The organism is Stenotrophomonas sp. GSD10, assembly GCF_056172695.1.
The window spans coordinates 1,714,333-1,829,675 of record NZ_JAOCMC010000002.1; the positions used below are offsets into that span (position 1 = coordinate 1,714,333).

A 115,343-nucleotide genomic window follows, 5' to 3' on the forward strand; every position below is an offset into this window, starting at 1 on the left:
CGTAGGGATCGTTGCCGGTGACCACCTGGTTGTCCTTGTCCATGTAGGCACAGGCCTGGTCGGCGGCGGCCGAGACTTCCGCGTCGGACAGGGTCAGCGCCTTGCCGGCCTTCAGGCCGGTGCTGGTCAGGCCCTTCAGGTCGATGGCCGAGGCATTGGCGGCCAGCAGGCAGGCGGCCAGGCACAGGGTGGAACGCATGATCGTCATTGAATTGGTGCTCCTTGGGTTGGGAATGACCGCGTGGCCCCTGTTCCCGCGGCGGTCGGGAAGTCTACCGGCATCGTGCCGGCCCGTGTCCAGCGGTCGGCCCGGCCGCGCCGGCGTGCCTCGCCGGGGCAGGGCGGCTGCGGTATCATTGGCAGTCATCTTTTGATTGCATAACCGCCGACATGATCGAATTGAATCCTGTCCGCCAGCGCATCACCGATCTGACCGATCGCGTGCTGTCGCTCCGGGGGTATCTTTGACTACGACGCCAAGAAAGAGCGTCTTGAAGAAGTAACGCGGGAGCTGGAAAGCCCCGACGTCTGGAACAACGCCGAGTACGCGCAGAATCTGGGGCGCGAGCGCTCGAGCCTGGAGAAGACCGTGGGCGGCATCGCCTCGGTGCTCGACGGCCTGACCGATGCGACCGAACTGCTGGAGCTGGCCGAGTCCGAGCAGGACGAAGAGACCGCGCTGGCGGTGGTCGCCGACCTGGACAAGCACCAGGCGCACGTGGAGAAGCTGGAGTTCCAGCGCATGTTCTCCGGCGAGATGGACAATGCGGCGGCCTTCGTCGACATCCAGGCCGGTGCCGGTGGCACCGAAGCCCAGGACTGGGCCGAAATCCTGCTGCGCATGTACCTGCGCTGGTGCGAATCGCGCGGTTGGAAGACCGAGCTGATGGAAGTGTCCGGTGGCGATGTCGCCGGCATCAAGTCGGCCACCCTGCGCGTGGAAGGCGACTACGCCTATGGCTGGCTGAAGACCGAGACCGGCGTGCACCGCCTGGTGCGCAAGTCGCCGTTCGACTCGGACAACCGCCGCCACACCAGCTTCACCTCGGTGTTCGTGTCGCCGGAAATCGATGACAACATCGATATCACCATCAACCCGGCCGACCTGCGCACCGACGTGTACCGTTCCTCCGGTGCCGGTGGCCAGCACGTGAACAAGACCGAGTCGGCGGTGCGTATCACCCACATCCCGACCAACATCGTTGTGGCCTGCCAGACCGGCCGCAGCCAGCACCAGAACCGCGACAACGCGATGAAGATGCTGGCCGCCAAGCTGTACGAGCTGGAGATCCAGAAGCGCAACGCCGAAAAGGATGCGGTGGAAGCCACCAAGTCCGACATCGGCTGGGGCAGCCAGATCCGCAACTACGTGCTCGACCAGAGCCGGATCAAGGACCTGCGCACCGGCATCGAACGTTCGGACACGCAGAAGGTGCTCGACGGTGACCTGGACGAGTTCGTCGAGGCCAGCCTGAAGGCGGGCCTGGCCGTGGGCTCCAAGCGCCTCGATGCCTGACCGGCGCGCCTGCGCGGATATCATCACCCTCGTGCGCAACGCCGAGGGTGGCTGATCCGGCTTTCTGTAGAGCCAAGCCATGCTTGGCTGCCTTTTGCGGGTAGCAGATCCGTCGAGCGTGGCTCGACGCTACAACACGTGCGGCGGTAGCGATGATGCGCAGCGAAGGTGAACGCAAGGAACTGGGCGGCTTCCTCAAGGCCTGCCGCGCCCGTGTCGACCCCGCCACGCTCGGCCTTCCAGCTGGGCGCCGGCGTACCCCGGGGCTGAAGCGCGAGGAAGTCGCGCTGGCCATCGGCGTCAGCGTCAGCTGGTACACCTGGATCGAGCAGGGCCGTGAAGTACGCGCCTCGCCGGAAGTGCTCGAGCGCCTGGCCAAGGTGCTGCGGCTGAGCGATGACGAGCGCGCCTACGCCTTTGCGCTGTCCGGTTACGGCGTGCCGCTGGAGTCGCCGGACGAGAGCGTGACCGACGGCCTGCGCCAGCTGGTGGAAGCGATGCAGCCGATCCCGGCCTACGTGCGCAACACCCGTTTTGACATCCTGGCCTGGAACCCGGCCATCGCCGAGTTGTTCGTGGACTACAGCCAGCTGGCGCCGCACGAGCGCAACACGCTGCGGCTGATGTTCCTGTACCCGCCATACCGCACCCTGATCCTCAACTGGGAAGAAATGACCCGCGGGCTGCTGGCCGGTTTCCGTGCAGCGATGGCGCAGGCGCCGGACAAGGCGCCGTTCCTGGCGCTGGCCGAGGATATTGCCGCGCACAGCGAGGAATTCCGCCAGTGGTGGCCGGAGCACGACGTGCGTCGCTTCGACGAAGGAGCGAAGAAGCTGAACCATCCCACGCGCGGGGTGCTGGATCTGCAATACGTGGCGCTGGTGCCGGAGAGCCGGCACGACCTGTCACTGGTGACCTACCTGCCGCGTAGGTAGGTTGGTCGGCAGGGCTTGCAGCCCTGCACCTGCTCAATGCAACGGCAACGGCCAAAGCCAGAGCGGGATTCCGTGGGTTGGCGGGGCGGTGTCGGAGTGCGGGGACGCCGCAAGTACGTCCGTGTAGGCTTGGCAGCCGCATCCATGCGGCTGACACCCCGCACTCCGACACCGCCCCACCCTCGACAGGTTCACGTGGCTGTAGGTAGGTGTCGACCTTGGTCGACACATCTGTCAGATATCGAAATTCATCTGAAGTTGGATCCATTCCAACAGATCGCGGAAATCTGTCGAAGGCGGGGTGGGTCCGGTTGCGGGAGTGTCCGCGGCATGGATGCCGCGGCCAAGCCCCCAAGGACGGGTTTACGGCGTCTCCCGCAACCGGACCCACCCCGCCATCCCACGGATAGCCCGCTGTTGCTGTTGCTTCGGCTGTTGCCGTTGCCTCTGCGGGTGCAGGGCGCAGCCCTGCCAAGAGCCCCCATTCAGGCAGGTAAGTGCAGGTCACAGGATAAGCAGACGCCTTGTTGCCTTCATCAAACGGGTCCACATTCCTGTGCAGGAGACGGGCCACCGCCCGTTGTCGAGACACCAGGAGACCAGCATGTCCGCTGCCCCCAGCACCGCCATTTCCCGCGATCCGGCCACCGGCCAGCAGATCGCCAGCCATCCCTTCGCCTCCGACGCCGAACTGGAAGCATTGCTCGATCGCGGCCAGGCCGGGTTCGCCGCCTGGAGCGGCCAGAGCCTTGAGCAGCGGGCGGGCGTGCTGCGCGCGATGGCGGCCGTGCTGCGTCGTGACCGCGAGAAACTGGCCGCGCTGGCCACCGCCGAAATGGGCAAGGTCCAGGCCGAAGCGCTGGCCGAGATCGAGAAGTGCGCCGTGCTGTGCGACTGGTACGCCGACCACGGCGCGCCATTCCTGCGCGACGAGCCGACCCAGGTGCCTGACGACAAGGCCTACGTGTCCTACCTGCCGCTGGGCGTGGTGCTGGGCATCATGCCGTGGAATTTCCCGTACTGGCAGGTGATGCGCGCGGCGGTGCCGATCCTGATGGGCGGCAACGGCTTCCTGCTCAAGCCGGCCGAGAACATCGTCGGCACCGCGCAGCTGCTCGATGCCGCCTGGCGTGATGCCGGGCTGCCGGAGGGCACCTTCATCGCCGCCAACATCAGCCGCGAGGGCACCAGCCGCGCGATCGCCGATGACCGCATCGCGGCGGTGACCCTGACCGGCAGCGTGGCCGCAGGCCGCAGCATCGCCGCCCAGGCCGGGCAGGCGCTGAAGAAGGTGGTGCTGGAGCTGGGCGGCTCGGATCCGTTCATCGTGCTGGCCGATGCCGACCTGGATGCTGCGGTCGACGCGGCCGTGGCTTCGCGCTTCCAGAACACCGGGCAGGTCTGCATCGCCGGCAAGCGCATCATCGTCGAAGACGCGGTCTACGACCGTTTCGTGGCGCAGTTCTGCCAGAAGGTGCAGGCACTGACCATCGGCGACGGCCGCGATCCGGGTAACCGCATTGGCCCGATGGCACGCCAGGACCTGCTCGAACAGCTCGATGCGCAGGTGCGCGCGTCGGTGGACGCCGGTGCGCAGCTGCTGGTCGGCGGTCATCAGCTGGACCGGCCGGGTGCGTTCTATGCGCCCACCGTGCTGGCGGGGGTGGAGCCGGGCATGCAGGCCTTCGACACCGAAACCTTCGGTCCGGTAGCCTCGATCAGCCGCGCCCGCGACGCCGACCACGCGGTGGAACTGGCCAACCAGAGCGAGTTTGGCCTCAGTGGCAACCTGTGGAGTGGCGACCGCGCCCGCGCGATGCAGCTGGCGCGCCGGCTGCAGACCGGCGGCGTGTTCGTCAACGGCTTCTCGGCCTCCGACCCGCGTGTGCCGATCGGCGGGGTGAAGAAGAGCGGTTTCGGTCGCGAACTCTCGCACTTCGGCATCCGCGAATTCGTCAACGCGCAGACGGTGTGGTTCGACAAGCGTTGACGCGCGCCTTCCATCCTTCCTGCAACGATCCACCATCAGTCCAGCGAAAAGGACGACATTCCCATGTCCAAGGGTTCAGACCTGCTCGTCGCCGCACTTGAGAACGAAGGCGTCGAGCGTATTTTCGGCATCCCCGGCGAGGAGAACCTCGACGTGGTCGAGTCCCTGCGCCATTCCAGCATCGAGCTGGTGATCACCCGCCACGAGCAGGCGGCGGTGTTCATGGCCGCCACCTACGGCCGGCTGACCGGCAAGCCCGGCGTATGCCTGGCCACGCTCGGTCCGGGCGCGCTCAACTTCACCACCGGCGCGGCCTATGCGCTGCTCGGTGCGTGGCCGGTGATCATGATCACCGGGCAGAAAGGCATCGTCGCCAGCAAGCAGGCGCGCTTCCAGATCGTGGACATCGTCAGCACGATGAAGCCGCTGACCAAGCAGGCACGCCAGATCGTCTCGGCGCGCACCATCCCGACCATCGTGCGCGAGGCCTTCCGCGTCGCCCAGGAAGAGCGCCCCGGCCCGGTGCTGCTGGAGCTGCCCGAAGACATCGCCGCCGATGAGGTGGAGGGTGTGGCACTGATTCCGCCGCATGCGGTGGATCGGCCGATTGCCAGCCCGGAGGCGCTGGATCGCGCGGCGCAGATCATCCGCACTGCCAAGCGGCCGCTGCTGATGATCGCCTCGGCCGCCTCACGGCCGCAGTCCAGCGAGGCGCTGTCGGCGTTCGTATTGCGCGCCGGCATTCCGTTCTTCACCACGCAGATGGGCAAGGGCGCGGTGGCCGGCGGCTCGGGGCTGTACATGGGCACCGCCGCGCTGACCGAGCGCGACTACGTGCACATGGCCATCGATCAGGCCGACGTGATCGTGACCATCGGCCACGAGGTCACCGAGAAGCCGCCATTCGTGATGCGCCCGGGTGGGCCGACCGTGATCCACATCGGCTACTCACAGGCGGCGGTGGAGCAGGTGTACTTCCCGCAGGTGGAGGTGATCGGCGATATCGGCCGTTCGCTGACCCAGCTGGCCGATCGCATTGAAGGCGCGGTGCCGAACGCCGATGCGCTGCTGCCGCTGCGCGCGACGATCCTGGAGCATCTGGCCGACCGTGCCGAGGAGGCCGGTTTCACCCCGCAGCGGCTGGTGCACGACGTGCGCCAGGTGATGCCGCCGGACGGCATCGTGGCGCTGGACAACGGCATGTACAAGATCTGGTTTGCGCGCAACTATCGCACCCAGGTGGCCAACACGCTGCTGCTGGACAACGCGCTGGCGACCATGGGCGCGGGCCTGCCGTCGGCGATCATGGCCTCGATCCTGTACCCGCAGCGGCGGGTGCTGGCGGTGTGCGGCGACGGCGGGTTCATGATGAACAGCCAGGAGCTGGAGACCGCGCGCCGGCTCGGCCTGAACCTGGTGGTGCTGATCCTCAACGATGGTGCCTACGGGATGATCCGCTGGAAGCAGGCGGTGGATGGCTTCACCGACTACGGCATGACCTTCAGCAACCCGGATTTCGTCAAGTACGCTGAAGCCTATGGCTGCAAGGGGCATGAGGTGACTGCCATCGAGCAGTTCATCCCGACCCTGGAGGCGGCGTTCAACGAGGGTGGGGTGCACCTGGTGTCGGTGCCGATCGACTATTCGGAAAACCAGCGGGTGCTGGTGGACGAACTGCGGCAGGCGTTCCCGGGGAACGGCTGACGGTCGCCGGCGCGCCATCGGGCGGGGCGCGCCCGCGATCTGGCCCCCGCGATCTGGTAGGTGTCGACCTTGGTCGACACACGGAACGCCAACCAAGGTTGGCGGCTACCCGGCGGTGGGGCCGGCCCGGGGCCGGGGCAGGGTGGTTTTGGTATGCTGGGCAACCGGCTGTGCCGGGCGCAGCATCCCCCTCACTACACGATTCCCGCAGATCCATGAGCGAAGCTACCGATACCCCCCGTCGACGAAAACAAGTTGATCGCCGAGCGCCGTGAGAAACTCAAAGCGCTGCGTGGGCAGGGCATCGCGTACCCGAACGACTTCCGTCGCGAGGACTTCGCCGGCCGCCTGCAGGAAGAATTCGCCGATGCCGAGCAGTGGACCGCCGAGGCCCTGGAAGGCAACGGCCGGCAGGTGAAGATGGCGGGCCGCCTGATGGCCAAGCGCATCATGGGCAAGGCCAGCTTCGCGCAGATCCAGGACGAGTCCGGCCGCATCCAGCTGTTCCTGCAGGGCGCCGCGCTGGGCGATGCCTACACCGCCTTCAAGGGCTGGGACGTGGGCGACATCATCGCCGTCGAAGGTGGCCTGACCCGCACCAAGACCGGCGAGCTGTCGGTGAAGGCCGAGTCGATCCGCCTGCTGACCAAGTCGCTGCGTCCGCTGCCGGACAAGTGGCACGGCCTGGCCGACGTCGAGCAGCGTTACCGCCAGCGTTACGTCGATCTGATCGTGACCCCGGAATCGCGCGCGGTCTTCATCAAGCGCTCCAAGATCATCCGCGCCATGCGCGCGTGGCTGGACAACCGCGACTTCCTGGAAGTCGAAACGCCGATGATGCATTACATCCCCGGCGGCGCGGCGGCCAAGCCGTTCACCACCCACCACAACGCGCTGGACCTGGACCTGTACCTGCGCGTGGCGCCGGAGCTGTACCTCAAGCGCCTGACCGTGGGTGGCCTGGAGCGGGTGTACGAGATCAACCGCAACTTCCGCAACGAAGGTGTCAGCACCCGCCACAACCCGGAATTCACCATGATGGAGCTGTACGAGGCCTATGCCACGTACAACGAGATCATGGACCTGACCGAGGGCGTGATCCGCGATGTGGCGCAGACCGTCAACGGTGGCACCGAAGTGGAATGGGACGGTGCGAAGATCGACCTGGGCCCGGCGTTCCGCCGCTGGCGCATGGACGAGGCGGTGCGCCACCACAATCCGGAAATCTCCGCCGCCGACTGCACCGACCGCGAGGCGCTGCTGCGCCATTGCGAGCGCTTGAAGATCCGCGTCAAGCCGTCCTACGGCTGGGGCAAGCTGCTGCTGGAGATCTTCGAAGCCACCGTCGAGCACACCCTGATCCAGCCGACCTTCATCACCGACCACCCGGTGGAGGTCTCGCCGCTGGCCCGCGCCAACGACAATGACCCGGGCTATACCGACCGCTTCGAGCTGTTCGTCAACGGCAAGGAGCTGGCCAACGGCTTCTCCGAGCTGAACGACCCGGAAGACCAGGCCCAGCGTTTCCAGGCCCAGGTGGCCGCGAAGGAAGGCGGTGACGACGAGGCGATGCACTACGATGCCGACTACATCCGTGCGCTGGAGTACGGCATGGCCCCGACCGGCGGCCTGGGCATCGGCGTGGACCGCCTGGTGATGCTGCTGACCGGCAGCAGTTCGATCCGCGACGTACTGCTGTTCCCGTACATGCGTCCGGAGCAGTAAGACGTCTTTCTGACGCCCGTTTGTGCGCGCCGTCGCGAAATGAGACGGCGCGATTGACGCCTATCGCACTAGGCGTATCGTTATTGCACTACCTTGACGTCCCGTATGGCTTGATCGGCGTCGGGGAGGGCACGGTGCGGAGAGCCCGCTTCACGCCGTGATGACGATCATGAACCGGGACGCATGACACGGGAGTCAGGCCGATGCAGGGTGCGAGCGTTCGCAGCGGCAGAATATCCTCGCCTGCTGATGATCCAGCATGGTCGAAAAACCAGGCAGAATATGCGTTGAACATCGTCATTGTTGACGACCAGACGTCCGCCAGGACGATGCTGCGCCATGTCATCGAAGACATCGCGCCCGAACTGAGCGTGTACGACTTCGGCGATCCGCTGACTGCATTGGCCTGGTGCGAAGCGCACCCGGTCGATCTGCTGCTGCTCGACTACCGCATGCCGGAGATGGACGGGCTGGAGTTCGCCCGCCGCTTCCGGCGTCTGCCCAAGCATCGCGACATTCCGGTGATCCTGATTACCGTGGTGGGCGACGAGCCGATCCGGCAGGCGGCGCTGGAAGCGGGTGTCATCGATTTCCTGGTCAAGCCGATCCGTCCGCGCGAACTGCGCGCGCGCTGCTACAACCTGCTGCAGCTGCGCCAGCAGACCGAGAACGTGAAGCAGCGCGCCTTGTCGCTGGAACAGCGGTTGCTGGCCAGCATGCACGAGGTCGAGGAGCGCGAGCGCGAGACCCTCTCGCGGCTGGCGCGGGCGATCGAGTTCCGTGATGCCGGCACCAGTGCCTACCTGGAGCGCATGGCGCGCGTGGCCGGCCTGATCGCCGATCAGCTGGGCCTTCCCGAAGACGACGTGCGCCTGATCGAGATGGCGGCACCGCTGCATGACATGGGCAAGATCGCCATTCCCGACGCGGTGCTGCTCAAGCAGGGCAAGCTCAACGACGAAGAACTGGCAATCATGCGCCGGCACCCGCGAATCGGCCACGAGCTGCTCAGCGGCAGCCAGAACCGCTTCATCCAAGTCGGCGCCTTGATCGCGCTGCGCCACCATGAACGCTACGACGGCAGCGGCTATCCCGATGGCCTGGTGGGCGATGCCATTCCGCTGGAGGCGCGCATCGTCGCCGTGGCCGATGTGTTTGACGCACTGATATCGCCACGCCCGTACAAGGAGGCGTGGACGATGGAAGCCACGCTGGCCTATCTGTATGCACAGCGCGGGCGCCTGTTCGACCCACGCTGCGTGGACGCACTGCTGCGCGGCCGCGAACAGCTCGAGCACATCTGCGCCGAGCACTCGATGGCATCGGCGCGGCCGGGGCTGGGCGCGTGAAACGCGCGTGGTCGCGGCTGCGACTGCGCCTGTCCCAGCGGCAGGACAGCGAGCATGGGCAACAGATCGTCCGCATCGTCCTGATCAGCCTGATCCTGGCCTACGTGCTGCTGCCGGCGCCGCGCCACGACCTGCCACACGCGCAGTACGTGGGCGTGCTGGCCATCGTGCTGACCGGCCTGAGCCTGTCGTTGCTGCTGTTTGGCTGGCTGCTGTGGCGCCCCGGCCGTTCCGACCCGCGCCGCGTGCTGGGCATGCTGGCCGACTACGGCCTGATCGCCGCCGGCATGGTGCAGATGGGCGAGCCGCTGGCCTGGGTCTACATCGTGGTGATGTGGGTGACCGTCGGCAACGGCATGCGCTTTGGCAACCACTACCTCTACGTGGCGGTGGCCATGGCGATGGTCAGCTTCGGTTCCACCGTGCTGCTCACGCCTTACTGGGAGCGCAATTTCCGCCTGGCCATCGGCCTCTGGCTGGGGCTTGCGGCGGTGCCGTTGTATTTTTCGACCCTGCTGCGGCAGTTGACCGAGGCGATGGCCGAAGCGCGCCGGGCCAGCGAGGCCAAGAGCCGCTTCCTGGCCAACATGAGCCATGAATTCCGTACGCCGCTCAATGGCCTCAACGGCATGACCGAAGTGCTGGCCACCACGCGGCTGGATGACGAGCAGCGCGAATGCCTGAACACCATCCAGGCGTCGTCGCGCAGCCTGCTGGCCCTGGTCGAGGAGGTGCTGGACATCTCGGCGATCGAGGCTGGAAAGCTGCGGGTGGTGGCCGAGGATTTCGCGCTGACCGACGTCATCCAGGCTATCGGCCTGATCCTGCTGCCACAGGCCAAGGCCAAGCGCCTGGACTACCGGGTGAAGGTGGCCGACGGCGTCCCTCCGCGGCTGCGCGGCGATGTCGGGCACCTGCGCCAGATCCTGCTGAACCTGGCCGGCAATGCGGTCAAGTTCACCGATCACGGCCGCGTCGAGATCCGGGTGGGCGTGGTCCACGCCGACACCAGCGGCGCGGTGCGGCTGCGTTTTGACATCCTCGATACCGGTATCGGCGTGCCGCCTGCGATGCGGCCGCGGCTGTTCGATGCGTTCGAGCAGGCCGATGTGAGCATGGCGCGCCGCCATGAAGGGACCGGCCTGGGCACGACCATCGCCAAGGGCCTGGTTGAAGCGATGGAGGGTGACATCGGCTATCTGGACAACCCGCCGCGCGGCAGCCACTTCTGGGTTGAACTGCCGTTCGCGCCGCCGCAGCCGATGGTGCCGGGTGCGGTACCGACGCTGGCCGGCGGCGATGACACCGGCCAGAGTGGCAATGTGATCGCCTTTGCCGATCCGTTCCTGCGCCATCGCGCGCGGGTGCGCAGCATGCAGATCCTGGTGGCCGACGACCACGAGGCCAACCGCATGGTGCTGCAGCGGCTGCTGCAGAAAGCTGGCCACCGCGTGCTGTGCGTGGATGGCGGTGAAGCGGTGCTCGACGCGCTGGCTGACAGCGAGTTCGATGCGGTGATCGTGGACCTGCACATGCCGGGCATGAGCGGGCTGGACATGCTCAAGGAGCTGCGGGTGATGCAGGCCGGCGGCGGTCCGCGCACGCCGGTGCTGGTGCTCAGCGCCGATGTCACACCCGAGGCGATCCAGCGCTGCACCCAGGCCGGCGCGCACGCATTCCTGGCCAAGCCGGTGGTGGCCGTGCGCCTGCTCGACACCCTGGCCGAGATCGCCAGCAATGCGCAGTTGAAGACCATGGCCGCGCCCGTAGTGCGCTCATCAACCGCGTTGCCGGAGGGGTGCTCGACAGCAGCGTGCTCGATGAGTTGGCCTCACTGGGCATGGGCGAGGGATTCGAGCGCGAGTTCATCCGCCAATGCCTGGAAGATGCGGCCACCTGCATGGGCAAGGCCGAGCAGTCCGGTGAGGGTGCGCAGTGGGAGGTCTTCCGCGAACAGGCCCACGCGATCAAGGGCGTGGCCAGCAACCTGGGCCTGATGCGCGCGGCCAACCGGGCCGGTGAACTGATGCGCATGGCCGATTGGCAGTTGAAGGCCGAATGGCGCACGCGCCTGTCGATCCTGCAGGAAGCGATCAAGGAAGGCCGCCGCGCGCTGGATGCGCGGGCCGAACGCCGGCTGCGCAGTGCTGCCGATGACGGTGAGGCGCGGTGAACGTTGGCTATTGCCGACGCTGCATATCCCCGCCAGCGCAATGATAAGGATATGCCAATCTACGCGATCGCTGGCTGTCGCAAAGAGGTTGCGTGCAGCTTTTTGTTTCTGGATGGTGAATGCATGGATACGCCAAGATTTCTTTACAAGTACATGCCTTTGAGGGAAGAGTTCTTCAGTAATACGATGATTCGTGCCACGCCTGCGCGCGGTCTCAATGATCCTTTTGAGATGCAGTTCAATAGGGTGCAGGTGCGGGATGCGGTCCAGGCGCTTGCCAAATACTTCAATGCTGGCGGCAATTCCTGCGGCGAGATCGACGACGAGTATGTTCGGGGTCAGATGGAGGTGCTCGAGGATGAGTTCGATAATCTAGGGGTTATCTCCTTTACCGAGGATTTCGACAATCCCTTGATGTGGGCACACTACGCGGATGAGCACCGGGGGATGGTTGTTGAGTTCGATATGAGCAAGCCGCTCTTTGCTGGATCATGTGTTCAGGGTGAAGCTGGAGCGCGCATGAGTCGGTTTGGAGATCGATTTCCCTCCAGTGCTTTCGAGTTTCCAGAGAAGGTGAGATACAGGAGGGAGATGCCGGCATTTGACAGGTCTGAATACGCCGCTCCCGATTCTTCCAATGAGTTTCATTGGAGGAAGTTCAGTCGGGCGATACTCTTCACGAAAGCAATTGACTGGATGTACGAGAAGGAGTGGCGCTCGGTTGTCGAGCTCTGTGAAGCCGATTCCATTGCGTCCGATGATTGCAGTCATATCCGCGGTGTATGCGATGGGCTCGATGATGTCGAGCTCACCGAGCCGGCCGTCGGGCGCATCAATGTCTGCTTTCCGATTGGATTTGAGATGCAGGACGATGTCGGTGACTTCGGTGTCAGGAAGGAAGTTCATCACCTTTCCGCGAATTCCGATGGTCCGGTGATCCACTTGTTCAGGGTGGATCCGGCGGCCATAAGCGCGATCTATTTTGGTCGACGCGCGGATGAGCGGGAATGCCTGAAGGTACTGAAGGGGAATCGTCACCTCGATCATGTGGAGCGGATATTCAAGATGCGCGTCAGCAACAGTGAATATCGGTTGACGCCCGAGCCCCATTCGAAGTTTTGGAGATGACGACCCTGCCGCGGCGAGCCGGAGTAGCAGCTTCTATCGGTTCAACCGCGCACCGCGACGAGGTGTTGTGCTGATTGGTCATTAAAAAAGCCCGGTGGCCAACCGGGCTTGAACCCTTCTGGGGAGGGCGAATCAGGCCGCGTCGAGGCTGGCGCGACGGGTCTGGGCCTTGATCAGGCGATCCATGGTGCGCAGCGAACGGTCGCCAAGGACCAGGGCGGAGTCGACCCAGACCTTGGTGATTTCCAGCAGTTCGTCGTAGCTGACCGGCTGGGCGATGGCGCGCGCGGCGTTCATGGCCAGGTACGACTGCGGGATGCGCTGCTGCTGGCGGATCAGATCTTCCACCGCCGCACGTCCTTCTCCCTTCTTCACCAGGACGTCCACCACGCCCATCGCGTACATCTCCTCGGCGCTGTAGACGCGTCCGTCCAGGATGATCTTCTCGGCCAGGTGCGGGGAGACCCGGCGGCACAGGAAGGAATAGGCGCCCATGCCCGGGAACAGCCCGAACAGCACCTCCGGCAGGCCCAGGCCGCTGCCCTCTTCGGCAACGATGGTGTGGCAGGCCAGGGCCATTTCCAGCCCGCCGCCCAGTGCGTCGCCCTGAATCAGGGCGATCGAGCGGATGTCGCCGCCGAAGCCGGTGTGCAGGTGGTGTACGCCCTCCACGCAGCGCTGGGCATAGCTGAGCAGAAGATCGCGGTTGCCTTCACGGATCAGGCGGGTGAACAGGTCCAGGTCACCGCCCAGGTTGTAGGCGGCGGCGTCGGAGGCCAGCACGAAGTGGCGCAGCTTGCCGCTGTTGCGTTCGGCCGGGCCACGGGTGATGGCGGCCATGTAGCTCCACATTTCATCCAGCATGTCCTTGCGGCAGCAGGGGCGGATGCCGGTGGCCGCGTCGGCGTGCATGAACAGCCAGTGGGCCGCGCCATCGGCGCTGTCTTCGGTACGGATGGTGGCAAAGGGGGAGCCGCTGGTGGGCAGCTTTTCGATGGTGCTCATGGAAGATTCCTCGGCATGCGGCCCGCAGAATGAGGTGGGTGGCCGGCGGGCCGAACGGTCCACACACGCGGCGATGCTACACCGCCCCCGGGGCGGCGCATGCGAAAGGGCCCGGGACGTTTCCGCCCCGGGCCCATGCTCATCCAGACAGCCGCAAACCCTTACTGGGCAGGCGTATCGCGCAGTTCGCGGCGAAGGATCTTGCCGACATTGGTCTTCGGCAGCTCCTTTCGGAATTCAACGATTTTGGGGTGCTTGTAGCCGGTCAGGTTGGCCCGGGCGTGTTCCTTGACCATTTCGGCGGTCAGGTTGGGGTCCTTCTTCACGATGACCACCTTGACCACTTCACCGGACTTCTCATCCGGCACGCCCACGGCCGCCACTTCCAGCACGCCCGGCATCATCGCGATGACGTCTTCGACTTCGTTCGGGTACACGTTGAAGCCGGACACCAGGATCATGTCCTTCTTGCGGTCGACGATGTAGCAGAAGCCGTGCTCGTCCATCTTTGCCATGTCGCCGGTGTGCAGCCAGCCGTCGGCGTCGATGGCCTTTGCGGTCTCGTCCGGCCGCTGCCAGTAGCCCTTCATGACCTGCGGGCCCTTGATGCACAGCTCGCCCACCTCACCCAACGGCAGGATGGCGCTGTTGTCGTCCTTGATGCAGGCATCGGTGGACGGAATCGGCAGGCCGATCGAGCCGTTGTACTCGGTCAGGGTGAGCGGGTTGATGCAGGCGGCCGGCGAGGTTTCGGTCAGGCCGTAGGCCTCGACCAGGGTCACGCCGGTCACCTTCTTCCAGCGCTCGGCCACGGCGCGCTGTACGGCCATGCCGCCGCCCAGGGTGACCTTCAGCGAGGAGAAGTCGACCGTATCGAAGCCGGGGGTATTGAGCAGGCCGTTGAACAGCGTGTTGACGCCGGTGATGGCCGTGAAGCGTACCGACTTGAGCTCCTTGACGAAGCCCTTCATGTCGCGTGGGTTGGTGATCAGGTGGTTGCAGCCACCAAACTTCATGAAGACCAGGCCGTTGGCCGTCAGCGCGAAGATGTGGTACAGCGGCAGGGCGGTGATGATCCACTCCTTGCCCATCTCGATGCCCGATGCACTGATCCAGGCCGAGGCCTGCTGCATGTTGGCGATCAGGTTGCGGTTGGTCAGCATCGCGCCCTTGGCCACGCCGGTGGTGCCACCGGTGTACTGCAGGAAGGCGATGTCGTCATGGTCGATCTCGACCTTGGGCAGGCTGTGGCGGCTGCCCAGCTTGAGCGCCTGCTTGAAGCGCACCGCACCCTTGAGATGGTAGTTGGGGACCATCTTCTTGACGTACTTCAGCACGAAGTTGACGATCACGCCCTTGCCGCCGAGCAGGTCACCCAGGCCGGTGGTGACCACGTGCTTGACCGGCGTATCGGCGATGACCTGCTCGACGGTGTCGCCGAAGTTGTCCACTACCACCAGGGCGGCCACGCCGGCATCGACCAGCTGATGCTTGAGCTCGCGCGCGGTGTACAGCGGGTTGACGTTGACCACGGTCAGGCCGGCGCGCAGCACGCCGAAGGTGGCGATGGGGTACTGCAGGCAGTTGGGCATCATCAGGGCGACGCGGTCGCCCTTCTTGAGCTTGAGCTCACCCAGCAGGTAGGCGGCGAACTGCTCGACCAGCGCGTCGGTCTCGCCGTAGGTCAGCACCTTGCCGAAGCTGGAGTAGGCGGGGCGGTCGCGGAACTTGGCCACGGAAGCGTCGAAGACCGAAGCGACCGAATGGAATTCGTTGACGTCGATTTCGGCGGGAACGCCTTTCGGATAGCTCTGCAGCCAGGGACGATCCAGACTCATATTCCCCTCCAGGAATCGTGATGTATTAGGTTGCGGCCCTGAGCGTAGCGACAATGGCCGTTCATTGCAGCATACCCCGCCGTAGGGAAAACGCGAAGAGGGGGCGCGGAGGCGGCAACGGTAGGTGCCGACCTTGGTCGGCACGGGATTGCGAGGGGGCGTCCTGGATCGGTGCCCACCAAGGTGGGCACCTGCCGGTTTGCGGCTCAGCCCTTGTTGCGCACCGGTGCACCGTTGGCCTTGTAGTACGGCGCGGTGCTGCGGGCCAGCGGGGTGCGGCCGCGGATCACGTCAGCCAGCTTCTCGGCCATCATGATGGTCGGCGCGTTGAGGTTGCCGGTCACCACCTGCGGCATGATCGACGCATCGACGATGCGCAGGCCTTCCAGGCCATGCACGCGGCCCTGGCCATCGACCACCGCCATCGGGTCATCGGCATGGCCCATCTTGTTCGAGCACGACGGGTGGTAGGCGGTCTCGGCGTGCTCGCGCACGAACGCATCGATCTGCGCGTCGGTCTGCAGTGCGCTGCCCGGGGAAATCTCACGGCCGCTGTACGGTGCCAGCGCGGGCTGCGCGAAGATTTCGCGGGTGATGCGGATCGCCGCACGGAACTCGCGCCAGTCCTGGTCGTGCGACATGTAGTTGAACAGGATGCTGGGGTGTTCGCGCGGGTCCTTCGAGCGCACGTGGATGCGGCCACGGCTGGGCGATCGCATCGAACCGACGTGCATCTGGAAGCTGTGCGCCTTGATCGGGTTGGAGCCGTTGTAATTGATCGCCACCGGCAGGAAGTGGTACTGCAGGTTCGGCCAGTCGAACTCGGCGTCGCTGCGGATGAAGCCGCCGGCCTCGAACTGGTTGCTGGCGCCGATGCCGGTGCCCAGGAACAGCCACTCGGCACCAATTGCGGGCTGGTTGTACAGCTTCAGCGCCGGCGCCAGCGACACCGGCTTCTTGCACTCGTACTGCAGGTACATCTCAAGGTGGTCCTGCAGGTTGGCGCCGACGCCGGGCAGGTGGTGCACCAGGTCGATGTCCAGGCTGCGCAGCAGGTCGGCCGGGCCGACGCCGGAGCGCTGCAGGATCTGCGGCGAGGCGATGGCGCCGCCGCACAGCAGCACTTCGCGGCGGGCGGTGGCGCGCTGCGGCTGGTCGTTGTGCAGCCACTGCACGCCCACCGCGCGCTTGCCCGAGAACAGGATGCGGTCGGTCAGCGCGTGGGTGACGATGGTCAGGTTCGGGCGCGGCTTGGCCAGGTCCAGGTAGCCACGGGCGGTGCTGGAGCGACGGCCCTGCGGGGTGACCGTGCGGTCCATCGGGCCGAAGCCTTCCTGCTGGTAACCGTTGAGGTCGTCGGTGCGCGGGTAGCCGGCCTGCACGCCTGCCTCGACCATCGCCGCGAACAGCTCGTTGTTGCCGGCCTTCGGCGTGGTCACGCGCAGCGGGCCATCACCACCGTGGTAGTCGTTGGGGCCGATGTCGCGGGTTTCGGCCTTGCGGAAGTACGGCAGGCAGTCCAGGTAGGTCCAGTCTTCCAGGCCCGGCATGCTGGCCCAGTTGTCGTAGTCCATCGCGTTGCCGCGGATGTAGCACATGCCGTTGATCAGCGACGAGCCGCCCAGGCCCTTGCCGCGGCCGCAGTCCATGCGGCGGTTGTTCATGAAGGGCTCGGGATCGGTCTTGTACGCCCAGTTGTAGCGCTTGCCCTGCAGCGGGAAGGCCAGCGCGGCCGGCATCTGGGTACGGAAGTCGAGCCGGTAGTCCGGGCCACCGGCTTCCAGCAGCAGCACGCTGACATCGGCATCTTCGGTGAGGCGGGTGGCCAGCACGTTGCCGGCCGAACCGGCGCCGATGATGATGTAGTCGTACTCGTTATGGGTGCTCATGGGTGTCTCCTGCAGGCCGGGGCGCGCTGCATGCAGGCGTCCCGGCGGAATGTCGGATCGGCACGATGGCCGCACGATGGGGCGCGCGCAGGGCGCGCCGGTCAGAACACGCTGGCGTAGTCGCCCAGCTCGACCTGCACCGACTTGATGCGGGTGTAGTGGCCGAGGGTCGAGATGCCGTTCTCGCGGCCGACGCCGGATTCCTTGTAGCCACCGACCGGCATTTCAGCCGGCGATTCGCCCCAGGTGTTGATCCAGCAGATGCCGGCTTCCAGGCGGTGGATGATGCGGTGGGCGCGGCTGACGTCCTTGCTGACCACGCCGGCGGCGAGGCCGAAGGTGGTGTCGTTGGCACGACGCACCACTTCGTCTTCGTCGTCGTAGGCGAGGATGCTCATCACCGGCCCGAAGATCTCTTCGCGGACAATCGTCATGTCATCGCGGCAGTCGGAGAACACGGTCGGCAGCACGTAGGCGCCATTGGCCAGTGCGCCCTCGGTGGCACGGCCGCCGCCGGTCAGCAGGCGGGCGCCTTCGGCCTTGCCGCTCTCGATGTAGCGCAGCACGTTTTCCATGTGCGGGAAGCTGGTCAGCGGGCCGAAGTTGGTCTCGGCGGCCATGGGGTCACCGATGCGGATGCGCTTGACGCGCTCGACCACGGCGGCCTCGAAGGCGGCCAGCATGCTGCGCGGCACGAACACGCGGGTGCCGTTGGTGCAGACCTGGCCGGAGCTGAAGAAGTTGGCCATCACCGCGATGTCGGCGGCGCGGTCCAGATCGGCGTCATCGCAGATCACCAGCGGCGACTTGCCGCCCAGCTCCATGGTCACTTCCTTCAGCGACGAGGACGCGGCGCTGGCCATCACCTTCTTGCCGGTGGCGACGCCGCCGGTGAAGGAGATCTTCTCGATCACCGGGTGCTCGGTCAGCCACTGGCCGATCTCGCGGCCCGGGCCCTGCACCACGTTGAACACGCCGGCCGGCACGCCGGCTTCGGTGTAGATCTCGGCCAGCTTGATCGCGGTCAGCGGGGTCACTTCGGACGGCTTGAACACCATCGCATTGCCGGCGGCCAGGGCCGGGGCCGACTTCCACATGGCGATCTGGATCGGGTAGTTCCAGGCGCCGATGCCGGCGACCACGCCCAGCGGCTCGCGGCGGGTGTAGAAGAAGCTCGACTCGCGCAGCGGCAGCTGGATGCCTTCGATGGCGGTGGCCAGGCCGGCGTAGTACTCGACCACATCGGCACCGGTGACGATGTCCACGGTGGTGGTCTCGGCCAGCGCCTTGCCGGTGTCCAGGGTTTCCAGGTGGGCCAGCTCGTCGTTGCGTTCACGCAGGATCTCGACGGCGCGGCGCAGGATGCGCGAACGCTCCATCGCGGTCATCGCGGCCCACACCTTCTGGCCTTCGGCCGCGCTCTGCACGGCGCGCTCGACGTCGGCCTGGCTGGCGACCTGGACCTCGGCGATCACTTCACCGGTGGCCGGGTTGACGGTCTTGAAGGCCTTGCCGCTGGTGGCGTCGACGCGCTGGCCGTGGATGTAGAGCTGTTGGACGGGCAGGGTGGTCATGGGGCGTACTCCTTGGAAGGGGCGGGTGCTGAAGCGCTTATAGCGCGCCAGCCTGCAACTGGAAGTCGATATAGCCGTATGCGATGCGCCGGGACTTCTCGGCGTTGAACTGGCCGCCGACCAGGCTGCCGCGCAGCCACAGGCCGTCGATCATCGCGGCCAGGCCGCGGGCGGCCAGGCGGGCCTGCGGGTGGGGCAGCAGGCGGTTGAACTGGTGGCACAGGTTGGAGAACAGGCGCTGGTCGTTGGCGCGCTGCAGCCGGGCCAGTTCCGGCTGGTGCATGCTGGCGGCCCAGAAGGTCAGCCAGACGCGCATCGCGGTGCCGTTGATCTGGCTGTCGTCGAAATTTCCATCGACGATCGCGCGCAGCTGCTCGCGCGGATCGTCGCCAACCTCGGCGCGGTAGCGGGCGACGGCGTCCTTCAGTTCACGCAGGATCTGCCGCATTGCAGCATTGAGCAGGCCGTCCTTGTCGCCGAAGTAGTGGGCGACGATGCCGCTGGACAGCCCTGCCTTCTTCGCGATGGTGGCGACGGTCGCATCGGCCATGCCGATCTCGTCGATGGTCTGGAAAGTGGCCCGGATCAGCTGCTCGCGCCGTACCGGTTCCACGCCTTTCTTCGGCATTGTCTCTCCACGGATTGCGACCCGAAGGATCGGGCTGCCGGCCATTATGCTTTTTATTGATTGAACGTTCAATCAATAAACCCTAGGATGCGCTCGCGCCCCACGCCATGGGCCCGGTTTACCGGTCCGGCCCCGCCCATGTGCTCCCTCGGACTTGATGAGACGACCCCATGTCTTCCCTGGCTCATCCCAAGCGTTCGCCCCTGCGCTTGAACCGTTTTGTCTTCTTCAGCTCCTCGGTGTCGATCGGCATCCTCGGGCTGCTCACCGTTCTCTATCCCGAAGGCAGCGAGCACTGGCTGCAATGGGCGCAGGCCGAGGTCTCGGCCGCGTTCGGCTGGTGGTACATGCTGCTGATCGTGCTGTGCCTGGGCTTCGTGCTGTGGCTGGCGTTCTCGCCGTATGGCCGCATCCGCCTGGGCCACAACGAGGAGTCACCCGCGTTCGGCTACGTGGCCTGGGTGTCGATGCTGTTCTCGGCCGGCATCGGCATCGCGCTGCTGTACTACGGCGCCTACGAGCCGCTGGATCACTTCCTGCATCCGCCCGGGCAGCCTGGCGGTACCGTGGCCGCCGGTCGCGAGGCGATGGTGCTGACCTTCCTGCACTGGGGCCTGCACGGCTGGGCGCTGTACGCGCTGGTCGGCGTGGCGCTGGGCTACTTCGCCTACCGCCGCGACCTGCCGCTGGCGCTGCGCTCGGCGCTGTACCCGATCTTCGGCGAGCGCATCCATGGCCGCATCGGTGACATGGTCGATGGCTTTGGCATCCTGGCCACGCTGATCTCGATGGTGACCAACCTCGGCATCGGCGCGCTGGTGGTGCAGTCCGGCCTGGTCTACCTGTTCCACATTCCGGATACGCCGCAGGTGCTGGTGGCGATCGTGCTGGTGATGATGGTGGTGGCCACCATCGGTGTGGTCGCCGGCGTGGAGAAGGGCATTGCCTGGCTGTCCAATCTCAACGTGCGCCTGCTGTGCGGCCTGCTGCTGTTCGTGCTGGTCACCGGCCCGACTCTGCACCTGTTCGACGGCCTGATCCAGAACACCGGCGATTACCTTGGCGCGTTCGTGCGCAAGAGCTTCGACATGTACCTCAACGATCCGAAGGGTCGTGAGTGGATGGGCTCGTGGACGCTGTTCTACTGGGCGTGGTGGATCGCCTGGGCGCCGTTCGTCGGCCTTTTCGTGGCGCGCATCTCGCGTGGCCGCACCATCCGCGAAGTGATCATGGGCGTGCTGCTGATCCCGCTCGGCTTCACCCTGGCGTGGCTGTCGATCTTCGGCAATACCGCCATCGACCTGGTGCTCAACCACGGCCAGGCGATCCTCGGTGAGGTGGCGCAGAACGATGCGGCGATGACGCTGTTCAAGCTGCTGGAGTACCTGCCTGCCGCGCCGTACGTGGCCGGTGCCGCGGTGGTGATCGGTTTCGTGCTGTTCCTGACCCCGGTCGATTCGGGCACGCTGATGATCGCCAACCTGTGCACCCGCCGTGTCGATGACGGCGTGGAGGACGGCCACGACGCGCCGATCTGGCTGCGCGTGTTCTGGGCGGTGGGCATCACTGTGGCCAGTGTCGGCCTGCTGCTGGCCGGCAACTTCAGTGCGATGCAGACGGCGGTGGTGCTGTGCGGCCTGCCGTTCTCGTTCATTCTGGCGTTCTACATGTGGGGCCTGCTGAAGGCGCTGCGCACCGACCCGGACGCACCGCGGCGCTGAGGGACGGTGCGGGTGGGCATCGGCGCGTGCCGATGCCTGCCACATTTCATTGCATTCCTAGATACGTCGGATGCCGTCGTGATCGACCATGGGGTCTCTTCAAGCAGGAGATCCCGATGAAACGACTTCTCTGTGGCCTGTTGCTGTCTGCTGCGGTTCCGCTGCGTGCCGAGCCGATGCCGCCGCCGATGCAGCAGCTCGATTTTCCGGTACTGGCGGTGGGTGACATCGGCCAGTTCCGCGTACAGGTGCCGGCCTATGCGGGCGGGCAGGGGCGGGTGTCGTACGCCGCGCACGCGCTGATGCCGGGCAGTGCCGACGATCGCGGCTACCGCTTCATTGCCGTGGCCTGCGGCGATGGTGGATTTACCCCGGTGGTGCACTACGAAGACCGTGGCGTTGTCTGCTCGCGCATCGGCCAGACACCGCATCCGGCGTTCGAGATGGTGGTGACGGTGCTCAACACCGGCGCTGCCGACGGCGAGACGGTGATGCCGGAGGGCCTGCGTGGCCTGGTGTATGACGTCGGGCCGAGCGCGGCGCCGTGGCGGATCTACGGCGTCGGGCCGTAGGGCAGTGCATCTGTAGAGCCGAGCCGATGCTCGGCTGCGGTTGGCGGCAATGCAGCCGAGCATGGCTCGGCTCTACAGGTGGAGCGTTACTTGCTGGCCAGCTGGCGCAGCACGTACTGCAGCAGGCCACCGTGGCGGAAGTACTCGACTTCCTTCGGGGTCAGCAGCATCACCGAGACCTCGAAGGTCTTCTTCGTGCCATCGGCCTTGGTCGCGGTGACCGTGGCGCGCTTGCTGGCACCGTCCTGCAGGCCGGTGATGTCGATCACCTCCGAGCCGTCCAGGCCCAGCGACTGCGCGTTCTCGCCGTTGCGGAACTGCAGCGGCAGCACGCCCATGCCGACCAGGTTGGAGCGGTGGATGCGCTCGAAGCTTTCGGCGATGACCGCCTTCACCCCCAGCAGCAGGGTGCCCTTGGCTGCCCAGTCACGCGACGAGCCGGTGCCGTATTCCTTGCCGGCCAGCACCACCAGCGGCACCTTGTCGGCCTTGTACTTCATGGCCGCATCGTAGATCGCCAGCTTTTCCGGCTGGCCGCCAGCGGCCGGGTAGTACAGGGTGTTGCCCCTTCCTCGCCACCGAACATCAGGTTCTTGATGCGGATGTTGGCGAAGGTGCCGCGGACCATCACGTCATCGTTGCCGCGGCGGCTGCCGTAGCTGTTGAAGTCGGCCGGTTGCACGCCGCGTTCCTGCAGGAAGCGGCCTGCCGGCGAGTCCTTCTTGATGTTGCCGGCCGGGGAGATGTGGTCGGTGGTGATCGAGTCGCCGAACAGGCCCATCACGCGTGCACCATGCACGTCGTCGATGCTGCCGGTCTGCATGGTCATGCCATCGAAGTACGGCGGGTTCTTGATGTAGGTGGAGGCGTCGCTCCACGCGTACAGGTTGCCGTCGGGCGAGGCGATGGTGTTCCAGCGGGTATCACCCTTGAACACGTCGGCGTAGTTCTGCTTGAACATCTCCGGCCCGATGGTGGCGGCGATGACATCGCCGATTTCCTTGTTGCTCGGCCAGATGTCGCGCAGGAACACCGGCTGGCCATCGCTGCCGGTGCCCAGCGGCTGGGTGGTCAGGTCGATGTCGGTGGTGCCGGCGATGGCGTAGGCGACGACCAACGGCGGGCTGGCCAGGTAGTTCATCTTCACTTCGGGGTGCACGCGGCCCTCGAAGTTGCGGTTGCCCGACAGCACCGAGGTGACCACCAGATCGCCGGCGGCGATACCGGCGCTGACTTCGGTCGGCAGCGGGCCGGAGTTGCCGATGCAGGTGGTGCAGCCATAGCCGACCACATAGAAACCGATCTTCTCCAGTTCCTTCAGTACACCGGCCTTTTCCAGATAATCGGTAACCACGCGCGAGCCTGGGCCGAGCGAGGTCTTCACCCACGGCTGGCGATTCAGGCCCTTGGCGGCCGCGTTGCGGGCCAGCAGGCCGGCGCCGATCATCACCGCCGGGTTGGAGGTGTTGGTGCAGGAGGTGATGGCGGCGATCACCACTGCGCCGTCCTTCAGCCGCACCTTGCGGTTCTCGATCTCGATGTCGGCAAAGCCCTTGGCCAGCTGCTCGTTGCCGACCGCGGCGCCGCCGCCTTCATTGACGAACGAGGACACATCCTCGCTGCGCTTGTCACGGTTGGCGGTCATGCCGACCAGCGCTTCGCGGTAGTTCTTCTGCACGTCTTCCAGCAGCACGCGGTCCTGCGGGCGCTTGGGGCCGGCCAGCGACGGCTTCACCGTACCCATGTCCAGTTCCAGCGTGGTGCTGTACTGGGCGTGCGGGCTGCCCGGCTCGTGCCACAGGCCCTGCGCCTTGGCGTAGGCCTCGACCAGGTTGATCTGCTCTTCGCTGCGGCCGGACAGGCGCAGGTAGTTCAGCGATTCGGCATCGATCGGGAAGATGCCACAGGTGGCGCCGTATTCCGGGGCCATGTTGCCGATGGTGGCGCGGTCGGCCAGCGGCAGGTGCTGCAGGCCGTCACCGTAGAACTCGACGAACTTGCCGACCACGCCGAGCTTGCGCAGCATCTGGGTGACGGTCAGCACCAGGTCGGTGGCGGTAGCGCCTTCGGGCAGCTTGCCGGTCAGCTTGAAGCCGACCACCTGCGGGATCAGCATCGACGACGGCTGGCCGAGCATGGCCGCCTCCGCTTCGATGCCGCCCACGCCCCAGCCGAGCACGCCGATGCCGTTGATCATGGTGGTGTGGCTGTCGGTGCCAAACACGGTATCGGGGTAGGCCACCGCCTTGCCGTCCTTGTCTGCGGTCATCACCACGCGGGCCAGGTTTTCCAGGTTCACCTGGTGGACGATGCCGGTGTTGGGCGGCACCACCTTGAAGTTGTCGAAGGCCTTCTGGCCCCAGCGCAGGAAGCCGTAGCGTTCCTGGTTGCGCTGGAATTCGATCTTGCCGTTGAGGTCCAGCGCGTCCGGCTTGCCGAACACGTCGACCTGCACCGAGTGGTCGATGACCAGCTCGGAGGGAATCTGCGGGTTGATCTGCTCGGGCGAGCCGCCGAGCTTGACCACCGCATCGCGCATCGCGGCCAGGTCGACCACGCAGGGCACGCCGGTGAAGTCCTGCAGGACCACGCGCGCCGGCATGAAGGCGATTTCGGTGTCCGGTTCGGCGGACGGGTTCCAGCGGGCCACGGCTTCGATGTGGTCCGGGCCGACGGTGGCGCCGCCGTCCTCATGCCGGAGCAGGTTCTCCAGCAGGATCTTCATCGAGTAGGGCAGGTGGGAGATATCGAAGCGCTGGCCCAGCGTGGGCAGGCTGAAATAGTCGTAGGTCTTGCCGCCGACGTTCAGCTGGCTGCGGGTGGAGAACGAATCGCTCATGCGGGGTAACTCCTTCTTGCGGTTGGCTTGCAGTGGCCCGCCGTGGCGGGCCTGCTTGCGTGTGACGGTGGCGTTGCGGCCGCCGGATCCCCGCCAGTATGGCCGAGCAGGGAGGGGCGGAACGCCCTTGGCGCAGGACGCAAGGTTACATGGCTGTATGTAGTGCGGATGTCACGGTTTGCCGCGCCACTGGCTCATCAGCATCTGCAGGAAACGTTCGGCAGTGGGCGAGAGCAGGGCGCCGCGACGACGCACGATGCCGATGGTGCGCGACACCACCGGGTTGCCGATCGGGCGGGTCACCAGGATCGGGTGGTCCCCATCGGGTGTGGCCATTTTCGGCAGCACCGATACACCGATGCCGGCTTCGACCATGCCCAGCGACGTGGACAGGTGGGTCACCTCGTAGTGCCAGCTCAGTTTCAGGTTCTCGCGTGCCAGCGCGCCGTCGAGCAGGGTGCGGTTGCCGCTGGTGCGATGCACCGTGATCAGCTGGTGCTGGGCCAGATCGGCCCATTCGACCTTGCGCTTGCGGGCCAGTGGATGGTCGCGGCGGCAGGCAAGCACGAACGGGTCTTCGGCCAGCACGTCGAAATCAAGGTTGGGATCGTTGGCGCCCATGAAGTTGATGCCGAATTCCACTTCGCCGCGTTCCACCGCCTGCAGTCCTTCGGTGGCCGGGATATCCAGGATGCGGAAGCGCACGTTCGGATGCGCCTCGTGGAAGCGTGCCATCACGCTGGGAAGGAAGTAGAACGCCGCCGTCGGCAGGCAGGCGATGGTCACCGTTGCGCCGCGGGTGTCTTCGCGCCCGCGCAGTGAGAACAGCGAGCCGTCGAATTCTTCCAGCATGCGCCGTACCAGCGGCAGCAGGTTCTCGCCGACAGCGGTCGTGCTGACGCTGCGCGTGGTGCGTTCAAGCAGGGGCGAACCGACCGCCTGCTCCAGCTTCTGGATTCGGCGGCTGAGCGCCGGCTGTGAAACGTGCAGGCTTTCCGCAGCGCGATGGAAGCTGCGCGTCTCTGCAACGAGGAGGAAAGCGCGCAGGTCGAGGATTTCGCAATTGATGCTCATTCGGTATCAATCATCCAAAAATCAGCAATTCACAGATCAATTGGGGTCATGCCAGTATCGAATCACAGAGGGGGCATTCATCCCCTATACGCATCAATCTAGCACACGTATGTCCAACGATCTGCTCAGCATTCCCTGCGTACTCATGCGCGGTGGCACCTCCAAAGGCCCCTTCTTCCTGGCATCCGACCTGCCGGCAGACACCGCCCGGCGCGACCGCCTGCTGCTGGAAGTGATGGGCTCGGGCCACCCGCTGCAGATCGACGGTATTGGCGGCGGCAACGCCCTGACCAGCAAGGTGGCGATCATCAACCGCTCCAGTCGCGACGATGCCGACGTGGACTACCTGTTCGCCCAGGTGCGGGTGGAGCAGCAGGTGGTGGACACCTCGCCCAACTGCGGCAACATGCTGGCCGCAGTCGGCCCGTATGCCATCGAACGCGGCCTGGTACAGGCGCAGGATCCGCAGACGCGGGTGCGCATCTTCAACGTCAACACCGGCAAGCTGATCGTGGCAACGGTGGAGACCCCCGGCGGCGAAGTGGTCTACCGCGGTGATACGCGGATCGCCGGTGCGCCGGGTTCGGCCTCGCCGGTGCGGCTGTCCTTCCTGGACGCCGCCGGTGCCCGCACCGGCAAGCTGCTGCCCAGTGGCCATGCGCAGGAAACCATCCATGGCGTGGCGGTCAGCCTGGTGGACTGCGCGATGCCGATGATGATGGTGCGCGCGGCCGATATGGGTGTCCACGGCGACGCCTCGCCGGCGGAACTGAATGCGGATCACGCGCTGCTGGCGCGGCTGGAAGCGATGCGCATCGAGGCTGGTACGCGCATGGGCATCGCCGATGCGGGCAGCAAGGTGATTCCCAAGCCGGTACTACTTTCCGCACCGCAGCAGGGCGGCGACCTGCAGGTCCGCTACTTCATGCCCCACCAATGCCACACCGCACTTGCCATCACCGGCGCGGTCGGTCTGGCCACCGCCGCAGTCACGCCCGGCACCCTGGCCAACACTTTCGTCGGATGCCTGCCGATGCCGGGCAGCATTACCCTCGAACATCCGAGCGGCCTGCTGGAAGTGGGCCTGAGCCGCAGCTCGGACGACGCGCCGGTCGTTGCCAGCGTGGTCCGCACCGCGCGCCGCCTGTTCGAAGGGCGCGTGTTCGCGACTTCGCCCGCCGCTGCCGAAACCCATTCCACCGAAGCCCGCCAATGGACCTCAGCGGCATGACCTGAAACCGGTCGGGGCCGCGCAGATGCGCGTGGCCAGGCCACTACAACGCAGATGCTTCACTCCTGGGAGGGATGATGTACAAGCAGTTCTTCATGGCCGCGCTTTGCGCGGCGAGCCTGGCCGTGTCCGGTTGCGGCAAACACGATGCCAGCGGAGCCTCGGCGCCCGGCGGCGACAATGCGCCGGTGCGGATCAGCGTGGGTTCCTACAACCTCAACAACCTGCCGTTCTTCATCGCCGACGCGAAGGGCTATTTCAAGGATGCCGGGCTGGAGGTGAAGACCGAGAACTTCGCCCAGGGCGGCTCCAAGGTCCTGCAGGCGCTGGTGGCCAATTCCACCGATGTGGCAGTGGGCTTCTATGACCACACTATCCAGATGCAGGCCAAGCACAAGGACGTGGTCGGTTTCGTGCTGCTGTCACGCAACTCGGGCCTGGTGATGGCCGGTCGCGAGGATGCCAGCTTCGATCCGGCGCGCCCGCAGACCATCAAGGGCCAGAAGATCGGCATTACCGCCCCGGGTTCGTCATCCGACTTCTTCGTGCGCCACTTCCTGGCCCAGCACGACATCCCTGTGGACAGCATCTCGCTGATCGGCGTGGGTTCCGGCGCGGCGGCGGTGGCCGCGCTTGAACAGGGCAAGATCGACCTGCTGGTCAACTACGATCCGGCCGCGACGCTGATCACCGATCGCAAGGTCGGCAGGATCATCATCGACGCGCGCAGCGACGAAGGCGCACGCCAGGTCTACGGCGGTCTCTACCCCACCTCGGTGATGTACGCCAACCGCAGCTTCCTCGAACAGCGTCCGCAGGCGGCCGAGAAGATTGCCCGCGCCGAACAGCGGGCGCTGAAGTTCATCGCCGAAAACAGCGCCGAGGACATCGTTGCCGCGCTGCCGGACAGCTACGTCTCCGGCGACCGCGCCACCTATGCCCGTGCCGTGGAGAACGCCCGCGCGATCTTCACCACCGACGGCCACTTCACCCCGGCTGATCTGGAAACGCCGCTGAAGGTGCTTCGCGAGTTCAACAAGGATGTCGCCAACGCCGACATCGATCTGTCCAGGACCTACACCAATGCCTTCGTCGAGCGTGCCCACGCTGCGGCGCCGGCTGCCCAACGTTAAGCGGAGGTAACCCCATGGCCCTCAATGCCACCGTGCGCCAGCTCAACGGCGCGCCGCAGCTGGAGCCTGCACAGACCATGGTCGCCATCAACAAGGTGACCATGTCCTTCGGCGAGTTCACCGCCGTGCGCGATGTCGACATCCAGGTGGGCGACGGCGAGTTCCTCGCCATCGTCGGCCCCACCGGCTGCGGCAAGAGCACCATCCTCAATTCCGTGGCAGGGCTGCTCAAGCCCTCGTCCGGTGACGTGGCCATCGACGGCCGCACGGTCAACGGCGTGCAGGAGTCAGTCGGCTACCTGTTCCAGCAGGATGCGCTGCTGCCGTGGAAGACCGCCTACCAGAACGTCGAGCTGGGCCTGCGTTTCCGTGGCGTGCCCGAGGCCGAGCGCAAGGCCAAGGCCAACGCGTGGCTGGCCAAGGTCGGCCTTGCCGGCTTCGAGCACCGCTACCCGCACCAGCTGTCCGGTGGCCAGCGCAAGCGCGTACAGATGGCGCAGGCGCTGATCGTCGAGCCGAAGGTGATCCTGATGGACGAGCCGTTCTCGGCGCTGGACATCCATACCCGCCACCTGATGCAGAACGAGCTGCTGCGCCTATGGCAGGAGGATCGCCGCTCGGTGATCCTGATCACCCACGACCTGGAGGAAGCCATCGCCCTGGGTGACCGCGTGGTGGTGCTGTCTTCCGGCCCCGCAAGCCGGGTCGTGCGCAGCTTCGATGTGGACCTGGAACGGCCGCGCAACGTGGCGGAGATCAAGCTGGACGAACGTTTCACCGACCTGTACCGCGACATCTGGGCCTGCCTGCGCGGCGAAGTGGAGAAGAGCTATGCACGCCAAGACTGACCGTTTCATCCAGATCGCACTGGTCATCGCCGTGTTCGGTGGCTGGGAGGGCGGCATCGCGCTGGGCTGGATCGACCCGTTCTTCTTCCCGTCGCCGACGGCGATCGCGCAGCAGGCCTGGACCTGGCTGTCCGATACCTCGTTCTACCAGCACGTCTACATCACCCTGACCGAAACCGCGCTGGGCTACCTGATCGGTACCGGCCTGGGCGTGGCCGGTGGCGTCTGGCTCGGCCTGAGCCGCCGCTCGGCGCGCATCCTGGACCCCTTCATCAAGGGCTTCAACGCGATTCCGCGGGTGGTGCTGGCGCCGATCTTCGTGCTGTGGCTGGGCCTGGGCCTGTGGTCGAAGGTGGCGCTGGCGGTGACCCTGGTGTTCTTCACCACGTTCTTCAACGCCATGCAGGGCGTGCGCGAAGTGAACCCGGTGGTGCTGGCCAATGCGCGCATCCTCGGTGCGGGCCGCAGTGACCTGCTGCGCCACGTGTACTTCCCGCGGCCGCCAGCTGGATCCTGTCCTCGCTGCGTACCTCGGTGGGCTTTGCCGTGGTCGGCGCCATCATCGGCGAATACCTGGGTGCTTCGGCAGGCCTGGGCTACCTGATCGCGCAGGCCGAGGGCAACTTCAATGCCGTGGGTGTGTTTGCCGGCATCATCATCCTGGCCGCCTTCGTGCTGGTCATCGATGCACTGCTGGATGTGGTCGAGAACAAGCTGATCACCTGGCGCCCCAACGCCCAGGCACAGGCCACCAGCTGACCGCGCTGCGCTGAGCCCGCATGCCGCGCCGCCGGGCTGACCCGGCGGCGCGCGCTGCCTCCCCGATCTTCCCCCGCACCACCGCAACGGGCCAGCGCCAGGCCAGGGGCCGGCTGGCCGGAGAGAGAGCCCATGAACACGCACACCGTGCTGCCCCGCGCAGCGCTGTCGGTCGCGCTCGGCCTGCTGTTGGCCAGCGGCCCTGCCGGAGCGCAGTCTGCCCCGGCCCCGTTGAGTCCGGCCGAACTGTCGGCACTGGTGCAGCAGCAGGCGCTGCAGATCCAGCAGCTTGAAGCGCGCCTGCGTGCCGTTGAAGGCGCACAGAGTGGCGTTATTGCGGCCGCGGTTGCACCTTCGCCGGCACTGGAAACCCGCGTGGCCGCGCTGGAATCGAGCCAGTCCAAGGCACCGAAGGTGTCGTGGTCGAAGGGCGCACCCGAGTTCAGCAGCGCTGACGGCAACCTGGCGTTCCGCCCGCGTGGCCGCCTGTTCGTTGATGCGTCGAGCACTGACGGCTCGTCGGTGGCCGACCGCAACATTTCCGGCACCGAGATCCGCTCGGTGCGGCTGGGAGCCGAGGGTCGTTACGGCATTCTCGGCTGGGCGGTGGAGGGCGACTTCGCCGACAACGCGGTGGCCTGGAAATCGGTCTATGCCACCGTGGACCACCACCTGTTCGGCCTGCCGGCCGACCTGACCGTGGGCAATCGCTTGAACGATCGCGGCATCGACGGCTCCAGCAGCACGTCCAACACGCCGTTCCCGGACCGCAACGTGGTGGGCACGCTGATGCTGCCGCAGCGCGGCCTGTTCGGCGTGGGCCTGACCGAGCGCGTATACGGCAAGGGCTGGCACGCCAGCCTGTCGGTGGCGGGCAATGACCTGAACAATGCCGGCACCGACAACGACAGCCTGACCTGGGCCACGCGCGTGCACTGGAACCCGGTGGCCAGCAAGGCGGCCACCGTGCATCTGGGTGCATGGGCGTTCCACGAAGAGATCGCCGCCGGTGCCAGCGGTGTGCTGCGCAGTTCGGCCATCGCCGGGCACTTCAACGATCTGGTCAGGATCGCCCCGGGCACCCTGACCGGCGCCAAGCGCAGCAACGCCTATGGCCTGGAAGCGGCTGGCTTCTTTGGCCCGGCCTGGGCCACCGGCGAATGGGGCACGCGCAAGCTGCGCGGGGTTGATGCCGGAGGCCGCTACAACCTGGACCATCAGGCCTGGGCGGTGTCGGCGGGCTGGTTCCTGGCAGGCGCCGTTCCGGCCTATTCAGGCAAGGCCGGCACCTGGGGCAAGGTGAAAGTGGCCGACCCGGTGACCCAGGGCGGCGCTGGAGCCTGGGAGCTGAAGGCGCGCTATGAGGACGTGGACTACGGCGAGCTGCCCACCGGCGGCACCGGCCACGCCTGGACGATCGGAACGAACTGGTACCTGAACGACTACAGCCGGGTGATGTTCGAGGCGATCCGCTGGCAGACCTACAACCGCAGTGGCAGCGGGCAGGGCAGGGACGAGGGCACGACCGTCAATACCCGCCTGCAGGTGTCGTTCTAGGTACGTGACTGGCGGTATGGACCCTTTGGTATGTATAATTCGTGCATACCGAAGAGGGCCTACCGATGGAAGCCACTGTTGCAGAACGCGGACAGATCACCCTGCCCAAGGCGGTACGTGATGCCCTCGGCCTGACCAAGGGCACGCTGCTGAAGGTCGAGCTGGACGGCAGCCGCATCATCCTGCGCAAGAGTGTTGACGATGCCATCTCACGGGCGCGCGGCAAGTTCGCGCTGGATGGTTTCGAATCGTCCGAGGCGGCCGTGCGTTCGGTGCGCGACGAGGACTGACCGGTGATGATCGCCGTCGATTCGCCGGTGCTGGTTGAACTGCTCAGCAATGGCCCGCAGGCCGATGCGGTGGAAGCCATCCTGCGCCAGAGCCTGGTGGGTGGCCGCGTGGTGGTCTGCGGCGCGACCCTGGCCGAAGTCTGCGCATCGCTGCGCGGCGGCGCCGAAGTGCTCGAAGCGCTGGAAGAAATGGGCGTGCACTTCAACCCGATGGAGGCCAAGTCGGCGCTGCGCGCCGGCGAGATGCACCGCCGTCACCGCCAGCGCAGCGGCAGCCGCCGCAGCCTGGACGAATTCATGGTCGGCGCTCACGCACTGCTGCAGTGCGATGGCCTGATCACCTGGAACGACACGTTCTACCGCGACTACTTCAAGGGCCTGAAGCTGATCGTGCCGCAAGCCTGAGCCCACTCTGTTTTTCAACCTACGCATTACCCGGGAGTTGTCATGTTGGAAGCCTACCGCCACCACGTCGCCGAGCGCGCTGCGCTTGGCATCCCGCCGCTGCCGCTGAGCGCGCAGCAGACGGCCGATGTCATCGAACTGCTGAAGAACCCGCCGCAGGGCGAGGCCGAGTTCCTGCTCGACCTGCTGACCCACCGCGTGCCGGCCGGCGTCGATGACGCAGCCAAGGTCAAGGCCTCGTACCTGGCCGCGATCGCGCTGGGCAGCGAGCAGAACCCGCTGATCAGCCGCGAGCGCGCCACCGAACTGCTGGGCACCATGCTCGGCGGTTACAACGTGGCCCCGCTGGTGCAGCTGCTGGACGATGCCAGTGTCGGCACCATCGCCGCTGACGGCCTGAAGAAGACCCTGCTGGTCTTCGATGCCTTCCACGACGTGCAGGAAAAGGCCAAGGCCGGCAACGCCAACGCCCAGGCCGTGCTGCAGAGCTGGGCCGATGCCGAGTGGTTCACCAGCAACCCGGAAGTGCCGCAGAGCCTGACCGTCACCGTGTTCAAGGTGCCGGGCGAGACCAATACCGACGACCTGTCCCCGGCGCCGGACGCAACCACCCGCCCGGACATCCCGATGCACGCCCTGGCGATGCTGAAGAACAAGCGCGACGACGCGCCGTTCACCCCGGAAGAAGACGGCAAGCGCGGCCCGATCCAGCAGATCCTCGACCTGAAGGACAAGGGCCACCTGGTCGCCTATGTCGGCGATGTGGTCGGCACCGGTTCCTCGCGCAAGTCGGCTACCAACAGCGTGCTGTGGTGGACCGGCGATGACATTCCGTTCATCCCGAACAAGCGCGCCGGTGGCGTCTGCCTGGGTTCGAAGATCGCCCCGATCTTCTACAACACCATGGAAGATGCCGGCGCGCTGCCGATCGAGCTGGACGTGTCGAAGATGGAGCACGGCGATGTGGTCGAGCTGCGTCCGTACGAAGGCAAGGCGCTGAAGAACGGCGAAGTGATCGCCGAGTTCCAGGTCAAGTCCGACGTGCTGTTCGACGAAGTGCGTGCCGGTGGCCGCATTCCGCTGATCATCGGCCGTGGCCTGACCGGCAAGGCGCGCGAAGCGCTGGGCCTGGCCCCGACCGATCTGTTCCGCCTGCCGGTGCAGCCGGTCGACACCGGCAAGGGATTCTCGCTGGCACAGAAGATGGTCGGCCGCGCCTGTGGCCTGCCGGAAGGCCAGGGCATGCGCCCGGGCACCTACTGCGAACCGAAGATGACCTCGGTCGGCTCGCAGGACACCACCGGCCCGATGACCCGCGACGAGCTGAAGGACCTGGCCTGCCTGGGCTTCTCGGCCGACCTGGTGATGCAGTCGTTCTGCCACACCGCCGCCTACCCGAAGCCGGTGGACGTGAAGACCCACCATACCCTGCCGGAGTTCATCTCCACCCGTGGCGGCATCTCGCTGCGCCCGGGCGACGGCGTGATCCACAGCTGGCTCAACCGCATGCTGCTGCCGGACACCGTCGGTACCGGTGGTGACTCGCACACCCGTTTCCCGGTCGGCATTTCGTTCCCGGCCGGTTCGGGCCTGGTCGCCTTCGCCGCGGCTACCGGCGTGATGCCGCTGGACATGCCGGAGTCGGTGCTGGTGCGCTTCAAGGGCAAGATGCAGCCGGGCGTGACCCTGCGTGATCTGGTCAATGCCATTCCGCTGTACGCCATCAAGTCGGGCCTGCTGACCGTGGCCAAGGCTGGCAAGAAGAACATCTTCTCCGGCCGTATCCTGGAAATCGAAGGTCTGCCGGAACTGAAGGTCGAACAGGCGTTCGAACTGTCCGACGCGTCGGCCGAGCGTTCGGCTGCCGGTTGCTCGGTGCGCCTGAACAAGGAACCGATCATCGAGTACCTGACCAGCAACATCACCCTGCTGAAGTGGATGATTGCCGAGGGTTACCAGGATCCGCGTTCGCTGCAGCGCCGTATCGAGAAGATGGAAGCGTGGCTGGCCAACCCGGAACTGCTGGAGCCGGATGCCGACGCCGAATACGCTGCCGTCATCGAGATCGACCTGGCCGACATCCACGAGCCGATCGTGGCCTGCCCGAACGATCCGGACGACGTGAAGACCCTGTCCGAAGTGGCCGGCGCCAAGATCGACGAAGTGTTCATCGGTTCGTGCATGACCAACATCGGCCACTTCCGCGCCGCGGCCAAGCTGCTGGACGGCAAGCGTGACCTGCCGACCCGCCTGTGGGTGGCCCCGCCGACCAAGATGGATGCTTCGGAGCTGACCAAGGAAGGCGTGTACGGCACCTTCGGCGCCACCGGTGCACGCATGGAAATGCCGGGCTGCTCGCTGTGCATGGGCAACCAGGCGCAGATCCGCGAAGGCTCCACTGCGATGTCGACCTCGACCCGCAACTTCCCGAACCGTCTGGGCCGCAACACCAATGTGTACCTGGGTTCGGCCGAACTGGCCGCGATCTGCTCGCGCCTGGGCCGCATCCCGACCAAGGAGGAGTACATGGCGGACATCGGCGTGATCGCTGCCAGCGGCGCCGAGATCTACCGCTACATGAACTTCGACCAGATCGAGGAATACCAGGACGTGGCCAAGACGGTCGCTGCCTGATGCGGTAACGAAAAGCCCCGGCTCGCGCCGGGGGCTTTTTGTGGGCCACGATGCACGGTAGTGCCGGCCGCTGGCCGGCAGCTCGTTAACGAACAACCCCGGCGAGAGCAGGGGATATTCTGCTGCGTGGTGGCCTGTAGAGCCGAGCCCACGCTCGGCTGCTGTTCGCGCGATACGCGATGAGTCGAGCGCGGCTCGACTCTACAGAAGGCATCCACGCATGGCGTGGATCTACCTCGCGTCAGCTGCGGGCGAGGGCGCTACAGAGGTCCCATCAGCTGCGGGCGAGTGCCAGCAGGCGTTCGGCGATGCGTTCCAACGGCACCTGTTCTTCGGCGGCGCCGAGCTTGAACGCGGCGCCGGGCATGCCCCATACCACGCTGGTGGCCTCGTCCTGCACCAGTGTCGGCGCGCCAGCCTGGCGCATTTCCAGCAGGCCGCGCGCGCCGTCGTCGCCCATGCCGGTGAGGATGGCGCCGATCGCATTGCCACCGGCACTCTGCGCGACCGAGCGGAACAGCACGTCCACCGCTGGCTTGTGCCGGTTCACTGCCGGGCCGTCGTCGATGCGGCAGCGCCAGCGTGCACCGTCGCGGATGATGCGCAGGTGTTTGCCGCCCGGCGGCAGGTAGGCGTGGCCGGGCAGCACCGCTTCGCCGTCACTGGCTTCGCGCACCGCCATCGCCGAGTGGCGGTCCAGGCGCTCGGCAAAGGCCGTACTGAAGCTGGCGGGCAGGTGCTGGGTCATCACCACCGCTGGCGCGTCGGCCGGCATCCCTTCCAGCACCACGCGCAGGGCTTCGGTGCCGCCGGCCGAGGAGCCGATTGCAATCAGGCGGTCGGTGGTACGGAACTGCGGGGCAGCCGGACGCATTGCCGGGGCGGCTTCAAGCGTGAGCTTCGGTGCGCTGCTGCGCATCAGCGGGCGCACCCGCGAGCGCGCCGCCATCTTCACCTTGGCGATGATCTCATCGGCGTAGCCCTGCAGGCCGCGCGCCACATCAAGCTTGGGCTTGGACACGAAATCCACCGCGCCCAGCGCCAGCGCCTGCAACGTGGTGTCGGCGCCACGCTCGGTCAGCGAGGAGATCATCACCACTGGTAGGGGATGCAGGCGCATCAGGTTTTCCAGGAACGCCAGCCCGTCCATGCGCGGCATTTCCACGTCCAGGGTGATCACGTCCGGTGCCAGGCGCTTGATCTTCTCGCGCGCCAGCAACGGGTCGGCGGCGGTGCCGACCACGTCGATGGTCGGATCGCTGGACAGGATCTCGGTGAGCATCTGGCGCACGACGGCGGAGTCGTCGACGATCAGGACCCGGCAGGGGGCGTTGCCGGTGAGCGTCATTCGAACAGCTCCACGCCGCCGGTGACCGGGGCCTTGGACAGGCGTGCACGCACTGCCGATTCGGTGGCGGCCACTTCGGCTTCGTGGGCATGCGGCAGGCGCTGCACCACCACGCGGCCGGTATCGGCAAAGAACCAGATTTTGCGCGGATGGATGCCGCACAGGTCCTCGGCGATGATCGGGATGTGCTCGGCCTGCAGGTACTGGCGCACGAACTCTGCGTTGCGCGTGCCGACCGGGTTGCTGGTGAAGCCCTTGAGCACGTTGGCGCCGCCGAACACCTTGGCTTCGATGCGCTTGCGGTGCGCGCCGCGCTTGAGCATGTCGTTGATCAGCAGTTCCATCGCATAGCTGCCGTAGCGCGCGGGCGCGCCGTCGCCGGCATTGCCCTCGGGCAGCAGGAAGTGGTTCATGCCGCCGATCTTCAGCACCGGGTCGCGCAGGCAGGCGGCCACGCAGGAACCCAGCGTGGTGGTCAGCGCGGTGGTGTCATCGACCACCAGGTACTGGGTGGGCAGCAGTTTGGCGGCGATGGTCTGGAAACGCGCGTCCTGGTAGCGCATCACATCGTCGGTACGCAGCGAGGCGTTCATGCGCCGGCCCTCGCAGCACGGCGGTACAGGGTCCGTCCGCAGGGCTGGATCAGGTCGGCGGCGTGCAGGTAGTTCTCCGAGTGGCCGGTGTAGAGCAGGCCGTCTTCAGCCAGGTGCTGCACCAGCCGTCCGAGGATGGCGCGTTGGGTCGGCTTGTCGAAGTAGATCATCACATTGCGGCAGAACAGCGCATCGAACGGGCCGCCGACGTCGTAGCGCGGGGCGAGCAGGTTCAACGGGCGGAATTCGATCAGTTCCCGCAGCGCCGGCAGCACCCGGCACTGGCCTTCGTTGGGGCCGCTGCCGCGCTGGAAGTAGCGGCGACGCAGGTCGGGGTCGAGATTGGCGACCCGATCAATGTTGTAGACACCGCGGCCAGCGGTGGCCAGTACCTGGGTATCGACATCGGTGGCGACGATGCGCACCGGTGGCTTCAACGTGCCGAACGCTTCGCAGGCGGTGATCGCCATCGAGTAGGGTTCTTCGCCGGTGGACGCCGCGCACGACCACAGCAGCAGCGGCGAGCGGCTGGAGCGCTGCTGCAGTTCTTCGCGCAGCTTGTCGAAGTGATGCGGCTCGCGGAAGAACGAGGTCAGGTTGGTGGTCAGCGCGTTGGTGAACGCCTGCCACTCGTCGCCGTCGTCCTGTTCCAGATGATCCAGGTACTGCTGGAAGCTGCGCATGCCCAGCGTGCGCAGGCGGCGCGACAGACGGCCATACACCATGTCGCGCTTGGCCGGCGCGAGGGCGATGCCCACGCGCTGGTAGATCAGGTCGCAGACACGGCGGAAATCACGGTCGGCGAACTCGAATTCGCGTGGACCGGTGACGATGGGAGTAGGACTTTGCACGGGGGACGTGTCCATCGGCGAGGGCGGTGGCCGCAGCCACCGCGGGTGGGTCTCAGAATTCCTGCCAGTCGCTGTCGCTGGCGACGAAGGTGCTGGCGTTGCTGCTGCGACGGACCGGCGCGGGCGTGCTGGTCGGCTGCGGACGTGCCACGGTGGTGATGCGTGCCGGCTCCACGCGTGCGGCAACCGCCTTCACTGCAGCGGAGACCTGGTTGTCGAGGCGGAAGATCGCCACGGCGTCGGCCAGTTGCGCGGCCTGGTCTTCCATCGCGCGTGCCGCGGCGGTGGCTTCCTCCACCAGCGCGGCGTTCTGCTGGGTGGTCTCGTCCATCTGCACCACGGTCTGGTTGACCTGCTCGATGCCGGCGCTCTGCTCCTGCGAAGCGGCGGAGATCTCGGCCATGATGTCGGTCACGCGCTGCACCGAGGCAACGATCTCGCCCATGGTGCTGCCGGCCTGATGGACCAGGCTGGAGCCCTCGGCGACCTTGCCGACCGAATCGTCGATCAGCCCCTTGATCTCCTTGGCGGCGGCCGCCGAGCGCTGGGCGAGGGTGCGCACTTCGCTGGCAACCACGGCGAAGCCACGGCCCTGTTCACCGGCACGCGCGGCTTCCACGGCGGCGTTCAGCGCCAGGATGTTGGTCTGGAACGCGATGCCGTCGATGACCGAGATGATCTCGGCGATCTTCTTCGAGGAGGCTTCGATGGCCGACATGGTGGTGACCACCTGGCCGACCACCTCGCCACCCTGCGAGGCGACACCGTGCGCGCCGATGGCGAGCTGGTTGGCCTGGCGGGCGTGCTCGGCGTTCTGGCGCACGGTGGAGGTCAGTTCCTCCATCGAGGCGGCGGTCTCTTCCAGGTTGGCGGCCTGCTGCTCGGTGCGGCGCGACAGGTCACTGTTGCCGGAGGCGATCTCGCCGGCGGCCAGGGTGATGCTGGAGGCGCTGGTCTGGATCTGGCCGACGATCTGGGTCAGCTGCGCGACGGTGGCGTTGGCGTCGTCACGCATGCGCGCAAACACGCCCTGGTAGTCACCGTGCATGCGTGCAGTCAGGTCGCCCTCGGCGATGGCCGACAGCAGCTGCGACAGCTTGCCGAGGTTGTCATCGCTGACCGCCATCATCGCGTTGAGGTTTTCCAGCATGAGGCGGAAATCGTGATTGAAGCGCTGTGCGTCGCCACGGCGGCTGAAATCGCCTTCGGCGGCGGCACTGGCCAGCTGCTTGATCTCGGCGTTGATGCGGCCGAGGTTGGCCTTGACCGTATCGACGGTGGTGGTCATCGCCGCCTTCTCGCCTGGATAGCGCGCGATGTCGCGGCTGAGGTCGCCGACGGCGTATTGCTGCACCACGTCCAGCACATCGTGCAGGGTCTGTACGTGGCTGCCGACCAGGGCGTTGGTCTCCTGCACCATCAGGCCATACTCACCGGGGAAGGCGCGCGCGTCGATGCGGTAGCTCAACTCGCCACTCTCGTGCCGACGGGCCATCTCACGCTGGCCGTTGATGACCGCGTGCAACTGCTGCTGCATGCCCGACATGGCCTCCAGCAGGCGGCCCGGCTCGTCGTGCGGCTGCGGGCCGATGTGGCTGTCCAGCTTGCCACGGGCGATGCCTTCGGCGACGGCGGTGGCCTGCTTCAGCGGGCGCGCGATGCGATTGCCGATGACCCAGCTCAGCGCCAGCACGATCAGCACCAGCACGCCGCCGGCGACGGCCATGATGGCGGTGAACACCAGCGCCTGCTTCTGCACGTCGTCCAGGTAGACGCCGCTGCTGACCACCCAGTTCCAGGGCGCGAACAGGCCGGCGTAGGCGACCTTCTCGACCTCGCCCTTGCTGCCCGGCTTGGCCCAGCGGTAACTGACGAAGCCGCCGCCGGCCTTGGCCGCTTCCACCTGGTCGTAGTAGATGCGCACGCCATCGTCGGTGCGGAAGTCCTTCATGTCCTTGCCGACCAGGTCCTTGCGGAAGGGATGCATCAGCAGACGGTAGCCGGTGTCGTAGAGGTTGAAGTAGTACGCATCATTGTCGGCGCGCATCACTTCCAGTGCCTGCAATGCAGCCGCCTTGGCGGCGCCTTCGCTGAGCTCGCCGGTGGCGGCCAGGCGGTGATAGTGCTGCAGGATGCCGTAGCTGAGTTCGACCTGGGTCTTCAGCGCGGTCTTGCGGGTCTCGGTGAGGTCCAGGTACTGCATGCGGGCAGCGATCACCGACAGCGCGATCACGCCGAGCGCGATGAGCAGCGTCAGCAGGTTGAGCTTGCGCCGGACGGAGAGATTGCTGAAGTAGTGTTGCCAGCGATGCAGGAGATTCATCGAGCAGGACCTGGTTGAAGCAGGCGGGCGGCGCCGAGCCGGTCACGGCAGGACACACTGTGACAACCCCGTTATCGGCCGCGCGGGCGGGGATTGAGGTGCACTGTCCGAACGTATTCAGGTTTCCTTGCAGCGGCGGCTGCGGCGCTGCCTGCGGCAGGCTTTTGAAGCAACGGCAACAGCAACAGCGGTTGGTCGGCGGTCACTGGTTGCGAGAAGGGTCTGGTCAGGGTGGGTTGGCGGGGGACGCCGTAAACCCGTCCTTGGGGGCTTGGCCGCGGCATCCATGCCGCGGACACCCCCGCCAACCCACCCTGACCAGGCCCATTCGACATCCCGGTGTCGGATGGCAAAAGCGTTGGGTTTCCAAGTGGAAAGAGGGTCAGATCCGTTTTCCTGCGGAAAACGGATCTGACCCCGGAAGCGATGCAGCTGTTGCTGTTGCTCTTGCTCTTCTTTCTTCAATCCGGGGTGGACGCGCACGGGAACTGTCCGTGGCCGGGAGGGTGGGTTGCGCAGGGGCGTGAGCCGCATGGATGCGGCGACCGAGCCTACAAGGACGTATTCACGGCGGCCCCTGCGCAGCCCACCCTCCCGGCCAACCCTCAGTAACCCAGCGCTTCGACCGGCCACCCCGAGGGGCTTCGCCGTTGGCTGGATATCCGGATACCCCGAAAACAAGAACGCCCCAGCACAGGGCCAGGGCGTTCTCGTACATCCGATCAGGCAGGCATCAGAACTCCTGCCAGTCTCCGTCGGCCAGTTCGGTGGCCATCGGGCGACCGCCCGCCGTGCGTCGGGCCGGCGGTGCGACCGGGGCCGGGGCTGCCGGTGCGGCGGCACGCGCAGCCGGGGCGACGGCGCGCGACGGGGCGGCAACCACTGCCTCGGCTTCGTCCACCACGAAGATCGACACGGCCTCGCTGAGGTGGCCGGCCTGTTCTTCCATCGCACGCGCGGCGGCGGTGGCTTCCTCCACCAGCGCAGCGTTCTGCTGGGTGGTTTCGTCCATCTGCACCACGGTCTGGTTGACCTGCTCGATGCCGGCGCTCTGCTCCTGCGAAGCGGCGGAGATCTCGGCCATGATGTCGGTCACGCGCTGCACCGAGGCGACGATCTCGCCCATGGTCGCGCCAGCCTTGTGCACCAGCGCCGAGCCGTCATTGACCTTGCCGACCGAGTCGTCGATCAGGCCCTTGATCTCCTTGGCGGCGGCCGCCGAGCGCTGGGCGAGGGTGCGCACTTCGCTGGCAACCACGGCAAAGCCACGGCCCTGTTCACCGGCACGCGCGGCTTCCACCGCGGCGTTCAGCGCCAGGATGTTGGTCTGGAAGGCGATGCCGTCGATGACCGAGATGATCTCGGCGATCTTCTTCGACGAGGCCTGGATGGCCGACATGGTGGTGACCACCTGGCCGACCACCTCGCCACCCTGCGAGGCGACACCGTGCGCGCCGATGGCGAGCTGGTTGGCCTGGCGGGCGTGCTCGGCGTTCTGGCGCACGGTGGAGGTCAGTTCCTCCATCGACGCGGCGGTTTCTTCCAGGTTGGCGGCCTGCTGCTCGGTGCGGCGTGACAGGTCGCTGTTGCCGGAGGCGATTTCGCCAGCGGCCGAGCTGATCGCGCGGCTGGACTGCTTGATGCGGGTGACGATCTCGCTCAGCTGCGCGGCGGTGGCGTTGGCATCGTCACGCATGCGGGCGAACACGCCCTGATAGTCGCCGTGCATGCGCACGGTCAGGTCACCCTGCGACAGCGCGGCGAGCAGGCCGGAGATCTGTTCGATGCTGCCGGCGTTTGCGTCGAGCAGGCCGTTGATCTGCTGGGCCAGCTGCAGGAAGAAGCCTTCCTTGTCGCTGGCATCGATGCGGCCGGACAGGTCGCCGGCGGCAGCCTGGGCGATCACGCGGGCCACTTCGGCCTCGACCTGCGCTTCCTGGGTGCGGTCGCGCCATTCCACCACGTAGCCGACGGTGTCGCCGCCTTCGTTGCGGATGGTCGACACCACCTGGGCGAACTGGGCATCGCCATACTGCATCGGGCGACGGGCCACGCCATGCGCCTTCAGGTTGCCGAGCAGGGTCTGGTCCATCTCGCCACGGTGCTCGAGCACGGTGACCGGCTTGCCGATCAGCGAGGCGTGGGCGTCGAAGTCGGGCAGGTCGCGGCGCACGTCATCCTGGTACTGGCTCAGGGTCTGCTGCAGGGCGCGGTTGGTGTAGACGATGGTGTTGCTGGTGTCGGTCAGGTACACGCCGGTGGAGCTGTAGTCCAGCGCGGTGCGGATGCGCAGGTTCTCGCGGGCGATGGCCTGGTCGGTCTCGATGCGTTCACGCAGGTCGCGCTGCATGCGCTGCATGGACTGCATCAGTTCGCCCACTTCGTCCTGGCGGCTGACATCGATGTGGCCATCGAGCTTGCCACCGGCCACGTCGTTGGCCACCGAGACGGCGCCACGCACGCTGCCGACCAGGGCACGGGCGAACAACCAGACCAGCACCAGGCCGAGCGCGGCACCGCCCAGCAGGGCGATCACGGTCAGCACGGCCGAGGCGGAATAGGTGGTGGCCGCTTCATCGCGCGAGGCGCGGGCGAGGCGGTTGTCTTCGGCGATCAGCGCTTCCAGCGCCGAGGCGGCCTTGCGGTGCTTGGTGCGGGTTTCGCCGACGAAGGTGTCGATGGCATCGTCCGGCAGGTCCAGTTCCAGCATCTCGGTGACGCTGTCATAGGAAGCCAGGGCGTCCTTCCATTCCTTGGCGAAGGCGTCGAACAGCTTCTTCTGCTGCGCGTTGTCGACCAGCTTCGGATAGTCCTTGATCGACTTGTCCATGCTGGTGCGCAGGTCGGTGGCCTGCTTGCGCGCATCGGACTTGACGTCGTCGCTGGCGCGGATCAGCTGCTGGTAGGCGGCATTGCGGTACTCACCCAGCATGCCGCGCATCTCGCCGGCCATGCGGATGCTTTCCATGCGTGAACCGGCCAGTTCGGTGGTGACGTTGTTCAGCGAATGCAGGCCACGATAGGCGACGATGCCCTGCAGCAGCATCACCAGCAGGATGACGCCGAAGGTCAGCATCAGCTTCGGCATCAGTTTCAGGTTGTTGATCCACGGCATGGGCGTTGCGATCTCCTAAGGCAGACGCGTCCGGGCATCGGGCCCGGTTGCAGCAGAAACCACGCCGGCACCAGGTCCGGCGTGGCTCGACGGACAGCGGATTACTTGATGTTGGCCAGCTTCAGGCCCGACGGCGAGCTGACTTCGATTTCCGCGCGCGAAGCGTCGCGCTGGATCTTGCCGATCACGCAGACGGTCTTGCCTTCCAGGGTTTCCAGCGGGAAGGAGAACTTGCCGCGGTTTTCGCCGGCGATGCGCGCCGAGAAGGTGTGGCGCGGGAAGGCGCCGCCCATGTACAGGAAGGTCGGCTGGCCTTCGGAACCTTCTGCGTAGCGGGCCTTTTCAACCTTGCCGCAGACCATGCCGTCCTTGCCGACCGAGCGCGGTGCCATTTCCGGCGGGATCATGTCGGCCGACTGGGCGAAAGCGGAGGCGGCGGTGGTGGCCAGGACAGCAGCCGAGACGAACGCAAGCAGGGACTTCATCGAGGGGTATCTCCGGGGATGGTAACGGTCGGGCCGGTCCTGCGCGCTCCTGCGCGGCCGGCTTCTGTCCCCCTATCGGCATCGCCAGAGGGAACTGAAGGGTTTTGTGACTGGAACGTGAAGCAGTTCCGTTTGCTCAGGCGGCGACGTCTTCCACGGCGCTGGGCTGGCCCATGTCGGCGCTGTCGAGCAGGGTCTCGATGTCCAGCAGGATCAGCATGCGGTCGTCATGGGTACCGATGCCGGAAATGAAGCGGGTATCGACCGCGGCGCCGAACTCCGGGGTCGGACGGATCTGCTCGGCCGACAGCGGGATCACGTCGGAGACGCTGTCCACGACGATGCCGACCACGCGGTCTTCCACGTTCAGCACGATCATCACGGTGAAGGCGTCGTAGCGGGCATCGTCCAGGCGCAGCTTCAGGCGCAGGTCGATGACCGGCACGATGGTGCCGCGCAGGTTGATCACGCCCTTGATGTAGTCCGGCGCGTCCGGCACGCGGGTCACCGCATCGTAGCCGCGGATTTCCTGCACCTTGAGGATATCCACGCCGTAGTGCTCGGCACCGAGGGTGAAGCTGAGGAATTCGCCACCGGCGCTGGCGGTGGAGCTGGTCTTGTCGTTCATCGAGGGGTCCTGGTTCTGCCGGAAGTCCCGGTGTCAGGCTCGATATCGGCCCCGTGGGAGGGGACTTTAGCTGCCGGGGAAGCATCCACGCATGGCGTGGATCCGCCGACGATCGGTAGTGCCGGCCGCTGGCCGGCAACGGCACTCTCCGGGTTGCCGACCAGCAGCCGGCACTACCACGCGCCTACATCTCGCCGTTGCGGCGGGCCTTGCGCTGGCGGTCGATGCGGAAGATGTAGCGCTGGATGGCGCTGTCGGCGCCGCGCGGCAGGCTGTCAAAGCGCATGCCCACGCGTTTGACCTCGATGCCATTGGGCTGGCGCTGTGGCAACAGGTTGCAGACCACCAGCTCGATGTCCAGATCCGGACCGTCAGGCAGCGAAAGCCGGGCCGGGTAACGCTTCTGCAGGCCGAACACCGCGCAGTCATTGGGCACGACCACCGCCAGACCGCCGCCACTGATGTCCACCACGCGCATCGACAGGGCTTCGGCGCGGGCCTCGCCAGGCGGCAGCAGCAGCTGCGGCGAGTCGGTCACCGGGGTCTCCAGCCGGTACAGCTCGCGGCGTTGCAGGTGCACCAGTTCGTCCGGCAGCGGGGCACGGAAGGCGACGTGGCCATCGTTGTCCACACGCTGCAGCTGGTGCAGGCGGAACCGGACCAGCACGCGTTCCAGCTGGGCGAAGCACAACAGGTGGTCGGACTGTTCGGCCGCACGGTTGGACGCTTCCTGCGGGCTGCCATCGAGCAGCAGGACGTCCTCATCCTCGTCCAGATCGAGCAATGCGGTAGGAAACGAGCGGTCGCGGCCGTCAATATGCGCGTTGATCAGCGAACGCTGGTCGATCAGCGAGCGCAGCAGCTGGCGCAGCTGACGCGGATTGCGAACCAGGAATCGTTCGTCAGCGGCGTCGGCCGCATGGACTTCATGCACTGCAGTGTCGTTGCCGTCGGACATGGAATCTAGGGTCAAGGGCGGGCGCCAGCACGCGTTGGCGCGTGGCTCGATGGGGATATCGGCCTCTGCCTCGGATTATGAAGTGAGGAATGCATCACTTTCCATGCAGAAGGGGTCAGAGCTCTTTCCCTCGGGAAAGGGCTCTGACTCCGGCGTCCTCAGAACTCCTGCCAGTCGCCCTCGGCCGCCAGTGCCGGCGCCGCCGATGCGCGTAGCGGGCGTGCCGGTGCTGCCTTGGTGGCGGGCAGGGCGGCGGCCACCTGGCGCGGCTGCGGTGCGGTGGCCAGTCGTGCCGGTACTGCGGTGACGCCCTCCGAGGCCAACCGGAAGCGAGCCACAGCTTCACCCAGCTGCACGGCCTGGTCTTCCATCGCGCGTGCCGCGGCAGTGGCTTCCTCCACCAGCGCAGCGTTCTGCTGGGTGGTCTCGTCCATCTGCACCACGGTCTGGTTGACCTGCTCGATGCCGGCGCTCTGCTCCTGCGAAGCGGCGGAGATCTCGGCCATGATGTCGGTCACGCGCTGTACCGAGGCAACGATCTCGCCCATGGTGCTGCCGGCCTGATGGACCAGGCTGGAGCCCTCGGCGACCTTGCCGACCGAATCGTCGATCAACCCCTTGATCTCCTTGGCGGCGGCGGCCGAGCGCTGGGCGAGGGTGCGCACCTCACTGGCAACCACGGCAAAGCCGCGACCCTGTTCACCGGCACGCGCGGCTTCCACGGCGGCGTTCAGCGCCAGGATGTTGGTCTGGAACGCGATGCCGTCGATGACCGAGATGATCTCGGCGATCTTCTTCGAGGAGGCTTCGATGGCCGACATGGTGGTGACCACCTGGCCGACCACTTCACCACCCTGCGAAGCGACGCCATGCGCGCCGATGGCGAGCTGGTTGGCCTGGCGGGCGTGCTCGGCGTTCTGGCGCACGGTGGAGGTCAATTCTTCCATCGAGGCGGCGGTCTCTTCCAGGTTGGCGGCCTGCTGCTCGGTGCGGCGCGACAGGTCGCTGTTGCCGGAGGCGATCTCGCCGGCGGCCAGGGTGATGCTGGAGGCGCTGGCCTGGATCTGGCCGACGATCTGGGTCAGCTGCGCGACGGTGGTGTTGGCGTCGTCACGCATGCGCGCGAACACGCCGTTGAACTGACCCTCCATGCGCGCGGTCAGGTCGCCGGCGGCGATCGATTGCAGCAGCTGCGAGAGCTGGCCGAGGTTGCCGTCGGCCACCTGCATCATGGTGTTGAGATGCTCGATCATCAGCCTGAAATCATGCTGGAAGCGCTGGGCGTCACCGCGCTGGCTGAAGTCACCTGCGGCCGCTGCGGCGGCCAGCTGCTGGATCTGGGTGTTGATCGCCAGCAGGCTGGCCTTGGCCGCATCCATCGATTCATGCAGGATCGCACGGCTGCCCGGCAGGCGGCGTGCATCCGGGGCGAGATTGCCGATGGCGTACTGGTTGAGCACGTCGATGGCATCGCGGATCGCATCGAGGTGTTCGAAGATCACCGTGTTGATGCCGCCGGCCAGCTGGCCATAGACGCCCGGGAAATCCTCCGGAATGCGGTGGCTGATGTCCGGGCCGGCATGCATCTGCGCCATCAGCTGGGTCTGCTCGCTGAAGCGGCGCAGCATCGCGGTCATCTCGGCGGTGGCGGCCAGCATCTTGCCGGCTTCATCCTTGCTGGTGGCCTGGGTGCTGACACTGAGGTCGCCGCGGGCGACCGCCTGGATGGCCTGCACCGCCTTGCCCAGCGGCCCGGTGACGGCACGCGAGATGACCGTGGCCAGTGCGGCCGCGACCAGCGACAGCAGCACGATGCAGCCGATGATGGCAATCATGCTGGTGCGATGGGTGGCATTGGCGGCGGCGATCTTGCCGTCCATCAGCCCGGCGATGTGCGTGCCGAGGGTCTTCATCGCGGCAAACAGATCGCGGCGTGCCGGCCGTGACTGCTCGTCGGAGATCTGCTGGGCGAGGGCGCCGTCACCAGCGGCCACCGCGGCGCGCATCGCCTTGTTGGCGGCGAAGTAGCGGTCCAGCTGCACGCTGGCGGCGCGATACAGCTCGCGCTCCTTGGCCAGTGCCGGCAGTGCCGAGTACGCGGCCAGTTCGTCCTGCACGGCCTTGGCGGTGTCATCCATGCGCTTGTTGTAGTCGGCCACCTTGTCGGGCTGGTCGAGCATGCTCAGCAGGGCCAGTTCGTAGGTGCGGAACTCACCCAGCTGCGAGCGCGCTTCGCCCAGGTGCTGCACCGAGGGAATATCGTTGGCGGCCATCTCGCCCAGCTGCTTGTTGGCCTCGCTCAGGCGCAGCAGGGCAAACGCACCCAGGACCAGGGTCATCAACGTTGTGAGGGTGAACCCCACGGCCAGCTTGCGGGCGATGGGCAGATCGTGGAACCACTTCATGCAGGGTGCTCCAGGTGGGCAGGGTGGCGGCGTCATTGCGCCGGCCGGGGTGGTTGCAGAGCGAACGGTGGTGTCCGGTGGGGGATCGGTGACGGCCGTCATTGCGGAATAACGGCGCGGTTTGAGCGGACTTTATGGACGCAGATCACATTCGGTTGCGTAGGGATGACGGCGCGAAAGTGCAGCAGTGGCGGGGCTTTCGCTTGGATGGCGTGGTTGCGTGCGAAACCAACGCGGCGACGGAATTCACGGAATGCGCGGTAGCCTCGGTCGGGGTCAGATCCCTTTCCTGCGGAAGGGGGCCTGACCCCATCGCCACCTCGATCGCCGGAGCGCGCGCAAACAAAAACCGCCGCCCCAAAAGGGCGGCGGTTCTGCACAGCCTGCAAGCAGGATCAGGCGGCCTGCGGCATCCGCAGCGAGCGCACCAGGCCGCCGATGTCGACGATCAGGGCGACGCGGCCATCGCCGAGGATGGTGGCACCGGACACCCCGCCGATGCGGCGGTAGTTGTTCTCGATGTTCTTCACCACCACCTGCTGCTGGCCCACCAGTTCGTCCACTTCCAGCGCGATCTTCTGGCCATCGCCTTCGACCACCACCACCAGCGATTCGCTGTTGGCGCGACGGCTGCCATAGCCGTAGTACTCGGTCAGCGACAGGATCGGCAGGTACTCGCCGCGCACGCGCAGCACGCGGCCTTCGCCGGCCATGCTGCGGATGTCTTCGGGCTGCGGTTGCAGCGCCTCCAGCACATAGGCCAACGGCAGGATCAGGGTCTCGCCGGCCACGGCCACGGTCATGCCATCGAGGATGGCCAGGGTCAGTGGCAGGCGGATCAGTGTGCGGGTGCCGGCGCCGAGGCTGCTTTCGATCTGCACCTCGCCGCCCAGCGCCTGGATGTTGCGGCGGACCACGTCCATGCCGACGCCGCGCCCGGACAGATCTGTGACCGCATCGGCGGTGGAGAAGCCGGGCTGGAAGATCAGGTCCCAGACCTGCGAATCGGTCGGATTGTCCGGTACCGCCAGGCCGCGTTCGTGCGCCTTGGCCAGGATCTTGCTGCGATCCAGGCCGCGGCCGTCGTCGCTGACTTCGATCACGATGTGGCCGCCCTGATGCGACGCGGCCAGCGTGATGGTGCCGGTTTCGTCCTTGCCCGCGCCGCGGCGCACGTCCGGCATTTCCAGGCCGTGGTCGATCGAGTTGCGCACCAGGTGCACCAGCGGATCGGCAATCTTCTCGATCAGGCCCTTGTCCAGCTCGGTGCCTTCGCCGACGGTGCGCAGGCGCACCTGCTTGCCGAGGCGGCTGGACAGGTCACGCACCAGGCGCGGGAAGCGCCGGAACACGGCGTCAACCGGCAGCATGCGCACGCCGATGACCGCTTCCTGCAGATCGCGGGTATTGCGCTCGAGCTGGTCCAGGCCGGCGAACAGGCTTTCGGCGTGGACCGGATCCAGGGCATGCGAGACCTGCTTGAGCATGGCCTGGGTGATGACCAGTTCGCCGACCAGGTTGATCAGCGCATCGACCTTGTCGACGCTCACACGGATCGAGGTCTCCGCTTCCTGGCTGGCGCCGGCGGCCGGGCTGGCTGGGGCGGCCGGAGTGGCGGTGGAGGCGGTGGAAGGGGCGGTGGAAGGGGCAATCTGTGGTGCTGCCGGGGCCTGGGTGGCCAGGCTTGGCGGCGCGGCCGGACGGATGTCCAGTTCGCAGTCGTCCAGCACCCAGGCAAAGGTGTCTTCGATCTTGCTGCGCGGCACCTTGCCGACCAGGCCCAGGTCCCAGGCCAGGTGCGCCTCGAGCGGGTCGAGCTGGGCGAAGCCCGGCAGGCGCTCCATGCGCGCGGCCACCTGCAGCGAACCGAGGTGTTCCAGTTCGCGGATGATGCGCAGCGGGTCGTTGCCGCTCATGAACAGCGAAGGTGCCGGGGTAAAGCCGATCTGCCAGGCTTCCGGCGTGTCGTCGACCTTGGCCGCTGCCGGCGCGGGGGCGCTTGCCGCGGCCTGCCCGGACAGCACCGCTTCCAGGCGTGCCTTCACCGCGGCAACGGCGGCCGGGTCGGCGGCCTGGCCATGCTCGGCTTCGCGCAGCAGGGCGCGCAGCACGTCCACCGAGGACAGCATGGCGTCGACGGCGTGGCCTTCCAGCGCACGCTTGCCGGCGCGCAGCTCATCGAGCAGCGTTTCCAGCACGTGGGTCAGGCTGGCGATGGCGTCGAAGCCGAACGTGCCGGCGCCGCCCTTGATGGAGTGGGCGGCGCGGAACACCGAATTGATGATCTCCGCGTCCTGCTGCCCCGATTCCAGGGCCAGCAGGCCAGCCTCCATCGCGTCGAGGCCTTCGCGGCTCTCCTCGAAGAAGGTGGCGTGGAAGCGTTGCAGGTCCATGCTCATGGCAGTGGTGGTCCGGAAGCGAAGAGGGGGAGCGGCGGCGGGCGATCAGCCCAGCACTTTCTGCACGGTGGCGACCAGCTGTTCGGGATTGAACGGCTTGACCAGCCAGCCGGTGGCTCCGGCGGCCTTGCCTTCGGACTTCTTGTCGGCGGCCGATTCGGTGGTCAGCATCAGCAGCGGGGTGAACTTGTAGTCCGGCAGCTGGCGCAGTTCGCGGATCAGCGCGATGCCGTCCATGTTGGGCATGTTGACGTCGGTGACCACCGCGTTGAAGCGTTGGCCCTTGGCGCGACCGAGCGCGACCGCGCCGTCTTCGGCTTCTTCGACGGCAAAACCGGCCGAGGTGAGGGCGAAGGAAACCATCTGGCGCATCGACGCCGAATCGTCCACCACCAAGATACGTGCGCTCATGCAGCGTTCTCCACAGATTTCAGGTTGTCATGGGGTACGTCCAGGCCCAGGGCCTGGGTGACGCCCAGCAGGCGCGCGGCGTCACGGAAGGTTGCGGTGCAACCGTGGAAGCCGGTGCCCAGGCCTGCCTCGCGGCGGGCCTGCACGAAGGCACACAGCACCTGCACGGCGGCTGTGTGGATGCGGGCGACCTGGCTGGCATCCAGGGTCAGCTCGCCTGCCTGCGCCACCAGCGGGGCGAGGCGGTTCTTGAGCTCGGTGCTGCTCTCGATGCCGAGATCCTCACCCAGTTCGACAGTGCTCATCGTTGCTCCGGACAAACGGTTCCGTGATCCATAACGGCACCCCGGCAGGGTTCTTTAGAGGAATCGACGCGTTGCGTCGATGCGGTGGCTGTTGAAAAGGGGATGGAGGGGGTCAAGTCGCCGCTCCGAGGCAACCTGTGGCAACGGCGACCGCGCAAAGTGCCGACGCGGCTGATGGCGGGCAGATCGCAGGGGCATTCGCGACTTAATCCCCTCGGCCCCCTTCTTGGGGCTCAGCTCAGCAGCCGGGTGGCGTCGAGCAGGATCATCGGCCGCTGGCTGACGCGTGCCACGCCGCGGAACAGGTCGTTGGAGATCTGGCAGATGCGCGCGGTATCCGGCGGTTCGATCTGCGAATCGGTGAGGTTGGCGACGTCTTCCACCGCCGACACGCGCAGGCCGATGGTCTCGCCGTCTTCTTCCAGCACCACGATCCGGGTCTGCGCGTCGTCTTCGGCGGCGGCGGCACCGAGGTGCAGGCCGAGGTCCATCACCGGTACCACCTGGCCGCGCAGGTTCATGATGCCGAGCATCGCCGGGGCGGTGCCACGCAGGGGCAGCAAGGGCACCGGCAACACCACTTCCTGCACCTTCAGCAGTTCCAGTGCGTAGGCCTGGGTGCCGCAGCGCAGGCGCAGCCAGCGCGAGGTGCGTTCGGCGGCACGGCGGTTCTGCGGATGCGGGCTGCTGGCGGGCTGGTGGGCCTGGGCCTGCAGCTCCTGCCAGCTGCCTGGGCGGTTGCCGCTGGGGGCGTCCAGTGCCACGCGCGGGGGCGGGGCGACGGCGGCACGTGCGGACGGTGCAGCTGCGGGGCGGGGAGTGGGCGCCGGCGCCGGCGCGGCGATCACCGCGGGTGGGGGCGGGGCGACGTCCTCGCCACCGGCGGCGGCCTCGAAGGCAGCCTGCAGGCCGGGGCTGTCGGTGTGGGCAAGACGATGACTGTCGGCCGCATCGGTCTCGTAGATCACTTCGTCCGGCAGGTCATCCCAGGTAGGCTCGGGGCCGGTCGTTGCGGCGGCTGCGGGTGCTGCCGCGGTTTCGTGGATGACTTCGTCGGGCAGGTCATCCCAGGTGGGCTCGCGTTCCGGAGAGGCGGCGCTTGGCGGGGAGGGCGGGGCCCCGCCGGTGCAGAGGCGGCCTCGAAAGCGGCCTCCAGCAGGGCGTCGTCCGCGCTCGGGCCCGCAACGACAGCGTCCGTTTCGTAGATCACTTCGGCCGGCAGATCGTCCCAGGTCGGCTCGCGTTCCGGTGCCGCCGCATCCGCCGGGCGTGGCACGGCAGCCGGCGCCGCGACAATCGCCTCGCCCAGCAGTTCATCCAGATAGTCGTCGAGTACGCCGGTGCTGTTCATGCCGCCTGCTCCAGCGCGCGCGCGTCCTCACCCAGAATCCAGTTCAGCGCACGCCGGTAGGCCGCCAGACCGCGCCCCGGATAGTCCTCACCGATGCTCGGCAGGGTCAGACCGGCGGCGTTGCTGATGCGGGTGTCGATCGGAATCGCGTCTTCCCACACGCGTGCGCCGTGGCGATCCTGCATGGTGCGCAGCGATTCGTTGCCGGCGCGCGTGCGACGGTCGAACAGGGTGGGCAGGATCGAAATCGGCAGCGGTCGGCGGCGCGAGCGCTCGACCATTTCACCGGTGCGGACCATGCCATCCAGCCCGTGCAGGGCCAGCGGCTCGGCCTGGGTGGGGATGATCAGGCGGTCGGCCGCGGCCAGCGCATTGATCATCAGCAGGCCGAGGGTCGGCGCGCAGTCCAGCAGGATGTAGTCGTGCTGGCCCTGGTGGCGCGCCAGCGCGTTCTGCAGCGCCAGGCCGAGCCCGGGCTGGTTGGCGCTGCGGCGCTCCAGCGTGGCCAGCGCGGACTGTGCGCAGACGTAGTCCAGCCCGTGGATGTTGCTGGCGTGGCACAGGCCGGAAAGATCGGCCGGCGGCGCGCCGAACAGCTCAAGCACACCGGCCGGCGGCGGATCCACCGGCACGCCGAAGGCGCGGCTGAGCGACGCATGCGGATCGAGGTCGATCAGCAGCACGCGATGGCCGAGCGCGGCCAGGCCGCGGCCGAGGGCGAGGGTGGTGGTGGTCTTGCCGACTCCGCCCTTCTGGTTGGCGACTGCCCAGATGCGCATCGGTTTACTCCTTCATTGCCGGGGAACGGCGGCGCCGACGCGGCTGCCAGCCGGCACCGGTGGCAACGTCACCGGCGCGAGGGGGAAGTGGGGGCGGTAGCCGGCGTTGCGGCGGCTTGTTCGGGGTGGCCCTGTCAACGGCACCGGTGGCGGCGTTCAGGCGTTGGCCGAGCGGGTCCACCGAATGGCTGGTGTCGGCCAGGATGATGACCATCACCCGGCGATTGCGGTTGCGGCCCTGCGCGCTGTCGTTCTCCTCGCGCGGGCGGAACTGGCCGTAGCCGACCATGGCCAGCCGCGACGGCTGCACGCCCTGGTCGGCGAACAGGTGCACCACGCTGGCCGCGCGCCCGGCCGACAGTTCCCAGTTGGACGGGAAGGTGGCGGTGGCGATCGGCACGTTGTCGGTGTGGCCTTCCACGCGCACGCTGTTGGGTACGTCGCGCAGCACGTCGGCCAGGCTCGCCAGGGTCTGCCGGGCGTGCACGTCCAGCGCCGCCGAGCCGGTGGGGAACAGGATGTCGCTGTTGATCTCCACTTCGATCCACAGCTCGGTGCGGCGCACGCTGATCATGCCGCGATCGATCAACGGTGCCAGCGCGGCGGTGAGGCGGTCGGCGATGCTGTTGAGCTGGCGCTCGGCGCGTGCGATCTGTTCCTGGTTGTGCACCGACACCGGCATGCGCATCTGCGAGGCCATCGACGGCAGCAGCGTCGGATCATGCGAGGGCGCCGGCGCCGAAGGGCCGATCTTGGTGCCGGACTTGATGACCGACGGGCTGTCCCAGCCGCCACCCTGCACCTGCTTGTTGCCGACCTGCACCGGATTGATGGTGCGCGGCGCACCGCCGAAGGCGTCGGTGAGCGCGTCGGCCATGATCCGGTACTTGCCCTCGTTGACCGAGGAGATCGCGTACATGACCACGAAGAAGGCGAGCAGCAGCGTCATCAGGTCGGCATAGGGGATCGCCCATGCTTCGTGGTTGGCGTGCTCTTCGTGGTGCTTGCGGCGGGCCATGTCAGTGCAGGAAGCCGGAGAGGTTGGTTTCGATGTTGCGCGGGTTCTCGCCCTGGGCGATCGAGATCAGGCCTTCGATGACCATTTCGCGGTCGCGCGTGTTGTGCGAGATCACACTCTTGAGCTTGGCGGCGATCGGCAGGAACAGCAGGTTGGCCGAGGCGATGCCATAGATGGTGGCGGTGAACGCGGCGGCGATGCCATGGCCGAGCTTGCTCGGGTCGGCCAGGTTCTTCATCACCGCGATCAGGCCGAGCACGGCGCCGATGATGCCGAGGGTGGGCGCGTAGATGCCCATCGCCTCGAAGACCTTGGCGCCGGCCTGGTCCTGGTGCTCCTGGCTGCCCAGTTCGATTTCCAGCATGTGCCGCATCGATTCGGGCTCCACGCCGTCCACCAGCAGCTGCAGCCCCTTGCGCAGGAACGGGTCCTGCTGTGCTTCCACCTGCGATTCCAGGCCCAGCAGGCCCTGGCGACGGGCGATGTTGCTCCATTCCACGATCTGGCGGATCAGCTCGTGGCGATCGCTGTTCGGCGGGCGCACGACCCAGCGCACGATCTTGAAGGCGTGCTTGAACACCGCCGGCGAGGTGTGCAGCAGGATCGCCGCGACGGTGCCGACGATGACGATCACAAAGGCCGCAGGTGACCACAACGACGCCAGCCCGGCGCCCTTGAGGATGCTGCCACCGACCAGCGAGGCCAGGGCGAGAAAGAGTCCAATGAGGCTGAGTCTATCCATGGATCCGGTATCGGCTTGTGTGAATGGGACTTGAGACACCGGGCGTTCGTGTACAGACGGTAGTCACAGTTTCTGGGGGCGCCGGGCAGGGCCCGGCGGGGGTCATCGCAGGCCGTCCACGTCCAGGATCAGCGCCATGCGACCATCGCCGATCAAGGTTGCACCGGCATAACCGCGCAGGCCGCGCAGGGCTTTGGGCAGCGGCTTGATGACCACTTCCTCGCGCCCGCGCACCTGGTCCACCACCAGCCCGAAGCGTGCCTCGCCGGCCTGCAGCACCACGATGGTCAGCAAGGTGGAGGCGGCCGGCGTCACATCCAGCCATTGGCGCAGATCGACCAGCGGCAGGGTGTGCGAGCGGCGGTCGAGCACGGCGCGGCCATCGAACCAGCCCAGCGAGGTGCGCGGTGCGTGCAGCACCTCCATCACGCGCGCCAGCGGCAGCGCATAGACATCCTCGCCGGCCTGCACCAGCAGGGTCGGCAGGATCGCCAGGGTCAGCGGTACGCGGATCAGGAAGCGGCTGCCACGGCCCAGCTCCGACTGGATCTGGATCTGGCCGCTGAGTTCGCGGATACGGGACTGCACCACGTCCATGCCGACGCCGCGGCCGGAAATGTCGGTGACCTGCTGCTTGGTCGAGAAGCCGGGCAGGAACACCAGGTGCAGGCATTCTTCGCTGCTCAGGCGGGCGGCGGCTTCCGGATCGATCAGGCCCTTCTCGCGCGCCTTGGCACGCAGCTTTTCCGGGTCGATGCCGGCGCCATCGTCCTGCACCTCGATGCTGACGTAGTCACCTTCCTGCTGCGCCGACAGGCGTACATGGCCCATCCGCGGCTTGCCCTGCGCTTCACGCAGCTCGGGCATTTCCACGCCATGGTCGATGGCGTTGCGGACCAGGTGCACCAGCGGGTCGGCCAGCGCTTCGACCAGGTTGCGGTCGAGCTCGGTCTCGGCGCCGATCAGTTCCAGGTCCACTTCCTTCTTCAGCGAGCGGGCGACATCGCGAGCGACCTTGGGGAAGCGCGAGAACACCTTGCCGACCGGCTGCATGCGGGTGCGCATCACCGCCGACTGCAGGCGCGCGGTGGCGATGTCCAGGGTCGATACGGCGCGGTCCAGCTCTTCGTCGCGCAGGCGTGCGCGCAGCGTCTTCAGGCGATTGCGTGACAGCACCAGCTCGCCGATCAGGTTGACGATCTCATCCAGGCGCTTGGTATCCACGCGCACGGTGTGCTCGGCTTCGGCCAGCGGCTTGGCGGCCGGCTTGGTGGCCGGGGTGGCGGCGGCCGGGCGCGGCGCGGGCGTCGCAGCGACCGGCGTGGCGGCGACCGGCTTGCTTCCGGGGGCAGCGCCACCGTGCAGCTGGTCGAGCAGGGCTTCGAACTCGTCTTCGCTGATCAGGCCGTCGTCGGCCTTCTTCGCCGGCGCGACCGCGGTCGGGGCCTTGCCGCCGTGCAGCTGGTCGAGCAGGGCCTCGAATTCGTCTTCGGTGATCAGGTCGCCGCCCGCGGCGACGGGTGCGGCGGCGGTCGGGGCTGCGGTACCACCACCGTGCATGTCGAACTGTGCGATCAGCTCCGGCGGGGCATAGCCCGGTTCGGTGCCCGAGGACACCGCATCGAGCATCGACTGCAGGTAATCCAGCGATTGCTGGGCGGCGTCGAAGTGATGGGCCTGCAGCACGGCCTGGCCGGCGCGCGCAATGCCGAGGGCTTCTTCAGCGGCGTGGCACAGTTCGACCATGGCGGTGACGCCGAGGAAGCCGGCGCCGCCCTTGAGCGTGTGGTAGCCGCGGAACACCGCGTTGAGCTGCTCGCTGTCCTGCGGTGCCTGCTCCAGCGACACCAGCTGTTCGCCCAGGCGGTCCAGGATTTCCTGTGCCTCGATGATGAAATCGGCAGTGATGTCGTCGGATACCGCGCTCATGCTTACAGCCCCAGATCCGACAACAGGTCGTCGGCGTCGTTCTGCGAGACCGCGTGGCGGTCCAGTCCCTTCAGTGCCGGCCCGGCCAGTTCCGGGTCGGTGCGATGCTGTTCCGGCGGCAGGCCGAGTGCGCCGAAGCCTTCGTGCACGCGGCGCACGATGCCGACCACGCGACGGATGATCTGCCCGGTCAGGTCCTGGTAGCTCTGGGTCAGGGCGATCTCGGTGAGGTTGTGGCGGATGCGCTCAAGCTGCGCGTCCTGGCCGGGCTGCAGGCCTTCGGCGCGCAGCTGTTCGGTCAGGCTGCGGCATTCCTCGGCCAGGTCCAGTGTGCGGTGGGTGGCCTGTTCGGTCATCGCCACCACGTGGTCCAGGCGCGCGCAGGCGTCGTCCAGTTCACCGGCATCGCTGGGCACGGTCGGCAGTTCACCCAGCGCCTGGCCCAGTTCGCGGGCCAGCCGCGAAAGGCCGCTCATCATCGGCTGCGTGCGCAGCGCGACCAGTCCGTCGATGCGTTGCCGCCAGGCGGCCTCGTCACCGGACTCCAGCGCGTCCAGGGCTTCCTGCAGGCGCAGGGCAAGGGCGTTCTTGTCGACCGTGGTATCCATCAGGCGCTGGCCGCCAGGCGTTCGAAGATCTTGCCCAGCTTTTCTTCCAGGGTCTGCGCGGTGAACGGCTTGATGATGTAGCCGTTGACGCCGCTCTGGGCGGCTTCGATGATCTGCTCGCGCTTGGCTTCGGCGGTCACCATCAACACCGGCAGGGTCTTCAGCTTGGCGTCGGCACGGATCGCCTTGAGCAGCTCGATGCCGGTCATCACCGGCATGTTCCAGTCGGTGACCACGAAATCGAACGGCTGGCTCTGCAGCAGCGACAGCGCGGCATGCCCGTCCTCGGCTTCGGCGGTGTTGGTGAAGCCCAGATCGCCCAGCAGGTTCTTGACGATGCGACGCATGGTCGAAAAGTCGTCGACGATCAGGATGCGCATGTTCTTGTTCAAAGCAGAGTTCCTTTGTTGTTCATTCCGGGCGGCCGGGGGCAGCCGCCTCGGGCATGTTCATTCTTCAAGGCCGGCGTCGACCGCCTCGAAAATCTTCAATCGGCCACGCAGGCGCAGCACCGCCTGGCCGTGGATCTGGCAGACCCGCGACTCGCTCACGCCGAGCACCGCACCGATCTCCTTCAGGTTCAGCTCCTGCTCGTAGTAGAGCGAGAGCACCAGCTGTTCGCGTTCGGGCAGGTGGCCGATGGCCTTGCCCAGCTCGCGGCCGAACTCGCCACGCTCCAGCACCTGCTGCGGGGTCGGGCCGCCCTGGGCGACGGTATCCAGTTCGCCCTGGTCCTCGATGCGCGATTCCAGGCTCAGCACCTGGCCGCGTGCGGCGTCTTCCATCAGCCGCAGGTATTCGGGCAGCGGCATGTCCATCGCGGCGGCCACTTCGGTGGCGCTGGCGGCACGGCCGCTGCTCTGTTCCAGGCGGCGGATGGTGGCAGCGGCATCGCGTGCACGGCGGTGCACCGAACGCGGCACCCAATCGCCACGACGGATCTCATCGATCATCGAGCCGCGGATGCGGATCGAGGCATAGGTCTCGAACGAGGCGCCCTGGTCGGCGTCGTAGCTGCGCGAGGCCTCGATCAGGCCCATCATGCCGGCCTGGATCAGGTCGTCGACCTCGACGCTGGCCGGCAGGCGTGCGGCCAGGTGGTGGGCGATGCGCCGCACCAGGTCCGAATGCTGGGCGATGACCTCGTTGGCCGCCGAGCGCTGGACCTCCCGGTACTGGGCTGCGCCTTTCATGCGGCCACCCCGCGCTGCTTGAGGATGCGTTCGAGGAAGAACTCGACGCCGCCACGCGGTTCGGTCGGCGCCTGCCAGCGCGCGGTGCGCCGTGCGATCTCGGTGATCGCCAGTGCAGCCGGGCTGGACGGGTAGGCCTTCACCACCGGCTGCTGGCGCTGCACCGACAGGCGCAACCAGTCATCCTGCGGCACGCAGCCCAGGTAGTTCAGCGAGACATCGGCCAGGAACTTTTCGCAGACGCGGGTCAGCTTTTCGTACAGCACGCGGCCTTCGTTGGGGTCGCGCACCATGTTGGCCACCACCTGGATGCGGTCCACGCCACGCTCGCGCGAGAGCACCTTGATCAGCGCGTAGGCGTCGGTGATCGAGGCCGGTTCGTCGCAGACCACCACCACGGTGTCCTGTGCGGCCTGGCAGAAGGTCAGCACGCCATCGGTGATGCCGGCGGCGGTGTCCACCACCATGATGTCCAGCTCGCGCTCCAGTTCGGAGAACACGTTGACCAGGCCGACGTGCTCGGCCGGGGCCAGTTCGGCCATGTGCCGGCGGCCGGACGCGGCCGGGACCACCAGCACGCCGTTCGGGCCTTCGACGATGACGTCATCCAGCGAGCAGCGGCCGGCGACCAGGTCGGCCAGCGTGAAGGTGGGGTTCAGCCCCAGGATCACGTCGATGTTGGCCAGGCCCAGGTCCGCATCCAGCAGCAGCGTGCGCTTGCCCATGCCGGCCAGCGCCACGGCCAGGTTGGCCGACACGTTGGTCTTGCCCACGCCGCCCTTGCCGCCGGTCACGGCAATGGTGCGCACAGGGCCGAGCGGCTCGCTGCGGGTGGCCGACAGCGGGAAGGTCTTGGTCAGCTTGGCGTACTCACGCGACGGCATGGTTCAACTCCGGGTTGCAGGGCATATCGGCCGCTCGGCGCAAATCTTCAAGGCGAAGTACGAGATTGGCCGCACTGGCCCGGTGCAGGTCCTCCGGCACGTCCTGGCCGTCGGTCACCCAGGTGATCGGCAGGCTGTGATCCACGGCCACCGACAGCGCGTTGCCGAAGCGGCCGGTCTCGTCCAGCTTGCTCAGCACCAGCCCCTGCAGGTTGGCCGCGCCAAAGCGGCGGACCACCTCGTCCATGTCGCCGAAACTGGTGTTGGCCGGCAGCACCAGCAGGGTGCGCACCTGGCGGGCGGCGCGCAGCCACTGCAGCTGGGCGGCCAGTGCGCGGTCACGCGGGCCCAGGCCGGCGGTGTCGATCAGCACCAGCTTGTAGTCCTTCAGGCGTTCCAGCAGCTGGTCCAGGTCGGTACCGCTGTTGGCCTCGTGCACGGCGATGCCGAGCTGGCGGCCATAGCCGTACAGCTGTTCGCGGGCGCCGATGCGGGTGGTGTCGGTGGTCACCAGGGCAACGTCACGCGGGGCGTGCTTCTCGGCGAAGCGCGAGGCCAGCTTGGCGATGGTGGTGGTCTTGCCGGCGCCGGTCGGGCCGACCAGCGCGATCACACCGCCTTCTTCCAGCGGGTCGACCGGGGCGATCGGCAGCTTGCGCGAGATCAGCCCCAGCATCAGCCCGCGGCCGCGGTGGGCTTCGGTCTCCAGCGGGATCTGCATGGCCACGTCGCGGGCCAGGCCAGCGTCGAAGCCGTACTCATCCATCAGGTCCAGGGCGGTGGCACGCACCGGGCAGCCGCGCAGGCGCTCGTCGGTGAAGCGGTTCATCTCGCGCTCGATCACCTGGCGCATGCCGGCCACTTCCTGGCGCAGCTGGCGGATCTCGGCGTCGTCCTGGGCCACCACGGTCAGCGCCGGGGCCGGCGCCAGCATCGGCGCCGGGCTGGCGTCGTCGGCGGCGTCCACCGGTGCCGGTTCGCTGACGGTCGATTCGGCCGGCGCCTCGGCCACGGCGGCAGTCGGCAGCGGCGGCGGCTGCACTGCCGGGGCGGGGCTTTCGTGATGCGTTTCGTGCGGCGGGTCGATCTGGAAGCGGGCGCGGTTGGGCGCCGCCACGGCCACCGGTTCCGGCGCGACGATGGTGTCGGCGAACGGGGCGAAGATCTGTTCCGGCAGCGTCGGTTCGTTGACGGCGGCGCGCGCCAGGGTGGCGGCGAAACCGGTGCTGCCACGGGTCGGCACGATCTCGTCGGCGCTGTCCAGGGTGCGGCCGGTGGCACCGACCGCAGCGCGGGCCAGGGCGGCCACCGCCGAGGTGGTGGCGGCGACCGGTTCCGGCGCCGGGGTGCTGCTGCGGCGGCGGGTGACGGCGGCAATCACTGCATCGGCGGCGGTGCGCGGCTTCGGTGCCGGCGGCGGCGCCACGTCACGGCGCGAGGCTTCCAGCGCACGCTGCACGGCGCTCTCATCGTAGTTGGCGGCGGCCACGATCTCGATGCCTTCCTCGATCCGGCGGTTGGACAGGATCACGGCGTCGGGGCCGTGTTCCTTGCGCACCAGGTTCATGGCCGAGCGCATGTCGGCGGCGACGAATCGTTTGATTTTCATGCTGTGGTCACGGGACGAAGACGGCGGGGTGGCGTTCGGGGAACTCGAGTGGTCGGTGGTCTGCACGGTGCGGGTTCCCCTTGGTATCTGTCTGTTGCGTTGGTTCGGAAGTGGTGTCTGTTTTCTGGCGCATCGGCGGGCGGCGTCAGCTGATCGTTCCGACCAGCTTCAGGCGCTTGTCCTCCGGCACCTCGCTGTAGGCCAGGACCGACAGCGACGGAACGCTGTGGCGGACCAGGCGGGCCAGCGCGGCGCGCACCGGGCCCGGTACCAGCACGACCGCCGGCTCGTTTCGCGCTTCCTGCTTACTGACACAGTCGGCCAGGCTCTGGTGCAGTCGCTCTGCGAGTCCGGGTTCCAGCGCGGCGCCGTTGCCCTGCGTGGACTCTTGCAAGACACGTTCCAATTGCGGGTTGAGGGTGAACACCGGCAGCTCCGCCGACATTCCGGCGATCTCCTGCACGATGAAGCGGCCCAGCGCGGTGCGCACCGCGGCGGTCAGCACGGCCGGGTCCTGGCTGCCGGGGGCATGTTCGACCAGCGATTCGGCGATCTTGCGCAGCTGGCGGATCGGGATGCGCTCGACCAGCAGGTTCTGCAGCACGCGCACCACGGCCGACAGCGGCAACGCCTTGGGCGTCAGATCTTCGACGAGCTTGGGCGCACTCTTGGCCAGGTTGGCCAGCAGGTGCTGCACTTCTTCGTGGCCGAGCAGTTCCGGGGCGTGCTCGCGGATCAGGTGCGAAAGATGGGTGGCCACCACGGTGGCCGGGTCGACCACGGTGTAGCCCAGCGTTTCGGCCTGGGCGCGCTGGTGCGGCTGGATCCAGGTGGCATCCAGGCCGAACGCGGGGTCCTTGCCGGCGATGCCTTCCAGCGTGCCGAGCGCACTGCCCGGGTCCAGTGCCAGTTCGCGGTCCGGATGGATCTCGGCGGTGGCCACCGGCACGCCGTGCACCAGCACGCGATAGCCGTTGGCCGGCAGTTCCAGGTTGTCGCGGATGTGCACCGATGGAATCAGGAAGCCGACATCCTGGGTCAGCTTGCGGCGCACGCCCTTGATGCGCGCCATCAATTCGCCGCCCTGGTTGCTGTCCACCAGCGGAATCAGCCGGTAGCCCACCTCCAGCCCCAGCGGATCGACCGGGCGCAGCTCGTCCCAGCTCAGTTCCGCCGTCGGTGCCGCTGCGGCCGGACGGCCCAGCGCGTTCAGGGCGGCGCCATCGCCTGCGCCGGCAGCGGCGTCGGAGGCCGGCTGCTTCTCCTTGCGGTACAGCTTCCAGGCAATGAACCCGAGGATCGCCGCCAGCGTCAGGAATGCGACGTTGGGCATGCCCGGCACCAGGCCGACCAGGCCGACGATGCCGGCGGTGATCGCCAGCGCGCGGTACTGGCCGAACACCTGGCCGGTCATGGCCTGGGCCATGTCCTGAGAGCGCGAGGCACGGGTCACCAGCATTGCCACGGCGCTGGACACCAGCAGCGCCGGCAGCTGCGCCACCAGCCCGTCACCGATGGACAGCAGGGTGTAGGTGGCGGCCGCTTCGCCGAACGGCATGCCATGCTGCAGCACGCCCACGGCCAGGCCGCCGAGCATGTTGATGAACAGGATCAGGATGCCGGCGATGGCATCGCCGCGGATGAACTTGCTGGCACCGTCCATCGCGCCGTAGAAGTCGGCTTCCTCGCGTACTTCCTCGCGGCGCAGCTTGGCTTCTTCACGGGTCAGCAGGCCGGCGTTGAGGTCAGCGTCGATGGCCATCTGCTTGCCGGGCATGGCGTCGAGGATGAAGCGCGCGGTCACTTCCGAGACGCGGCCGGCCCCCTTGGTGATGACCACGAAGTTGATGATGGTCAGGATCGCGAACACCACGATGCCGACCGCGTAGTTGCCGCCGATCACGAATTCGCCGAAGGAGGCGATGACCTTGCCGGCCGCCTCGTGGCCGTTCTGGCCGTTGAGCAGGATCACGCGGGTGGAGGCCACGTTCAGCGCCAGCCGCAGCATGGTGGTGATCAGCAGCACGATCGGGAAGATGGTGAAATCCAGCGGGCGCTTCACGTAGACCACCGCCAGCAGCACCATCAACGAGATGGCGATGTTGAAGGTGAACAGCGCATCGAGCACCGGCGCCGCCAGCGGCACCACCACCATGGCCAGCAGGGCCAGCACGATCAGCGGCGCGCCAAGGCCCTGGCGGATCATTTCCAGGGCGCGGCGGGTGTTGAAACCGGTCGAGGGCTGGGCGCTCACGGGCGGCCTCCCTTGCCGAATTCATCCACCTGGATGTGCGGGGCGTCCGGCATCGGGCCAGTGCGCCAGGTGCGCAGCTGGTAGACGTAGGACAGGACCTGGGCGACGGCCGAATACAGTCTCACGGGGATTTCCTTTCCGAGTTGGCCTTCCCGATACAAGGCGCGTGCCAAAGGCGGGGCAGAGACAATCGCGACCTTGTTGCCGTCGGCCACTTCGCGGATGCGCAGGGCGGTCTCGTCCACGCCCAGCGCCACCACGGTGGGGGCGTTCATCGCGCCACCTTCGTACTTCAGCGCCACCGCGTAGTGGGTGGGGTTGACCACCACCACGTCGGCGGTGGGTACCGCTTCCATCATCCGGCGGTTGGCCATCTGCTGCTGCAGCTGGCGGATGCGGCCCTTTACTTCGGGGCTGCCCTCGCTTTCCTTCATTTCCCGGCGCAGTTCCTCGCGGGTCATCTTCAGCTTGCGCATCCAGTTCCAGCGCTGGTACGGCGCGTCGATGGCGGCCAGTACCAGCATGGCGCCAGCGGTGGCCAGCAGCAGGCGCAGGGTGAAGCCCAGGCCATCGGTGATGGCGGTCTCCAGCGGGTGGTGGATCAGGCCGCGCAGGGTGTCAAAGCCGGTCCAGACCACCAGCCCGGCGGCCACGCCGACGAAGGCCACGCGCAGCAGCGACTTGGTGAATTCGGCGATGGCCTCCGGGCCATACAGGCGCTTGAGCCCGCTCATCGGGTTCAGGCGGTTGATGTCGGGCAGCAACGCCTTCTGCGACCAGCGCAGGCCGCCCATCACCAGCGGGGCGACGAAGCTGGCCAGCAGGCAGACCAGCACCAGCGGCGCGATCACCAGCAGGAACTGCAGCAGCAGGTCGCCGAAGTGGCCGAACAGCTCTTTCGGGTTCTGCCGCAGGCTCTGTTCCGGGCTGAGCGCCTGCTTCATCCAGGCCGTGGCGCCACGCCCGATCGAGCCGCTCATGGCCATCACCGCCAGCACGCCGGCACCGAACACGGCGGCCGTGCCCAGTTCCCGCGAGCGTGGCAGGTTGCCCTGTTCACGGGCATCGCGCAGGCGTTTTTCGGTCGGTTGTTCGGTCTTTTCGCCGGCGGATTCGTTCTCGGACATCACGGGTACTACGGCAGGAGATGCCGGGGTACGTGCAAGAACCGTTCCGTGATGGTGGGTCGTTCATCCACGCATGGCGTGGATCCACCGGATGCCGGTTCGTAGAGCCGAGCCCACGCTCGGCTGCGGTTGGCTCAAGCGCGAAGCGCAGCCGAGCGTGGGCTCGGCTCTACAGGAGGGTGTTGCAGGAACCGTTCCGTGACGGCGGGGCGGCGGCACGGCTGGCGCCGGGCCATGCCCGGCGCAATCATCCCTCCGGCGTTGCCGGCCGCAACGGAATCGACACCACGCTGTCGCTGTGCCAGTCCACGCGCAGCGGCTGGCCCGCATCGGCCACGCTCTCGTCGCTGACATCGCGCCCGGTGCCGTGGTTCACCTGGTGCCTGGCGTCTTTCAGTACGTCCACCTTCACCAGCAGGCGGCTGCCTGCAGCCAGGCGGCGGGCGACCATGCGCGTGCGATCGAAGGGCAGGTGGGTCCATTGGCCTGGCTGCAGCAGCTGGCGTGTGGTCGGGTCGCGTACGTGGCTGGCCCGGCCCATGTAGTAGGACAGCTGCATGCGGCGGCCATCGGCCATCAGTTCGTACAGGGTGACGGTGAAATCGAAGTCGCGCTTATTGATCCGCACCTTCAGGTCGCCGGAGAAGCTGCCCACCAGATCCATCGGGCCGGTAACGGGATCGGTGACAAAGGACAGCGCCGTATCGCTTTCGTCCTGAGCTGCGATGATCGGGAACGGGTAGTAGCCATGCCGCATTTCGTTGCGGTCGGCCAGGTCCACGGTCTGCCCCAACTGGCCGGGGGCTGGCGGCTGTTCCTGCAGGCGGTGGTATCCATCGGCCGAAGCGGGTGCGGCCGAGAGGTGGTAGCGGTGGTGAACACCTGCGGCGGCGTCCAGTGTTTCCGCATGCCCCCAGCGGTTGGCGCCCATCAGCTGGTAGTTGACCCGGTCCGGCACCAGGGCCGGACGCGGGGCGCCGCGCAGCACATGGTCCAGCCACTGGAAGGTCAGCGCGGGGGTGTCGAACTGCGCGACCGGGTCCAGCGCGTATCCGCGCAGCTGCATGGGCTTGAGCGCGGCCTGCGCACCGCCGTGGTCGTAGGGCCCGATCAGCAGCGTGTGGTCGGCGTCGGGCCGGTGCCGAAGGTGTTCCTTGAGGTACTGCAGTGCCGAGATCTGGCCATCATCGTAGTAGCCGGTGATGGTCAGCACCGGAATGCGGATGTCGTTGAACTGGTCGCCATACGGGACCATCGCCTGCCAGTAGGTGTCGTAGGACGGGTGGGCCAGCCAGCGTTGCAGCCAGGGGTTGGCGGTGCCGTCGATCTGGTCGATCTGGCGGTACGGGCGGCCGGATGCGTACCAGCGCGGGCCGAGCTGTGACCAGCGCCGGTTCTGTGCGTAGGTGGCCTTGTCCAGCATCGGGCCATTGGTCACGTAGAAGGCCCAGCCATAGTTGGCACTGAGGAACACGTTGTTCTCCATCGGCACGCCCTGGCCGGGGATGGCGGCAACGTAGGGCACGATGGTCTTCAGCGCGGGGTGGTGGTGGCGGGCCGCGGCCCAGGCGGTGAAGCCCTCGTAGCTGCCGCCGTACATGGCCACGCGGCCGTCGCTCCACGGCTGGCGGCTGGTCCAGTCGATCGCCGCGTTGGCATCTTCGCCATCGTGCTCGTAGGGGGCGATGCTGCCGATCCCCTGGCCCTTGCCGCGCGCGTCGACCACGATGCCGGCGTAGCCGTGGGCAGCGGCCAGCAGCATCTTCAACCGGTTCTTGGCCGGGTCGGTGTAGATGGTGAAGAGCATGGCCGCCGGCAGGGGGCCTGCGCGGCCCTGGGCCGGGCCAGCTGCGCCGACAGCACGACACCATCGCCGGCGGGGATGCGCAACGCATCGTCGATGACGAAGCGGCGTTGTTCTTCGGCCGCGACCAGTGGCGGAGCCAAGGCGGCGGCCAGGGTCTGTGCACGCAGCAGAGCCCGCAGTCGCAACAGTTCCAGGGCGACGGCCAGGGGCAGGGTGGTGGCGCCGGACTGCGCGGCGATGGCCTGCCCCAGCTGCGCCTGCGCGGTGGCAGGTTCCACCGCGAGCGCGGTTTCCGCCTGCACGGCGGCGACGTCGCCGAGGGCGGCAAAGGTGTTGTGGAAGGCATGCGCATACCCCGCTGCGTCCTGCTCACCGGCTGTGGCGAGCAGCAGCATCGGTACCCAGCGTTGCGCCGCCGGGCTGTCGCCGGCGCTTGTCAGGCCAGTGCGTACCTGCTGGATCGATGACCGTGCCTCGGTGGTCCGGCCCAGCGCCAGCAGCGCATGGCTGCGCTGCGCATCGGTCAGGGAGGCAGATGCCAGCACCTCGGTGCCCAGTGTTCGCAGGGCTGCCTCGGTCTGCGCGGGTGATGCATCCGCGGGCAGTGACCACGACAGATCACTGGCCAACGCGCGGGCGCAGCTCAGGGCCAGTAGCAGACCAACCAGGGTGGTGCGGAGTGCCACGGGCTCTTCCTTGCATGAAGGTCGCGCGGCCCATCATACGGGAGCCGAGCGCAGGCTCGGCGCTACAAGGGAGCGTTGTCGCCAGGTGGTGGGTTCTGCGCCAGCTCCACCCGTGGCCGCGGCAGGTCGTGCAGCTGCATGAAGCGGGCGGCATCGACCGGGCGGCCGAGCAGGTAGCCCTGCAGGTAGTCGCAGCCCAGCCGCTCCAGGTAGGCGCGCTGGGCGGCGGTTTCCACGCCTTCAGCCACAATGTCCATGTCCAGTGCGTGGCCCAGCGCCACGATCGCCGACACGATCACCACGTCTTCGGCGCTGTGCTCCAGGTCGCGCACGAAGGCGTGGTCGATCTTGATCTCGGTGGCCGGCAGCCGCTTCAGGTACAGCAGGCTGGAATAGCCGGTACCGAAGTCGTCGATGGAAATGCCCACGCCCAGCGCCGACAGCGCCTGCAGCAGGCGCAGGCTGGTATCGGTATCGCGCATCACCGTGCTTTCGGTGATTTCCAGCACCAGATGGCGCGGGATGATCTGATAGCGCTCGATCACCTCGCGCACATCCTGCAGCAGATGCGGCGAGCTGAACTGCACCGGCGACAGGTTCACCGACATCGACCAGCCGTCATGGCCGGCGTCATGCCAGTGGCGCAGCTGCTGGCACGCCTGGTCCAGCGCCCAGCGGCCGATCTCGTTGATTGCGCCGCTGCGCTCGGCCAGGCGGATGAAGCGGTCCGGTGGAATCAGGCCGTGCTCGGGGTGGCGCCAGCGGATCAGGGCTTCGGCACCGGCCACCTTCTGCGTGGCCACGCGGATCTTCGGCTGGTAGTGGAGGAACAGCTGCTCGCTGCCGATCGCGCGGCGCAGGTCGGCCAGCAGGCGGAACTGCTGCTCGGCGCTGTCGTTCATCCAATCGGCGAACAGCACGAAGGCATTGCGTCCGGATTCCTTGGCCTGGTACATCGCCGCATCGGCGAAGGCCATCAGCTGGCGTTCGCTTGCCGCATGGTCCGGGCAGATCGCCACGCCGATGCTGGCGGTGACCTGCAGTTCGTTGTCGGGCAGCAGTGGACCGCTGCCGACCGCCTGCAGGATGCGTCGGGCCAGGGTGGGCAGGTCTTCATCGTGTTCGATGCGCACCACCATCACGAACTCGTCGCCGCCCAGCCGCGCCAGCAGGTCATGCGGGCGCAGCAACTGGAGGGTGCGCTCGGCCACGGCCACCAGCAGCGCGTCGCCGGCCTGGTGGCCGTAGGCATCATTGACCTGTTTGAAGCCGTCCAGGTCCATGAACATCACCGCGAAGCGGCTGCCGCCCTGTTCGGCTTCGGCCAACGCCTGCACGATGCGCCGCTGCAACAGCAGGCGGTTGGGTAGGCGGGTCAACGGGTCGTGCAGGGCGGCCTGGGTCAGTTCCTGCTGCGCATCGGTCAGCGAGGTGCTCAACATTGAATTGCGCAGGCGCAGCAGCTGCGCTTCCACGCGCTGGTCCAGCCAGGACACCACCAGCACCACGGCGAGGATGGCCACGGTCAGCACCACCACCAGCATCGCCAGCCAGTCGTTCTGCAAGCCGTCACCCACCGCCGCGCCGCAGATGCTGCCTTCGGGGAAGCGCGCGGCCGCCATGCCGGTGTAATGCATGCCAACGATGGCCAGGCCGAGCAGGCCCGCCGCCGCCAGCCGGTCTCCAACCCGGGTGCGCTGCGCGCGCAGACGGAACGCCACATACAGCGCGGTCCACGAGGCGGCCACCGCCACCAGCAGCGAGAACAGCAGCCAGCCGGGGTCGTAATCGATGCCCGGCTGCATGCGCATGGCGGCCATGCCGACGTAGTGCATGCCAGCGATGCCGGTGCCCATCAGCAGCGCGCCACCGGCCAGGCGTGGATGCGGCAGCGTGCGCAGAGACACCAGCCACAGCGCGAACACCGAGGAGGCAATGGCCAGGGTGAGCGAGAGCAGGGTGATCGGAAGGTCGTAGCCCAGCGGTATGGGCAGATCGAAGGCGAGCATGCCGATGAAATGCATCGACCAGATGCCCAGGCCCATTGCGAAGCCCCCGCCCAGCCGCCACCACCACGCTGCGCCCTTGCCGGGGGCGGTGACGGTGCGCCCGGCCATGGCCAGCGCGGTATAGGAAGCCATCACAGCAACCAGCAGCGAGGTCGCCACCAGCCATGGGTTGTACGTGCCTACCAGCATTCGTCAGTCTCCCGGACCTGCCTGTCGACGGAAACTACGGTGGGGCATGCATGAGGCAGGCCGTCGCGCAGGCGCGCCGGCCAGGTGCGGCGTCCCCCTGGACGCCGCGCATTCACTCTAACGCGCAGACCCGGGGGACTTCAAGCGGCGAGACGTGAAATCCGGGCCTCGTGCCCCGGGGTAGAGCCGAGCCGATGCTCGACTGGTTTCGCCCTTGTAGCGTCGAGCCATGCTCGACGGCCATGGGCCGACGGTACAGGAGGGCGGTCAGCGCTTCGCCTTTGTAGAGTCGAGCCATGCTCGACTGCCGTGGGCCGAGGGTGCAGCCGAGCGTGGGCTCGGCTCTACAGGAGGGCGGGTCAGCGCTTCGCCTTTGTAGAGTCGAGCCATGCTCGACTGCCAAGGGCCAAGGGCGCAGGAGGGCGGTCAGCGAGTGACCGCGTCGGCGGCCTGGAAGGCTGCATCGAACAGGCGTTGCACCGGCGGACCCATTTCCCCGGCCAGCAGCGCCAGCAGGAACAGGCCCAGCAGCAGCGAGACCGGCAGGCCGAGCTGGATCGGGTTGAGCGCCGGCGCGGCACGGGCCAATACGCCGAATGCCAGATTCACCGCCAGCATCGCCACCGTCAGTGGAATGGCCAGGGTCAGCGCACCGCGCAGCACGGTCAGCAGGAAGGTCGGGGCGATGCTGAAGAACGCATGCGGGTCGGGCAACGGTGTGCCGATCGGCAGCGCGCGGTAGCTGTCCACCACCAGCGAGATCAGGGCCAGGTGACCATTGGCGGTGAAGAACAACAGCCCGAACAGCAGATAGAACCACTGTCCGATCACGCCGGAGGTGCCGCCACGCAGCGGGTCGCTCATCTGCGCGAAGGCCAGGCCGGTGCCCTGTGCGATCAGTTCGCCGGCCAGCGCGCCGGCCTCGAACACCAGCCGCAACAGGAAGCCGATGGCCACCCCGATGGCCAGCTCGCGGGCAATGGTGAGCACGGTGGCCGCGTCAAAGCCGGTCCAGTCCGGTACCGGCGGCAGCAGCGGCGCCAGTGCGATGGCCAGGGTGGCGGCCAGGATCACGCGGATCCGCGCCGGCACCGCGCGCGTGCCGACCATGGGCATGGCCATGGCTACCGCGCCGATGCGCAGCAGCGTCCATAACACCGTGCCGATCATGCCGAAGGCCTGCAGGCCGTCGGCTGCCATCTGGGTGGCGGCGTCCATCGAAGCGAGCGTCCTAGCCGATCAGGTGCGGGATGCGCTGGAACAGCAGCGTGGTGAACTCGACCAGGTGGCCGATCAGCAGGCTGCCCAGCGCGAACAGCACCGCGGTCAGTGCCGCCGCCTTGGCGACGAAGGCGATGGTCGGTTCGTTGAGCTGGGTCGCGGCCTGCACCACGCCGACCACCACGCCCACCACCAGTACGGTCAGCAGCAGCGGGCCGGCCACCCACAACACGGTGATCAGGCCGCCACGTAGTTCAGTCAGGGCAAGTTCGGGAGACATTCGGGTTCCATCTGCATATGTAGAGTCGAGCCGTGCTCGACTGCTGTTGCTTGATCACGCCGGATTGAATCAGGCCGGATTGAAGCTGGCCGCCAGCGTGCCCACGGTCAGCACCCAGCCATCGACCAGCACGAACAGCAGGATCTTGAACGGGGCCGAGACCAGCATTGGCGACAGCATCATCATGCCCATCGACATCAGCACGCTGGCCACCACCAGGTCGATGATCACGAACGGAATGAAGATCAGGAAGCCGATCTCGAAGGCGGTCTTCAGTTCGCTGGTGACGAACGAGGCGACCAGCACCGGGAACGGAATCGCGTCGGGGCTGGCATAGGTGCCGTGCCCGGCGATGCCGGCAAAGGTCATCAGGTCGGTCTCGCGGATCTGCGCCAGCATGAACGCACGCAGCGGCTGGGTGGTCATCGTCCAGGCGGTCTGGAAGTCGATGTCACCGTTGAGGTAGGGCGCCATGCCCGTGCTCCAGGCTTTGTCCCAGGTGGGCAGCATGATCATTGCGGTAAGGAACAGGGCCAGGCCCAGCAGCACCTGGTTGGACGGCGTCTGCCCGGTGCCCAGTGCCTGCCGCAGCAGGCCCAGCACGATGATGATGCGGGTGAACGAGGTCAGCACCAGCAGCATCGACGGGATCAGGGTGATCGCCGTCATCAGCAGCAGGGTCTGCAACGGCAGGCTGACCGGCGCACCGCCGATCTTGCCCACGTTGATGTCCGGCAGCGGCGTGGCCGGCGCGCCGGGCGCGGCGAAGGCCAGCGCCGGCAACAGGCACAGGGCGAGCAGGATCAGCCACGGCATCAGCGCGGCGAAACGGGAACGGTTGACACGCATGTCAGGGGTCCTTGCGCAGCCGCTGCTGCAGCAGCTGGGCGAAATTCGGCAGGTTCTTGAAATCCGGCACGCGCACCGGCGCCGGGGGCGGCAGCGGTTCGGGCAGGGTGTGCAGGGTGTTGATGCCGCCGGCGGTCACGCCCAGCAGCAGCTGCTGGCCGTTGACCTCGACCACCACCACGCGTTCCTTGGCACCGACACTGAGGCTGGCCACCAGCTTCATGCCTTCGGCCGGGCGGAAGCCGCTGCCGGGCATGCGCTTGAGCAGCCAACCCAGGCCGATGACCAGGGCCAGCACCGCCAGCAGCGCCAGCACCGCACCGAACAGGCTGGGTGCGGCGGCCGCGTGCTGGCCGACCGGCGTGGCAGCCTTGCCGACCGCCAGCAGGGTGGAGGTCAGCGCGATCAACGCAGTCTCCGGATCCGTTCGCTCGGGCTGACCACATCGGTCAGGCGCACGCCGAAGCGGTCATTGATCACCACCACCTCACCGTGGGCGATCAGGGTGCCGTTGACGAATACGTCCAGCGATTCGCCGGCGCCGCGTTCCAGTTCCACCACCGAGCCCTGGTTGAGCTGCAGCAGGTTGCGGATCGGCAGTCGGGCGCGACCGACTTCCAGCGACAGGGTCACCGGCACGTCCAGGATCACGTCCAGGTTCAGGTCCGGGCCGTTCGCCTCGTCGGCCTGCAGGCTGCTGAACTGGGCCGGGGTGGGTTCGAGGGCGTCGATATCGTTCATTGCGGGTCTTCCTGGATGACGGGTACGCGCGGACGGGTGCCCGGCGGATGGGTAGCGGTGATCTTCACGGCGTTCATGCCGTTGGCGATGCCGAACTCACCGGTGAACACCGGGATGTTCTCCACGCACAGCGGCACCTGCGGGCTCAGCTCGATCGGCAGGATGTCGCCGACTTTCAGCTGGGTCAGGTCACGCAGGGTCATGCGCTTGCTGGCCAGCACGCTGGACAGGGTCACCTCGGCGACGTTGAGCTGTTCGCGCAGGGTCTGGCCCCAGCTCTCGTCGCGGTCGTTGCGGTCGCTCTGGATGCCGGCATCGAGCAGCTCGCGGATCGGCTCGAGCATCGAATAGGGCAGGGTGACGTGGATGTCGCCGCCGCCGCCGTCGAGCTCGACGTGCAGGCGGCAGACCACCACGTACTCGCGCGGCGTCACGATGTTGGCGAAGTGCGGATTGATTTCCGAGTTGATGTACTCGAAGTCGACATCCATCACCGGGGCCCAGGCTTCGCGCAGATCGGCGAAGGTCTGCTTGAGCAGCAGGTGGATCACCCGCATTTCGGTGGCGGTGAATTCGCGGCCTTCGATGCGGGTGGGGTAGCGCCCGTCGCCGCCGAAGAAGTTGTCGACGATGGCAAACACCAGGGTCGGTTCGAACACGATCAGGCCGGTGCCACGCAGCGGCTTGAAGCGGATCAGGTTCAGGTTGGTCGGCACATACAGCGAGTGCATGTAGTCGTTGAACTTGATCAGCTCGATGCCGCGCACCGACAGTTCAGCCGAACGCCGGATCAGGTTGAACAGGCCGATGCGCCACAGGCGCGCGAAGCGCTCGTGGACCATCTCCAGGGTGGGCATGCGACCGCGGATGATGCGGTCCTGGCTGGCGAAGTCGTACGAACGTGCCTCGCCCGAAGGCGGTTCCGCATCGGTCTCGACCGCGCCACTGTCCACACCGTGGAGCAGGGCATCGATCTCGTCCTGGGACAGCAGGTCATTCATCGGTGGGCCCTTACTGGGTCACGAAGCTGGTGAACAGCAGATCGTCGGCGCCGTTGCTGCCGGTCTCGGCCTTGAGCACTTTCTGCACTTCGGCCAGCGAGGCGGCCTGCAGTTTCTGCTTGCCGGCGATGTCGGCAATCTGGTCGGGGCTGACCTGCGAGAACAGCATCAGCAGCCGTGCACGGATGGCCGGCGCATGGGTCTTGATCGCTTCCAGCGCGGCCGGATCGCGGGTCATCAGCTGCACTTCCAGCTGCAGGTAGCGCGGGCCGTCAACGGGGCCATTGAGGTTGACCACGAAGGCCGGATCCAGCGCGAAGTACTGGGCCGGCGCCGGCGCAGCGGCCTTCTTCGGGGCCTGTGCGGCCTTCTCTTCATGCTTGGACTGGGTGAAGAACCAGACGCCGCCACCGGCGGCTGCGGCGGCCAGTACGGCCACCAGGGCGGTGATCAGGATCGGACTGCGCGGCTTGGCGGCCTTGTCCTTCTCGGCGGTCTTCTTGGTTTTGTCAGCGGCTGCGGCCACGGGGTGAAGCTCCTGAGGGTTGCTTCACCGGGATATGCAAGGGTGTGCCGAAGGTGGGGGCGAGGGGTGCGACGGATTTCCGTCGGGCAACGATCGGGTGGGTGCCAACCTGGGTCGGTATGGTGTTCTGGTAGGTGCCAACCTTGGTCGGCACACCTGTCAGGCGTAGGCGTCCAGCAACCCACGCTGGCGGATCATCTGCGCGGACGACATCCCGGCGTCGCCCGGCGACGGTTCTCCGTCACCCACCATGCCGCCGTTGCCGGTCTGCCCCGACGCTTGACCGTCACCGCCCGGTGATTGATGACCGACATCGGCATGGGCCAGCTGGAAGCCCTGTTCGCCCAGCAGTTCGCGCAGGCGCGGCAGGCTGCTTTCCAGTGCCTGGCGCACATCCACGTGCGGGCTGCTGAAGCTGGCGTGCACCTTGTCGCCGTTGAGCTGAAGGCGCACGTCCACCGGGCCCATGTCATCCGGACTGAGCCGGATATGAGCATGGCCGATCTTCTGGTCGGCCAGCCAGCCCAGGCGTGTGCCGATGGCCTGGTCGAAACCATCGTCGCCCAGCACCGGCTTCGGCGTCGGTTCGCCGTTGAAGATGGCGGTACCGGTGGCAAGCGCCGCCTTCAGTTCCTGCAGCGCCGCAGGGGCGGGTGCATGCAGGAGCGGGGTCGCGGCACGGTCGCCGATCGCGGTCAGGTCGCTGCCGTCGCCCTGCTCACCGCGCTTGCTGCCAGGCAGGACCAGCTCCGGCAAGGGCAAGGCGCCGGCATCGTCGGCGGTGGGCGCGGCAGTTGTGCTCGCGGTGGCCGATGCCGGTGCACCGGCAGCGGCGGCAATCGGCAAGGCCGGCGTGGTGGCCGACGCGGCGGTGTCGGGCAATGCGCCACCGTTGCTGGCAACGGCGGCGGTGGCGGCGGGCAGAGCTGCAGCCGGGTCAACCGGAACCGCCACGGCCAGCACCAGCCCGGCCAGACCCAGTGGGGGCCACGGCGCGTCGTCGCTGGCCAGCGCCTTGTCCTTGTCGGGGAGGACTCGGCCGTGCCCGGCGGCAACGGCGGCGCCGTGGTCGGTTCACTGCCAGCCGCGTCGGGTTCTGTGGTGCGCTCGTTGCGCGTACGCCCGTTGCCGTCCGAGGTCGCTGCCTGGCCCGATGTGGACGCGCTCGGCACGGACGGCGTATCGCCTGCCGTCGCCGTCGCCGTCGCCGTCGCCGATGGCGCGGGGCCCCCTGCAGCAGCTGGCTGAAATCCTTGCTGCTTTCATTGCGCGGGCCGCGGCCCGCAGCGGTGCCGGTGGCCGAGGGGGAAGCGCTGGCGCTGCCGGAAAGCGCGGTAGGCATCACGGGCGACCTCCCTGTTCATTGCCGTCCTGGTCTTCGTTCTGCACCAGGCGTGCACGGCGGGCACCGATATCGTCCATCTCGCGCTGGTCGCGGCGGTCGGTCACCACCTTTTCCTGTGCACGATAGCTGGCTGCCAGCTGTTCGAGCACGGCCTTGTCGCGGCTGGCCAGGATCAGCCGCGCACGCTCGGCTTCCACTTTCTCGCGGTTGCCGTTGACGGTGGCCTGCTGTTGTTCCACTGCACTGTCCAGCCGGTCGAGGAAGGCGCGGCGATTGAGCAGCTGCGCTGGGCTGGTGGCCGCCATCTGTGCGTTGGCGTACTCCTCGGCGTAGCGGCGCAGTTCGTCCAGTCGCGATAGATGGGTGTCGAGCACACGCTGGCGCTCGGCCAGGTCACGGGCCACCGCGTCCTCATGTTCCTGGGCCCGCTTGAGCAGGGGGTCGATGCGCTTGGACTGGTTCATGCCTTAATTCTCTTGTTCCACCAGGCGCTGCAGTGCCGCCTGGCTGTGCGGGAGATCTGCGGCCTTGGCAACGTCCTGGCCGAGGAATTCCATGATTTCCGGCCAGCGTTCCAGAGCTTCGTCGGTGGCCGCATCGTTGCCGCGCTGGTAGGCGCCGATGGCAATCAGGTCACGGTTGGCCGAGTAGGCCGAGACCAACCGCTTCAGCTTGCGGATGCGCAGGCGCCACGGCTCATCGGCGATTTCGGTGACCACGCGGCTGACCGACGATTCAACGTCGATGGCCGGGTACAGGCCACTGTCGGCCACGCGGCGCGACAGCAGGATATGGCCGTCAAGAATCGCGCGCGCCGCATCGGCAATCGGATCCTGCGGATCGTCGCCCTCGGTCAGCACGGTGTAGAACGCGGTGATCGAACCGCGGCCCTTGGCCCCGTTGCCAGCGCGTTCGACCAGCGCCGGCAGCTTGGCAAACACCGAGGGCGGATAGCCGCGGGTGGTCGGCGGTTCGCCCACCGACAGGCCGATCTCGCGCTGCGCCTGGGCGAAGCGGGTCAGCGAATCCATCAGCAACAGGACGTTCAGGCCCTGGTCGCGGAACCACTCGGCGATGGCGGTGGCGCGGTAGGCACCGTGCAGGCGCGCCAGCGGCGGCCGGTCGGCCGGGCTGGCCACCACCACCGCGCGGCGCAGGCCTTCTTCGCCCAGCGTGGTCTCGACGAAGTCGCGCACTTCGCGGCCTCGTTCACCGATCAGCCCGACCACGATCACATCGGCGGCGGTGTAGCGGGTCATCATGCCCAGCAGCGTCGATTTGCCAACGCCGGAGCCAGCGAACAGGCCGACACGCTGGCCACGTCCGATCGGCAGCAGCGCGTTGATCGCGCGCACGCCGACGTCCAGTGGCTGGGTGATCGGCTCGCGGGCCAGTGGATTGATCGACACGCCGGCCATGCCGACATGGCCTTCGGCGCGGATCGGCCCCTTGCCGTCCAGGGGCACGCCATCGCTGTCGATCACCCGGCCGAGCAGGCCTTCGCCCACTTCCACGCCACCGCGCCGCGCCGAGGGCACCACGCGTGCGTTGGGCAGCAGGCCGTGCAGTTCGGCGCTGGGCATCAGGTAGGTACGTTCGCCGGCGAAGCCGACCACCTCGGCATCGACCCAGCCGCCATCGACCACTTCCACCTTGCAGCTGGCGCCCAGCGGCGCCTCGCAGCCGACCGCTTCGAGCGTCAGCCCGACCGCGCGGCGCAGCACGCCCTCACGGATCAGGCCGCGGCCATGGGTGGTATCCACGCGCAGTCCTTCCAGGCGCCGGGCCAGGCGCAGGTTGCGTGCGACCGCCCAATCGGCCGGCGGCGGGGACGACAGGGGTTCGGGCGTCATGCGCTGGCTCCGGTCTGGCGGATCACCGCGTCCAGTGCGCCGCGCAGGCGCGCTTCCAGGGTGCCGTCGATGCGCACGGCTTCGGCGTGCACGCGCAGGTCGCCGCGGCTGAGGCTGGTGTCGGGCACCAGGCGCTGCTGCGAGGACAGACTGAGCAGGGGGCGAGGGCGGCGATATCGTCCGGGTGCAGCCGCACTTCCACTTCGCGGCTGCTGCCACCGACGGCATCGATGGCTTCACTGACCAGTTGCGCCAGCAGCGCCGGCTCGGCCTCGTAGGCGCGGCCGACCAGTGCACCGGCGATGCGCACCGCGAGTTCGCCCAGTGCGCCGACCACTTCGTTCTCCAGGCGCACCAGCGGGCGGCTGAAGTTGTCCAGGATGCCTTCGATCTGCGCGGCAAGCCGGCGGATCTCGGCCTGGCCCTGGCCATAGCCTTCGGCGTGGCCGTGCTCGAAGCCTTCCTTCTCGGCGCTGTCCTGGATGGCCTGGATTTCCTCCAGCGTGGGCAGCTGCAGCGGCGGCTCCGGTGTGTGGTCCGGGTCCGGTTCGGTCAGCTCGAAAGCATCTTGCGGGTCCAGCACTTGTTCGGGCCGGGCCAGCAGATCCGGGGCAAGCCAGCGCACGACGTTGCTCACAGCATGGCCTCCGCACTGCCACCGATGGTGACGGTGCCTTCATCGGCCATGCGCTTGACGATGGCCAGGATCTCGCGCTGCGCGCCTTCCACGTCGGACAGGCGCACCGGGCCACGGGCTTCCATGTCCTCCAGCAGGATCTCGGCCGCGCGCTGGGACATGTTGCGGGTGATCTTGTCGCGCACCTTGATGTCGGCACCACGCAGGGCCAGGCCCAGCCGCTCGCCGCTCACCTCGCGCAGCACCAGCTGCATCTCGCGGTCGTCCAGGTCGACCAGATCGTCGAACACGAACATCAGGTCCTGGATGCGGCCACTGAGCGGCGCATCGATGCGCGCGATCTCGCCCAGGATCGCCTGGTCCTGGCCGCTGTCCATGAAGTTGAGGATGTTGGCCGCACACTGCACGCCGCCGATGTTGGACGACTTCAGGTTCTGGTTGCCGGCGAACTGGCGCTCCATGATCTCGTTGAGCTCATTGAGTGCGTTCGGCGGAATGCCGTCGAGGGTGGCGATGCGCAGCAGCACGTCCACGCGGGTGCGGTCGGGCAGCAGCTTCAGCGCATCGGCGGCCTGGTCGGTCTCCAGGTGCGCCATCACGATGGCGATGATCTGCGGGTGCTCGTTGCGCACCAAGTCGGCCACCGCACGCGGGTCCATCCACTTCAGCGCGTCCAGGCCGGTGGTGTTGCGGCCGAGCAGGATGCGGTCGATCAGGTTGCCGGCCTTTTCGCTGCCCAGCGCCTGCACCAGCATGTTGCGGATGTAGTCATCCGAGCCCACGCCCAGCGAGGTCTTCGAGCCCAGTTCCTGGCCGAACTGGTCCATCACCCGCTCCACCTGCTCGCGGGTGATGTCGGTCATGGTGGCCATGGCGATGCCGATCTTCTGCACTTCCTTGGGCTCCATGTGGCGCAGCACTTCGGCTGCGTCCAGCTCACCCAGGGACAGCAGCAGCACGGCGGCGCGCTGCACGCCGGTCAATTGCGGCTCAGTCATTGGCCACCCAACCCTTGACCACCTGGGCCACACGCTTGGAGTCGGTCTTCACGGCTTCACGCGCCATCCGCAGTCGTTCCTCGTAAGAATCCACCGGCAGGGCCAGTGCATCCGGCCCTCCCAGGCTGGCCCGGTCCGCGCCCAGTGCCGGCAGCGGGAGGCCATCGTCGTCCACCAGCTGCACGTCCGCGGTGTGCGGCTCCAGTGCCTGGTTCTCGTTCTTCTTGCCCTGGCCGGTGATCGCACGCAGCGCCGGGCGCAGTACGCCGAACAGCAGCGCCAGTACCACCACGGCGCCCAGCAGCATGCGCCCGGCATCGTGCACCCAGGGCAGCTCCCACCAGGCCGGGCCTTCGACCGGGGTGGTGTCGCGCACGAACGGGGCGTTCATCACCGACACGGTGTCGCCGCGCTCGGCGTTGAAACCGACCGCCTGCTTGACCAGGGCCTCAACGCGGGTCAGTTCGGCGGCCGACAGCGGCTGCGGGCTGACCTTGCCGTTGGCACCGGCACGCGGCACGTTGTCCACCAGCACCGCCACCGAGACACGCTTGATGCGCCCGGCCGGCTGCCGGGTGTGCTGCAGGGTGCGGTCCAGCTCGTAGTTGCGGGTGGCGTTCTTGCTGCTTTCGGTCGGCGCCTGCGCGGTGGCGGGGGCGGCCTGCTGGCCCGGCGGGCTGTTGCTGGTCGCGCCCGGCACGCCCTGCGGGCCCGGGGTGCTGGTGGTGTTCTCGCTCATCTGCTCGCTGCGCAGCTTCTGCGGTTCACCGTTGTAGAGTTCGCGGGCTTCCTCGGTCACCGAGAAGTCCATGTCCACGCTCACTTCCGGATTGACGCGGCCGGGGCCGGTCATCGGTTCCAGCAGTTCGCGGATGCGCTGGTTGAACGAGGTTTCCTGGCGGCGCACCTGCTCGAACTGTGCGGCGTTGACGGCCGCTTCGCTGTTCGGATCGCTGACGCTGAGCATGCGCCCGCTCTGGTCGACCACCGTCACGCGTTCGGGCGCCAGGTCGGGAATGCTGGCTGCCACCATGTGCACGATGGCGTCCACCTGGCTGCGTTCCAGCTGCTGGCCGCCACGCAGTTCCAGGGTGACCGAGGCACTGGCCACGTCGCGCTGGCGGGTGAAGGCGCTGGGCTTGGGAATGGCCAGGTGCACGCGTGAGTCGCGCACCGGGCGCAGCGTGTTGATGGTGCGCGACAGCTCGGTTTCCAGCGCGTGCTGGTAGCGAGCGCTTTCCACGAACTGGCTGACGCCGAAGCCGGGATCGCGTTCCATCAGCTCGAAGCCCAGCTTGCCGCTGTCGGTCAGGCCGGAGCCGGCCAGCTTCAGGCGGGCATCGTGCAGGTTCTTTTCCGGCACGGTGATGCCACCGGTGGCCGGATCGAGGGCGAACGGAATCTGCGCGGCGCGCAGCAGGTCGGTGGCTTCAGCGGTGGCCTTCTGGTCCAGGCCGGTGTAGAGCGGCACCATGCCCGGCTTCTGCGACCAGAAGAACACGGCCAGGCCCGCCGCCACCGCCACGGCGATCATTGCCATCAGGCCGAGCCGACGGGTGATCTGAAGGCTCTGCAGGCGGTCGAACCATTGCCCGGCCTTCTCGGCGTTCAGGCTGTCCTTGGAAAGCGTCAGTGCCATGCGTCAACGTTCCTTACAGCGGCATGTTCATCACGTCCTGGTAGGCCTGGACGAGACGGTTGCGGACTTCCACGGTGGCGCGGAAGGCGATCTGGGACTGCTGCGAGGCGACCATCACCTTGGCCAGGTCGGCGCTGGGGTCGCCCAGTTCGAAGGCCTTGGCCAGCGCGCCGGATTTCTGCTGCGCATCGTTGACGCCGGCGATCGCACCGCGCAGGGTCTCGGTGAAGCTGGCCGGCTGCGCCTGCGGGGCATCCAGGACCGCTCCCGGCAGGGCATTGCTGCGCGGCGCTTCGGCCAGCGGGTTGAGTGCCGGCTGTCCCATCTGGGTCTGATAGGAGCGGATCTGCGAAAGGATCGACGTGACGGAGTGGGACATCTGCAACGGTTCCAGAAACAGGGGATGGGGTTGTCTGCTGGAGCAGGTGCAAGTGCCGTGCCGAAACCGGTTTTCGATTCAGTGAAGTGAGGGTGGGGGTGTGTTTTGCGGGGTTGCACCCTGCTCCCGCGGTAGTGCCGGCCGCTGGCCGGCAACCTCAACAGCAACAGCTGGGCTTTCCGTGGGATGGCGGGGTGGGTCCGGTTGCGGGGGACGCCGTAAATCCGTCCCTGGGGCTCGGTCGCGCCATCCATGGCGCTCACGCTCCCGCAACCGGACCCACCCCGCCTTCGACAGTTGGCCGCGATCTGTTGGAACCTGCTGCTGATGGTGGGTGCCGACCGTTGGTCGGCACTAATCGGATGGGGTCAGATCCCGTTGCAACGCAGCGGGCTCTGACCCCGGTCGTGGCGCCATTTAACCGGCGTCGGTTTTCTGGCCTACGGCTGCAGGGTCCAGCGGCCGGAATTCTGGCGCTGGCGCGGTGCGATGGGGCCGTCGTGCTGGGTGTAGATGAAACGGCCCTGGCGATCGCTCAGGCAGGTCAGCAGCAGGGTGTAGTGGGCGGGGCCGCCCGGGTGGGCCTCGGTCATCTGGATTTCCGCGATATGCGGCGCCAGGCGCTGATAGCGGTAGCTGCCGCCGATGCGCAGGTCGGTGCCGAGGATTTCCAGCACGTACTGGCTGCCGGCGAAGCTGACCTGCACCATGCGCCCGGCGTTGGGGTTGTCGGGCGCATACAGCGGGTCGCTGAGGTTGGTGAACTGGCGCTGGTCCAGCGTGGCGGGCAGGGTGCAGTTGGCGGCGGCAGCCAGGGTCGGGCAGAGCAGGGCGGTGAGCAGGGTAAGGCGTTGCACGATGGAACCTCCTTAGGAGTGTTCCTGCCATGCTCCGCATCGCAGCTGCGTTGTCTTTAGGAAAACGTGCAAATGCATCGGGGTCAGATCCCTTTCGGCAGGAAAGGGATCTGACCCCGGGTTCTGGAAACACCAACGCCCGGGCAAGCCCAGGCGTTCGTGCCCCCTTCATGCGGGTGACGCAGTTCAGCTGGCCAGTTCGGCCTGCTCGCGTTCGATGCCGTACTTGCGCAGCTTTTCCACCAGGGTGGTGCGGCGCAGGCCAAGCAGCTGGGCGGCGTGGGCGACGACGCCCTGGGTGCGTTCCAGTGCTTCGTTGATCAGGCCCAGTTCGATGTTGGCCATGTGGTTGCGCAGGTCCAGGCCGTCATCGGGCAATGCCGCCGGTGCGGCGGCGCGATTGACCGCGATGCCGTGTTCCAGCGCCGGTTGGTTGCCACTGCCCGGGGTGTGGAACGAGAAGCTGCGCAGGTCCAGGCGTTCTTCACTGGCCACCGGCGGCGCCGGAGCCGCAACCGGGGCGACAGCCAGTGCGGTATCGCCACGGTAGCGGGCCGGCAGGTCCTGCACGCGCACCGAACCGCCCGGATGCAGCACCGCCAGGCGCTCGACCAGGTTGGTCAGTTCGCGCACGTTGCCCGGCCATTCGTAGCCGGCCAGGGCCTGCAGGGCCTCCGCGGTGAAGCGCACTTCGCCACGGCCGGTGCGGGCCAGCTGCGCGGCGATGGTTTCCACCAGCGCGGGCAGGTCCTCGCGGCGTTCGCGCAGGGCCGGCACGTCGATGGGGAACACGTTCAGGCGGTAGAACAGATCCTCGCGGAACTTGCCCTCGGCAATGCGGGTTTCCAGGTCGCGATGGGTCGCGGCGACCACGCGCACATTGCAGCGGATGGTCTGGTTGCCGCCCACCCGCTCGAAGCTGCGTTCCTGCAGCACGCGCAGCAGCTTGACCTGCATCGGCAGGCTCATGTCGCCGATTTCATCCAGCAGCAGGGTGCCGCCCTCGGCCATTTCGAAACGGCCTTTGCGCGCGGTCAGTGCGCCGGTGAAAGCGCCCTTCTCGTGGCCGAACAGTTCGCTTTCCAGCAGGTCGGCCGGAATGGCACCGCAGTTGATCGCCACGAACGGGCCATCACGACGCGGCGAGCGCTGGTGGATCGCACGCGAGACCACTTCCTTGCCGGTGCCCGATTCGCCCAGCACGAGCACGGTGGTATCGAACGCGGCCACCTGCTCGATCATGGTGCGCAGTTCGGTAACGGCCGGGCCATTGCCGGTCGGTCCCTGGTCCTGCACGGCACCGGCCTGGTGCTCGGCATCCAGGCGCTTGAGGCTGGCGCGGCGCAGCAGGGCTTCCATCTGCGCGTGACGCAGTGGCGTTTCCAGCGACCAGATGTTGGCTTCGTGCAGGCCATGCAGCTGCGCGAAGGCAGCGGCATCACCATCGGCCAGCAGCACCGGTGGCGGCAGGCTGCTGCCGCCCAGCCAGTGGTACAGCGCCGTGCTGGCGGCGCTGTCGTCCAGGCTGCCGACGATCACCGCCATCCAGTCGTTCTGGCGCTGCCGGCCCAGGTCGAAGTCTGCCGCGTCGGAAACCCAGCGCGGATTGAAGTCCATGAATTCCAGCAGGGCAACGGTGCGCTCGGCGCGCACGGCGTCGTTGTCCAGCACCAGGATGCGCGATTCGCTCACGATCGATCCTCCCTGAGGCCTTCCAGGATCGGCATGACTTCCTGGATGTAGGACAGCTTGCTGACGAAATTGTCGGCGCCGGCGCGCAGCGCGTGTTCGCGGTGCTCGGCGTCGTCGAAGTGGCTGGCGATCACGATGTAGGGGGCATCGTCCTGCGACTTGATCAGGCGGGTGGCCTGCAGGCCGCCCATTTCCGGCATGGCCAGGTCCATCAGCACCACCTGCGGGCGCAGCGTCTCCGAACGTTCGATGGCTTCCAGGCCGTTGCCGGCACTGCCGACGATCTGCAGCCAGTCGATCTTGCGGAAATGACGCATCGCCGCATTGATGAAGCCCTCGTGGTCATCGACCAGCAGGACCGTGAGCTTGTTCATGTCCAACATCCTTTTCAGCCCACCCGGGCCAGCTGCGGTTGCCTGGCGCTGAGCCGGCGCCGTTCGCGGGCCGGGGCGATATCCAGTTGTTCTCGGTATTTTGCGACGGTTCGGCGTGCAATGTTCACCCCTGGCGTGACAGCAGGCCGGCGATGGCCTCATCGGCCAGCGGGCGGCCGGCCGGCTCGGCGTCGATCAGGCGCCGGACCATGGCCTTGACCGCCTGGCCGGAGACGCTGGCACCTTCCAGGCGCACGGCGAAGAAGTGCTTCAGTTCGAAGGTGCCGCGCGGGGTCTGCAGGAACTTGCCGGTGGTGATGCGCGAGACGGTGGACTCGTGCATGCCGATCTCCTCGGCCACTTCCTTCAGGGTCAGTGGCGCCATGGCTTCCTCGCCACGCACCAGGAACGCGGCTTGGCGCTCGACGATCACCCGCGCGGTGCGCAGCAGCGTGTCATAGCGCATCGACAGGCCGCGGCTGAACCAGCGTGCTTCCTGCAGCATCTCGCGCAGCGCCGGGGCGGCCTCGCTGCTGTCGGCCAGCGCCTGTTCGTACTGGCTGTTGATCGAGACGCGGCGGCTGGTGGCCGGGTTCAGCGCCACCTTCCATTGATTGTCGGCATGCCAGGCGACCACGTCCGGTACCACCACGGCGTTGCGCTCGGGCAGCAGGCTGTCGCCCGGGCGCGGTTGCAGCGAGAGGATCAGGCGCACCGCCTCGCGCACGTCGTCGATCTCGGCGTCGTGCTGGCGGGCGAGGGCGGGGTAGTCATGCGCGGCCAGCGCGTCCAGTGCGCCGTCCAGGATGCGCACGGCCAGGTGCCGCGCAGGCACCACGCCATGCAGGCTGCGCAGCTGCGCCAACAGGCCCTCGCGCAGATCCTGCGCGGCCATGCCGGCCGGCTCGCCATGCAGCAGCTGCTGGCGGATGGCTTCCACGCCGTCGGCGGCGATGTCGAACTGTGCACTGGCCAGCAGCTGCAGCTGGTCCAGCGGTGCCTGCAGATAGCCGGCCTCGTCACAATGGTCCAGCCAGAACGCCGCCACCGCCAGCTGGCGATCGTCCATGTCCAGCGACAGGCGCTGCAGCACGCGCAGCTGCGGATCGCTCGATTCGCCTGCGGCGATGCGCGCCATGCGGTCGTCATCACCGTCCTGCCAGCTGGCGCCGGTGACATCCCACATCGACGACTCGGGCAGTTCGTCGAAGGCGGCGGTGTCCAGCGTGGTGGCGCTGGCATCGTTGGCGTCGGCGGCAGGCGTTTCGGCCTCTTCGATCTCCAGCAGCGGGTTGGAGTCCAGCAGGCGCTGGATTTCCTGTTCCAGGTGCAGGCCATCGAGCTGCAGCAGCCGGATCGACTGCAGCAGCTGCGGGGTGAGGTGAAGTTGTTGGCCCAGCTGGGTCGAGAGTGCAGCCTTCATCGTGGTTCCCCGGCACCGCTCCCCGGCGCCTTGTGGAACGCATCTTGCTTTTCATCCGGCGCAGGCGGAATCGGGGGTTCCTGAGGGGCTTGGTGGTTGTCCCGACAGCGTGTAGGGAAACCCCCTACAAGGGCGCGGGATATTGACGAAGGTCGCCGCCAAGTCATTGATTGGCCGTGGAGACGAGGCAGGATCCGCTGTGGGTGGTGTACGGATTCCTGTCGGGGCGCGTCGGGGCGACGGGATTTCGTCGCCGATGCCGGGTGTCGCGCGTTGGTAGAGTCGACTGCCGGTAGAGTCGACTGCCGGTAGAGTCGACCGCCGGTAGAGTCGACTGTTAGTCGACTGCTCTCCAACCGCCCCAGCAAAAATCCCGCGCTCCGCGCGCAAGTCGACTGACAGTCGACTCTACCGGGCATTTTTTCCGCCGACCAATGCTGGCGCAGATCACTCCAGCTCGTGCTGGTGGCGCGCGGCCAGCAGCAGCAGATCATTGGCGCGGCGGCAGCCCAGTGATTCCATCATGCGCGCACGATGGGTCTCCACGGTCTTGACGCTGATGCCAAGATCGGCGGCGATTTCCTTGTTGCTCTCACCCTTGCCGATGCGGCGCAGGATCTCGCGCTGGCGCGGTGACAATGCGGCGATGCCGGTGGGCTTCTCGCGGCCGAGCATCGGTGCCAGCATCTTGGCCGAGATCTGCGGGCTCAGGAACACCTGGCCGGCATGCGCGGCACGCAGCGCCAGCTCAAGTTCCTGCGGCGCCGCGTCCTTGACCACGAAACCCACCGCGCCGCGATCCAAAGCATCGCGGACATGGGCGGCGTCGTCGTGCATGGTCATCATCACCACCCGGGTGCCAGGGGCGCGCAGGCGGATATCGCTGAGCGCCTCAAGGCCGGTCCGGCCGGGCAGGGACAGGTCCATCAGCACCACGTCCGGTGCGTGCTGCAGGGCCAGTTGAAGTGCCTGCTCGGCGTTGCTGGCCTCAGCGACCAGCTGCACGTCGGCAAACCCCTGCAGCAGCCGCGCCAGGCCGGCACGGACGAGGGTGTGATCGTCGACGATGAGAACTCGCACAGGCACGCAGCAGATCCGTCCAGGGGAGCCCACCTTAACTTAGCTGAACGGGCGCGCCAAGGGTTGACCTTCGCGCACCCGCAGGCACGATTCAACGGGCGCGACGCGCCTCGGCCACCTGCCGGCGGTGCAGGCGGAACAGGTGCCGCTCCATGGCCATCTCCAGGCCATCGCCCAGCCGCTGGAAGCGCAGCCACAGGACACCACTGCCGTCGGCGGCTTCGGCCACCACTTCCACCGGCAGGTCGATGTGATCGGGCAACCAGTCGCTGGGTTGCAGGCGGACCACCCCGGCCTGACCCGCGCTGGCGCCACTGCGCGGGCCGAGCTGGAGGCGGATGCCGCGGCGTGACCAGCGCACCGGGCGCAGCGTGAGTTCCTGGCCCTGCTGGCGCACCAGGCGGCCCAGCAGCACCATCGCCAGGTCGAGCTTGGCTTCCACGCGCTGCAGCTGCAGGCTGGCTTCGCTGCGTTCTTCGTGCTCGTCGATGCGGCTGTCCTCCACCAGCGCCAGGCTGCGCAGCAGCCCTTCGGCGCTGCTGGTACGGCCCGCCGCGCTGCCGGCCTGGAACTCGGCCGGAAGGGCCAGCTCGCAGCTCAGGGTCTCATCGAACAGTTCGCTCTCGGCCGGATGATGCAGCGAGGTGGTGGGCAGCAGGGTCATACCAGCGATTCTGCCTGCAGGTAGGCATGCGCCGCGCGAAGAGAGCGCTGGCCATCGTTCATCAGTGCCGCCACCGCATCGCGGCGCTGGCGCAGCAGGCCCAGCAGGTTCTGCTGGCGTTCGAACAGTGCCGTGAGCGGGGCGTGGTCGGCCGCGGTCAGCGGTTGGCTGAGCAGGGCATGCAGGGTGCTGTCATGGCCATCGAGCAGGCTGTCGGCCTGGTCGAACGTGTCCTCGCCCAGCGCCTTCTCGAAGGCATCCAGCTGCGCGTGCAGTTCGTGCAGGCTCATGGTGCCACCGCGGCCGGGCGGCGCTGTTCCTGCGGAATCGCGTTCCAGGCGCTGTCGATCTCGCCGAGCAGCTGCAGGGCCTCGTCCAGCGCGGCACGGTCATTGTGCAGGTTGGCTTCGGTGAGGCGCTGCAGCACGTAGTCGTAGAGCGAGGAAAGATTGGCGGCGATCTCGCCACCGGCTTCGTGATCCAGCGAGCCATTGAGGTGGCCGACGATCGCACAGACTTCGCCGATCGCTTTGCCCTTGCCGGCCTGGTCGCCGCGTTCCAGGCTGGCCAGGGCGCGGCGCACGCGCTCCAGCGCGCCGGCCAGCAGCATCGCCACCAGCTTGTGCGGATCGGCATCGGCGACCGCGCTGGTTACACCCACCTGGCGGTATTGCTCGGCGTACTGACGGCTGGAACCGTACATTCGTGATTCTCCTTGCGCTGGGCGCCGCCGGGCGATCAGGGTGATCGCAGCCGACGGCCCGGCGATGATTGCTGTTGCGTCCGTTATCGGTGCGTTGCGCGCCAAACTTGAGCGCTGCACACGCGTTGTCAGCGATTCAACTGCGCCAGCTGCTGCTGCAGTGCGGTGTTGCTCTGCTGCAGCTTGCCCATCAGGCTGTCCAGCGCGATGAACTGCTTCTTGTAGCGCTCTTCCACGCTCTTCATGCGCGTGTCGAGGTCCTTGCGGCGCTTGTCGATGTTGTCCAGGGTGGTGTTCAGGCCCTTGGTGCGTGCAACAAAGGCGCCTTCCTTGCCGACCGTGGTGCTCACGTAGCCGTCCACCAGCGAGTACAGCTGGCCAGCGCCGCCGGTGTCACCGGTAATCGCCTGGCGCACCTTCTCCGGCTGGGCGGCCAGGGTGGCTGCGAACTTGGTGGTATCCAGCACCAGGCTGCCGTCGGCATTGGGGTAGCCGCGGGTCTGCAGGCCGATCGCCTTCGGGTCCAGCCCGGAGGCGGAAAGCTCCTTCAGCACGCCGGCCATCACCGAACGCAGCTGGCTGGAGGCACCGCGCATCTGGGCATCGCCGGTCAGGGCCGATGCTTCCTTGGTCTTGGCGTCGTACTTGGTTTCCGAGTTGATCGCCGCGATCGCCGCGTTGTAGGCGGTCACGAACTCCTGCATCACCTTGGTCGCCGCAGTGGTGTCGGTGCTGATCACCACGGTGCTCTTGCCGGGCACCTTCAGGTTCAGGGTCAGGCCCGGAACGGCATCGGCCACGGTGTTGCTGGCGCTGACCACCTTGACGCCATCGATGGTCAGTTCGGCATCGGCGGCTGGGGTGTTCTGCTTCAGGCTGCCGACCAGCGCGCCCAGCTTCGGGTCGCTGCCGCCGTACTCGAGCTTGATGGCGTTGGCCGCGCCGGTCTTTTCCTGGGCGATCGACAGGTACTGGTTGTCACCGGAGGTGATCAGCGTGGCCTGCACGCCTTCCTTGCGGCCGGCGGCATCGATCTTGTTGCGGATGGTGGTCAGCGTATCGCCGTCCTCCACCTCCACGTTCATGGTCTTGGCCTTGTCACCGACACCCACGGTCAGCGTCAAGGTCCCGGCACCGAAGGTGTCGGTTTTCGGCACCGAGGTGTCGGCGATCAGCTTGTGGGCGGTGGCCAGCGAGGTCACATCGACGATGTGCGTGCCATTGGAGGCGGCGGCCTTGGTCGTGCCCAGGTCGTACAGCGCCACCGAGGCGGTCAGCACGTCCTCGGCATTGTTGAGGCCGGCCTTGCCCGAGGCGGTCACGGTGCGGGTGTCGAAGGCGGTGGTGGCCTTCAGCGCGGTCAGCGCGGTCTTCAGCTTGTCGAAGGCCGAGGTGACGGTGCCGATCGACGACAACTGCATCTTGGTCTTGGACTGCTGCAGGTTCAGCGCATTGTCGGCGGGCTTGCGGTCTGCCGCGACCAGCTGGTTGACGATGTCCGAGATGTTCAGTCCCGAGCCAATGCCACCGTATCCAAAGTCTGCCACGTCGTTTCTCCTGGTATCCGGGCCTGGCCGCGGTGCGGTGGCCCGTCGTCAACGAAAATAGCGGCCTGCGCCGCTGGGTCTTGAGGACTTCGTTGATGCATGCGCCGTGCCAACGCTCTGGCGGCGGGTTCTGGCACGCAGGTTGCAGGAGGGATGGGGCAGGGTGCGGGTGGGTTCACCGCAGGCTGCCGGGGGTCTGCAAAAACCCTCCCCCAATGCAGGGGAGGGATCAGGCTACTGACAATCGGGGGAGACGAAGCCGCCCGGTACGTACAGTCAAGAGTACAGCGCTGAAAGAGAGGTCCGCAGGGGCGGGCGATGCCAAGCCGGTTCGGGACGGTTCCCGGGCCGGGCATGGCCCGCACCTTCGAGCACCCTGGCTTCCAGGTTGCCGCTACCGTCGATTCACTTCGACGGTAGCGGCGCCTTCTGCCGTGGATCAGCGCAGCAGGCTGAGCACGCCCTGCGGCACCTGGTTGGCCTGGGCCAGCATGGCCGTACCGGCCTGCTGCAGGATCTGGGTGCGGGTCAGCTCGGCGGTTTCCTTGGCGAAATCGGTGTCCTTGATGCGGCTACGCGAGGAGGACAGGTTTTCCGACGAGGTCTGCAGGTTGGCCACGACCGAGGTGAAGCGGTTCTGGATCGCACCGAGGTCGGCACGGGTGCTGTTGATCGCACCCAGGGCCTTGTCGACCACTTCCAGTGCCTGCTGTGCGCCGAGCACGGTGCTCACGTCCAGCTTCTGCACGTTGGCGGCGGTATCGGCACCCGCGGTGTAGGCACCGGCGGCGGCAGCGGTACCCCAGGTCTTGGCGGTGCCATCAAAGTCGCTGCGCATCAGCGCGATGTCGGCAGCGGCCACGGCCTTGCCTTCCTTCACCGAGCTCAGCTTCAGGGTGCCGTCGGCATTGGCTTCGGCGTAGATGCCGGCTTCGCCGATCTTGGCGTTGATGGCGGTGGCCACGGCCTTGGAGGCATCGGCGGTGGTGGCACCGGCCTTGACTTCGACGGTGCCGATGTCAACGCCCATCACGGTGCCGGAGAAACGGGCGCCGTCGGTGCTGGCGGCCAGCGCAGCGGTTGCACCGCTGGCGAAGGTCGAGGTGCCCAGCGAGCCGGCCTTGGCGTCGATGGTCTTGTCGATGGCGATGGCCTGGCCGGCGTTGGCGCCGACCTGGAACAGCTGGCTGGAGAACGAGCCGTCCAGCAGCTTGGTGCCGTTGAAATCGGACTGCTTGGCCACGCGGTCGATTTCGCTGACCAGCTGGGTCACTTCGGCCTGCAGGGCCTTGCGGTCGCTGGCCGAGTTGGTGGCGTTGGAAGCCTGCACCGACAGCTCGCGGACGCGCTGCAGGTTGTTGCCGATTTCGGTCAGCGAACCTTCGGCGACCTGGGCCAGCGAGATGCCGTCGTTGGCGTTGCGGATGGCCACGTCGGTACCGCGGATCTGGGTGCCGAAACGCTCGGAGATCGCCAGACCGGCGGCGTCGTCCTTGGCGCTGTTGATGCGCGAACCGGAGGACAGGCGCTGGATGGTGGTGGCCAGCGAACTGCCGCTGGTGCTCAGGTTGCGCTGAGCGTTCAGCGACATCGTATTGGTGTTGATGACTTGTGCCATGGTGCTTTTCCTTTGGCGGAGGTGGAACGTGTTTCAGGATCCGGGCGCCGCATCATGCAGCGCCCGGAGATCGAGCGGCGAGCGGATCAGCGCAGCAGGCTGAGCACGCCCTGCGGCACCTGGTTGGCCTGGGCCAGCATGGCCGTGCCGGCCTGCTGCAGGATCTGGGTGCGGGTCAGTTCGGCGGTTTCCTTGGCGAAATCGGTGTCCTTGATGCGGCTGCGCGAGGAGGACAGGTTTTCCGACGAGGTCTGCAGGTTGGCCACGACCGAGGTGAAGCGGTTCTGGATCGCACCGAGGTCGGCGCGGGTGCTGTTGATCGCACCCAGGGCCTTGTCGACGATTTCCATCGCCTGCTGGGCGCCCTTCACGGTGCTGACGTCCAGGTTGCTGGCGTACTTCGCCGCCGGTGCCGCCGCAGCGGTGGTGGCGGTGAAGGTCGGCGCGGTGGCGCCGGTCCAGGTGCCCGGGGTCGCGGTGATGGCCTTGAACGAACCGTCGGCGTTGGTGCTGTCCTTGACCGAGGTCAGGGTCACGCCGGTGGTGCCGTTGACTTCGGCATAGACGCCGGTTTCGCCGATCTTGGCGTTGATCGCGGTCACCAGCGCTTCACGCGAGGCCTTGCCGGTGGCAGCGGCGTCGGCGCCCTGCTTGACCGAGACATCGGCGATGGCCACACCGTTGATGGACAGGCCGGTGGTGCTGAAGTCACCGTTGGTGCCCGGGTCGGCCAGGGCCAGCGAGTTGGTGTCGAAGCGGGCGCCGCCCAGGGCGTTGGCCTTGGCGTCGATGGTCTTGTCGATGGCGATGGCCTGGCCGGCGTTGGCGCCGACCTGGAACAGCTGGCTGGAGAACGAGCCATCCAGCAGCTTGGTGCCGTTGAAATCGGACTGCTTGGCCACGCGGTCGATTTCGCTGACCAGCTGGGTCACTTCAGCCTGCAGGGCCTTGCGGTCGCTGGCCGAGTTGGTGGCGTTGGAAGCCTGCACCGACAGCTCGCGGACGCGCTGCAGGTTGTTGCCGATCTCGGTCAGCGAACCTTCGGCGACCTGGGCCAGCGAGATGCCGTCGTTGGCGTTGCGGATGGCCACGTCGGTACCGCGGATCTGCGTGCCGAAGCGCTCGGAGATCGCCAGACCGGCGGCGTCATCCTTGGCGCTGTTGATGCGCGAACCGGAGGACAGGCGCTGGATGGTGGTGGCCAGCGAGCTGCCGCTGGTGCTCAGGTTACGCTGAGCATTCAACGACATCGTATTGGTGTTGATGACTTGTGCCATGAGGAGAGGTCCTTGAGCGGTTGCACGTGAGTTGGGTTAGGCGCCCCCGACGTGCCCCGGGGGCGACTCATGTCAGCGCTGCAACAGGCTGAGCACGTTCTGCGGCACCTGGTTGGCCTGGGCCAGCATGGCCGTACCGGCCTGCTGCAGGATCTGGGTGCGGGTCAGTTCGGCGGTTTCCTTGGCGAAGTCGGTATCGCGGATGCGGCTGCGCGAGGCGGACAGGTTCTCCGAGGAGGTCTGCAGGTTGGCCACCACCGAGGTGAAGCGGTTCTGGATCGCGCCGAGGTCGGCGCGCACGCTGTTGACCGATTCCAGCGCCTTGTCGACGATCGACATCGCCTTCTGCGCGCCCTCGGCGGTGGTGACGTTCAGGTCCTTGACGAAGCTGGCCGCTGCACCGGTCAGGGTGCCGCCGTTGGTGCTGGTCTCGGTCAGGCCCAGGCCGGCGAGGGTGGCGGCGGTGGCGCCGGTCGGCGGAGTGGCCGCGCTGACGCCCAGGGCGAAGGTCTGGCCATCCTTGACCGAGGCCAGGCTGATCACGCCGGCGTTGACCGAGGCGACCACACCGGTTTCACCCAGCTTGTTGTTGATCGCCGCCGCGGTGGCCGAGCTGATCGATTCGCCGGCCTTCACCGTGAAGTCGCTGATGGTGACCGTGGTGGCGGTGCCGCCCGGCGGGGTCACCGAGACCTGCAGGCCGGAGTAGGTGGTATCGGCAGTGGCCTTGTCCACGGCCAGCGCGGTGCCGGTGTAGCCGTTGGCGAAGGTGGCTGCGCCCAGCGAATCGGCCTTGGCGTTGACCACGCTGTTGATGGCGATGGCCTGGCCGGCGTTGGCGCCAACCTGGAACAGCTGGCTGGTGAAGCTGCCGTCCAGCAGCTTGGTGCCGTTGAAGTCGGCCTGCTTGGCGACGCGGTCGATTTCGCTGACCAGCTGGGTCACTTCGGCCTGCAGGGCCTTGCGGTCGCTGGCCGAGTTGGTGGCGTTGGAGGCCTGCACGCCCAGTTCGCGGATGCGCTGCAGGTTGTTGCCGACTTCGTTCAGCGAACCTTCGGCGACCTGGGCCAGCGAGATACCGTCGTTGGCGTTGCGGATGGCCACGTCCAGACCACGGATCTGGGTGGTGAAGCGCTCGCTGATGGCCAGGCCGGCGGCGTCGTCCTTCGCGCTGTTGATGCGCAGGCCGGACGAGAGGCGCTGGATGGTGGTGGCGAGCGAGCTGCCGCTGGTGCTCAGGTTGCGCTGAGCGTTGAGCGACATCGTATTGGTGTTGATTACCTGTGCCATGGGGTCGTCTCCTCTTATATGGAACCCGTTGGTGAATGAAACGAAGCGCCGCCTGTTTTTTGTGTGGCTGTGTGCTTCGCCGTTGCCAAATGAATAACGGCGCTTTGTCAACAACCTTTAGGCGTGAATTCCGTCGAAGCTGAAATCCGGTGCCGGAGGCTGTTTTTCCGGGGTTTTCAGCCCTGGTCGGGCGTGAAGGCGACCCCGGAAGGGGCGGTTGGGCATGCCCAACCAGCGCTGATGAAGGTATCGGCGGGGCAGGGCCGGGCTTGATGGGCAATCACGGAAAATGCGCAGGAGCACCTTTCCGGTAGCGCCTGGCCACGCCCGGCGAGCGCGACGGAACGGGCACGCAGGAACGAAAAAGGCCGCGATGCAGGGCATCGCGGCCTTCAGAGGGTGACGCTTGCGAAGCGTCAGCGGATCTTGTTGAACAACGACATCGACTGCATCTGCGAGAAGATCGTCTGTGCCGCCTGCAGCGCGGTGCTCTGCAGCTGGTACTGGCTCAATGCATCGGCGTAGTCCAGGTCGCGCATCTGCGACAGCGTGGTCTTCAGGGTCACGCTGTTGGCCTCGCGCATGTCGGCCGCGTTGTCCAGCGCCTTCAGCTGTGCGCCACCGGCGGCACGCGAATCGATCATCCGTTCCGACGCACGCGCGACATCGCGCAACGCGCTCTGCAACTCGTTCTGCTGCGCGGACATCTTGGCGGTGGTGCCGGTGTCGGCATCCAGCGCGGCAATCAGCTTGTCCATGGTGTCGAAGATGTCGCGGCTGGTGGCCGGCTTGACGTTGAAGCTGTCGCCGGCCGCCGGCGCGCCGGCGAGCTGCAGGCGTACGCCGTTCACTTCGATGTTGTCGCCGGCCTTGTAGGAGCCGGTGCCGGTCACGTTGCCGGCACCGTCCAGCACCTGGTACTGGTCGGCGGCGGTGAAGCGGATGCTGAACGACTGCCCGTTCCAGCTGTCACTGCCATCGCGGGTGATGTTGGTCAGCACGCCATTGCCGGTGTTGCCGGCCGCGGCATTGCCGTCGACGAACCCATCGCCGGTGGGAATGCGCATGAAGATCTCGCTGCCGGGCAGCGCATCGCGCACGTAGGTATCCGGGCCGACTTCGATCTGGCGCTGGGTCTGGTCGCCACGGTAGACCACCTTGCCGTTGATCTTGGCAAAGGGCGGATCGCCGTCATTGGTGCCGCCGAACACGTAGCGGCCGGTGCCATCGTCGGCGTTGGCCAGCGACAGCAGGCCGTCGCGGATCTGGTTCATCTCGGTGATCAGCGTTTTCTTGTCGGCCGCGCTCAGCGCCGGGTTGCTGGCCTGGATGGTCAGATCGTTGACGCGGGCCATCAGGTCATTGACCTGGGCCAGGGTGTTTTCCTGCACGCCCAGGCGGTTCTGCACGTTGCCGGCGTTGAGCTTCATGCGCTCCAGCGCCGCCAGGCTGCGATCAAGCCCGACAGCCGCGCCGGCGCCGACCGGATCGTCCTTGGCGCTGACGATCTTGCTGCCGGTGGCGATCTGCTGCTCCAGGTGGCTGAGCTTGGCCTGCTTGGCCATCATCAGCGACACCGACTGGTTGTACATCATTCCGGTGGAGATACGGGTGCTCATCGGCGCACGGCTCCCAAGATGGTCTGGAACATGCTGTCGGCGGTCGAGATCAGCTGCGACGCAGCCTGGTAGGCCTGCTGCAGGCGAAGCATGTCGGCGGCTTCCTCGTCCAGGTTGACGCCGGACACTTCATCGCGTGCGGCCTGCGCCTTGTCATTGATCACCAGCTGCGCGTCCAGCGAATACTCGGCCGAGCGCGCAGCCGCGCCGACCTGCGTGGTCAGCCCGCCCAGTGCACCGTTGAGAGTGACCGTGCCGCTGTTGAAGGCCTTGGCGCTCTCCACCTTGGCCAGCCGGGATGCATTGCTGTTGTCGGACGAGCCGGCCGGGGTCGGGGTGATGTTGAAGGTGTCACCGACCTTGGGCGCACCGTCGAGCACGAAGCTCCAGCCGTTGGCGCTGATGGTCTGGCCGGGGGTGTAGGTCTGCGGGGGCCGCCGTCGATGGTGTAGGTGGTGGCCGAGGTGAACACGATCGCCGCCGGATTGCGCAGGTTGGCATTGCTGGCGTCGGTCACGGTGACACCGCTCAGCTTGCCTGTGCCGGTGTTGGCGGTGGCGGCCGCACCCTTCACCGCAGCGGCGGCGGCGATCCGCGAAGGATCGGTGATCGCCACTTCCAGGCTGCCGGCGACGCCGGCGGTGGGCTGCAGCAGGAAGCGATCGTTGGCGGCCGGCGTACCACCGACCACCAGCTGCACACCGTTGATCACCAGCGGGTCGGCGGCGGTGCCGGTGCCGGTCAGCGGAATGCTGGCGCCGGTATCGGCGCGGCTGGCCTTCCAGTTGCTGCCGTCGAACTGCAGCACCACGTTCTGCGCGTCGAGCTTGCCCAGGTCGCCATAGGTGGCGCTGAGACTGGCGGTGCCGGTGTTGCTGGTGTTGCCGGTGACGCGCGGGTTGCCGATGTTGAAGAAGTCGCCACCGAGCTGGCCGTACAGGTCAACGCCCTGGTGATGGGCCTGGTTGAAGCTCTCGGCCAGGCCCACCGCCAGCTTGCCCAGTTCGGCCTGGGCCGGGGTCAGCACCGTATCGCGGAATTCCAGCAGGCCACCGATCTGGCCGCCCACGGCCTTGGGGTCCAGGCGGATGGTGTTGCCCTGGGTTTCCAGCGCCAGCTGCAGGCGCTCGGGCTGGTAAGGGTCGGCCACGGTGGTGACCTTGGTGGCCGTGGTGCCCACCACCAGCGCGTTGCCGCCGGCGGTGTAGACATTCATGATGCCGCCGTCCTGGATGACCGCGGTGCCGCCGGTATAACCGATCAGCTGGGTGATGAGCTGGTCACGACGGTCGAGCAGATCCGGGGCGGCGGTGGCCAGGTTGGTGCCGATCGCCCCGTTGATCTGCGCGATTTCCTGCGCCAGCCGGTTGACCTCGGTGGCACCGGCCAGCAGGCCGTTGTTGACTTCACTGTTGAGGTTGTTCAGCTGCGTGTTGAGCTGCACGAATCGGTTGGCCAGGGTCTTGCCGCCATCGAGCATGTTCTGGCGGTCGGCGGTGCCGGCGGCGTTGGAGGACAGGCCGCTGACCGAGTCGAAGAAGTTCGACCAGACGCCCGAGACATTGGTGGCCGCATCGGAGAACAGCGCATTGACCCGGTCAGCCATGCCTGAAAGCTGCTTCAGGCGCGCCAGTTCGCCACTGCTGTCGAGCAGGCGCGAAATCGCCAGCTGGTCGGCCGTGCGTCGGATGTCGGTGATGCGGGTGCCGTTGCCGACCGTGCCGTAGCCGTAGTTCTGCGGATCGGCGGTGGCGAAGTCGACCTTCTGCCGGCTGTAGCCGGGGTATTGAGGTTGGCCACATTGTGGCTGGTGGTCGCCAACGCACGCTGGAAGGCGAGCAGGGCACCAGTACCGGTGGAAAGTACGCTGGACATGGGGTTCCTCAACGACGGGTGATACCCAGCGCCGCGGTTGCGGTGCTGGCGAAGGTCTGGCCAAGGCGCGAGCCGGCATCGGCCACGGCGGCCACGGCACGCTCGATGGTCGGGCCGCCGGCAATGGCGGCGATCTTGGCGGCGTAGCGCGGGTCGGTGGCATAGCCGGCGCGCTGCAGGCCACGGGCGAAGCCCTGCACGTCGGTGCCGGCCTGCAGAGCCTGCTGGTAGCGCGGGCTGGTCTTCAGCAGGCGCACGTAGTCGGCGAAGCTTTCGGCCGGCGAGCTGTAGGCGCGGAAGCTGGCGGTCTCGTTGCGGCGCACGCCATCGACGTACTCATGGGTGCCGGCCACGGCGCGCTGGCCGTTCCAGCCGGTGGCCTTGATGCCGAACAGGTTGTGCGAGGTGCTGCCGTCGGCGTGCTTGATCTGGCGCTTGCCCCAGCCGGTTTCCAGCGCGGCCTGGGCGACCAGTGCGCGGGCGTCCACGCCCAGCTCCTTGGCCGCGCTCTGCGCGTGCTGCCAGATGCTGGCCACGAAGCCTTCCGGCGTATGCGCACCCAGCTGGGCGACAGCGGTACGGGTGGCCATCGCATCGGCAGGACTGACCGCGGTACCGCGATTGCTGGCGGTGGCCGCCCACTGGTCGTTGTTGGCAGCCCAGTCCTCACCCTGCAGGCCACCGATGTACGGATCCTCGGTGCCCAGCGAGCGATGCATGCTGCTGCTCTCGCGGCCGGCGATGAGGTCCAGGGCCTGCGCCATCGGGGCCAGCGCGGCCTGTGCGCCGTCCTGTGCGCCGGCGGCCATCTGCTGCAGCAGGCGCACGGCCTGGCTGCCGTCTTCCAGCGGCAGTGCCGGTGCCGGGCGCGCCGGTGCGTTGAGCTGGTAGGCACGGCTGGCCTTGGCCGGGTCCACGCGGGTATCCAGTGCCGGGCCTTCGGCTGCCTGGCCGGACAGCTGGCGGGCAATCATCCCCGACAGCCCCAGGCCCTTGCCGCGGGTCATTGCCTCGGCAATCTTCTGGTCGTACATGTCGCGGAACATCTTGTTCTCGCCGGGAAACAGCGAGTCGCCGAAGCTGGCATCACGCATGCTCTTGACCAGCATCTGCGCGAACTGGCCTTCCAGCTGGCGCGCGACCTTGTCGATCTTGGCCGGGTCGTTCTGCTGTGCGGGATTCAGATCGAATGCGGGAGTGATGCGCATGTCAGATCACCTCAAGCTCGGCACTCAATGCGCCGGCCTGCTTCAGGGCTTCCAGGATCGCAATCAGGTCGCCCGGCGCCGCGCCCACCGCATTCACCGCGTGCACGATCTCGTCCAGCGTGGTGCCGCCGCTGAACTTGAACATGCGGCTGCCATCGTTGGTGGCGGTGATGGTGGACTGCGGGCTGGCCACGGTGCGGCCACCGGACAGGGCGTTGGGCTGGCTGACGTTGGTGTTTTCCTGGATCGTGACGGTCAGCGAGCCGTGCGAGATCGCCGCCGGGCCGACCCGCACCTGCTGGCCGATGACCACGGTGCCGGTACGCGAATTGACCACCACCTTGGCCGGAGCGCTGCCCGGGGTCAGTTCCAGGTTCTCGATGCGGGCCAGCAGGCCGATGCGCGCGCCCGGGTCGGTCGGTGCGGTCACCGCCACGGTTACGCCATCGACCGCGCGCGCCGCGCCTTCGCCGAACGCGTTGTTGAGCGCAGCGACCATCCGCGAGACGGTGGTGAAATCGTTGTTGTGCAGGTTCAGGGTGATGTCGCCGCCATTGGCCAGCGGGTCGGGCAGGGCGCGTTCAACGGTGGCGCCATTGGGAATGCGGCCGACGCTGGGCACGTTCACCGAGACCCGCGAACCGTCCTTGCCCTGGGCACCGAAGCCGCCGACGATCAGGTTGCCCTGCGCGATGGCATAGATCTGGCCGTCGGCACCGCGCAGCGGCGCCATCAGCAGCGAGCCGCCACGAAGCGACACCGCGTTGCCGATCGAAGAGACGGTGATGTCGATCGGCTGGCCCGGCTTGGCGAACGGCGGCAGTTCGGCGTGGATCGCCACGGCCGCTACGTTCTTCAGCTGCGGGTTGACGTTCGCTGGCACGTTCACGCCCAGCTCGCCGAGCAGGTTCTTCAGGCTCTGTACCGTGAAGGGCGCCTGGCTGGTGCGATCACCGCTGCCATCCAGGCCGACCACCAGGCCGTAGCCCACCAGCGCGTTGCCGCGCACGCCACCGACCTGGGCCAGGTCCTTGATGCGCTCGGCGCTGGCGGGGCGACCATCGCCATCACCAGGAAAACTGATCCGTAGAGCGACGCCACGCGTCGCTGCCAGGAAGAAGCGGAGAAGAGTTTCATGGCCATACTCAGAACGGCGTCAGGCCGGAGTTGAAGAAGCGGCTCAGCCAGCCCATCGCGTTGGACTGCGCAACCGGGCCGCGACCGCCGTAGACGATGCGCGCTTCGGCCACGCGGCTGGAGGGAATGGTGTTGTCCTGGCTGATATCGCCCGGGCGCACGATGCCCTGTACCTGCACCAGTTCGTCGCCCTGGTTCAGCCGCAGGTTCTTCTGCCCCTGTACCACCAGGTTGCCGTTGGGCAGGCGCTGGATCACCGTGACCGTGACATTGCCCTGCAGGCGGTTGCTCTGCGCGCTGTTGCCCTTGCCACTGAAATCACGCTTGCCTTCCGCACTCGCGCTGAGGATGTCCTTGCCGCCCAGGGTGACCGGCGCACCGAAGATGCTCGGGCTGCCCAGGCTCAGGTTGGATTCCTTGTTGGTGGCGGTGTTGGCGCTGGTCTGCGCAGTGGTGTTTTCCAGCAGCGTGATGGTCAGCAGGTCGCCGACGTCGCGCGCGCGGCGGTCCGAGTACAGCTGCAGGGTCGGGCCGGCGGCATAGATCGCACCGGCAGTTGGCGCGGCCTGCGGCGGCATGATCGGCTGGATCGGTGCCATCGCCGCGTAGGGACGCACGTCGCCGGCGATCACGCAGCCACCGAGCAGGGCGACCACGGCGCAGGCCAGGGCAGTGCGGGCGAAGTTGGAAATGGACGACATGGCGGTTCCCCGGTTGTGCCGGTCAGATCTTGTTGTTGAGGTAGCCGAGCATCGAGTCGGTGGTGGAGATCGCCTTGGCGTTCATTTCGTAGGCGCGCTGGGTTTCGATCATCGACACCAGCTCTTCCACCACGTTGACGTTGCTGCCTTCCAGCGCACCCTGCACCACGGAGCCCAGGCCGTTCAGGCCGGGGTTGCCGTTCTGCGCCGGACCCGATGCGGTGGTTTCCAGGAACAGGTTCTCGCCACGGGCCTGCAGGCCGGCTGGGTTGACGAAATCGGTCAGGGTCAACGCACCCACTTCCACCGAGGCGGCGTTGTCGGCCATCTTCACGCTGATGGTGCCGTCGCTGCCGATGGTCACCGACTGCGCACCCTCGGGAATCTGGATGCCCGGCTGCACCGGATAGCCGCTGTTGGTCACCAGCTCGCTGTCCTGGTTGATCTTGAACGAACCGTCGCGGGTGTAGGCCGAGCTGCCGTCGGGCATCTGCACTTCGAAGAAGCCACGGCCGTTGACCATCACGTCCAGTGCGCGGCCGGTCTGCTGCTGGCCACCCTGTTCAAAGTTCTTGGCGGTGGCGACCACGCGCACGCCGGTGCCCAGCTGCAGGCCGGTCGGCAGCTGCGTCTGTGCCGAAGAGGAACCGCCGGGCTGGCGCACCTGCTGGTACAGCAGGTCCTCGAAGCTGGCACGGTCCTGCTTGAAGCCGGTGGTGTTGGTGTTGGCGAGGTTGTTGGAAACCACCGACATGCGCATCTGCTGCGCATCCAGTCCGGTTTTCGCGATCCACAATGCCTGGTTCATCTTCGCTGTCCTGTCTGGTGAAGCCGGCCGCGTGGTGCGGCCCTTGGTAGGGGTGTGCAAGCGGTGTGCCAGCGCCGGTGCCTGCCGGTGCCGGAATTCCGTCAGCTGCCCAGGCGCAGCAGGCTGTTGGCGCTGCGCGCGTTGTCATCGCCGTGCTTGATCACCTGCACCTGCATTTCGTACTGGCGTTGCAGCTGGATCATCTGCACCAGCGCGCCGGCGGCATCAACGTTACTGCCCTCCAGCTGGCCGCTGTGCACCGCCGTACCCTGGGCGGGCGCGAACGGCTGGCGCGGGTCGGTGTTGCGGAACAGGCCATCCAGGCCGCGCTCAAGGCGCTCGTCCGGGGCCTGTACCACCTTGATCCGGCCGATCTGCGCCATCGTCTGCGGGCCTTCGCCCTGCGGGATGATCGAGATCGTGCCGTCGGCGCCGATCTCCATCGCCTGGTAGGGCGGAATGGCGATCGGGTTGTTGTTGTCATCCAGCACCGTGCGCCCACCGGAGGTCACCAGCTGGCCGTTCGGCGTCACCGACAGGGCGGCGCCGCGCGTATACGCTTCGCTGCCGTCGCTGGCCTGCACCGCCAGCCAGTTGCCGCTCTGCAGCGCCAGGTCCAGCGGCTTGCCGGTGATGTGCTGCGCGCCGGGCCGGCGGTTGAAGCCGGCGTCGACGTGCAGCGCATCCACCCGCGAGGCAAAGCCCGGGCCGCGGATCGGGAAGGCTTCGGTGTTGGCCAGCGCTTCCTTGAAGCCGGGGGTGTCCGAGTTGGCGAGGTTGTGGCTGAGCGTTCCCTGCGCCTGCAGGGAGGCGCGGGCACCGGTCATCGCCACGTAAAGGGCTTTATCCATGCGGGGAGTTCCGTGACAGGGTCAGCGGGTCATCAACGGATGTTGATGACCGTCTGGGTGATCTGGTCCTGGGTGGTGATCATCTGCGCGTTGGCCTGGAAGTTGCGCTGCGCGGTGATCATGTTGACCAGCTGCTCGGTGAGATCCACGGTGGACGCCTCCAGCGAGCCGGCCTGGATCTTGCCGAGGTTGGAGGTGTCGGGCATGCCGGTGCGCGGCGTACCCGATTCGAAGGTCTCCACCCACAGATTGTTGCCCTTCGATTCCAGGCCCTGGGTGTTGTTGAAGGTGGTCAGCGCGACCTGGCCCAGCGGCTTGTCGTCGCCGTTGGAATAGCGGGCGTAGACCACGCCCGATTCGGACACGGTGATCTCGTTGAGCTTGCCGGCGGCATAGCCGTCCTGCTGCGTGTTGCGCAGCGCGAACTTCTCGCCGTACTGGGTCGAGCCGCCGATATCCAGCGTCATGTTCAGCTGGCCGGCACCGGTGGTCGGGGTGAAGGTGCCCAGGCTGACCTTGCCGTTGGCCGGGCTGGTCAGCTTGCCGCTGTTGTCGAAGGTGACCGCCGTGGGGGTGCCGGCCGGCTGGCCGTCCACGTAATTGCGCACGGTCCACTCGTTCGGGTTGGCGCCCTTGACGAAGTAGGAGACCTGGATATGGCTCACGCCCAGCGAGTCATACACGGTGATGCCGCCGCTGGAGTGGTTGTAGCTGTTGGAATCGGTCGGATCGAAGGTGGCGACCGTCGGCTGCTTGGCATTGGCCGGCAGGGTGAAGCCGACCTTCACTTCGCTGGTCTGCTTCGGCGGGCTGTCGGTGGTCAGCAGCTGCAGGTCGACCAGGCGGCCGGCATCGAAATTGGTGCCGTCGGCATTCGGCGCGAACACCTGCAGGCGTGCGCCCTGCGGGTTGACCACATAGCCGGACGAATCGGTCTGGAAGTTGCCGGCGCGCGAGTACACGCGCGAGCCGTTCATGTTCATGGTGAAGAAGCCCTCACCGGAAATGGCCATGTCCAGGCTGCGCCCGGTCTGTTCGTTGTGGCCCTGGATGAACTGCTGGGCGACGTTGGAAACGCGCACGCCCGAGCCGGTCTGGTTGGTCGACAGGCCATAGCTGGTGGAGGCGAACAGGTCGGCGAACTCGGCACGCGACTGCTTGAAGCCGGTGGTGTTGACGTTGGCGACGTTGTTGGCGGTGACGCTCAGGTCGGTGTTGGCGGCATTGATGCCGGACAGCGAGACATTGAAGCCCATGGGATGCTCCTGGTTGATGCGGAATGTGCGGCTCAGCTGACGCGGAGCACGTAGTCGATCGGGGCCGTGCCCAGGCCCTTGAGGTTCAGGTACAGGCCGTCAGAACCGACGGTCACGCTTTCCACCGGCGCCTGCACATAGGTGGACAACTTGGTGCTCTTGCCGGCGGTGTCGACGTGGTTGGCGACGATGGAATACTTGCCCGGTTCCATGCGCTTGCCGTTGGCATCCTTGCCGTCCCACTGGAAGGCGGTCTCGCCGGCGGCCTTGGCTTCCACGCTCAGCGAGGTGACCTTGGCGCCATTGGCGTCGGTGATGTCCACGGTGATGATGCCGGCCGACGGCGCGGCCACCGTGCCTTCCACGTTGCCTTCCTTCTCCAGCACCAGTTTTTCAGAGGGCACCAGCACCTGATGGCCGACCAGCGCGGCACCCCGCAGCACCTGGTCGCTGGCCATCGACTCCTGGAAGCCCTTGACCGTCTTGTTCAGATCGGTGATGCCCTGCACGGTCGACATCTGCGCCATCTGCGCAACCATCTGCGTATTGTCCATCGGCTTGAGCGGATCCTGGTGCTGCAGCTGCTCGGTCATCAGGCGCAGGAAATCGGCCTGGTCCAGCGTGTTCTTCTTCTTGGTCGCGTTGCTGTTGGGGGCGTTCAGGCCGAGGGCACTGTAGACGTCCTGGCTGGTCTGGTTGTTGACGGCGGTGGTCATGGCGGTATCCGGTACTGCGGGCCTCAACGGCCCATGGTCAGGGTGGCCAGGGCCAGTTCCTTGGCGGTGGTCAGCATCTCCACGCCGGCCTGGTAATTGCGCGAGGTCGAGATCAGGTTGACCATCTGCGCCACCGGATCGACGTCGGGCTGGTAGATGTAGCCATCGGCATCGGCCAGCGGGTGGCCCGGCTCGTAGCGCTTGATCGGCGCTGCTTCGCTCTGGGTGATCTCCTTGACCTTCACCGAAGTGATGTTCGGATCGTTCTTGCTGGTGACGGCCTGGAAGATCGGCTCCAGTGGCTTGTACACGGCGTCGGCGGAACCGGCGACGGTGTCGGCGTTGGAGAGGTTGGAGGCGATGGTGCTCATGCGCACCGACTGCGCCTGCAGTGCGGAGCCGGCGATATCGAAGATCGGCAGGTTGCTCATGGCTTATTGCCCCGTGATCGCGGTCAGCATGGAACGCACCTTGCTCTCGACGAAGCTGAGCGAGGCGCGGTACTCCAGGGCGGCACGGCCATAGGCCGCACGCTCGGCATCGGGGTCGACGGTGTTGCCGTCGAGGCTGGGCTGCACCCCTTCACGGGCCACCTGGAACGGGTTCAGGCCACTACTGATTTCGTAGTGCTGTTCGTTGGTGGTGGTCATCAGGCCGTTGGCATTCTGGCCCTGGGCGTGGCGCAGGGCGGCATCGAAGTCCAGGTCCTGGGCCTTGTAGCCGGGAGTGTCGGCATTGCCGAGGTTGCTGGCGATCAGCTTCATCCGCTGTTCGCGCAACGGCATGGCCTGGGCGTGGACGCCCAGGTAGTCGGTAATCAGGTTGCGCACGGTGCACTCCCACGGGAACGTTGCCCGGGGAGCTGCAAGGGGTGTGCCAAATTCGAGACGGTAGTGCCGGCCGCTGGCCGGCTCCCCGATAGATCTGCGGTTGCCGGCCAGCGGCCGGCACTACCGGATCAGTGATCTCAGGCTGCCAGTGCCACCTTGCGCAGGCGGTCCAGCACGAAATCAGCCAGTTCGTGAGGCGAGTATTTGGCGACGAAGGCGTTGGCGCCGACGCGCTCTACCATCGCATTGTTGAATACGCCCGACAGCGAGGTGTGCAGCAGCACGTACAGGCCGGCCAGGCCCGGATGGCGCCGGATTTCCGTCGTCAGCGTGTAGCCGTCCATGGCCGGCATCTCGATGTCCGAGATGACCATGGCATAGCGCTCGGCCGGGTTTTCACCGGAGGCGTGGATCTGCAGCAGGTGGTCCAGCGCTTGCTTGCCGTCGGAAAGCAGGGTGGCACCCACGCCCAGCTGGTCCAGCACGCTGCGGATCTGCTGGCGGGCCACGCGCGAGTCGTCCACCACCAGCACCTGCAACTGCGGGCCGTCGGCCGGCATCGCCATCGCCGGGTCCAGTACCGCTTCGCCGCGGACCTGGGCAATGTCGGCCAGCACGCTTTCCACGTCGATCACCTGGATCAGCTCGCCCTGGAAACGGGTCACGGCGGTCAGGTAGCTCGATTCGGCGCCCAGCTCCGGCGGCGGGTGGATGTCCTCCACCGCGATGTTGACGATGCGCTCCACGCCGCTGACCAGGAAGCCCTGGATCGAGCGGTTGAATTCGGTGACGACCAGGTAGCCGGGGGCGGTATCCGCGTCGGGCTCACGTTCGGGGTGGCCGATGGCCAGGCCCAGGTCCAGCACCGGCACCGAGCGCCCGCGCACGTCGGCCACGCCGGCAAACTGGCTCGGCAGCCCCGGCACCTGGAACAGTTCCGGGCGACGCAGGACTTCCTGCACCTTGAAGACGTTGACGCCAAAAAGCTGACGTCCGCCGAGACGGAACAGCAGCAGCGCCAGGCGATTGTGACCGGCCAGTCGGGTCCGCTGGTCGATCCGGTTGAGCAGGTCATGGGACATGGCTGCTGTATCGGCGCCGCAGCGGCGGAACTTGAGCGCTTTGTGCTCGACCCCGCTCTTGTAGAGTCGAGCTTGCTCGACTGCATTTACGTCCAGTCGAGCAAGCTCGACTCTACACAAACCCCTCTGGCACACCCCTTGCACGCTCCTGGGCCAGATCCCCTCGACAGGAGGCGCCATGCGCCGGGTCACAACTCTATTTGCCATCGCGCTGGCCGTGGCCTCGCCGTGGGCGGCCGCTGCCGACTGGCAACCGGTCGCCAGCATCCGCACGGCGGCCTTGTCGACGCTGCCAGCCGGCAGCGAAGGCGAGGCGCAGGTGGCCGATGCGCTGCGCCTGCCCAGGTGCGGGGGTGCGCTGCAGGTGCAGCCCACCGCCAACACCACCGTAGAGGTCAGCTGCCCGGATGCGGGTGGCTGGCGGTTGTTCGTACCGGTGAAGGTGCGGCGCAACCAGACCGTACTGGTGCTCAACCGCGGAATCGGTACTGGAGAAACCCTCACCGCCGCCGATATCACCACTGCCCAGCGTGACGCCGCCCGGATAGCCGGTGCGGTGCTGGCCGATCCCAACGCGGCGATCGGCCGCATCGCCCGCCGTCCATTGCAGGCCGGAGCTGTGCTGTCGAACAACGATCTGGTGGTGCAGCGTCTCATCAAGCGAGGAGACAATGTCGCGCTGGTGTCGCGTCGCGGCTCGGTCGAGGTCCGCATTGCCGGCCGCGCAATGGGCGATGCCGGTGAGAACGAACGGGTCTCGGTGGAGAACCTGTCCTCGCGGCGGATCGTGCAGGGCACGGTCGATGCCGCAGGTGACGTAATCGTGGCGCGTTGATTCAGTGCAAGAAATCCCTAAAGATCACGGCCCTGCGGCCGTTATCCCTTGTGAACGGCAACTCCAGGACACCCCATGAGCCAGAAAATCGACGGCAACCTGCAGGTCCCCCAGGCACTGCGCAGCGTGACGACCCCGGCCAGCAAGCCCGGCGTCAGCAGCGATTCGCCGGCACGCCCGGTCGAGGCAGCCGACAGCCTGCGCCTGACCGGCGAGGCCACCAATCTGCAGGCCATCGAGCGTGAGCTGAGCACCGCGCCGGCCATCGACGCCCAGCGCGTGGCGGCCGTGCGCGAATCGCTGCAGAACGGCACCTACAAGATCAATCCGGACGCGATCGCATCGCGCATGCTTGAGCTGGACCAGCAGCTGCAGGGATGACGGCGGCGATGAGCGAGCCGCTGCAGCGCCTTGCCCAGGCCCTGGACGTTGAACGCCAGGCCCTGGTCGAGCACGACGTGCATGCCCTGATCCGGGCCACCGGGGCCAAGCTGGAAGCGCTGCGGGCGCTGGAAGGCGCGCCTCCGGTCGGGCAGGGCGAGCAGCTGCAGGAACTGGCCGAGCGCAACCGCGCCAACGGCGTGCTGCTCTCGCGGCGCCGCCGTGAGGTCAACTGGGCGCTGCGCCAGCTCGGCCGTACCGAGGACGCCTCGTCCTACGACGCCAAGGGCCAGTCGCACGCGATCATGGCGGGCCGCCCGCTCGCCGTCGCCTGAGGCGACGGCCGATCCCCTTGCCGGGCTGAAGCGCGCTGCACGACCGCGTATATTGGGCGCCTGTTCGAACGCCCCGAGTTGCCGTGTCCGCTGCCAACGCCCTCGTTACTGCCCCCTTCCGCCGCAGCCGGTGCTGCAGGCTCTGCTTGAGCGCCTGCGCGAAGGCCTGCTGCTGTTCACCGAGGATGGGCAGGTGGCCCTGGCCAACCCGGCCGCGCAGGCCCTGCTTGCCGGTGCCGAAGGAACGGCATTGCCGCCGCCACAGCGCTTGCGTGAACTGCTGCCGCCGGACGCACTGGAACATGCGCGCCAGCAGGGGCAGTGGAATGGCAGTCTGCCGCTGGGCGAGGGCGTGGTCATCGCCCATCTGTACCACCACGGCCCGGTGGGCCAGGGGCATTTCCTGGCGCTGTTCCGCCATATCGAAGGCCAGGAAGATTACGAACGCGAGCTGCAGCAGCGCCATGCCGAGCTGCGCCAGGCCTATCTGCGCCTGAACGGTACCCAGGAAAAGCTGCTGCAGTCGGAAAAGATGGCGTCCATCGGCCAGCTCGCCGCCGGTGTCGCGCACGAGATCAACAATCCGATCGGCTACGTGCACTCCAACCTGGGCAGCCTGCAGGAGTACCTGCGCAGCCTGTTCACCGTGATCGAGGCCTATGAGCGCGCACTGCGCGCGCCGGACCCGAAAGCGCTGATTCCGGAAATCGACGATATCCGTGACCGCCTGGACATCGACTTCATCAGCCGCGACCTGCCGCAGCTGATGGCCGAGTCGCGCGAGGGCATCGAACGGGTGACCCGCATCGTGCGCGACCTGAAGGACTTCTCGTATTCCGGCCGCGACGAGTCGTGGAAGCTGGTCGACCTGCATGCAGGCCTGGAATCGACCATCAACATCATCTGGAACGAGCTCAAGTACAAGGTCACCCTGGTGCGTGAATTCGGCCAGCTGCCGCTGGTGGAGTGCCTGCCGTCCGAGTTGAACCAGGTCTACATGAACCTGTTGCTCAATGCGGGCCACGCCATCGCCGAGCGCGGCACGATCACCGTGCGTACCGGTGCCGATGGTGACCAGGTGTGGGTCGAATTCGAGGACACCGGCGGCGGCATCTCGCCGGAACTGCGCCAACGCATCTTCGATCCGTTCTTCACCACCAAGCCCGTTGGCAGCGGCACCGGTCTGGGCCTGTCGATCTCCTACAGCATCATCAACAAGCACCATGGCCGCATCGACCTGGACAGCACGCCCGGCGTCGGCTCGCGCTTCCGCGTGGTATTGCCGGTGAAGCAGCCGCGCTGACCGGCATCCTCGCCGAATCCGCCGCCCCAGAGCAGCCGGCCAGCGGCCGGCTCTACCGGGCCTGGGTGGTGCCGGCCGCCGGCCGGCATCCACGTCGAATCCGGCGCCGGATCATCACCGCAGCGGTCGATCCTCACCGCCATCCACCGGCTCGGCCGCTGCCGGTCCGGCATTGCTGCGGCGCTGCTCCTCGTAGGTGCGGAACGCCTGGTGGATGTGCTTGCGCAGTTCGTCGTCGTTCCAGGGCTTGGTCAGGAAGCGGTAGATCGCACCACGGTTGATCGCATCGGTCACCGTGTTCAGGTCCGTGTAGCCGGACAGCACCAGGCGGATCGTATCCGGGTACAGCATCTTCACCCGGCCCAGGAACTCGGTGCCGCTCATGTCGCTCATGCGCTGATCGGACAGGATCACCTGCACGTCGTTGATCGCCAGCAGGTCGAAGGCATCGCGCACGTTGCCAGCGGCCAGGATGCGGTAGCCGTCACGGCGGAACAGGCGCACCAGCGAACGCAGTACGTTCTCTTCATCGTCCAGCAGCAGCAGCGTGCGGTCCGGGCGGGTTTCGGCGAAGGCCTCCGGGCGCAGGTAACGGCGGCGCAGGGTCATGCCAGCGGCATCGGCCGACATCGGCTCGCCGAACAGATAGCCCTGGAACACGTCGCAGTCGTTGCGGCGCAGGAAGCCCAGCTGCGCCTGCGATTCCACGCCATTGGCAATGACGGTCATGCCCAGCTGGTGGCCCATGGCGATGATCGCGCGGGCGATGGCCGCCTCGCGATTACCGGCCGGGGCGCTCTTGATGAAGCTGCGGTCGATCTTCAGCTTGTCCACCGGGTAGCGCACCAGTGCGCTGAGGCTGGAGTCGCCGGTGCCGAAGTTGTCCAGGCTCAGGCTGATGCCTTCGTTGCGCAGGTTGGCCAGCGTCTCATGCACGAAATTGACGTTGTTGGTCAACGCACTCTCGTTGATCTCCAGCGTCAGCATCTGTGCCGGCACACCGGCGGCCTGCATCAGGCCCATCACCTCGGCAAAGAAATTGGGGCGCAGCAGCTGCAGGGTAGACACGTTGACCGCGATGGTGAAATCGTCAAAACCCTGGTCACGCCACAGCCGCGCCTGCTTCAACGCACCCTCCAGCACCCAGGTGCCGATCTGCACGATGATGCCCAGCCGCTCGGCGGTGCGCATGAAGCGCTCCGGCACCAGCATGCCCAGCGTGGGCGACTGCCAGCGCAGCAGCGCTTCCATGCCCACTACGTGGCCGTCGCGGGCGCTGACCAGCGGCTGATAGCGCAGCTTCAGCTCACCGTTGGGAATGGCATCGACGATCTGGCGGGCGATGATGCTCTCGCTGTGCGCACTGGGCGGGGTATCCACTGCGTGGATGCGCACCGCGTTGCCGCCTTCGCGGGCGGCCTGGTACAGCGCATCTTCGGCATGGTCGAGCAGACGCGAGGTGCTGCTGGCGTGTTCCGGGCACAGGCTCACGCCGAGCTTGCCGGTCATGAACAGCGTGTACGGCAGCACCGACAGCGGCAGTTCCATCTGCTGACGGATCTCTTCGGCGAAATCCTCCGGCAGCGGCACATCGTCGGTGCGCGGTACGGCCAGCAGGAACTCGTCGCTGCCATGCCGCCACAGCTTGCCGCGCCCGCGCAGATAGGACTGCAGCCGCTGTGCCACCAGCACCAGCGCCTGGTCGCCCACTTCGGCACTCATGTTCTCGTTGACCGAGGCGAAGTGGTCGATGTCCACGTGCATCAGCATCAGCGCCGTGCCCCCGGAGGCGGCCTCGGCGACCATCGCCTGCAGCTCGGGGTTGCCGGCGCCAAGGCGATCGGGTGCATCATCGATGCTGACCGGGGGCAGGTTGGGATTCCACATAGGCTCAGTATTCCGGTGACTCGACAGCGGCCATGCCGGCCGCCTGGTAGGGGAGATGAACATCGACCAGGGTGCCTTCGCCGTGCGCCGATTCGATCCGCACGTGGCCTCCCACGCTCTGTGCGCGCTCGCGCATCACGATCAGGCCCAGCCCGCGTGGACCGTCCGGATCGAAGCCTTCGCCGTCGTCGCGGATCTGCAGGTGCAGGCCGCGCTGGCCGACGTCGCGCAGCTGCAGCTGCACCTGGCTGGCACGCGCGTGGCGCAGCACGTTGGTCAGGCTTTCCTGGGCGATGCGGAAGCAGGCCTGTTCAATGCTGGTGTCCGGCCGATGCGGCAGTGACTCGATTTCGGCCAGCAGCTCCACCGGCGAAGAGCGGAACAGCACGCGGGCCTGCCAGCTCAGTGCGGCCTCCAGCCCCAGCGCATCCAGCTGCGGTGGACGCAACAGGGTCGAGATGTCGCGCAGCTTGGCCACGGTGGTGTCGGCCAGGCTGACGATCTGCGCCAGGTCATCGGCGCGCCGGCGCGGATCTTCTTCATCCTGCGCGGCATGCGCCGACAGCTTGATGGCGGTGATCGCCTGGCCGATGTCGTCGTGCAGGTCACGCGAGATCGCGCGGCGCTCGTCCTCCTGCAACGAGAACAGGCGGCCGGCCATGGCCTGCAGCTCGCGGTTGCTGGTTTCCAGTGCGCTGCGCGTGCGCTCCGAATCGCTCAGGTCGCGCACGATCAGCAGCTTGCAGTCGCGACCGCCGTAACGCACTTCACCCACGGCCAGCCCGGCGTGGAAGCTGCGCCCGTCGGCGCGTTGCATGGCCACCACGCTGCTGTGGCCCGGCCCCAGGTGCAGCTGGCCGGCGCGCAGCTGGCTGCGTACCCGGGCCAGATCGCCGGCGGCCACCAGTGCCGACAGCGGTTCGCCCAGCAGGGTGTGGCTGCCATAACCGAACAGGCTGGCGGCCCAGGCATTGGCGTACAGCACATGCTCTTCGGAGAGGATCACCACGCCGTCGGGCAGCACCCGCACCAGCTCGCGGAACTGCTCTTCGCGCTCACGCAGCAGGCGCCGCGACTGTTCGCGCTCGGTCACATCCTGCAGGGTGCCCAGCACGCGGCTGCGCCCGGCCTCGTCGAATCCGCTGGCGGCGCGCAGATGCACCATCAGTGCGCGCCCGTCCATCGACAGCAAGGGCAGCAGCACGTCCACCTGCACGGCCTCGCCCGAACACAGCTCGCCCAGCAGCTGTTCGGTCTGCGCGGCGGTAGCCGGGTCGGCCGGCACCAGCAGCTCGTCGAACCGGTGCCAGCGACGGGCCTCGGGCGGGCGACGACCGAGCAGGCGGTAGACCTGGTTGGAATAACGCCCCAGGCCGGTCGACGGATCCAGTTCCCAGGCGCCGATGCGGGCCAGTTCATGGGCTTCTTCCACGCGCGCCAGCGCCTGGTCACGACGCAGCTGGGCCAGGTCTTCGGCGGTACGGTCGATGGCAATCAGCAGGCGTGCGTTGTGGCCGTCGAAGCCGATGGCGTTGGAGCGCAGCTCCATCTGCCGCAGTGAACCGTCGCGCAGCTGCAGCTGCGTGCGCAGGATGCACAGCTCCTCGGGTGCCTCGCGGATGGCTTCCAGCTTGGTCTGCAGGGCCTGGTCCTGGCCCGGCGGCCACAGCGCGTCGATGGTCTGTTCCAGCAGTTCCCCGCGCTCCCAGCCGAAGGCGCTGCAGGCGGCCGGGTTGGCATCGAGGATGGCCAGCGTGTCCAGGTCGTAGACCAGGATCGGGCCGGGGTTGCCTTCGAACATCTGCCGCAGACGCAGCTCCGAGGCCTGCTGGCGGGCATGGGTATGCAGTACGTGCTCGGCCAGCGGGCGCAGCAGCAGGTACAGCAGTCCCGCACTGGCCAGCGCGAAGAACGAACCCTTCAGCCCCTGCCACAATGCCGCCTGCTGCGGATCGGGGATGAAGGCCTGCACCGCGCTGTCGGTGGAGATCATCCAGGCCAGCGCCATCACCAGGTAGCTCAGCACCACCCGCCGCCGGTCGCGGCTCAACGCCTGCGCCATCCGCGGGTCGGGAACAGGGGCGTTGCCGGTCGGTTCTGCGGGCATGGACAGGGCGGAAGAAGGGGGCGCCGGCCATCTTACCGCGCAGGTGTGCCCTGGCCACTCAATTATCCGCCGCAGGGGCCGTTAACCACTGCGTGCCCCGCTGACGGGCGTGTCATCCGGAGCAAGATCGCGTGGACCAAGGGATCATCGCCAGCCTGCTGCAGCACCCGCTTGCGTCGGCACTGGTCATCGTCGACCGTACCGGCCGCCCGCTGGCGGCCAACCCGGCCGCGCGTGAACACGGGCTGCCGGCCACCGTGGCCGCGTATGCCCCGATGCTGGAAGATCTGCGGCTGATGGCGGCCGATGGCGGCATCGTGGCCTGCACGCTGCCGGGCGGCCCACGCGGTCATTTCGATGGCCACCTGCGCGCCGTGCATGACGGTGCCGGCAATCTGCTGGCCTTCACCCTCAGCATTCCCGAGCCGGTTCCGGTGGATGGGGGCGGGCGCTGGGAGCTGGCACTGGACAGCGCCGGCCACAGCCTGTGGGACTGGGACATCCCCAGTGACCGGGTGGCGCGGACTCCAGCGCTGGGTGATGAAACCGCCACTGCGATGCTCTCGCGTGTGCATGGTGATGACATCGTGCAGGTCCGCGCTGCGCTGGACGAGCATCTGCGCGGCCTGAGCGAGCAGTACAGCGCACAGTTCCGTTTCCGCCAGGCCGACGGCCAGTGGCGCTGGGTGCTGGACCGTGGCCGCGTGGTGGCGCGTACCGCCGATGGCCAGCCGTTGCGGATGGTCGGCACGCATACCGATATCGAGCAGCAGAAGCAGCTGGAAGCGCTGCTGCAGGAGCAGCAGCTGCATCTGAGCGAAGCCCAGCGCATTGCCAGCATGGGCAGCTGGTCGTTCGATCCCAACACGGGGCATTTCTGGTGGTCGCCGGAGCTGCGCTCGCTGCTGGCCCTGGAGCAGGGCGCCGTACCCGGCCAGCGGCGCTGGCTCAAGCATCTGCATCCGAGATCGCGCGGGGCGTTGCGCGCGGCCTGGCGGCGCCTGTGGCGCGATGGCCGTGCTGCCAATCTGGAGCTGGAGCTGACCCGCGGCAACGAACCCTCGCAGCATCTGCGCCTGTGGATGCAGCCGCTGCTGGACATGGACGGCCAGCCCAAGCGCCTGCTTGGCCAGGTGCAGAACATCACCGAGCAGCACCAGACCGATGCGCTGATCCGCTGGCGCACCGAGCTGCTCAACCGCGTTTCCGCGCTGGGACGCATCGGCGGCTGCGAGATTGAAGTGCAGACCCGGCACATGCAGTGGACCGAGGAGTGCTACCGCATCCACGGCCTGCGCAAGGAACCGATCACCCTCGACCAGGCGCTGGCGCTGTACACCGAGGATTCGCGCAACGCCTTCGAAGCCGCGCTGGCTCGTATTGCCGACGGCGGGCTGCCCGAGCAACTGGACCTGTGCTTCTATCGCCAGTCGGGCCTGCGGGTGTGGGTGCAGGTACTGATCGAGCTGGACCGGCGCGACGGCCTGCCAGCACGCTTCGTGGTGCTGTTCCGTGACATCACCCGCGAACGTGAGGCCAACGAGCGCATTGAACTGCTGGCCCATTACGATCTGCTGACCGGTCTGCCCAACCGGGTGCTGCTCGGCGAGCAGACCGCCGAGGCCATCGAGGAAGCGCGCGATCGCGGCACCTCGTTGGCGATGCTGTTCATCGACCTGGATGGCTTCAAGACCATCAATGACAGCTTCGGCCACGCCACTGGCGATGCGCTGCTGAAGGCCGCCGCCACCCGCCTGCACCAGAACCTGCGCAACAACGATCTGTTCGGCCGCTTCAGCGGCGATGAGTTCATCGTAGTGCTGCGCGATCTGGCCGAGCCGGAAGACGCCGGCCACGTGGCGCGCAAGCTGATCGCCTCGCTGGCCGAGCCGCTGCGCCGTGGCGAGACTACCCTGAAGGTAGGCGCCAGCGTCGGCATCGCGATGCTGGGTGATGCGCAGACCGACTTCGATTCCCTGCTGCGCGCCGCCGACGCGGCGATGTACGCGGCCAAGGAAGCGGGACGCAATACCTACCAGTACTACAGCCAGGACGCCCTGGCCCGCATCCAGCGCCGGCTGGAGATCGAGCATGCCCTGCATGGCGCGATCGAGCGCGAAGAGTTCAGTCTGGCCTACCAGCCGTTGCTGCACGCCCACCAGGGCGAGCCACCGGCGATCGAGGCGCTGCTGCGTTGGCATCGGCCTGGCATCGGCTATTGCAGCCCGGCCGAGTTCATCCCCATCGCCGAGAAATGTGGCGAGATCGTGCGCATCGGTGACTGGGTGCTGGGCGAGGCATGCCGTCAGGCGGCCGCCTGGGATCGGACCGGCCTGCGTTTTGACCGCATTGCAGTGAACGTATCGGCCGTGCAGCTGCGCGACCGTGGCTTCGCCGAGCGCGTGATCGAGATCTGCCACGCCCACGGCTGGCCGCCGCAGCGGCTGGAACTGGAGCTCACCGAGTCGGCCCTGATTCGTGACACCGACATCCTGCGCCATTGCTTCGATGTGCTGGAACGGCATGGCGTACCGCTGGCGGTGGACGATTTCGGTACCGGCTTCTCCAACCTCAACTACCTCAACCGCTTCCCGGTTGGGCGCCTGAAGATCGACCGCAGCTTCGTGCAGGGCATGCTGCATGATTCGGGCACGGCCGAAGTGACCCAGGCGATCGTGCATCTGGGCCACGCGCTGGGCATGAAGGTGGTGGCCGAGGGCGTGGAAACACACCAGGAAGAAGACATGCTGCGCCGCCAGGGCTGCGACGAGATCCAGGGCTACCTGTACTCACGCCCGCTCAGCCCCCGCGACCTGGCGCAGTGGCTGCGCCAGCAACACCCGATGCCGATGCGCACCGACGCCAGCGGCGAAGTGGTGCTGGTGCGCTGACAATCCACTCTGGTGGGTGCCGACCCTGGTCGGCATGCGCGCCGATACGCCCGTCCACGTCTCGCCATCAGCGACGCTGTGCAAGCTCTGCGAGCACATCCAGCGCCTTGCGTTTTACCACGTTGCCAAGGCGCCAGCCATGTTCTGACACGGGCTCTGTCGAGGTGTAGATCTCTCCGTCGTTCAGCGGCCCCAACAGCCCACAGGCTCGCCAGAACATTGATTGGCCGTCCTCGGTCGGGACATCCAGTTCGGGATCGCCCAATGTCAGCAGGAAGTCGTGCAGGCGCTGGTTGCGGGCGATGCCGCTTGCTGGAAGAGTCAACACTGCAGGCGCGCACAGGTAGCCCTCGTGTGGTTCAAGCGTGAGTTCGACGCCAGTGTTCTCGCCACAGATCAGCATCTGGCCGAATGGCGAAAGCGCATATACGTGAAAGCTATCCTTGCCGCATAGCGGGGTGCCTGCCAGAAAAGCGGCGAGGACGGCCTCGTACTGGACAGGATCGACCATCGCCAGTCGATCATCGTGATAGCGCGCCAGTCCATCGCGCTGCCACAGCGCCAGCAATACATCCGGGAACCTGTCCTTCCAGAGGGTCAGCGTGGTGTCAGTGACAAGCGATCCTGCAGTGCTGGCGCAGAGTTGATCCAGAACGCTCTTCACGATGGGACTGGGAGTATCGGAATCCGCGACTGCCGAGCAACACGCTGGGTGTTCCCAGGCTTCCGCAGCTTCCGGCAGCAGGTCGAGAAATGTCAGCATGATCTCGGCCCGCGCAAGCTCCTGGCTCAAGTCCTGGGTTGAAATGAGGGCGGCCCTGTCTCCGCAGACGAGAAGCAATGTTCCCGCCGATAGGCTTTGCCATGGCTCGTTCAGCACCAGATAGCGCTCGGGTGCTCCGTCCACATCGGCGTCCAGGATGATGACCTGCGGACCATCCTGCAGGCACCCGGCCGAGATCTCGACAGTTGCATCGATTGTGCCTGCGTCAGGATCGGTCACA

The 115,343-nt window shown here is 67.1% G+C and carries 90 protein-coding genes and 9 pseudogenes (2 of these 99 only partly in view); 23 read left to right on the plus strand and 76 right to left on the minus strand.

The window, feature by feature from the left end; all coding sequences use genetic code 11:
* A protein-coding gene (locus tag N4G47_RS08185) for a M48 family metallopeptidase (RefSeq protein ID WP_080393032.1) crosses the window boundary here: on the minus strand, positions 1 to 208 show its start. 533 nt of this gene lie to the left of the window's left edge; the window shows 208 of its 741 coding nt (coding positions 1-208); the start codon lies at positions 206 to 208; its stop codon lies off the left edge, out of view.
* 182 nt (positions 209 to 390) lie between these two features.
* Between N4G47_RS08185 and prfB the strand changes: the two genes are divergently transcribed.
* The 8 genes and pseudogenes from prfB to N4G47_RS08225 all read left to right on the plus strand — a co-directional run bounded on the left by prfB (position 391) and on the right by N4G47_RS08225 (position 12,520).
* Positions 391 to 1,516, plus strand: a protein-coding gene (prfB, locus tag N4G47_RS08190) for a peptide chain release factor 2 (protein ID WP_107232471.1) whose coding sequence is annotated in 2 segments (ribosomal slippage) — positions 391 to 465 and positions 467 to 1,516 — 1,125 coding nt in all. Because the reading frame shifts where the segments join, the coding sequence is not laid out codon by codon here.
* A gap of 152 nt (positions 1,517 to 1,668) precedes the next feature.
* A complete protein-coding gene (locus N4G47_RS08195; RefSeq protein ID WP_475286381.1) occupies positions 1,669 to 2,451 on the plus strand; it encodes a helix-turn-helix transcriptional regulator in 783 nt (260 codons plus the stop codon).
* A gap of 604 nt (positions 2,452 to 3,055) precedes the next feature.
* Complete coding sequence (locus N4G47_RS08200) at positions 3,056 to 4,441, plus strand: NAD-dependent succinate-semialdehyde dehydrogenase (protein WP_475286383.1); 1,386 nt, start codon at positions 3,056 to 3,058, stop codon at positions 4,439 to 4,441.
* Between the two features lie 63 nt (positions 4,442 to 4,504).
* Positions 4,505 to 6,145 (plus strand): acetolactate synthase large subunit, encoded by a 1,641-nt coding sequence (locus tag N4G47_RS08205; protein ID WP_475286385.1) that lies wholly within the window; start codon positions 4,505 to 4,507, stop codon positions 6,143 to 6,145.
* A 231-nt stretch (positions 6,146 to 6,376) separates the two neighbouring features.
* Positions 6,377 to 7,870, plus strand: coding sequence for a lysine--tRNA ligase (gene lysS, locus N4G47_RS08210; RefSeq protein WP_475289913.1), 1,494 nt, complete (start codon positions 6,377 to 6,379; stop codon positions 7,868 to 7,870).
* Positions 7,871 to 8,073: 203 nt separating this feature from the next.
* Positions 8,074 to 9,219: a cyclic di-GMP phosphodiesterase response regulator RpfG gene (gene rpfG / locus N4G47_RS08215; RefSeq protein ID WP_107232477.1), complete on the plus strand. Its 1,146-nt coding sequence runs from the start codon at positions 8,074 to 8,076 to the stop codon at positions 9,217 to 9,219.
* Positions 9,216 to 11,392: pseudogene (locus tag N4G47_RS08220) on the plus strand (response regulator). Before rpfG ends, N4G47_RS08220 begins: the two are co-directional and overlap by 4 nt.
* Positions 11,393 to 11,395: 3 nt before the next feature.
* Entirely contained in the window at positions 11,396 to 12,520 is a 1,125-nt protein-coding gene (locus N4G47_RS08225) for a DUF2971 domain-containing protein (protein WP_475286387.1), read from the plus strand.
* A 132-nt stretch (positions 12,521 to 12,652) separates the two neighbouring features.
* On the opposite strand, the gene N4G47_RS08230 is transcribed toward N4G47_RS08225, so the two are convergent.
* The 5 genes from N4G47_RS08230 to betI all read right to left on the minus strand — a co-directional run bounded on the left by N4G47_RS08230 (position 12,653) and on the right by betI (position 19,454).
* Positions 12,653 to 13,525, minus strand: coding sequence for a crotonase/enoyl-CoA hydratase family protein (locus N4G47_RS08230; RefSeq protein WP_249844111.1), 873 nt, complete (start codon positions 13,523 to 13,525; stop codon positions 12,653 to 12,655).
* 161 nt (positions 13,526 to 13,686) lie between these two features.
* Entirely contained in the window at positions 13,687 to 15,363 is a 1,677-nt protein-coding gene (locus tag N4G47_RS08235) for a long-chain fatty acid--CoA ligase (RefSeq protein WP_107232480.1), read from the minus strand.
* A gap of 206 nt (positions 15,364 to 15,569) precedes the next feature.
* Positions 15,570 to 17,252 (minus strand): choline dehydrogenase, encoded by a 1,683-nt coding sequence (betA, locus tag N4G47_RS08240; RefSeq protein ID WP_249844109.1) that lies wholly within the window; start codon positions 17,250 to 17,252, stop codon positions 15,570 to 15,572.
* Between the two features lie 101 nt (positions 17,253 to 17,353).
* On the minus strand, positions 17,354 to 18,826 hold the full coding sequence (gene betB, locus N4G47_RS08245) for a betaine-aldehyde dehydrogenase (RefSeq protein ID WP_475286390.1): 1,473 nt from the start codon (positions 18,824 to 18,826) through the stop codon (positions 17,354 to 17,356).
* A gap of 37 nt (positions 18,827 to 18,863) precedes the next feature.
* On the minus strand, positions 18,864 to 19,454 hold the full coding sequence (gene betI / locus N4G47_RS08250) for a transcriptional regulator BetI (protein ID WP_197646908.1): 591 nt from the start codon (positions 19,452 to 19,454) through the stop codon (positions 18,864 to 18,866).
* Between the two features lie 170 nt (positions 19,455 to 19,624).
* Here betI and N4G47_RS08255 point away from each other — a divergent pair, with 170 nt between their 5' ends.
* Positions 19,625 to 21,175, plus strand: coding sequence for a BCCT family transporter (locus N4G47_RS08255; protein WP_475286393.1), 1,551 nt, complete (start codon positions 19,625 to 19,627; stop codon positions 21,173 to 21,175).
* Between the two features lie 116 nt (positions 21,176 to 21,291).
* Positions 21,292 to 21,747, plus strand: coding sequence for a hypothetical protein (locus N4G47_RS08260; protein WP_475286395.1), 456 nt, complete (start codon positions 21,292 to 21,294; stop codon positions 21,745 to 21,747).
* Between the two features lie 86 nt (positions 21,748 to 21,833).
* Here the strand turns inward: N4G47_RS08260 and acnA are convergent.
* Together acnA and N4G47_RS08270 are read right to left on the minus strand one after the other, a co-directional pair.
* Positions 21,834 to 24,586: pseudogene (gene acnA / locus N4G47_RS08265) on the minus strand (aconitate hydratase AcnA).
* A gap of 171 nt (positions 24,587 to 24,757) precedes the next feature.
* Entirely contained in the window at positions 24,758 to 25,660 is a 903-nt protein-coding gene (locus tag N4G47_RS08270; RefSeq protein WP_049455867.1) for a LysR family transcriptional regulator, read from the minus strand.
* 109 nt (positions 25,661 to 25,769) lie between these two features.
* Here N4G47_RS08270 and N4G47_RS08275 point away from each other — a divergent pair, with 109 nt between their 5' ends.
* The 8 genes and pseudogenes from N4G47_RS08275 to acnB all read left to right on the plus strand — a co-directional run bounded on the left by N4G47_RS08275 (position 25,770) and on the right by acnB (position 34,517).
* Positions 25,770 to 26,891 (plus strand): 4-oxalomesaconate tautomerase, encoded by a 1,122-nt coding sequence (locus N4G47_RS08275; protein WP_475286397.1) that lies wholly within the window; start codon positions 25,770 to 25,772, stop codon positions 26,889 to 26,891.
* Between the two features lie 77 nt (positions 26,892 to 26,968).
* A complete protein-coding gene (locus tag N4G47_RS08280) occupies positions 26,969 to 28,024 on the plus strand; it encodes an ABC transporter substrate-binding protein (RefSeq protein ID WP_249844103.1) in 1,056 nt (351 codons plus the stop codon).
* A 14-nt stretch (positions 28,025 to 28,038) separates the two neighbouring features.
* Positions 28,039 to 28,872: an ABC transporter ATP-binding protein gene (locus tag N4G47_RS08285; protein ID WP_249844102.1), complete on the plus strand. Its 834-nt coding sequence runs from the start codon at positions 28,039 to 28,041 to the stop codon at positions 28,870 to 28,872.
* Positions 28,856 to 29,631: pseudogene (locus N4G47_RS08290) on the plus strand (ABC transporter permease). Before N4G47_RS08285 ends, N4G47_RS08290 begins: the two are co-directional and overlap by 17 nt.
* Positions 29,632 to 29,763: 132 nt before the next feature.
* Positions 29,764 to 31,188 (plus strand): OprO/OprP family phosphate-selective porin, encoded by a 1,425-nt coding sequence (locus N4G47_RS08295; protein WP_475286400.1) that lies wholly within the window; start codon positions 29,764 to 29,766, stop codon positions 31,186 to 31,188.
* Between the two features lie 65 nt (positions 31,189 to 31,253).
* On the plus strand, positions 31,254 to 31,478 hold the full coding sequence (locus N4G47_RS08300; RefSeq protein WP_249844099.1) for an AbrB/MazE/SpoVT family DNA-binding domain-containing protein: 225 nt from the start codon (positions 31,254 to 31,256) through the stop codon (positions 31,476 to 31,478).
* Between the two features lie 6 nt (positions 31,479 to 31,484).
* On the plus strand, positions 31,485 to 31,883 hold the full coding sequence (locus tag N4G47_RS08305) for a type II toxin-antitoxin system VapC family toxin (protein WP_008267153.1): 399 nt from the start codon (positions 31,485 to 31,487) through the stop codon (positions 31,881 to 31,883).
* A 42-nt stretch (positions 31,884 to 31,925) separates the two neighbouring features.
* Complete coding sequence (gene acnB, locus N4G47_RS08310) at positions 31,926 to 34,517, plus strand: bifunctional aconitate hydratase 2/2-methylisocitrate dehydratase (RefSeq protein ID WP_475286403.1); 2,592 nt, start codon at positions 31,926 to 31,928, stop codon at positions 34,515 to 34,517.
* A 274-nt stretch (positions 34,518 to 34,791) separates the two neighbouring features.
* Here acnB and N4G47_RS08315 read toward each other — a convergent pair whose 3' ends face one another.
* From N4G47_RS08315 to N4G47_RS08635, 65 genes and pseudogenes are all read right to left on the minus strand, one after another.
* On the minus strand, positions 34,792 to 35,865 hold the full coding sequence (locus tag N4G47_RS08315; protein ID WP_475286405.1) for a protein-glutamate methylesterase/protein-glutamine glutaminase: 1,074 nt from the start codon (positions 35,863 to 35,865) through the stop codon (positions 34,792 to 34,794).
* Positions 35,862 to 36,458, minus strand: coding sequence for a chemoreceptor glutamine deamidase CheD (gene cheD, locus N4G47_RS08320; protein WP_014037083.1), 597 nt, complete (start codon positions 36,456 to 36,458; stop codon positions 35,862 to 35,864). Before cheD ends, N4G47_RS08315 begins: the two co-directional genes overlap by 4 nt.
* Positions 36,455 to 37,324 (minus strand): CheR family methyltransferase, encoded by an 870-nt coding sequence (locus N4G47_RS08325; RefSeq protein WP_249844096.1) that lies wholly within the window; start codon positions 37,322 to 37,324, stop codon positions 36,455 to 36,457. The genes cheD and N4G47_RS08325 overlap by 4 nt, the downstream gene beginning before the upstream one ends.
* Before the next feature lie 37 nt (positions 37,325 to 37,361).
* On the minus strand, positions 37,362 to 39,632 hold the full coding sequence (locus tag N4G47_RS08330) for a methyl-accepting chemotaxis protein (RefSeq protein WP_475286408.1): 2,271 nt from the start codon (positions 39,630 to 39,632) through the stop codon (positions 37,362 to 37,364).
* 900 nt (positions 39,633 to 40,532) lie between these two features.
* Positions 40,533 to 42,747: pseudogene (locus N4G47_RS08335) on the minus strand (methyl-accepting chemotaxis protein); the annotation flags it as partial.
* A 101-nt stretch (positions 42,748 to 42,848) separates the two neighbouring features.
* Entirely contained in the window at positions 42,849 to 43,232 is a 384-nt protein-coding gene (locus N4G47_RS08340) for a hypothetical protein (protein ID WP_107233273.1), read from the minus strand.
* 136 nt (positions 43,233 to 43,368) lie between these two features.
* Positions 43,369 to 43,860 carry a chemotaxis protein CheW gene (locus tag N4G47_RS08345; protein ID WP_107233274.1) on the minus strand — a complete coding sequence of 164 codons (492 nt, stop codon included), beginning with the start codon at positions 43,858 to 43,860 and terminating at the stop codon, positions 43,369 to 43,371.
* A gap of 184 nt (positions 43,861 to 44,044) precedes the next feature.
* On the minus strand, positions 44,045 to 44,818 hold the full coding sequence (locus N4G47_RS08350; protein WP_475289914.1) for a flagellar brake protein: 774 nt from the start codon (positions 44,816 to 44,818) through the stop codon (positions 44,045 to 44,047).
* Positions 44,819 to 44,976: 158 nt separating this feature from the next.
* Complete coding sequence (locus tag N4G47_RS08355) at positions 44,977 to 47,223, minus strand: methyl-accepting chemotaxis protein (protein WP_475286411.1); 2,247 nt, start codon at positions 47,221 to 47,223, stop codon at positions 44,977 to 44,979.
* A gap of 395 nt (positions 47,224 to 47,618) precedes the next feature.
* Entirely contained in the window at positions 47,619 to 49,622 is a 2,004-nt protein-coding gene (locus N4G47_RS08360) for a chemotaxis protein CheA (protein WP_475286413.1), read from the minus strand.
* Between the two features lie 45 nt (positions 49,623 to 49,667).
* The gene (locus N4G47_RS08365; RefSeq protein WP_005409521.1) at positions 49,668 to 50,033 is read right to left on the minus strand and encodes a response regulator; all 366 of its coding nucleotides are present in this window, start codon (positions 50,031 to 50,033) and stop codon (positions 49,668 to 49,670) included.
* Positions 50,030 to 50,338, minus strand: a complete 309-nt coding sequence (locus tag N4G47_RS08370; protein ID WP_057496420.1) for an STAS domain-containing protein — start codon at positions 50,336 to 50,338, stop codon at positions 50,030 to 50,032. The genes N4G47_RS08365 and N4G47_RS08370 overlap by 4 nt, the downstream gene beginning before the upstream one ends.
* Positions 50,339 to 50,571: 233 nt before the next feature.
* Positions 50,572 to 51,689: pseudogene (locus tag N4G47_RS08375) on the minus strand (chemotaxis protein CheW).
* A complete protein-coding gene (locus tag N4G47_RS08380) occupies positions 51,686 to 52,468 on the minus strand; it encodes a ParA family protein (RefSeq protein WP_475286415.1) in 783 nt (260 codons plus the stop codon). Before N4G47_RS08380 ends, N4G47_RS08375 begins: the two are co-directional and overlap by 4 nt.
* A gap of 4 nt (positions 52,469 to 52,472) precedes the next feature.
* A complete protein-coding gene (gene motD, locus N4G47_RS08385; RefSeq protein WP_475286417.1) occupies positions 52,473 to 53,486 on the minus strand; it encodes a flagellar motor protein MotD in 1,014 nt (337 codons plus the stop codon).
* A 1-nt stretch (position 53,487) separates the two neighbouring features.
* Positions 53,488 to 54,228 carry a flagellar motor protein gene (locus N4G47_RS08390; protein ID WP_107230438.1) on the minus strand — a complete coding sequence of 247 codons (741 nt, stop codon included), beginning with the start codon at positions 54,226 to 54,228 and terminating at the stop codon, positions 53,488 to 53,490.
* Between the two features lie 102 nt (positions 54,229 to 54,330).
* The gene (locus tag N4G47_RS08395) at positions 54,331 to 56,157 is read right to left on the minus strand and encodes a chemotaxis protein CheA (RefSeq protein ID WP_475286419.1); all 1,827 of its coding nucleotides are present in this window, start codon (positions 56,155 to 56,157) and stop codon (positions 54,331 to 54,333) included.
* Positions 56,158 to 56,159: 2 nt separating this feature from the next.
* Entirely contained in the window at positions 56,160 to 56,765 is a 606-nt protein-coding gene (locus N4G47_RS08400) for a protein phosphatase CheZ (RefSeq protein WP_107230440.1), read from the minus strand.
* A complete protein-coding gene (gene cheY, locus N4G47_RS08405; protein ID WP_006365466.1) occupies positions 56,765 to 57,157 on the minus strand; it encodes a chemotaxis response regulator CheY in 393 nt (130 codons plus the stop codon). The genes N4G47_RS08400 and cheY overlap by 1 nt, the downstream gene beginning before the upstream one ends.
* Positions 57,158 to 57,214: 57 nt before the next feature.
* Positions 57,215 to 57,958 carry an RNA polymerase sigma factor FliA gene (locus N4G47_RS08410; RefSeq protein ID WP_057496426.1) on the minus strand — a complete coding sequence of 248 codons (744 nt, stop codon included), beginning with the start codon at positions 57,956 to 57,958 and terminating at the stop codon, positions 57,215 to 57,217.
* Positions 57,955 to 58,842: a MinD/ParA family ATP-binding protein gene (locus N4G47_RS08415; RefSeq protein ID WP_005409532.1), complete on the minus strand. Its 888-nt coding sequence runs from the start codon at positions 58,840 to 58,842 to the stop codon at positions 57,955 to 57,957. The genes N4G47_RS08410 and N4G47_RS08415 overlap by 4 nt, the downstream gene beginning before the upstream one ends.
* Complete coding sequence (flhF, locus tag N4G47_RS08420; RefSeq protein ID WP_475286422.1) at positions 58,829 to 60,451, minus strand: flagellar biosynthesis protein FlhF; 1,623 nt, start codon at positions 60,449 to 60,451, stop codon at positions 58,829 to 58,831. Before flhF ends, N4G47_RS08415 begins: the two co-directional genes overlap by 14 nt.
* A gap of 145 nt (positions 60,452 to 60,596) precedes the next feature.
* The gene (gene flhA / locus N4G47_RS08425; protein ID WP_249844997.1) at positions 60,597 to 62,657 is read right to left on the minus strand and encodes a flagellar biosynthesis protein FlhA; all 2,061 of its coding nucleotides are present in this window, start codon (positions 62,655 to 62,657) and stop codon (positions 60,597 to 60,599) included.
* 44 nt (positions 62,658 to 62,701) lie between these two features.
* Positions 62,702 to 63,832 (minus strand): flagellar biosynthesis protein FlhB, encoded by a 1,131-nt coding sequence (gene flhB / locus N4G47_RS08430; protein ID WP_107230443.1) that lies wholly within the window; start codon positions 63,830 to 63,832, stop codon positions 62,702 to 62,704.
* A gap of 247 nt (positions 63,833 to 64,079) precedes the next feature.
* Positions 64,080 to 65,639 carry a CocE/NonD family hydrolase gene (locus N4G47_RS08435; protein WP_475286424.1) on the minus strand — a complete coding sequence of 520 codons (1,560 nt, stop codon included), beginning with the start codon at positions 65,637 to 65,639 and terminating at the stop codon, positions 64,080 to 64,082.
* On the minus strand, positions 65,597 to 66,325 hold the full coding sequence (locus tag N4G47_RS08440; protein ID WP_475286426.1) for a hypothetical protein: 729 nt from the start codon (positions 66,323 to 66,325) through the stop codon (positions 65,597 to 65,599). Before N4G47_RS08440 ends, N4G47_RS08435 begins: the two co-directional genes overlap by 43 nt.
* A gap of 62 nt (positions 66,326 to 66,387) precedes the next feature.
* Entirely contained in the window at positions 66,388 to 68,523 is a 2,136-nt protein-coding gene (locus N4G47_RS08445) for a putative bifunctional diguanylate cyclase/phosphodiesterase (RefSeq protein ID WP_475286428.1), read from the minus strand.
* 426 nt (positions 68,524 to 68,949) lie between these two features.
* On the minus strand, positions 68,950 to 69,741 hold the full coding sequence (gene fliR / locus N4G47_RS08450) for a flagellar biosynthetic protein FliR (RefSeq protein ID WP_309339540.1): 792 nt from the start codon (positions 69,739 to 69,741) through the stop codon (positions 68,950 to 68,952).
* Between the two features lie 13 nt (positions 69,742 to 69,754).
* On the minus strand, positions 69,755 to 70,024 hold the full coding sequence (locus tag N4G47_RS08455) for a flagellar biosynthetic protein FliQ (RefSeq protein WP_005413254.1): 270 nt from the start codon (positions 70,022 to 70,024) through the stop codon (positions 69,755 to 69,757).
* A gap of 69 nt (positions 70,025 to 70,093) precedes the next feature.
* On the minus strand, positions 70,094 to 70,873 hold the full coding sequence (gene fliP, locus N4G47_RS08460) for a flagellar type III secretion system pore protein FliP (RefSeq protein ID WP_475286431.1): 780 nt from the start codon (positions 70,871 to 70,873) through the stop codon (positions 70,094 to 70,096).
* A gap of 1 nt (position 70,874) precedes the next feature.
* A complete protein-coding gene (fliO, locus tag N4G47_RS08465; protein WP_475286432.1) occupies positions 70,875 to 71,282 on the minus strand; it encodes a flagellar biosynthetic protein FliO in 408 nt (135 codons plus the stop codon).
* Positions 71,279 to 71,614: a flagellar motor switch protein FliN gene (gene fliN / locus N4G47_RS08470; protein ID WP_005409543.1), complete on the minus strand. Its 336-nt coding sequence runs from the start codon at positions 71,612 to 71,614 to the stop codon at positions 71,279 to 71,281. The genes fliO and fliN overlap by 4 nt, the downstream gene beginning before the upstream one ends.
* A complete protein-coding gene (gene fliM, locus N4G47_RS08475) occupies positions 71,611 to 72,615 on the minus strand; it encodes a flagellar motor switch protein FliM (RefSeq protein WP_057496435.1) in 1,005 nt (334 codons plus the stop codon). The genes fliN and fliM overlap by 4 nt, the downstream gene beginning before the upstream one ends.
* Positions 72,616 to 72,625: 10 nt before the next feature.
* Positions 72,626 to 73,141, minus strand: coding sequence for a flagellar basal body-associated FliL family protein (locus tag N4G47_RS08480; RefSeq protein ID WP_107230449.1), 516 nt, complete (start codon positions 73,139 to 73,141; stop codon positions 72,626 to 72,628).
* 159 nt (positions 73,142 to 73,300) lie between these two features.
* Positions 73,301 to 74,095 carry a flagellar hook-length control protein FliK gene (locus tag N4G47_RS08485; protein ID WP_475286434.1) on the minus strand — a complete coding sequence of 265 codons (795 nt, stop codon included), beginning with the start codon at positions 74,093 to 74,095 and terminating at the stop codon, positions 73,301 to 73,303.
* 387 nt (positions 74,096 to 74,482) lie between these two features.
* On the minus strand, positions 74,483 to 74,950 hold the full coding sequence (gene fliJ, locus N4G47_RS08490) for a flagellar export protein FliJ (protein ID WP_475286436.1): 468 nt from the start codon (positions 74,948 to 74,950) through the stop codon (positions 74,483 to 74,485).
* Between the two features lie 3 nt (positions 74,951 to 74,953).
* Positions 74,954 to 76,339, minus strand: a complete 1,386-nt coding sequence (locus tag N4G47_RS08495; protein WP_475286438.1) for a FliI/YscN family ATPase — start codon at positions 76,337 to 76,339, stop codon at positions 74,954 to 74,956.
* Positions 76,336 to 76,976: pseudogene (locus N4G47_RS08500) on the minus strand (FliH/SctL family protein). Before N4G47_RS08500 ends, N4G47_RS08495 begins: the two are co-directional and overlap by 4 nt.
* Positions 76,973 to 77,959, minus strand: coding sequence for a flagellar motor switch protein FliG (fliG, locus tag N4G47_RS08505; RefSeq protein ID WP_057496445.1), 987 nt, complete (start codon positions 77,957 to 77,959; stop codon positions 76,973 to 76,975). Before fliG ends, N4G47_RS08500 begins: the two are co-directional and overlap by 4 nt.
* Positions 77,960 to 77,966: 7 nt before the next feature.
* The gene (gene fliF / locus N4G47_RS08510; RefSeq protein WP_107230454.1) at positions 77,967 to 79,613 is read right to left on the minus strand and encodes a flagellar basal-body MS-ring/collar protein FliF; all 1,647 of its coding nucleotides are present in this window, start codon (positions 79,611 to 79,613) and stop codon (positions 77,967 to 77,969) included.
* Between the two features lie 13 nt (positions 79,614 to 79,626).
* A complete protein-coding gene (fliE, locus tag N4G47_RS08515; RefSeq protein ID WP_107230455.1) occupies positions 79,627 to 79,992 on the minus strand; it encodes a flagellar hook-basal body complex protein FliE in 366 nt (121 codons plus the stop codon).
* Positions 79,993 to 80,432: 440 nt separating this feature from the next.
* Complete coding sequence (locus N4G47_RS08520) at positions 80,433 to 80,849, minus strand: hypothetical protein (RefSeq protein ID WP_475286441.1); 417 nt, start codon at positions 80,847 to 80,849, stop codon at positions 80,433 to 80,435.
* A 186-nt stretch (positions 80,850 to 81,035) separates the two neighbouring features.
* Positions 81,036 to 82,541: a sigma-54 dependent transcriptional regulator gene (locus N4G47_RS08525; protein ID WP_475286443.1), complete on the minus strand. Its 1,506-nt coding sequence runs from the start codon at positions 82,539 to 82,541 to the stop codon at positions 81,036 to 81,038.
* Complete coding sequence (locus N4G47_RS08530) at positions 82,538 to 82,915, minus strand: response regulator (protein ID WP_010485922.1); 378 nt, start codon at positions 82,913 to 82,915, stop codon at positions 82,538 to 82,540. The genes N4G47_RS08525 and N4G47_RS08530 overlap by 4 nt, the downstream gene beginning before the upstream one ends.
* 14 nt (positions 82,916 to 82,929) lie before the next feature.
* A pseudogene (gene rpoN / locus N4G47_RS08535) lies at positions 82,930 to 84,338 on the minus strand (RNA polymerase factor sigma-54).
* A gap of 447 nt (positions 84,339 to 84,785) precedes the next feature.
* Positions 84,786 to 85,418, minus strand: coding sequence for a response regulator (locus N4G47_RS08540; protein ID WP_005413261.1), 633 nt, complete (start codon positions 85,416 to 85,418; stop codon positions 84,786 to 84,788).
* Between the two features lie 91 nt (positions 85,419 to 85,509).
* Entirely contained in the window at positions 85,510 to 86,082 is a 573-nt protein-coding gene (locus tag N4G47_RS08545) for a PilZ domain-containing protein (RefSeq protein ID WP_475286444.1), read from the minus strand.
* On the minus strand, positions 86,079 to 86,372 hold the full coding sequence (locus N4G47_RS08550; protein ID WP_107230461.1) for a hypothetical protein: 294 nt from the start codon (positions 86,370 to 86,372) through the stop codon (positions 86,079 to 86,081). The genes N4G47_RS08545 and N4G47_RS08550 overlap by 4 nt, the downstream gene beginning before the upstream one ends.
* Positions 86,369 to 86,785 (minus strand): flagellar export chaperone FliS, encoded by a 417-nt coding sequence (fliS, locus tag N4G47_RS08555; protein WP_249844070.1) that lies wholly within the window; start codon positions 86,783 to 86,785, stop codon positions 86,369 to 86,371. Before fliS ends, N4G47_RS08550 begins: the two co-directional genes overlap by 4 nt.
* A 128-nt stretch (positions 86,786 to 86,913) precedes the next feature.
* Positions 86,914 to 88,332 (minus strand): flagellar filament capping protein FliD, encoded by a 1,419-nt coding sequence (gene fliD, locus N4G47_RS08560; protein ID WP_107230463.1) that lies wholly within the window; start codon positions 88,330 to 88,332, stop codon positions 86,914 to 86,916.
* 439 nt (positions 88,333 to 88,771) lie between these two features.
* Positions 88,772 to 89,950: a flagellin gene (locus N4G47_RS08565; RefSeq protein WP_107230464.1), complete on the minus strand. Its 1,179-nt coding sequence runs from the start codon at positions 89,948 to 89,950 to the stop codon at positions 88,772 to 88,774.
* 86 nt (positions 89,951 to 90,036) lie between these two features.
* Positions 90,037 to 91,227 (minus strand): flagellin, encoded by a 1,191-nt coding sequence (locus N4G47_RS08570; protein WP_475286447.1) that lies wholly within the window; start codon positions 91,225 to 91,227, stop codon positions 90,037 to 90,039.
* Positions 91,228 to 91,299: 72 nt separating this feature from the next.
* On the minus strand, positions 91,300 to 92,517 hold the full coding sequence (locus N4G47_RS08575; RefSeq protein WP_107230466.1) for a flagellin: 1,218 nt from the start codon (positions 92,515 to 92,517) through the stop codon (positions 91,300 to 91,302).
* Between the two features lie 416 nt (positions 92,518 to 92,933).
* Positions 92,934 to 94,136 carry a flagellar hook-associated protein FlgL gene (gene flgL / locus N4G47_RS08580; RefSeq protein WP_475286449.1) on the minus strand — a complete coding sequence of 401 codons (1,203 nt, stop codon included), beginning with the start codon at positions 94,134 to 94,136 and terminating at the stop codon, positions 92,934 to 92,936.
* Positions 94,133 to 96,011: pseudogene (gene flgK, locus N4G47_RS08585) on the minus strand (flagellar hook-associated protein FlgK). Before flgK ends, flgL begins: the two are co-directional and overlap by 4 nt.
* An 8-nt stretch (positions 96,012 to 96,019) precedes the next feature.
* A complete protein-coding gene (gene flgJ / locus N4G47_RS08590) occupies positions 96,020 to 97,219 on the minus strand; it encodes a flagellar assembly peptidoglycan hydrolase FlgJ (protein ID WP_475286451.1) in 1,200 nt (399 codons plus the stop codon).
* A gap of 1 nt (position 97,220) precedes the next feature.
* Positions 97,221 to 98,356: pseudogene (locus tag N4G47_RS08595) on the minus strand (flagellar basal body P-ring protein FlgI).
* 8 nt (positions 98,357 to 98,364) lie between these two features.
* On the minus strand, positions 98,365 to 99,057 hold the full coding sequence (flgH, locus tag N4G47_RS08600; protein ID WP_107230471.1) for a flagellar basal body L-ring protein FlgH: 693 nt from the start codon (positions 99,055 to 99,057) through the stop codon (positions 98,365 to 98,367).
* A 22-nt stretch (positions 99,058 to 99,079) separates the two neighbouring features.
* A complete protein-coding gene (flgG, locus tag N4G47_RS08605) occupies positions 99,080 to 99,865 on the minus strand; it encodes a flagellar basal-body rod protein FlgG (RefSeq protein ID WP_475286454.1) in 786 nt (261 codons plus the stop codon).
* 101 nt (positions 99,866 to 99,966) lie between these two features.
* Entirely contained in the window at positions 99,967 to 100,716 is a 750-nt protein-coding gene (locus N4G47_RS08610; protein ID WP_475286456.1) for a flagellar basal body rod protein FlgF, read from the minus strand.
* 32 nt (positions 100,717 to 100,748) lie between these two features.
* Entirely contained in the window at positions 100,749 to 101,972 is a 1,224-nt protein-coding gene (gene flgE, locus N4G47_RS08615; RefSeq protein WP_107230472.1) for a flagellar hook protein FlgE, read from the minus strand.
* A gap of 32 nt (positions 101,973 to 102,004) precedes the next feature.
* Positions 102,005 to 102,688, minus strand: a complete 684-nt coding sequence (locus N4G47_RS08620) for a flagellar hook assembly protein FlgD (protein WP_014647064.1) — start codon at positions 102,686 to 102,688, stop codon at positions 102,005 to 102,007.
* A 23-nt stretch (positions 102,689 to 102,711) separates the two neighbouring features.
* A complete protein-coding gene (flgC, locus tag N4G47_RS08625; protein ID WP_005416461.1) occupies positions 102,712 to 103,119 on the minus strand; it encodes a flagellar basal body rod protein FlgC in 408 nt (135 codons plus the stop codon).
* 3 nt (positions 103,120 to 103,122) lie between these two features.
* Positions 103,123 to 103,518 carry a flagellar basal body rod protein FlgB gene (gene flgB / locus N4G47_RS08630; RefSeq protein ID WP_107230473.1) on the minus strand — a complete coding sequence of 132 codons (396 nt, stop codon included), beginning with the start codon at positions 103,516 to 103,518 and terminating at the stop codon, positions 103,123 to 103,125.
* A 137-nt stretch (positions 103,519 to 103,655) separates the two neighbouring features.
* On the minus strand, positions 103,656 to 104,600 hold the full coding sequence (locus tag N4G47_RS08635) for a chemotaxis protein (RefSeq protein ID WP_475286459.1): 945 nt from the start codon (positions 104,598 to 104,600) through the stop codon (positions 103,656 to 103,658).
* Between the two features lie 178 nt (positions 104,601 to 104,778).
* Here N4G47_RS08635 and flgA point away from each other — a divergent pair, with 178 nt between their 5' ends.
* From flgA to N4G47_RS08655, 4 genes are all read left to right on the plus strand, one after another.
* The gene (gene flgA, locus N4G47_RS08640) at positions 104,779 to 105,435 is read left to right on the plus strand and encodes a flagellar basal body P-ring formation chaperone FlgA (protein WP_475286461.1); all 657 of its coding nucleotides are present in this window, start codon (positions 104,779 to 104,781) and stop codon (positions 105,433 to 105,435) included.
* Positions 105,436 to 105,510: 75 nt separating this feature from the next.
* Positions 105,511 to 105,816 carry a flagellar biosynthesis anti-sigma factor FlgM gene (flgM, locus tag N4G47_RS08645; protein WP_057496328.1) on the plus strand — a complete coding sequence of 102 codons (306 nt, stop codon included), beginning with the start codon at positions 105,511 to 105,513 and terminating at the stop codon, positions 105,814 to 105,816.
* The gene (locus tag N4G47_RS08650; protein ID WP_107230476.1) at positions 105,813 to 106,151 is read left to right on the plus strand and encodes a flagellar protein FlgN; all 339 of its coding nucleotides are present in this window, start codon (positions 105,813 to 105,815) and stop codon (positions 106,149 to 106,151) included. Before flgM ends, N4G47_RS08650 begins: the two co-directional genes overlap by 4 nt.
* A 130-nt stretch (positions 106,152 to 106,281) precedes the next feature.
* Positions 106,282 to 107,454 carry an ATP-binding protein gene (locus N4G47_RS08655; RefSeq protein ID WP_475286462.1) on the plus strand — a complete coding sequence of 391 codons (1,173 nt, stop codon included), beginning with the start codon at positions 106,282 to 106,284 and terminating at the stop codon, positions 107,452 to 107,454.
* A gap of 114 nt (positions 107,455 to 107,568) precedes the next feature.
* Here N4G47_RS08655 and N4G47_RS08660 read toward each other — a convergent pair whose 3' ends face one another.
* Both N4G47_RS08660 and N4G47_RS08665 read right to left on the minus strand, forming a co-directional pair.
* Positions 107,569 to 109,341 carry an EAL domain-containing protein gene (locus N4G47_RS08660; RefSeq protein WP_107230478.1) on the minus strand — a complete coding sequence of 591 codons (1,773 nt, stop codon included), beginning with the start codon at positions 109,339 to 109,341 and terminating at the stop codon, positions 107,569 to 107,571.
* A gap of 4 nt (positions 109,342 to 109,345) precedes the next feature.
* On the minus strand, positions 109,346 to 111,448 hold the full coding sequence (locus N4G47_RS08665) for a PAS domain-containing sensor histidine kinase (protein ID WP_475286465.1): 2,103 nt from the start codon (positions 111,446 to 111,448) through the stop codon (positions 109,346 to 109,348).
* Between the two features lie 131 nt (positions 111,449 to 111,579).
* Here N4G47_RS08665 and N4G47_RS08670 point away from each other — a divergent pair, with 131 nt between their 5' ends.
* Entirely contained in the window at positions 111,580 to 114,339 is a 2,760-nt protein-coding gene (locus N4G47_RS08670; protein ID WP_475286467.1) for a bifunctional diguanylate cyclase/phosphodiesterase, read from the plus strand.
* 67 nt (positions 114,340 to 114,406) lie between these two features.
* Here the strand turns inward: N4G47_RS08670 and N4G47_RS08675 are convergent, their stop codons facing one another.
* Positions 114,407 to 115,343 carry the 3' portion of a GAD-like domain-containing protein gene (locus N4G47_RS08675; RefSeq protein ID WP_475286469.1) on the minus strand. It continues 149 nt past the right edge of the window, so only the last 937 of its 1,086 coding nucleotides appear in the window; its start codon lies beyond the right edge, outside the window; its stop codon occupies positions 114,407 to 114,409.

Bases quoted from the DNA above. Each gene is read 5' to 3' on its own strand.
- N4G47_RS08195 (WP_475286381.1), top strand. From the start codon at position 1,669: ATGATGCGCAGCGAAGGTGAACGCAAGGAACTGGGCGGCTTCCTCAAG.
- N4G47_RS08200 (WP_475286383.1), top strand. From the start codon at position 3,056: ATGTCCGCTGCCCCCAGCACCGCCATTTCCCGCGATCCGGCCACCGGC.
- N4G47_RS08205 (WP_475286385.1), top strand. From the start codon at position 4,505: ATGTCCAAGGGTTCAGACCTGCTCGTCGCCGCACTTGAGAACGAAGGC.
- rpfG (WP_107232477.1), top strand. From the start codon at position 8,074: ATGCAGGGTGCGAGCGTTCGCAGCGGCAGAATATCCTCGCCTGCTGAT.
- N4G47_RS08230 (WP_249844111.1), bottom strand. From the start codon at position 13,525: ATGAGCACCATCGAAAAGCTGCCCACCAGCGGCTCCCCCTTTGCCACC.
- N4G47_RS08235 (WP_107232480.1), bottom strand. From the start codon at position 15,363: ATGAGTCTGGATCGTCCCTGGCTGCAGAGCTATCCGAAAGGCGTTCCC.
- betA (WP_249844109.1), bottom strand. From the start codon at position 17,252: ATGAGCACCCATAACGAGTACGACTACATCATCATCGGCGCCGGTTCG.
- betB (WP_475286390.1), bottom strand. From the start codon at position 18,826: ATGACCACCCTGCCCGTCCAACAGCTCTACATCCACGGCCAGCGCGTC.
- betI (WP_197646908.1), bottom strand. From the start codon at position 19,454: ATGCCGAAGAAAGGCGTGGAACCGGTACGGCGCGAGCAGCTGATCCGG.
- N4G47_RS08255 (WP_475286393.1), top strand. From the start codon at position 19,625: ATGTCTTCCCTGGCTCATCCCAAGCGTTCGCCCCTGCGCTTGAACCGT.
- N4G47_RS08260 (WP_475286395.1), top strand. From the start codon at position 21,292: ATGAAACGACTTCTCTGTGGCCTGTTGCTGTCTGCTGCGGTTCCGCTG.
- N4G47_RS08270 (WP_049455867.1), bottom strand. From the start codon at position 25,660: ATGAGCATCAATTGCGAAATCCTCGACCTGCGCGCTTTCCTCCTCGTT.
- N4G47_RS08275 (WP_475286397.1), top strand. From the start codon at position 25,770: ATGTCCAACGATCTGCTCAGCATTCCCTGCGTACTCATGCGCGGTGGC.
- N4G47_RS08280 (WP_249844103.1), top strand. From the start codon at position 26,969: ATGTACAAGCAGTTCTTCATGGCCGCGCTTTGCGCGGCGAGCCTGGCC.
- N4G47_RS08285 (WP_249844102.1), top strand. From the start codon at position 28,039: ATGGCCCTCAATGCCACCGTGCGCCAGCTCAACGGCGCGCCGCAGCTG.
- N4G47_RS08295 (WP_475286400.1), top strand. From the start codon at position 29,764: ATGAACACGCACACCGTGCTGCCCCGCGCAGCGCTGTCGGTCGCGCTC.
- N4G47_RS08300 (WP_249844099.1), top strand. From the start codon at position 31,254: ATGGAAGCCACTGTTGCAGAACGCGGACAGATCACCCTGCCCAAGGCG.
- N4G47_RS08305 (WP_008267153.1), top strand. From the start codon at position 31,485: ATGATCGCCGTCGATTCGCCGGTGCTGGTTGAACTGCTCAGCAATGGC.
- acnB (WP_475286403.1), top strand. From the start codon at position 31,926: ATGTTGGAAGCCTACCGCCACCACGTCGCCGAGCGCGCTGCGCTTGGC.
- N4G47_RS08315 (WP_475286405.1), bottom strand. From the start codon at position 35,865: ATGACGCTCACCGGCAACGCCCCCTGCCGGGTCCTGATCGTCGACGAC.
- cheD (WP_014037083.1), bottom strand. From the start codon at position 36,458: ATGAACGCCTCGCTGCGTACCGACGATGTGATGCGCTACCAGGACGCG.
- N4G47_RS08325 (WP_249844096.1), bottom strand. From the start codon at position 37,324: ATGGACACGTCCCCCGTGCAAAGTCCTACTCCCATCGTCACCGGTCCA.
- N4G47_RS08330 (WP_475286408.1), bottom strand. From the start codon at position 39,632: ATGAATCTCCTGCATCGCTGGCAACACTACTTCAGCAATCTCTCCGTC.
- N4G47_RS08340 (WP_107233273.1), bottom strand. From the start codon at position 43,232: ATGAAGTCCCTGCTTGCGTTCGTCTCGGCTGCTGTCCTGGCCACCACC.
- N4G47_RS08345 (WP_107233274.1), bottom strand. From the start codon at position 43,860: ATGAACGACAAGACCAGCTCCACCGCCAGCGCCGGTGGCGAATTCCTC.
- N4G47_RS08350 (WP_475289914.1), bottom strand. From the start codon at position 44,818: ATGTCCGACGGCAACGACACTGCAGTGCATGAAGTCCATGCGGCCGAC.
- N4G47_RS08355 (WP_475286411.1), bottom strand. From the start codon at position 47,223: ATGAAGTGGTTCCACGATCTGCCCATCGCCCGCAAGCTGGCCGTGGGG.
- N4G47_RS08360 (WP_475286413.1), bottom strand. From the start codon at position 49,622: ATGAGCATGGACCTGCAACGCTTCCACGCCACCTTCTTCGAGGAGAGC.
- N4G47_RS08365 (WP_005409521.1), bottom strand. From the start codon at position 50,033: ATGAGCGCACGTATCTTGGTGGTGGACGATTCGGCGTCGATGCGCCAG.
- N4G47_RS08370 (WP_057496420.1), bottom strand. From the start codon at position 50,338: ATGAGCACTGTCGAACTGGGTGAGGATCTCGGCATCGAGAGCAGCACC.
- N4G47_RS08380 (WP_475286415.1), bottom strand. From the start codon at position 52,468: ATGCGCATCTGGGCAGTCGCCAACCAGAAGGGCGGAGTCGGCAAGACC.
- motD (WP_475286417.1), bottom strand. From the start codon at position 53,486: ATGGCCCGCCGCAAGCACCACGAAGAGCACGCCAACCACGAAGCATGG.
- N4G47_RS08390 (WP_107230438.1), bottom strand. From the start codon at position 54,228: ATGGATAGACTCAGCCTCATTGGACTCTTTCTCGCCCTGGCCTCGCTG.
- N4G47_RS08395 (WP_475286419.1), bottom strand. From the start codon at position 56,157: ATGAGCGCGGTATCCGACGACATCACTGCCGATTTCATCATCGAGGCA.
- N4G47_RS08400 (WP_107230440.1), bottom strand. From the start codon at position 56,765: ATGGATACCACGGTCGACAAGAACGCCCTTGCCCTGCGCCTGCAGGAA.
- N4G47_RS08410 (WP_057496426.1), bottom strand. From the start codon at position 57,958: ATGAAAGGCGCAGCCCAGTACCGGGAGGTCCAGCGCTCGGCGGCCAAC.
- N4G47_RS08415 (WP_005409532.1), bottom strand. From the start codon at position 58,842: ATGCCGTCGCGTGAGTACGCCAAGCTGACCAAGACCTTCCCGCTGTCG.
- flhF (WP_475286422.1), bottom strand. From the start codon at position 60,451: ATGAAAATCAAACGATTCGTCGCCGCCGACATGCGCTCGGCCATGAAC.
- flhA (WP_249844997.1), bottom strand. From the start codon at position 62,657: ATGATCCGCCAGGGCCTTGGCGCGCCGCTGATCGTGCTGGCCCTGCTG.
- flhB (WP_107230443.1), bottom strand. From the start codon at position 63,832: ATGTCCGAGAACGAATCCGCCGGCGAAAAGACCGAACAACCGACCGAA.
- N4G47_RS08435 (WP_475286424.1), bottom strand. From the start codon at position 65,639: ATGCTCTTCACCATCTACACCGACCCGGCCAAGAACCGGTTGAAGATG.
- N4G47_RS08445 (WP_475286428.1), bottom strand. From the start codon at position 68,523: ATGCTGGTAGGCACGTACAACCCATGGCTGGTGGCGACCTCGCTGCTG.
- fliR (WP_309339540.1), bottom strand. From the start codon at position 69,741: ATGGACGCCGCCACCCAGATGGCAGCCGACGGCCTGCAGGCCTTCGGC.
- N4G47_RS08455 (WP_005413254.1), bottom strand. From the start codon at position 70,024: ATGTCTCCCGAACTTGCCCTGACTGAACTACGTGGCGGCCTGATCACC.
- fliP (WP_475286431.1), bottom strand. From the start codon at position 70,873: ATGCGTGTCAACCGTTCCCGTTTCGCCGCGCTGATGCCGTGGCTGATC.
- fliN (WP_005409543.1), bottom strand. From the start codon at position 71,614: ATGAACGATATCGACGCCCTCGAACCCACCCCGGCCCAGTTCAGCAGC.
- fliM (WP_057496435.1), bottom strand. From the start codon at position 72,615: ATGAATGACCTGCTGTCCCAGGACGAGATCGATGCCCTGCTCCACGGT.
- fliJ (WP_475286436.1), bottom strand. From the start codon at position 74,950: ATGAACCAGTCCAAGCGCATCGACCCCCTGCTCAAGCGGGCCCAGGAA.
- N4G47_RS08495 (WP_475286438.1), bottom strand. From the start codon at position 76,339: ATGACGCCCGAACCCCTGTCGTCCCCGCCGCCGGCCGATTGGGCGGTC.
- fliF (WP_107230454.1), bottom strand. From the start codon at position 79,613: ATGGCACTGACGCTTTCCAAGGACAGCCTGAACGCCGAGAAGGCCGGG.
- fliE (WP_107230455.1), bottom strand. From the start codon at position 79,992: ATGTCCCACTCCGTCACGTCGATCCTTTCGCAGATCCGCTCCTATCAG.
- N4G47_RS08530 (WP_010485922.1), bottom strand. From the start codon at position 82,915: ATGAACAAGCTCACGGTCCTGCTGGTCGATGACCACGAGGGCTTCATC.
- N4G47_RS08545 (WP_475286444.1), bottom strand. From the start codon at position 86,082: ATGACCCTGCTGCCCACCACCTCGCTGCATCATCCGGCCGAGAGCGAA.
- N4G47_RS08550 (WP_107230461.1), bottom strand. From the start codon at position 86,372: ATGAGCCTGCACGAACTGCACGCGCAGCTGGATGCCTTCGAGAAGGCG.
- fliS (WP_249844070.1), bottom strand. From the start codon at position 86,785: ATGTACGGTTCCAGCCGTCAGTACGCCGAGCAATACCGCCAGGTGGGT.
- N4G47_RS08565 (WP_107230464.1), bottom strand. From the start codon at position 89,950: ATGGCACAAGTCATCAACACCAATACGATGTCGCTGAACGCTCAGCGC.
- N4G47_RS08570 (WP_475286447.1), bottom strand. From the start codon at position 91,227: ATGGCACAAGTCATCAACACCAATACGATGTCGTTGAATGCTCAGCGT.
- N4G47_RS08575 (WP_107230466.1), bottom strand. From the start codon at position 92,517: ATGGCACAGGTAATCAACACCAATACGATGTCGCTCAACGCTCAGCGC.
- flgL (WP_475286449.1), bottom strand. From the start codon at position 94,136: ATGAGCACCCGTATCTCCACCGGAATGATGTACAACCAGTCGGTGTCG.
- flgJ (WP_475286451.1), bottom strand. From the start codon at position 97,219: ATGCGCATCACTCCCGCATTCGATCTGAATCCCGCACAGCAGAACGAC.
- flgH (WP_107230471.1), bottom strand. From the start codon at position 99,057: ATGTCGTCCATTTCCAACTTCGCCCGCACTGCCCTGGCCTGCGCCGTG.
- flgG (WP_475286454.1), bottom strand. From the start codon at position 99,865: ATGAACCAGGCATTGTGGATCGCGAAAACCGGACTGGATGCGCAGCAG.
- N4G47_RS08610 (WP_475286456.1), bottom strand. From the start codon at position 100,716: ATGGATAAAGCCCTTTACGTGGCGATGACCGGTGCCCGCGCCTCCCTG.
- flgE (WP_107230472.1), bottom strand. From the start codon at position 101,972: ATGGGCTTCAATGTCTCGCTGTCCGGCATCAATGCCGCCAACACCGAC.
- N4G47_RS08620 (WP_014647064.1), bottom strand. From the start codon at position 102,688: ATGACCACCGCCGTCAACAACCAGACCAGCCAGGACGTCTACAGTGCC.
- flgC (WP_005416461.1), bottom strand. From the start codon at position 103,119: ATGAGCAACCTGCCGATCTTCGATATCGCCGGCTCCGCACTGCAGGCG.
- N4G47_RS08635 (WP_475286459.1), bottom strand. From the start codon at position 104,600: ATGTCCCATGACCTGCTCAACCGGATCGACCAGCGGACCCGACTGGCC.
- flgA (WP_475286461.1), top strand. From the start codon at position 104,779: ATGCGCCGGGTCACAACTCTATTTGCCATCGCGCTGGCCGTGGCCTCG.
- flgM (WP_057496328.1), top strand. From the start codon at position 105,511: ATGAGCCAGAAAATCGACGGCAACCTGCAGGTCCCCCAGGCACTGCGC.
- N4G47_RS08650 (WP_107230476.1), top strand. From the start codon at position 105,813: ATGACGGCGGCGATGAGCGAGCCGCTGCAGCGCCTTGCCCAGGCCCTG.
- N4G47_RS08660 (WP_107230478.1), bottom strand. From the start codon at position 109,341: ATGTGGAATCCCAACCTGCCCCCGGTCAGCATCGATGATGCACCCGAT.
- N4G47_RS08665 (WP_475286465.1), bottom strand. From the start codon at position 111,448: ATGCCCGCAGAACCGACCGGCAACGCCCCTGTTCCCGACCCGCGGATG.